The organism is Streptomyces sp. NPDC057428, assembly GCF_042803195.1.
Taxonomy (GTDB): Bacteria; Actinomycetota; Actinomycetes; order Streptomycetales; family Streptomycetaceae; genus Streptomyces.
On sequence record NZ_JBHVCT010000010.1, the window covers coordinates 1 to 111,314 of the forward strand.

Sequence of the window (111,314 nt, forward strand, 5' to 3'; positions counted from 1 at the left end):
GCGGACCCTCTCCATCTCCTCAGGTGTCACACCTGACAGGACATCACAACGTACCTGACGACGATCAACCGGGGTAGCTAACAAAGCCCTACTAGCCGGGCGTCAAGTAAGTTCTTGGGAGAGTCGCATGGGCAGCACGCCGAAGCCGCGCCGGGGCAACACCCGCCAGCGCATTCAGGACGTCGCCCTGGAGCTCTTCGCCGAACAGGGCTACGAGAAGACGTCGCTCCGCGAGATCGCCGAGCATCTGCAGGTCACGAAGGCCGCGCTCTACTACCACTTCAAGACCAAGGAAGACATCCTCAACAGCATCTTCGAGGACCTGAACCGACCGGTCGAGGAGCTGCTGGAATGGGGCCAGGAGCAGCCCCGCACGCTGGAGACGAAGAAGGAGATCCTGGTCCGCTACAGCGAGGCGCTCAGGGCCGCCGCACCGCTGTTCGTCTTCATGCAGGAGAACCAGGCGACGGTGCGCGAGCTGAGCATCGGGCACACCATCAAGCACCGCGTCATCGCACTGGTCGACCTGATCAAGGAACCGGACGCCCCGCTCACCGACCAGGTGCGCTGCTTCACCGCACTGATGGCCATGCACGCGGGCATATTCGCCCTCAGAGACGCCGAAGGCGACCCCGAGGAGAAGCGCGAAGCTGCTCTCGAGGTCGCCATCGAGCTGGTGACCAGGGCCCACGACCCGGGTTCCGCCGCTTAGCGGCAGGAATCACGCGTCAGGCGTCTCAGACGTGGACGTGTTCGGCGTGCAGGTAGGTGACCGGGTTGATCGCGGAACCGTAGTTCGGGGTGTTGCGGATCTCGAAGTGCAGGTGAGGACCGCTGGAGTTACCGGTGTTGCCGGACTTGGCTATCTCCTCGCCCGTCTTGACGTGCTCGCCGACCTTGACCTCGATCTTCGACAGGTGCGCGTACTGCGAGTACTTGCCGTTGGCGTGCTTGATGACGATGGCGTTGCCGTACGCGGGACCGTCACCGGCGCCGTTCGGGCCGGCCTTGACGACCCGGCCGGTGTGCGCCGCCTCGACCTTGGTGCCGATCGGCACCGCGAAGTCCTGGCCGGAGTGCTTGTGGGCCCAGCGGTCGCCGCCGATACCGAAGGTGGCGCTCAGCTCGTAGTGGCGGACCGGGACCTCCCACGAGGCGGCCTTCTTCTTCGCGGCGGCCTTCTTCTTGGCAGCCGCCTTCTTCTTCGCCGCGGCCTGCTCGGCCTTGTCCGCCTTCGCCTTGTCAGCGGCCTTGGTCTGAGCGGTCGCCTGCTGGGCGATGGAGCTGGCGGTGGCCGCGCCGGCGAGGGCCGCGGTGTCCGCGGTGCCCGTCGTGCCGGACGCGAACGCCGCGCCCGCGCCGAACACCATCGACGCACCAAGGCCGACAGCCACGACGGCGCCACTGACGCGGGGCATGGACGGGCGGCGGGAGTGCAGGAACGTTACGCGCTTCGACATGCGGTGAGTACCTCCGGGGTGACTGGACCCGGTGCTCGACCGGGCTTGCTCCACCTTGGTAACCCGCACCCCCAACAACACTCAAACCCCCCATCTACGATCAAAAGCCGTAGTTGAAGGGTGGGGAATTAACCGCAGTTGTTGATCGGAATCGTCGTGGACGACCTTCCGAACAAGTATCGCGAATCAGGTTTAACTCCAGCCCCAAAGGCTTCCTTCCTGGACATGGCCCATCAAAAGTCGTAAATCACCACATACGCCGAAAGCCTCAGCCGGTGCGGGCCGAAGGTCCCTGCACCGACCCCCGCGGGTTCTCCTAACGGTCGTAGTAGGGCAAAAACGGCTGTGCGCCTTGTCACCGCCGGTGGGCCCGAAGCCTGTCCGTTTCGGGACCTTGGGCCCCAGGCCCTTTCCGCGGGCTCACCGGCCATCGGCGTCCCGTCCGTGGGGGCGGACCGGATCCCGGATGCGGTCCGTGACCGACTGCTCTTGACCTGATTCCGGGACGGGGCCGACAGCGCACGGGGCCGACAGCGCACGGGTCCGACAGCGAGCGGGCCCGACACCGGTCGGTGTCGGGCCCGTCGGGCGTTCAGCGCGTGGGGCGGAGTGCCCGGTGGGCACCCCGCCTCAGACGTCAGGCGTGCGCGCCGGCCTTGCGACGACGTGCGGCGTACACCGCGCCTGCACCGATCACCAGGGCCGCACCGCTCGCGAGGGCGAGCTGGGACGTAGCCGAGGACGAGCCCGTGGCGGCGAGGCTGCCGTCCACGGGACCGGACGACCCGCCGCTCTGGGGCTTGATGCCCGAGTCGGCAGGCTCGCTGGTGCTGGGCTTGGCGTCGCCGGTGCCCGGCTTGCTGCCCTTGGCGGCGATCAGGAACTCGTAGCCCTCGAGGTCCGGACTCCCGCCGCACGTGCCGTTGTCGTTCCAGTAGTCACCTGCGACGAAGGTGACGCCGTTACCCGCAGGGGCCTTGGCATCGATCGTGAGGCGCATCTTGATGTCCGCGTGGGCGCCGGCCTTCAGCGGGCTGATGGCGTCCATGTAGTGCTCGTTGTCGACGTTCTTCCACGTGGCGGAAGAGCCCGGCGACCACTGCAGGTGCACCAGGTCGCCGAGGTCCTTGACGCCGCTCTTGTCGGTCGCGTGGACGTAGGCGAACGGGTACACCTCGTCCATCGTCCTGTCGGTCCCATTGGTCACCCGGAGGCGGAAGTCGACCTTCGTGCCGGCGACGACCGTGGACGGCAGACCCGTGACGACCGTCTTTAGCTTGGCCTCGGGAACGCAGTCCTCGTCGCCCTCGCCCTCCTCGATCGCCTTGGCGAGCGCCTCCTCGGCGGCGGTCTTCTGGGCGAGCGCCTCCTCGGTGGCCTTCTGCGTCCGGCCCACCTCCCGGGCCGCGGCCACCCGCTCGTCGTCGAGTGTCTGCTGGGCCTCCAGCGCCTTGGCGTCGGCGTCTTCCTTGGCCGTGGCGGCGGTCCCGGCAGCGGTCTCGGCCTCGGTGACAGCTGCCGTCGCGGCGGCCTTCTGCTCCTCTGTGGCGTCGTCCGGGAGAGCAGCCAGCGCCGCCCGCGCCTCGACGAGCGCCTGGTCGGCGGCGACCTTCTCGGTGCCGGCGGCGACTGCCGCGGCCTGGGCGGTCTTGACCGCCACAACGAGCGGAGCGGTGTCGGACGCGAGCGCGTCCAGAGCCGCCTGGGCGGCGTTCTCGGCCTCCACGGCGCTGTCGTACACCGCCTTCGCCGCAGCGGCCGCCTTCTCCAGCTCCGCGATGGACGGCTTCTCCTGCGTCTGCGCTGTCGGCTTGTCGTCGGCGAACGCGGGGGTGACCGACAGCAGGAGCACAGGTGTGGTCACCGCGGCGGCGACGGCTGTGGCAAGAATCCGGCGAATCTTCACAAGAGCCCTTCGGGGTCCGAAAAAGAGAAGAAGGGGTCGCAGCGGAATGGGGCACGCGGATGCGACTCGAGGTGATCGTATGGCCGGGTCAGCGGTCGGTCGTCACGATTTCTTCACCTCCGGTCAGCAGCCGAGCACGGGGCAGACAGAGAAGACGAAAAGGTGCAGTTGCTTTCGCTACGTGGACTTTCGCTGTGAGGAAGGCCACATACCTCCCGGCCCGCCGCCCCGCCCGTTCCGCGCCCGCCGGACAGGACTCCGGCCCATGACCGGCGCGGAGAACCCCGTACGGGCAGGCGGCGGCACGGCAAGGGATCAGGCACGGCGCGGGATCACGCACGGCGCGGGATCACCGAGAAAAGGGGCTGCCCCGGACCGGTTCTCGGTCCGGGGCAGCCCCTTTCACGCTCAGGCGCCGAGCGCCGTCACGCGTCCTTCGTCAGATTCGGGCCGGCGCCACCTGCCGCCTGCTCGATCGGCGGGACGTCGGGCAGTGCCGACTTCTCCTCGCCGCGGAAGGAGAACTTCTTCTCGTCGCCCTCACCCTCGGTGCCGACGACCACGATGTGACCGGGACGCAGCTCGCCGAAGAGGATCTTCTCGGAGAGGATGTCCTCGATCTCGCGCTGGATCGTCCGGCGCAGCGGCCGGGCGCCCATCACGGGGTCGTAGCCCTTCTTCGCCAGGAGCGACTTGGCTTCCGAGCTGAGCTCGATACCCATGTCGCGGTCCTTGAGACGCTCATCCACCTTGGCGACCATCAGGTCGACGATCTGGATGATGTCTTCCTCTGTGAGCTGGTGGAAGACGACCGTGTCATCGACACGGTTGAGGAACTCGGGCCGGAAGTGCTGCTTGAGCTCTTCGTTGACCTTGACCTTCATCCGCTCGTAGTTCGTCTTCACATCGCCCTGGGCGGCGAAGCCCAGGTTGAAGCCCTTCGAGATGTCCCGAGTCCCGAGGTTGGTCGTCATGATGATGACCGTGTTCTTGAAGTCCACGACCCGACCCTGGGAGTCGGTCAGGCGACCGTCCTCCAGAATCTGGAGCAGGGAATTGAAGATATCGGGGTGGGCCTTCTCGACCTCGTCGAAGAGGACGACGGAGAACGGCTTGCGGCGCACCTTCTCGGTGAGCTGGCCGCCCTCTTCGTAACCCACGTAACCGGGGGGCGAACCGAAGAGGCGGGAAACCGTGTGCTTCTCGCTGAACTCCGACATGTCGAGGGAGATCAGTGCGTCCTCGTCGCCGAAGAGGAATTCGGCGAGCGTCTTGGAGAGCTCCGTCTTACCGACACCGGACGGGCCGGCGAAGATGAACGAGCCACCGGGCCGCTTCGGGTCCTTCAGACCGGCTCGCGTACGGCGGATCGCCTGCGAGAGGGCCTTGATGGCGTCCTTCTGGCCGATGACGCGCTTGTGGAGCTCGTCCTCCATGCGCAGCAGACGCGAGGACTCCTCCTCGGTCAGCTTGAACACCGGGATACCGGTCGCGGTGGCGAGGACCTCGGCGATGAGCTCGCCGTCGACCTCGGCCACGACGTCCATGTCGCCGGCCTTCCACTCCTTCTCCCGCTTGGCCTTCGCCGCCAGCAGCTGCTTCTCCTTGTCGCGGAGCGAAGCTGCCTTCTCGAAGTCCTGGGAGTCGATGGCCGACTCCTTGTCGCGGCGGACGCCCGCGATCTTCTCGTCGAACTCGCGGAGGTCCGGCGGCGCGGTCATCCGGCGGATGCGCATCCGGGAGCCGGCCTCGTCGATCAGGTCGATCGCCTTGTCCGGCAGGAACCGGTCCGAGATGTAGCGGTCGGCCAGGGTGGCGGCCTGGACCAGCGCCTCGTCCGTGATGGAGACCCTGTGGTGGGCCTCGTAACGGTCGCGCAGGCCCTTGAGGATCTCGATGGTGTGCGGCAGCGACGGCTCCGCGACCTGGATGGGCTGGAAGCGGCGCTCCAGCGCGGCGTCCTTCTCCAGGTGCTTGCGGTACTCGTCGAGCGTGGTGGCACCGATGGTCTGGAGCTCGCCTCGCGCCAGCATGGGCTTGAGGATGCTCGCGGCGTCGATCGCGCCCTCGGCGGCACCCGCACCCACGAGGGTGTGGAGCTCGTCGATGAACAGGATGATGTCACCGCGGGTGCGGATCTCCTTGAGGACCTTCTTCAGGCGCTCCTCGAAGTCACCGCGGTAGCGGGAGCCCGCGACCAGCGCGCCGAGGTCGAGGGTGTAGAGGTGCTTGTCCTTGAGGGTCTCGGGCACCTCGCCCTTGACGATGGCCTGGGCCAGGCCCTCGACGACAGCCGTCTTGCCGACGCCGGGCTCACCGATGAGCACCGGGTTGTTCTTGGTACGGCGGGACAGCACCTGCATGACCCGCTCGATCTCCTTCTCGCGCCCGATGACCGGGTCGAGCTTGGACTCACGAGCGGCCTGGGTGAGATTCCGGCCGAACTGGTCGAGCACCAGGGAAGTGGAGGGCGTGCCCTCCGCGGGGCCGCCGGCGGTGGCCGCCTCCTTGCCCCCCGAGTACCCGGAGAGCAGCTGGATGACCTGCTGCCGCACCCGGTTCAGGTCGGCACCCAGCTTCACGAGGACCTGGGCTGCGACGCCTTCGCCCTCGCGAATCAGGCCGAGCAGGATGTGCTCCGTGCCGATGTAGTTGTGGCCGAGCTGAAGGGCCTCGCGGAGCGACAGCTCCAGGACCTTCTTGGCCCGGGGCGTGAAGGGGATGTGGCCGGACGGGGCCTGCTGGCCCTGACCGATGATCTCCTCCACCTGCTGGCGGACCGCCTCGAGCGAAATCCCGAGGCTCTCCAGGGCCTTAGCGGCGACACCCTCACCCTCGTGGATCAGGCCCAGGAGGATGTGCTCGGTGCCGATGTAGTTGTGGTTGAGCATCCGGGCTTCTTCCTGAGCCAGGACGACAACCCGCCGCGCGCGGTCGGTGAACCTCTCGAACATCGTTAATCGCTCCTCAGAGCGGTCAGGCAGTAAGGGGTCGGTCCCCTCCCTGTCCTTCCGCAGCTTAGTCCCGCAAGCGGGGACCGCTCATTTCAACTGCCGACACCCGACGATGGCCTCCTGCCCCGAACGCCGACAACTGCTCCAACCCGATGGTGCGAGACGATGTTCCCGCAGGCCAGGCAGATAGCCCTTTCGCCAGTACGCCGATGGCGAACGTGAGACGCTTTTGCCCGCGTGTCGACCCTTCCCACTAGGGATGTCTTACCCGCACTCACTGACAGTCCATGCGGCGCACCCCCGTTTCCTCCGCTACGGGCGAACAACTTCGCGCTGCCGGACGCTCCCGCACGCCCCCACCGCCGGCACACGGAGCACTCGATCATGAACGGTGCGTAACTTCGAGGTCCACTCGGCGGTTCATCGGACATGGTTTCCCTCGTCCCGCCGCCCCGCTCGTCGTCCGAGTCCGAGGGCTGGGCCCGGTGGTACGCCCAGGAGCTCGGCTGGGCCACGACGGGCACCTCGCCGCTGCGGCTCCTGACGGGGCTGCACTTCGACGTACTGGAACTGCCGGCCGCGGCGGGTCACGCGGCGCTGAGCCGGGTGGGACACGCGGGTCCCGTGGCGCTGGGAGGGCAGCGGATGCGACTGCTGGTCGCCGCGGGCGGCGCCGAGGAGCTGCCGGGGCTGCTCGACTGGCTGGAGTGGGGCGGCATCGCGCTCGACCTGACCGCTGTCGGGCCGGGTGGGCACATCGCGGCCCCGGCGCCACCCGGAGTGGCGTCGAAGGGCTCGCCGGGGGCCGCGGTCTGGCTGCGGCCCCCCGGAACCGGCCCGGGGGCGGAGCCGAGGCTCCCGGCCCTGGGCGGCTTCGGGAGCAGGGGTGGGGATGCTCCCGATCTCGTACGACTCGTGGACGCGGCGGCGACGGAGTGCCACCGGGCCAGACTCACGCACGCCCGGACGAACCTGCGGGCCCATCGCCCGACAGGTCAGCCGTTGGCCTTCTCGTAGGCCTCACGGATCTCGGCGGGGACGCGGCCGCGGTCATTCACGTTGTGGCCGTTCTCGCGGGCCCACTTACGGATCTCGGCGGTGTCCTTGTTGCCGCCCGCAACCGCACGGCCCTTGCCGCGGCCGGTCGCTGCGCGGCCCCCGGTGCGACGGCCACTCTTGGTGTACGGCTCGAGAAGACCACGGAGCTTGTCCGCGTTGGTCGTGGTGAGGTCGATCTCGTAGGTCTTGCCATCCAGAGCGAACGTCACTGTCTCGTCCGCCTCGACACCGTCGAGGTCATCAACAAGAAGGACCTGAACCTTCTGTGCCACCGGATTTCCTTTCATCGAAAATGCAGTACGCGGAAAGGAAACCGCTTTTCCCCGGAAAACACAAACCCCTGGGAGAGGTTCAGGAGCGCAAGAACGCGGGAAACATGCGCGATTCGGACATAGGGTTCCGCAGACTTCCACCGGTCACAGGTGCAGAAGCATCCGACTGTTGCCCAAGGTGTTCGGCTTCACTCGTTCGAGACCCAGGAACTCCGCGACACCCTCGTCATAGGAACGAAGCAGCTCGCTGTAGACATCTCCGTCGACCGGCGTCTCTCCGATCTCCGTGAAGCCGTGCTTCGCGAAGAAGTCGACTTCGAAGGTGAGGCAGAAAACCCGTCGGACCCCGAGCCAGCGCGCGGTCTGCAACAGCTTGCCCAGAACCTGGTGCCCGACTCCGGCACCCTTGATGCCGTGGTCGACGGCGAGAGTACGGACTTCCGCCAGGTCTTCCCACATCACGTGGAGTGCGCCGCAGCCGATGACGCGGGCGTCCTCGTCGCGTTCGGCGACCCAGAACTCCTGGATGTCCTCGTAAAGCGTCACCGTCGCTTTGTCGAGCAGGATGCCTTCGGTGACGTAGCCGTCAAGGAGTGCTCGGACCGACGCGACATCACTTGTCCTGGCGCGCCGGACGGTGATGGCCGGCCTATTTACCGACGGGTCGGTATGAACTTCTGCTGCGGACCCTGTTTCCGGCCGGGTACGGGCTCCGGTTCGTGTCTCGTTCCGGCGCTCGGTTCGCGGTTGCTCAGAGGACATCCCCCGACGCTATCGCCCGCTCTGCGGCGGCGCTTCATCGGCCGCCTCACCGCCTTCGGGCGAGCTCGCGGAAGGCTCGGGCTGGGGGGGCGCGACGACGCGCATGGCATCCCCGAGCGCCTCCCGCTGCTCCGCCGACATCATCCCGAAGAAGGCGACCAGAGCCGCTGCCGGGTTGTCGCTGTGCGACCAGGCTTCGTTCATCAGTGCGGCCGAGTATGCGGCGCGGGTGGAGACGGCCGTATATCGATATGCCCGGCCGTCCACTTCCCGGCGCACCCAGCCCTTCTGATGGAGATTGTCCATTACCGTCATGACGGTCGTGTAGGCGATGGAGCGTTCCTGTTGAAGGTCCTCGAGAACTTCCCGCACGGTGACCGGGCGGTTCCATTGCCAGACCCGTGTCATCACGGCGTCTTCCAGCTCTCCCATTTGGCGAGGCACAGCGCCACCTTAGTGCTAGATGTCTGGAATGGGATAATTCTGGAACAACAAAAGGGCGCACGGCTCCGAGGAGCCGTGCGCCCTTCATGTCAGGTGCGGGTCAGACGCCCTCGACCCGCGGCGCCTGCTGCACCGATTCGGCCCGGGCGATCGCCGCGTCCACGGCGGCGTCCTCCTTGGCCTTGTTCGGGCCGCCCTGGCTCTTGATGATCGTCACGACGAGACCGGTGAAGAAGACGGCCATCACCACGGGAGGCAGGAGCGCGGAGAAGTATTCCATGCCCCCAGAGTAGCGAGCCCGGCATTCCGGCCACTCCCGGGCACCCCGCGAGTCGCGGCGCGCAGGCCGGTCAGGACACCGCGCGCTCCTCAGGCGGCGGCGCGGGCGCGGGACGGCGGCGCGGCGGGAAGACCTCGGAGGGCTTGGGCATGGGCCGCTCCCCCGGGGCACCCGGACGGGCCGGCTGCTTGGGCTGCGGCGGGCCCGGCGGCCGTTCAGGCTCCTTGGCCGAGGCCAGCCCGCCGGGCAGCGCCAGCAGGCGGCGGCGCGGCGCGGGCGCCGTGACCGCTGCGGGCCGCCCGGCGAGCCGTGCCCGCACGGAGCGTTCCGCGAGCACCTGGCAGCGCTCCAGGAGGGCTGCCGCGACCGGTCCGGCGCGCAGAGCGCGCAGGGCCGCGAGGTCGTCGGGGCGGGGGTCGTAGCCGGCCGCGAGGGCGTCCTGGAGGAGCTCCAGATACCCGCTGAGCGAGCCGGGGAGCGCGTCGCGGTAGCGGGCGAGATCGGCGAGGAGGAAGACGCGCAACCGTCCCGCCTCGCTCACCGCCTCGTCCACCGCGCCCGCGAGTCGCAGGCAGTCCTGGACATCCTCTTCCGGCAGGGGCGTGGGGTGGAGGGCGTTGGCGAGAGCGCGTCGGAGCACCCGGAGCTCGTCCGCGCTGAACGCCATGCCGCCGCGTGATCCGTAGGGCGTGGGCATGACGCGACAATACGTGCTAAATGGACAAAATCCGCTTAACTGGCCGCCCGGCGGCGCGGCGTCCCGCGCCGTGCCGCCGGGCCGTTCCCGCAGGTGGCCGGGGGCGGGAGCTACATCCGGGCGATGTTCCGCTCGTAGACCAGACGCAACCCGATGAGCGTCAGCCAGGGCTCGTGCTCGTCGATGACGGACGACTCCCCCAACACCATCGGAGCAAGGCCCCCGGTCGCGATGACGGTGACCTCGTCCGGGTCCGCCGCCAGCTCCTTCTTCATGCGCTCGACCACGCCGTCGATCTGGCCCGCGAAGCCGTACACGATGCCGGACTGCATGGCCTCGACGGTGTTCTTGCCGATCACACTGCGGGGCCTGGCCAGCTCGATCTTGCGAAGCTGCGCCCCCTTGACCCCGAGGGCCTCCACGGAGATCTCGATACCGGGCGCGATCACGCCGCCCGTGTACTCACCGCGTGCCGAGACCGCGTCGAAGGTGGTGGCCGTGCCGAGGTCGACGACGATGGCCGGACCGCCGTAGAGCTCGACCGCCGCGACCGCGTTGATGATGCGGTCCGCGCCGACCTCCTTCGGATTGTCGGTCAGGACGGGTACGCCGGTCTTCACGCCCGGCTCCACGAGGACCGCGGGGACGTCGCCGTAGTAGCGCCGGGTGACCTCGCGGAGCTCGTGCAGAACGGCGGGGACCGTCGAGCAGATCGCGATGCCCTCGATGCCGTCACCGAGCTCGACGCCGAGCAGCGGGTGCATGCCCATCAGACCCTGGAGGAGCACGGCCAGCTCGTCGGCGGTACGGCGGGCGTCGGTGGAGATCCGCCAGTGCTCGACGATCTCCTCGCCGTCGAACAGCCCGAGGACGGTGTGCGAGTTTCCGACGTCGATGGTGAGCAGCATCAGACGTCGGTCCCGTCGGCCGCCGCCTCACGGAAGTCCAGGCCGATGTCGAGGATCGGCGAGGAGTGCGTGAGCGCGCCCACGGCCAGGTAGTCGACGCCCGCCTCCGCGTAGGCACGGGCGGAGCCCAGGGACAGCCTGCCGGAGGACTCCAGCACCGCACGGCCGCCCACGAGGGCGACCGCCTCGGCGGTGGCGGACGGGGTGAAGTTGTCGAGCAGGATCAGATCGGCTCCGGCGTCGAGCACCTCACGGACCTGCTCCAGGGTGTCGACCTCGACCTCGATCGCGAGTTCCGGGAACGCCTTCCTGACCCGCGTGAACGCCTCGGCGACGCCGCCCGCGGCAATCACGTGGTTGTCCTTGACCAAGGCCGCGTCCACCAGCGACATGCGGTGGTTGACGCCACCGCCGCAGCGCACGGCGTACTTCTCCAGCGCGCGAAGCCCCGGGGTCGTCTTGCGGGTGTCGCGGACCTTGGCCTTCGTGCCTTCGAGCACGTCGGCCCAGGCCCGGGTGGCGGTCGCGATGCCGGAGAGCCTGCACAGCAGGTTGAGCGCGCTGCGCTCGCCGGTGAGCAGGTCACGGGTACGGGTGGTGACCGTGAGCAGCTTCTGGCCGGGCACGACGCGGTCGCCGTCCTCGACGTGCCGCTCGACCTCGAACTCGTCGGTGCAGACGATGGACAGGACGGCCTCCGCGACACGCAGTCCGGCGACGACGCCCGCCTCACGGGCGGTGAAGTCACCGGTGGCGACGTCGTCCTCGGGAACGGTCGCCACGGTGGTGACGTCCTCGCCCCCGTCGAGGTCCTCCTCGATCGCGACGTGGGCGATGTCCTCGACCTGGACGGGATCCAGCCCGGCGTCGGCCAGGAGCTGGGCCAGCGCGGGGTCGAGGCCGCACTCCAGGCCGTCGGGGTCGTAGCCGTCACCGCAGCCGCAGCCGTCGCCGCAGCCACCGCCGGACGCGGCGGGGGCGCCGATGTGGATCAGCGGTACGTCCACGGGCGTGGGGCGCGGATTCTCTTCGGGCGTGCTCACGGTTACGGCTCCTCGGGGGCGTCGGCGGGGTGGTTCGGGAGGCCTGCGGGCAGTGCGGAGTCTGCCGGGTCTCCGGGGCGTACGGGCGGGAACGCGGAACTGTCCGTCGTGCGGACGACGGGCAGCAGGTCCTGGTCGACGCGGACGACCAGGTGACGGCGCCAGGTGTCGTCGTCGCGGTCGGGACGGTCCTCGCGCCAGTGGCAGCCCCGGGTCTCCTCGCGCTGCCGGGCGGCGGCGACGAGGACCTTCGAGACGAGGAGGAGGTTCGTGGCCTCCCATGCCTCAACCCCGGGCACGGCGTCCTTGCGGCCGCCCTCCTCCGCGGTGGCGGCGGCGGTCCTCCCGAGCGCCTCCAGTTCCCCGGCGGCGGTGGCGAGGCTCGCGGCGGAGCGGATGACCCCGGCGCCCTTCGTCATGATCCGCTGGATCGCGGTCCTGGACTCCGCGGTCAGCAGCGGCAAGGCACGCGAACCGGCGGGGTGCACCTCGGGGGCCTCCCCGCCGGCGGCGCCTGCCCGGGGACCGTCCGTGAGGCCGGTGATGTCGGCCGCGATGCGTTCGGCGAAGACCAGTCCCTCCAGGAGGGAGTTGGACGCCAGCCGGTTGGCGCCGTGGACGCCGGTGCAGGCGACTTCCCCGCAGGCGTAGAGCCCGGGCACGGTCGTACGGCCGCGCAGGTCGGTGCGCACTCCGCCCGAGGCGTAGTGGGCGGCCGGGGCGACGGGGATGGGCTGCGTCACGGGGTCGATGCCGTGGGTGCGGCACGCGGCCAGGATGGTCGGGAAGCGCTGCTCCCACATCGCCGCACCGAAGTGCCGGGCGTCGAGATACATGTGCTCGGCGCCCTGGAGGTGCATCTGGCGGGTGATGGCCTTCGCGACGATGTCGCGGGGCGCCAGCTCGGCCAGTTCGTGCTGCCCCAGCATGAACCGGGTGCCCGACGCGTCGACGAGATGGGCGCCCTCGCCCCGAACCGCTTCTGACACCAGCGGCTGCTGCCCCTCGGAATCGGCACCGAGAAACAGGACGGTCGGATGGAACTGTACGAATTCGAGGTCCGAGACCTCGGCTCCCGCGCGCAGGGCGAGCGCCACGCCGTCACCCGTGGAGACCGGCGGATTGGTCGTGGCGGAGAAGACCTGGCCCATGCCACCGGTGGCGAGCACCACCGCGGGGGCGCGGACGGCGCCGACGCCGTCGTGCTGGCCCTCGCCCATGACGTGCAGGGTGACGCCCCGGGCGCGGCCGTCGGCATCCGTGAGCAGGTCCAGGACCAGGGCGTTCTCGATGGTGCGCAGCGCGGCGGAGCGGACCGCCTCGACCAGGGCGCGGGAGATCTCCGCCCCCGTCGCGTCGCCGCCGGCGTGCGCGATGCGACGGCGGTGATGGCCGCCCTCGCGGGTCAGGGCGATCGCGCCGGTGTCGGTGGTGTCGAAGTGGGCGCCGGTGCCGATGAGCCGCCGGACGGCGTCGGGGCCCTCCGTGACCAAGGCACGCACCGCGGTCTCGTCGCACAGCCCGGCGCCGGCGACCAGGGTGTCGTCCAGGTGCTGTTCGGGGGTGTCGCCCTCGCCGAGGGCGGCCGCGATACCGCCCTGGGCCCAGCGGGTGGAGCCGTCGTCGAGGCGGGCCTTGGTCACGACGACCGTGGCGAGGCCAGCGGCGGCGCAGCGCAGGGCGGTGGTGAGACCGGCCACGCCGGAGCCGACCACGACCACGTCCGCGTCGATGGCCCAGCCGGGGGCGGGGGCGGTCAGCCGTATTCCGGTCATGTGAGGCCTCCGAGGGTCAGCGGGATGTTGTCGATCAGGCGGGTGGCTCCCACCCGCGCCGCGACGGCGAGGACCGCGTCGCCGCTGTCCCGGTCGTCCGGGATCTCGGTGAAGTCGGCCGGGTCCACGAGGGCCACGTAGTCCAGGTCGAGCGGCACCGCTTCCCCGGCCGCCTCTTCCAGGACGGCCTGCGCGGCGGCCCGTACGTCGGCGGGCGCGACGGTCGGCCGTGCCAGCGCGACGGCCTGGGAGTCGGCGGCGGCGCGGGCCTCGCCGAGCCGGGTGAGGGCTACGGCCCTGCCGCCGTGCTCCGGGAGCGCGACGGCGCGGGCGTGGAGCGCCTTCTGGGCGGCCAGCCGGTCACGGGCGGCGAACAGCGCCCGGGGAAGCGCCAGCGCGGTGACACGCTCCTCGGCGGAGAGGAAGCGGTTGCGGCTGGAGAGTGCGAGGCCGTCGGAGTCCCGGACGGTCGGCACGGCGACGATGTCGATGCCGAAGTTCAGGTCGCGCACCATGCGGCGCACCAGCGCGAGCTGCTGGGCGTCCTTCTGCCCGAAGTACGCCGCGTCCGGCCGGGTGAGGTGGAGGAACTTCGCGACGACGGTGAGCATCCCGTCGAAGTGCCCGGGGCGAAAGGCGCCTTCGAGCCGCTCTCCCATGGGGCCGGCGGTGATCCTGACCTGGGGATCGCCGCCGGAGTACACCTCGTCGACGGACGGTGCGAGGACGGTGTCGGCGCCGGCCTCCACGGCGAGGGCGACGTCGGCGTCGAGGGTGCGGGGGTAGCGGTCGAGGTCGGCGGCCTCGCCGAACTGCAGCGGGTTGACGAAGACGGTGACGACGACCTGGCCCCCCGGCCCGGCGGCGGCACGGGCCGCGCGGACCAGGGTGGCGTGGCCTTCGTGGAGCGCCCCCATCGTCATGACAACGGCGCGGTGGCCGTCGGCGGGCCGGCCGAGGGCGTCCAGCTCGGCCGCGGTGCGCAGCAGGGTGACCGGTGTGGTGCTCATCGCTTCTCCCCCGGCCCGGGCCCGGAACCGTCCGGACCGTGTGTGCCGTTCTTCCCGTTCGCGCTGTCCGACAGGACGACGAGGAGGTCCTCCGCGAACTCGGGCTTGAGCAGACCGTGGTCCAGCGCCCGGTCCGCCGTCGCGCGGGCCATGGCGAGGTAACCGGCCACGGTCTGCGGGGCGTGCGTCCGCAACTCGCCGATGTGCGCGGACACCGTCCCGGCGTCGCCCCGGGCCACAGGCCCGGTCAGTGCCGCGTCGCCGGAGCGCAGGGCGTTGTCGAGGGCGGCCCCGAGCAGCGGGCCGAGCATCCTGTCGGGTGCGCCCACCCCCGCCTTGTGGAGGAGCTCCATGGACTGCGCGACCAAGGTGACCAGGTGGTTCGCACCGAGGGCGAGGGCCGCGTGGTAGAGCGCCCGGGACTCCTCCGCGATCCATTCGGGCTCTCCGCCCATCTCGATGACGAGCGCCTCGGCGGCGAGCCTGAGCTCCTCGGGAGCGGTGACACCGAAGGAGCAGCCGGCCAGCCGCTGGACGTCGACGGGGCTGCCGGTGAAGGTCATCGCGGGGTGCAGTGCGAGCGGGAGCGCACCGGCCCGCAGGGCGGGGTCGAGCACCCGGGTCCCGTAACGCCCGGAGGTGTGCACGATGATCTGGCCGGGCCGCACGGCGCCGGTCTCGGCGAGTCCGTCGACGAGGCCGGGCAGGGCGTCGTCGGGGACGGTCAGCAGCACAAGCTCGGCACGCGCGAGGACCTCGGCGGGCGTCACCAGGGGGACGTCGGGGAGCAGCGCGCCGGCCCGTCGCACCGAGGCGTCGGAGACGCCGGACACGGCGACCGGACGGTGCCCGGCCAGCTGCAGGGACGCGGCGAGGGCGGGCCCGACCCGGCCCGCACCGACGACGCCGACGGTGAGCCGGGCGGGGCGGTCCCTCGCGTCGAGGGGTTCCTTGAAATCTGATGCGTTCACGCGGCGAAGGCCTTCCGTTCCAGTCCGCGGGGGGTACCGGACGATCCCTCTGAATGCTACGCCAGCGTTCCGGTTCACCCCACGGCCGTCCACATCCTGTGGATAACTTCTGGCGAGTACGGCCCGGAGTGGGTGGGGCCCGAGGTCCGGGTGATGATCGTGCCATGGGAGTCACCGATGAACAGAAGCAGCGGCACCGCAGGCTGACCGCCTGGCGGGCGTCCGGAAAGGTCTTGGCGCGGGCGTCCGCGGACCACACCCTCGGCGAGCGGCTGACCGCACTGGCCGCCGGCGCCGGCGCGGTCCACGACCTGGACGAGTGGACGGACGTGTACGGCGACGGGGTCGTCGCCGAGGTCGAGCGGCGCACCGCGGATCTGCTCGGCATGGAGGCCGCCGCGTTCTTCCCGACCGGGACGATGGCCCAGCAGGTCGCCCTGCGCTGCTGGGCGGCGCGGACCGGCAGTCCGGTCGTGGCGCTGCACCCGTTGTCCCACCCCGAGGTGCACGAGCGGGGTGCGCTCACCTCGGTGAGCGGGCTGCGCACCGTGCACCCGACGACCGCACCGCGGCAGATCACCGCGGACGACGTCCGCGGCTTCCCCGAGCCGTTCGGCACGCTGATGCTGGAGCTCCCGCTGCGCGACGCCGGGTTCGTCCTGCCCACCTGGGAAGAGCTGGAGGCCGTCGTGGCCGCAGCGCGGGAACGGGACGCGGTGGTCCACCTGGACGGGGCGCGGCTGTGGGAGTGCACCGAGCACTTCGGGCGCGGCCTGCCGGAGGTGGCGGCGCTCGCCGACAGTGTCTATCTGTCCTTCTACAAGTCCCTGGACGGGCTGTCCGGCGCGCTGCTCGCAGGCTCCGAGTCGCTGGTCGACGAGGCGCGGACCTGGCGCCACCGGTACGGCGGGCAGGTCTTCCAGCAGTATCCGGCCGCTCTCTCCGCCCTGCTCGGCCTGGAGCGGGAGCTGCCGAGGCTGCCGTCGTACGTGGCACACGCGAAGGTGGTCGCAGAAGCCCTCGCGGAGGGCCTCAAAGAGGCCGCGCTGCCGTGGTCCCGCGTGCATCCCCGGCCGCCGCACACGCACCAGTTCCAGGTCTGGCTGCCGTACGCCGCCGAGGTGCTGGACGAGGCCTCGGTGCGTCAGGCCGAGGAGACGGGCACGACGTTGTTCCGCCGCTGGTTCCCCGCTCCTTCGGGGCCGCCCGGACTCTCGTTCACCGAAGTCACGGTGGCCGCGCCGGGACTGGAGTGGACAGCGGCCGACGTACGCGAGGCGGTGGCGGGCTTCGTCGCACGCCTGCGGGAGGAGTCCCCCGCCCAGGCGTAGCGAACGGCTCCCGGGCGCCCGGTCCTGTGCGCGGACGGGCGCCCGCGGCCTCCCTGGCCCGGTTCTCAGGCGCACGGCGGGCGGTGGGCGGCGGGCCCAGGTGCGGATGCGTCCGCAGATCAGGCGCAGGACCTCCCGGTCGTGCGTCCCGGGCAACGGCGGCGGGGCCTCTTTGTGCCGTACCGCGCGATAGCTGTCGAGCATGTGCTGCTGAACGCTGTCCATGAATCCAGCGTGACCCCGTGTGGGCGGGTCCGCCCGTGGACCCACCCCCGCCGTCGAGTGGCACGGTCCGCTCCCGGCACCGGGCACTATGGAGCGGTGAGCGTGCACATCGACATCGCGGGCCTGCCACCCGAGCGCATATTCTTCGAGATCTCCCCCCTCGCAGAGCTGGGGCTGGCCCTGCACGCGCTGTCCGAGCCGGGTCACCACCCAGGCCTCCACGGCTGGAGGACGGCGACGGCGGCCGCCCTGGAGCCTGACCTCGCCGACCGTCTCCACGAGGCGGAGTTCCTGTGGCGCAACATCTTCTCCGATGTCTTCATGCCGTTCGCGGGTGTCCGGGGCGGGGACGGCAGGACCGGTTCGACCCTCGCCGAGGACCTGGACATCCTGGACAGGCTCGACGACGAGCGCTTCGTCTCGGCGGCCCTGGAGTTCACCTGTTCGAGCCTGTACGACACGAGGGCGCCTTCCCCGCTCGCCGACTCCGGCATGCGGACGCGCGCGCTGGAGATGGCGACGGCCAGAGGCCCGAAGCAACTGGACTTCACCCGCCAGCTGCTGGCCGACCCCGGATCCGTACGCGGCTGGGTGCGGCGCCTGTTGGAGGACTGCGACCAGGCGTTCTTCGCCGACACCTGGCAGCGGGTCCGGATCCAGCTGGCCGCCGACGCCCGGCACAAGACGGAGGTCCTGCGGCACAAGGGGATCAGCGCCGCCATGGCCGCGGTCTCGGCGGCCCTCACACTCGACGAGGACGCCGGCCGCATCAGCGTCGACAAGCTGACCACCCGCCGCACGGACGCGTCCGGTTCGGCGGCCGGCACCGGTCTCACCCTCATCCCCACCAGCTTCGGCTGGCCGCATCTGACGGTGCTGCACGCCCCCGACTGGCGCCCGGTGATCCTTTACCCGGTGCACCGGCCAGAACTGCCCTCCCCCGCCCCGGTCGAGCTGCTCCAGCTCCGGATGGAGGCACTTGCCCACCCGCTGCGGATGCGGATCTGCCGGAACCTGGCCCGCTCCCCGTACACCACGGGCGAACTCGCCGACTCGCACGGCATCACCCCTCCCGAGGTCTCGCGCCACCTCGCGGTGCTGAAGAAGGCGGGCCTGGTCACCACCCGGCGGCGCGGGCGGTACGTCCTGCACGCGCTGGACCTGACCGTGGTGGCCCGGTTGGGCAGCGACTTCCTGGAAGGGCTGCTGCGGTGACGGCGGCCCTCCGCCGTACGGGGCTCAACCCGCTCCGCCTGCCCTGACCAGACCGGTCTCGTACGCGAGGACGACCACCTGGACGCGGTCGCGCAGGGCCAGCTTGGTGAGGATCCGCCCCACGTGTGTCTTGACCGTCGCCTCGGACAGCACCAGACGGCCGGCGATCTCACCGTTCGAAAGGCCCTGGGCGACCAGCAGCATCACTTCGCGCTCGCGCCCCGTCAGCTTCTCGACGGCCGTGTGCTGCGGCTCCTTCGTGCTGCTCGGCAGCATCGGCGAGAAGCGGTCCAGCAGCCTGCGGGTCGTGGACGGCGCGACCACGGCGTCGCCACTGTGCACCGAGCGGATCGCGGAGAGCAGTTCGGCGGGCGGCACGTCCTTCAGCATGAAACCGCCGGCGCCGGCCTTCAGACCGGAGAAGGCGTACTCGTCCAGGTCGAACGTCGTCAGGATCAGCACCTTGGGCGGGTCGTCCGCCGCGCAGATGCGCCGGGTCGCCTCGACGCCGTCGAGCCTCGGCATGCGTACGTCCATCAGAACCACGTCGACGACGGTGGACCGCAGGACCTCGATCGCCTCGGCCCCGTCCCCGGCCTCCGCGACGACCTCCATGTCCGGCTGCGCGGCGAGCACCATGCGGAACCCGGTGCGCAGCAGCGCCTGGTCGTCGACGAGCATCACGCGGATCGTCATGGGGTCCCGTCCCTCTGTCACTGGTTCGCCGGCTTGAGCGGAAGCAGGGCGCTGATCCGGAAGCCGCCACCCTGGCGCGGACCCGCGTCCAGCGTGCCGCCGACCATGCCGACCCGCTCGCGCATGCCGATCATTCCCTGGCCGGCGCCGTCGGCCCCGCCGTCCTCGTACAACTCGTGCGGTGCGCCCCGGCCGTCGTCCTCGACGAGCAGCCCGAGGCCGTCGTCGAAGTAGACAAGGCGCACGCTCGCCCCGACGTCCGGGCCGCCGTGCTTGCGGGTGTTGGTGAGCGCTTCCTGGACGATGCGGTAGGCGGTCAGTTCGACCCCTCTCGGCAGCGGACGCGGGGTGCCCTCGATCTTGAAGTCCACGGCCAGGCCGGTCTCCCTGACCTTCGTGACGAGTTCCTCGATCTGCTCGACGTCGGGCTGCGGGACGTACTCACCGCTCTCCTCGGCGTCACCGGTCCGCAGCACGCCGAGCAGCCTGCGCATCTCGGCGAGTGCCTGGCGGCCGGTGCCGGAGATGGTCTCCAGGGCCTGGCGGGCCTGGTCGGGGGACGTGTCCATGACGTAAGCCGCACCGTCGGCCTGGACCACCATCACCGACACGTTGTGCGCGACGACGTCGTGCAGCTCGCGGGCGATACGGGCCCGTTCGGCGGCGACGGCCACCTTCGACTGGGCCTCACGCTCCCGCTCCAGCCGCGCGGCCCGCTCCTCCAGCTGGCTGAAGTAGGCCCGCCGGGTCCGTATGGAGTCGCCCAGCACCCAGGCCAGCACGAAGGGCACGGTCATCACGACGACGTAGAAGAAGCTCTGCGCCCAGCCGCCGGAGGGGGCTTCTTCGGGCCAGCGCAGCCGTGAGAGTGCCGCCGCCCCGAGGCTGCACCCCAGGGCGAGCCGGGAGGCCCAGCGCTCCCCCACCGTGGCCACCGTGTAGGTGATCACCAGCAGGGCGAAGTCCGCCGCGTCGGGACGCACCCCCAACAGCAGCTGCGCGAGCCCCATCAGGATCGCGAGGAGCAGCATCTTCTCCGGTGCGCGGCGGCGCAGCGCGACCACGACGCTCAGGCCGACGGCGATCGGCACTGCGGCGACGCGCTCCCGGCCCCCGCCGACCTGGCCGGCCACGATGGACACGCCGGAGAGCCCGAGGAGGAAGACAGCCCAGAGGGTGTCGACGCCCGTCGGGTGTCTGCGGACGAAATCGTAGAAGCGCTGCACGTTACCCAGCGTAGGGACAGCTGATCGGTGCCCGGGTCAGCCGAAGGGCCGATCCGGGTCCTCGGACCGTACTCCCCAAGGTGGAGACTTGCCCATGTGACGGATGACTGGCGCCTGTGGCGGGAAGCGGCTGATGCCGCTTTGTACGGGGAAGAGGGTTTCTACCGGCGACCGGAGGGCCCCGCCGGACACTTCCGCACCTCGGTGCACGCCTCCCCGCTGTTCGCCACCGCCGTCGCCCGGCTCCTCGCCGCGACCGCCCGCGAACTGGGCACGGACGCGGTCGACCTCGTGGATGTCGGAGCCGGCCGCGGTGAGCTGCTGACCGGGGTGCTGGCGGCGCTGCGGGGCGGCGCCGTCGCCCCCGGCCTCACCGTGCGGGCGTACGCCGTGGAGATCGCCCCGCGCCCGCCCGGCCTGGACTCCGGGATCGAGTGGCGCACCGAACTCCCGGCCGGCACACGGGGGCTGCTGTTCGCCAACGAGTGGCTGGACAACGTCCCGACGCAGATCGCGCAGACCGACGAGGACGGGCGGGCGCGTTACGTCCTCGTACGGAAGGACGGCACGGAGCGGCTGGGGGACCCGGTGGCCGGGGCGGACGCCCGGTGGCTGGACCGCTGGTGGCCGCTGTCCAGGCCGGGCGACCGGGCGGAGATCGGCCTGCCGCGCGACGAGGCCTGGGCGCGGGCCGTCTCCTCGATGGCCGCCGGGACTGCGGTGGCGGTGGACTACGCGCACGTACGGGGATCGAGACCGCCGTTCGGGACGCTGACCGGATTCCGCGAGGGGCGTGAGGTACGGGCCGTACCGGACGGGCGGTGTGATCTGACCTCGCACGTGGCACTCGACGCGTGCGCGGCCGCGGCAGGCGGTACGGCGGAACTCCTGGACCAGCGGACGGCCCTGCGGGAACTGGGGATCAGCGGCGAACGACCCCCGCTGGCGCAGGCGTCGGCCGACCCGGCGGGCTATGTGCGTGCCCTCGCGTCGGCGGGCGGGGCGGCGGAGCTCACGGCCCGTGGCGGGCTCGGCGACTTCGGCTGGCTGCGGCAGCGGGTGCCCGGTGGCGAAGGGGGATACTGTCCCGCATGACGGAGACGATGATCGGTATCGGCGGCGCGGCGGAGAGCACCGACATGGTGCTGAACATCGGTCCGCAGCACCCCTCCACCCACGGTGTGCTCCGGCTGCGGCTCGTCCTGGACGGAGAGCGGATCCAGCAGGCCGAGCCGGTGATCGGTTACATGCACCGCGGTGCCGAGAAGCTCTTCGAGGCCCGCGACTACCGGCAGATCATCATGCTCGCCAACCGCCACGACTGGCTGTCGGCCTTCTCCAACGAGCTCGGGGTCGTCATGGCCGTCGAGCGCATGCTCGGAATGGAGGTCCCGGAGCGCGCGATCTGGACTAGGACGCTGCTCGCTGAGCTGAACCGGGTGCTGAACCATCTGATGTTCCTCGGCTCCTACCCCCTCGAACTCGGCGGCATCACACCGGTGTTCCACGCGTTCAGGGAGCGCGAGGAACTCCAGGCCGTCATGGAGGAGGTCTCCGGCGGCCGGATGCACTACATGTTCAACAGGGTCGGCGGCCTCAAGGAGGACCTGCCGGCCGGCTGGCTCGGCCGCGCCAGGGACGCCGTGGCGTCCGTGCGTTCGCGGATGGACGTGTACGACCGGCTGGTGCTCGGCAACGAGATCTTCCGCGGCCGCACCCGCGGCGTGGGGATCCTGTCCCCGGAGGCCGTGCACGCCTACGGGGTGTCCGGGCCGATCGCCCGCGCCTCCGGTGTCGACTTCGACCTCCGGCGCGACGAGCCGTACCTCGCCTACGGAGAACTCCAGGACACCCTCGCGGTCGTCACCCGGACCGAGGGCGACTGCCTGGCCCGCTTCGAGTGCCTGCTGGAACAGACCCACAACGCGCTGGCCCTCGCGGACGCCTGCCTCGACCGGATGGCGGACCTGGCGCCCGGCCCGATCAACCAGCGCCTGCCCAAGGTGCTGAAGGCACCGGAGGGGCACACCTACGCGTGGACCGAGAACCCGCTCGGCATCAACGGGTACTACCTGGTCTCCACAGGCGAGAAGACGCCGTACCGGCTGAAGCTGCGCTCCGCGTCGTACAACAACATCCAGGCGCTGACCGAGCTGCTGCCGGGCACACTCGTCGCCGACATGGTGGCGATCCTGGGTTCGCTCTTCTTCGTCGTCGGGGACATCGACAAGTAAGGTCCCGCGCGGTGCCGCCCCGGGCTACGAGGAGACGGCGCTGCGCAGTTCGACGACGTCCATCTGCTCGGTCTCGTCGTGCGCGGTCAGATCGATGACCTTGCCGGCCGCCCGGTTCTCGGCCGTGCCGGTGCGGTGAGCCGCCAGAGCCTCCTCGCCCACCACGTCGGCGAGGTCCTCGTTCTGCACGGACTCGATCGCGGCATCGGCCTTCTGCGTGCCGAAGAAGTCGAAGCTCCCCTGCGGGACGAGGTGGCGGCGCGACGCGGCGTAAGGGACGACGGCCGACGCCGCGGGGACGGCGCGGGGCGGGCGCGCCGGCGACAGCTGCTCCTGCTGCGCGGGAGCGGGGGTGGAGGGACGGCGGTGCTGGAGTTCGCCCGCTCCGGCGACCCCCGCGTGCTTCCCCTTGGGCCCGTTGCCCTCCGTTTCGCGATCGGCCGACCGCTCCGCGAGGTCGCGCTCCCGGGCCTGCTCGGCCGTGCGGCGGGCTTCCTGGAGGGCTGCGTTGCGGGTCAGGTCCTGCAGGGCCCGGGCTGCGCGCGCGTAGGCGTCCGGTGTCGGCGTCGAGCGTGCGGGGAGGAGTTCGCGCGGTGCGGACGCCTCGATGGCGAGCTGCCTGCGGCCCTCCAGTGCGCTGGCACGTTCCGTCTCGGCGTTGGCGTACCGGCGCAGGAGCGCGGCGTGTTCGCCCCGCAGGCCGGCGAGCTCCACCCGCTTGCGGCGGAGCCTGGTCTCCATCCGGGTGCGCAGCTCCCTTGATTCCTCGAGGTCCGCCTCGAGTTCGGCTATGCGCTCCTCGGTCTTCCACTCGTCGCTGACCCGGGCCCGGGTCAGCTCCGCGACGCGCAGCCCGGCGGCCCGGTCCCAGCTACGCATCAGGTAGGCGCCGGTGAGAGCGGCAGCCGCGGTGGCGGTCACCAGGGCACGCAGAGCCAGGGGTTCCGCGAGGAGCCAGGCTCCGGCGGCACACACGACCGGCACTCCGGCCACCACGGCGGGCGGCAGGATTCTGTGGAGGGGTGGCGAATGGCGGTGGCGTCCTCGTGGCATGGCTCGAAATTTACCGTGCGTACGAGTCACTTGGGAGGCCACCCGGCAATCTGTTCCCCGCCGGTTACCTTGTGGCCCCCCAAGTGCATCTTCCAGCTCCTACTTCTTGATCAAGCCCTTCGACCGCAGATACTCCTGGGCGGCATCGGCGGGCTTGGCGCGCTCTGCGTCGACCTTGCGGTTCAGTTCCGCCAGGTCCTCGGTGGTGAGTACGCCGGTGAGCTTCGCGAGAGCCTCGGCGATCTCCGGCGCACCGGCGTCCTTGGCATTGACCACGGGAAGGATGTTGTCCGCGTTCTGCAGCTTCTTGTCGTCCTCCAGGAACACCAGACCGTACGAATCGAGCACGGCGTCCGTGGTGGTGGTGAGGACCAGTTGGTCCTTGCCGTCCTTGACCGCCTGCTTGGACTGCGGAGTGCCGACGCCCTTCGGGTCGATCCCGGCCACGTCGATGCCGTAGGTCTTCTTCAGTCCCGGGGCGCAGAACGGACGCACCTCGCACTCGTCGCCCGCCGCGATCTTCACCTTGATCTTCGACTTGCCGAGATCGGAAAGCGTCTCAAGGCTGTTCTTCTGCGCGAATTCCTTCGACACGGCGAAGGCGTTCTGGTCGACGGCCTTCCCGGCCGGAAGGACCTTCAGCCCGAGCGGGGCGGCGAGCTTCTCCAGCGCGGTCACGGTGGCGGTCACGTCACCCGAGGCGACCGGGGTCTTCCCGGCCTCCTCCGCGCCGTTGGTCTTGGCGTTGAGGAATTCCGCGATGGTCGCCGCGTATTCGGGGACGACATCGATCTCGCCCTTCTCGAGGGAGGGCTCGTACAGCTCGCGGTTCTTCACCGTGGTGACCGAGGTGTCGTATCCGGCGCCGCCCAGCACCTGGGCGTAGAGCTCGGCGAGCACCTTGGACTCGGTGAACGCGGCGGCACCGACGACGAGCGAGCCCTTCTTGGAGCCGCCTGCGGCACCCGTGTCCGAGCCGCTCTTCCCCTCCTCCAGGCTGTCGCCGCCGCAAGCGGCGAGCGACCCTGCCAGCACGACCGCTCCGACGACCGCACCCGCTATGCGCGAGGTCCTGCTCATGTTCTTCTCCGTCCGCGAAAAAATGGTGTGCACAGTCCGATAAGCCCGTGCGCTCACACGGCCCGGCGGCGGCGCAGAGGCGACAGCAGCCGGTCCAGCGCCACGAGCACGCCCTCCACGACGAGGGCCAGGAGGGCGACGAGCACAGCACCGGCGAAGACCTGTGCCGTGTCGTAGGTATTGAATCCGGCGGTGATGATCCGGCCCAGGCCGCCGAGGCCGACCATGGCCGCGATCGACGCGGTGGCGACCACCTGGACGGCGGCGGACCGCAGGCCGGTCATGATCATCGGGTAGGCCAGTGGAAGCTCGACCCGCAGGAAGAGCTGCGCACCCGACATCCCCATGCCGCGCGCGGCCTCCAGCACCGACCTGTCCACCTCGGTCATCCCGACATAGGCGTTGGTCAGCAGCGGGGGCACGGCGAACAGCACCAGGGCGATGACGGTGGGCAGATAACCGGAGTTGCGCAGGGGCGTCATCATGAAAAGGGCCAGCACCGCGAACACGGGAACCGCGCGCCCCACGTTGGACACGTTGACCGCGAGCGCCCCTCCCTTGCCCGAGTGCCCCAGATACAGCGCGACCGGCAGGGCGATGGCGCAGGCGACCGCGAGAGCGAGCCCGCTGACGTAAAGGTGCTCGCCGAGCCGCTGCGCGGCGCCGCCCTCCCCCGACCAGTTGGCACCGGTGGTGAGCCAGGCCCAGGCCTCTCCTACGACTCCCATGGATCAGCCCGCCTCCGTCTTGACGATGCCCGGCGCTCCGGGCGCCCCTGCGGGCCTCCGTATCCGGGTCCAGGGCGTGAGCAGGCGCTGGAGGCCCAGCAACAGCAGGTCGGCGGCCACCGCGAGCAGCACGCAGAGCACGGACGCGGTGAGCACCTGGGCCTTGAAGAAGCTCGGCAGGGCGTCCTCGATGAGATTCCCGAGTCCGCCCTTGCCGACCAGCGAGCCGACCGTGGTCAGCGCGACCGTCGACACGGTCGCGATCCGCAGACCGGCCATCAGCGCGGGCAGCGCCAGCGGGAGCTCCACCTCCCAGAGGAGCCGCGCCGGCCCGTAGCCCATACCCTTCGCGGCTTCCCTGGCCTCCTCCGGCACGGCTTCGAGGCCGGCGAGGATGTTGCGCACGAGGATCGTCAGCGAATACAGCACCAGGCCCGTGACGACGAGCGCGGCCGAGAGTCCGAAGACCGGCAGCAGCAGCGAGAACATCGCCAGCGACGGCACGGTGTAGAGCACCGTCGTCAGTCCCAGCACGGGTCCGGCGAAATGCCGGCCCCGGCGCGCGAGCAGGGCGAGCGGAAAGGCCACCACGAGGCCTATCAGCACGGAGGCCGACGTGATCCAGATGTGCTGGAGCGTGGCATCGGTCAACTCATGGCTGCGGGAACGCAGATACTCACCGCAGATCCAGTCGTTCGCCACCAGGCAGTTCTGGTCGGCCATCCGTCCCCACCTCCTGTTGCCGTCACGACTCCGGTCCCCGGTGACCCTATCCTCAACCACCGACAATCGCCGAGGCTGTCGTATTCCGGCAACATGGCCTTCACAGAACCCGCGTCACAATAGGGAATCATGATCCGTTTCGAGCACGTCACCAAGCGGTACGCGGACGGCACCACCGCCGTCGACGGCCTTTCCTTCGAGGTCGCCGAGGGTGAACTGGTCACGCTCGTCGGACCTTCCGGCTGCGGCAAGACGACCACCATGAAGATGGTGAACCGCCTGATCGAACCGACCGAGGGACGAATATTCCTCGACGGGGACGACATATCGGCCATCGACCCCGTCCAACTCCGCCGCCGAATCGGTTATGTCATCCAGCAGGTGGGACTCTTCCCGCACAAGACGGTCCTTGAGAACACCGCGACCGTCCCCCATCTCCTCGGCTGGAAGCGGGGGAAAGCACAGGAACGCGCCGCTGAACTGCTGGATCTCGTCGGACTGGATCCCTCCGTCTACGGCGGCCGCTATCCCGAGCAGCTTTCCGGCGGCCAGCGCCAACGCGTGGGCGTGGCACGCGCCCTCGCCGCGGACCCACCGGTTCTGCTCATGGACGAACCTTTCGGCGCGGTCGACCCGGTCGTCCGGGAAAGGCTGCAGAACGAATTCCTGAAACTGCAGGCGCGGGTGCGCAAGACCGTGCTCTTCGTCACTCACGACATCGAGGAAGCCGTCCGGCTCGGCGACCGCATCGCCGTGTACGGGCAGGGCCGCATCGAGCAGTTCGACACCCCCGCCACGGTGCTCGGGGCCCCTGCCACTCCGTACGTCGCCGACTTCGTCGGGGCCGACCGGGGCCTGAAGCGGCTCTCGGTCACGCCCATCGAGGAGAGCGACCTGGAACAGCCCCCGGTCGTCCACCTCGACGACTCCCTGGCGGGGGCGACCGAGCGGCTGCGGGCGGACGGCGCTCGCTGGGCCGTCGTACTCGACAGCCAGGACAAGCTGCACGGCTGGATCCCCGCGGGCGACGCGCTGACGGCCAAGGGCACGGTCCGCGAACACGCGCGGCGCATGGAGGCCTGGCTGCCGCTCGGCGCACCGCTCAAGCAGGCCTTCTCCACGATGCTGCAGCACGACGCGGGCTGGATAGCCGTCATCGACAAGGAGAGCGCGGGCCGTTTCCTCGGTGTACTCACGCCCGCACGCCTCCACGAGGCACTGCGCCGCTCGATCGACGCGGACGCCCAGGACGTACCGCGCGCCCAGGTCGCCGTGGAGACCGTGGCCGGCGTCGGCTCCCCCTGATGAGGGCCCCACCCCGTCCCGCCGACCACCGCACCCCGCGTCCATCCGGCTGAATCAGGCACGGGGGATCCGGTCCGCGGCGGCACGACGGGAGTGCCTCGCCGGGAGGCCACCGCCCCCGGACCGGCGGGAGAGCCCCGTGTCCGGTACGGCCCGGCCGGGCACTTCCCGGGCCTAGGCTGGTCGTATGAGTACGTTGCGAGGACGGGGCACAGTGCGGGGCCTGCCGGAGTGGGACCGCTGCGCGGTCATGGGAGTCGTCAATGTGACACCCGACTCCTTCTCCGACGGCGGCCACTGGTTCGACACCACGGCGGCGATCAAGCACGGCCTCGAACTGGTGGCCGAAGGCGCGGATCTGGTCGACGTCGGTGGCGAGTCGACCCGCCCGGGGGCCAGCAGGGTCGACGAGGCGGAGGAACTGCGGCGAGTGATCCCCGTCGTGCGGGGACTGACCTCCGAGGGCGTCACCGTCTCCGTCGACACCATGCGTGCCCACGTCGCGGAGCGGTCCGTCGCCGCCGGTGCCGCGATGGTCAACGACGTGAGCGGGGGCCTGGCGGACCCGGGCATGATCCCGGTCGTCGCAGACGCCGGCGTGCCGTTCGTCGTCATGCACTGGCGTGGTTTCAGCGAGTCGATGAACAGCCGTGCCGTCTACGGGGACGTCGTGGGCGAGGTGGTCGCCGAGCTGCGCGCCCGCATGGAGGCCGTGATCGACGGCGGGGTCGACCCCGCGAGGCTCGTCATCGACCCCGGGCTGGGCTTCGCCAAGAACGCCGCCCAGGACCTGGCGCTGGTGGCACACCTCGACCGGCTCCACGACCTGGGCAGGCCGTTGCTCGTCGCCGCTTCCCGCAAGCGGTTCCTCGGTCATGTCCTGGCGGGCGAAGGGGAGACTCCGCCGCCCGCCAGGGAACGCGACGCCGCGACGGCCGCCGTCTCGGCGCTGTCGGCCGGGGCGGGCGCCTGGGCCGTCCGGGTGCATGCCGTACGGCCCACCGCGGACGCGGTACGGGTGGCCCGCGCCGTGGAAGGAGCCGCATGAGCGCCCCGCGGGACGAGCACGAGGCCGCCGCCGCCGACATCGCCGCGGTCGAGCAGGCCAACACCGCCTTCTACGAGGCGATGGAACGCGGCGACCTCGACGAGCTGTCGGCTCTCTGGCTGCCCGGCGAGGATCTCACCGTCTCCTGCGTCCACCCCGGCTGGCCGGTGCTCGCGGGCCGCGGCGAGGTACTGCGGAGCTACGCACTCATCATGGCGGACACCGAGTACATCCAGTTCTTCCTGACCGACGTCGGGGTCTCGATGACCGGTGACACCGCCCTGGTGACCTGCACCGAGAACATCCTGAGCGGTGGTCCCGCGGAGGAGGGCAACGACCTGGGCCCGCTCGTCGGGCAGCTCGTCGTCGCCACCAACGTGTTCCGCCGCACACCCGAGGGCTGGAAGCTCTGGTCGCACCACGGCTCACCCGTACTGGCCGAGACCGGCGAGGAGGGGGACGAGGACCCGTCTTCCTGACCCGCCGGGCCGGCACTCGGATGATTGCGCTTCCCGATCACGGGGTATAGGCGGCTACCAACCCACTGCCGGGTTACGCGCACGCCCCGCGGGCAGGAGCTGTCGGTGCCCGCGGGTAGATTCAAAAGACGGCACCTCTCCGCCCGCACGCGGCCGGTGCCTCCAGAGACGACAACAGCAGGAGTGATTCGCGTGGATCGTGTCGCGCTGCGCGGCCTCAAAGCCCGTGGGCACCACGGTGTCTTCCCGAAGGAACGCGAAGAGGGCCAGACCTTCATCGTGGACCTGGTGCTCGGCCTCGACACCCGCCCCGCGGCAGCCGCGGACGACCTCACCAAGACCGTCCACTACGGCGTGGTGGCGGAAGAGGTCGTCGACGTCGTCAAGGGTGAGCCCGTCGATCTGATCGAGACCCTCGCGGAACGCATCGCGCAACAGTGCCTCAAGCACGAGGGCGTCCAGGAGGTCGAGGTCGTCGTCCACAAGCCGGACGCACCGATCACCGTCCCCTTCGACGACGTGACCATCACCATCACCCGGAGCCGAGCATGACCGCATTTTCCACCGAGGGGCAGAGCGACCCGACCGTTCAGCCGGTTCCCACGTCCGTGGTCGAGCAGGTCGACGCGGCGGACGTCACCCTCTCCAATCCGAAACGGGCCGTGATCTCCCTCGGCTCCAACCTCGGCAACCGCCTCGAAACCCTCCAGGGCGCCATCGACGCCCTGGAGGACACCCCCGGCCTGCGGGTCAAGGCGGTCTCCCCGGTCTACGAGACCGAGCCCTGGGGCGTCGATCCCGGCTCCCAGCCGTCGTACCTCAACGCGGTGATCGTGGTGAAGACGACCCTGCCCCCGTCCTCCCTGCTGGAGCGCGGTCAGGCCATCGAGGAGGCCTTCGACCGGGTCCGCGAGGAGCGCTGGGGACCGCGCACCATCGACGTCGACATCGTGTCGTACGCCGATGTGGTCTCCGACGACCCGCTGCTCACCCTGCCCCACCCGCGCGCCCACGAGCGCGCCTTCGTCCTCGCCCCCTGGCACGACGTGGACCCGGAGGCCCAACTGCCGGGCGCCGGGGCGGTCGCCGACCTGCTGAGCGGTGTCGGACGCGACGGGGTGCTTGCCCGACCCGACCTGGAACTCCGTCTCCCCGAGTAGTCGTTAGGCTCAGGGACGGACGACACCGGCAGACGGACTGCACGGTGGCCACGGCGGCGCGGCGAAGGGCGGCACTCTCGGTGAAGCAACTACGGCTCAGGCTGCTGGCCGGACTCTTCGTCGGAGCCGGCGTGCTGTCCTGGGGGGCGGCCCGCCTCTGGGACTCCCTGGGCACCCTGCCGAGCGTGCCTATCGCCGCACCCATCGTGCTGGCCGCGATCGCCGCGGTCCTGCTCGCCGCGGCCCTGTCCATCCGGGCCCGGCTGCGGGCACAGCGGGAGCGGCGGCCGGGCGCGAAGGGCGTGGAACCGCTCATGGCGGCGCGCGCCCTGGTCTTCGGGCAGGCGAGCGCGCTCGTCGCCTCACTGGTGTGCGGGCTGTACGGCGGCACGGGCGTCTTCCTGCTCGGCTCCCTCGACGTGCCGCCGCGTCGGGACCAGGCCATCTACGCGGGCTTCGCCGTCCTGGCCGGTGTCGCGATCGTCGCCGCCGCCCTCTTCCTGGAGCGCGTCTGCAGGCTTCCGGACGACAAGGACAACGACAGGCACGGCGCTCAGGCGGCCTGAGTCCGCGCCCGGGACGCCCCGGCCGGTTACAGGCTGCGTCCGGCTGCAAGGAGGGCTCCTCAGCCGGCCACCGGGTTCTCGATCAGGGTGACCCGGTTCCCGTCGGGATCGTGGACAGCGGCGAAGCGCACGGCGCCCGCGCCCGGCTGAGTCCCGCCCGCGGTGATCCCCCGGCCGGCCAGATCCGCGAGCGCCCGGTCCAGATCGTCGACCACCAGGTTGACCAGGGCGCCGCCCGCATGCTCGGGCGACCGGAACACCTGGAGCCAGGCGTCCGGTGAGATGTGCCAGTCGGCCAGCCCGTCCATGGGCCTGGTGTCCGCCGGGCGCCCGAAAAGCCTCTCGTACCACTCCAGCGCGGGTTCGAAGGCCGTCACGGGCGCCACCGCGAGCACATGGGTGAATGGCATGGGAACTCCTCTTCCTGGTGGAGACGGCCCGTGGGCCGCCGTCACCAGGGTGGACTCCCACCGCCGCCCGAACTCATCGGCACGCCGCGTGGGCCGTGCGGGGCTCCAGGTCAGCGCGCCATGATGAGGCTCATCGCCTCGGCGCGCGTGGCGGAGTCCCTCAGCTGGCCGCGCACCGCGGAGGTGATGGTCTTGGCCCCCGGCTTACGGATGCCGCGCATCGACATGCACATGTGCTCGCACTCGACGACCACGATGACCCCGCGTGGCTCCAGGATCGCCATGAGCGACTCGGCGATCTGAGTGGTGAGCCGTTCCTGCACCTGCGGCCGCCGGGCATAGACGTCGACCAGCCTGGCCAGTTTGGACAGCCCCGTGATCTTGCCGCTGGTCGCCGGGATGTATCCGACGTGCGCGACGCCGCGGAAGGGCACCAGGTGGTGCTCGCAGGTGCTGAACACCTCGATGTCCTTGACCAGCACCATCTCGTCGTGGCCGAGGTCGAACGTCGTCGTCAGCACGTCCTCGGGCTCCTGGTGGAGACCCGCGAATATCTCCTTGTACGCACGTGCCACCCGGCCCGGAGTCTCGCGCAGGCCCTCGCGGTCCGGGTCCTCTCCGACGGCGATGAGGAGCTCCCGTACAGCGGACTCGGCCCTCTTCTCGTCGAATACGCCGATCGAACCCTGCCCGTCCAGCGTCACCGGGTCGGTCATCTGTGCCTCGTTCCTCTGTGCAGTCACATGCGCGGGCCCGCCCGGACTCACGGAACACGGCAGGCACTGCGCGGGCCGTACGAAAAAAAGCCGCGCCCCCACAGGCTAGAACCTGGGGGGCGCGGCATCCATTCCGGGCCCGGTGGAGCCCCCATGACGTGACAGGGGCCACACCGGATCGGGTCAGGAGGGCTAGCTCTCGGGGCGGTCCTCGGGGAGCGCCTCGGTGGACGTGCCGTTGCTCTTCGACATGTCCGTCGGAGTGATCTCCGTGGTGGCCGAACCGTTGGCGCTGCCGTTGGTGAGTGCCAGCTCCTTGGGAGAGAGCACCGGCGGGCGCGTCGACGGGGTACGCCGTGCCGAGCCGGTCCACGCCGGGCGGGCCGGCCGCTTCACGATCGGGGCGAAGATCTCGGCGATCTGCTCCTTGCCGAGCGTCTCCTTCTCCAGAAGCTCCAGGACCAGCGCGTCGAGGATGTCGCGATTCTCTACGAGGATCTCCCACGCGTCGTTGTGCGCGGTCTCGATGAGCTTCTTGACCTCTTCGTCGACGAGCGCCGCGACCTCTTCCGAGTAGTCGCGCTGGTGGCCCATCTCGCGGCCCACGAACGGCTCGGTGTTGTCGCCACCGAACTTGATCGCGCCCAGACGCTCGGTCATGCCGTACTGCGTGACCATCGCGCGGGCCGTGGCAGTGGCCTTCTCGATGTCGTTCGCAGCGCCGGTCGTCGGGTCGTGGAAGACCAGCTCCTCGGCCGCACGCCCGCCCAGCATGTACGCCAGCTGGTCGAGCATCTCGTTGCGGGTCGTGGAGTACTTGTCCTCCTCCGGAAGCACCATCGTGTAACCGAGGGCGCGGCCGCGGGAGAGGATCGTGATCTTGTGGACCGGGTCCGACTGGGGTGAGGCCGCCGCGACCAGGGCGTGTCCGCCCTCGTGGTACGCGGTGATCTTCTTTTCCTTCTCGGACATGATCCGGGTCCGCTTCTGCGGGCCCGCCACGACACGGTCGATGGCCTCGTCGAGCATGGAGTTGTCGATCAGCTTCTTGTTGCTGCGCGCCGTGAGGAGCGCCGCTTCGTTCAGCACGTTCGACAGGTCCGCACCGGTGAAGCCGGGCGTGCGACGCGCGACCGCGTTGAGGTCCACGTCCTCCGCGACCGGCTTGCCCTTCTGGTGCACCTTGAGGATCTCGAGGCGTCCCTGCATGTCCGGCCGGTCGACCGCGATCTGCCGGTCGAAGCGTCCGGGACGCAGCAGCGCCGGGTCCAGGATGTCCGGCCGGTTCGTGGCGGCGATCAGGATCACGCCACCCTTCACGTCGAAGCCGTCCATCTCCACGAGCAGCTGATTCAGCGTCTGCTCGCGCTCGTCGTGACCGCCGCCCATACCGGCACCACGGTGCCGGCCGACTGCGTCGATCTCGTCGACGAAGACGATCGCCGGGGCGTTCGCCTTGGCCTGCTCGAAGAGGTCACGGACACGGGAGGCACCGACACCGACGAACATCTCGACGAAGTCGGAACCGGAGATCGAGTAGAACGGCACACCCGCCTCGCCGGCGACGGCGCGGGCGAGCAGCGTCTTACCCGTACCGGGCGGCCCGTACAGCAGGACGCCCTTGGGGATCTTGGCGCCGACGGCCTGGAACTTCGCCGGCTCCTGGAGGAATTCCTTGATCTCGTACAGTTCCTCGACGGCCTCGTCCGACCCCGCCACATCGGCGAACGTCGTCTTCGGCGTGTCCTTGGTGATCAGCTTCGCCTTGGACTTGCCGAACTGCATGACCTTGGAACCGCCGCCCTGCATCTGATTCATCAGAAACAGGAAGACGACCACGATCAGGACGAAGGGCAGCAGGGAGAGAAGGATCGAGACGAACGGGGACTGCTTCGACGGCGAGACGGTGTAACCCTTGTCGATGTCACCGCTCTCGAACTTCTTCTGCAGCGTGTCGGCGAGCTGGACACCCTGGTCGCCGATGTAGCTCGCCTGGAACTTGCTGCCGGACTCGCCCTCGAGCTTTTGCTTGTCCTTCAGCTCGATCTTCAGGATTTGTTCGTCACCGGTGGTCAGCTTGGCCTGCTCCACCTGGTTCTTGCTGATCGCCTGGATCACCTTGCCGGTGTCCACCGTCTTGTAGCCGCCGGACGAGCCGACGACCTGCATCAGCACGACCACGGCGAGGACGGCCAGCACGATCCACATGACCGGCCCACGGAAGTATCGCTTCACGTCCATCCATACGGAGCGAAGTCGCCCCGTCCCTCCTGCCCGTAGGTAAATGCTGCTGTGAGAAAAGAGTGTTCTTCGGACGGTACCCCAGCATTGTCACCCGTGACCGCAGGGGACGTCCGGCAAACCCGTCTTCGAAGACTCCAACGGCCCGAACGCCACAAGGGTTCCCTGTATTCCGGGCCGGTTCGGCCGGGCCCCGCGGGGCCCGGCGTCTCAGCCTCCGTAGACGTGCGGGGCCAGAGTGCCGACGAAGGGGAGGTTGCGGTACTTCTCCGCGTAGTCCAGGCCGTAGCCGACGACGAACTCGTTGGGAATGTCGAAGCCGACCCACTGCACGTCGATCGCGACCTTCGCGGCGTCCGGCTTGCGGAGCAGCGTGCAGACCTCCAGGCTCGCCGGCTCACGTGAGCCGAGGTTGGTCAGGAGCCAGGACAGCGTCAGACCGGAGTCGATGATGTCCTCGACGATCAGGACGTGCTTGCCCTTGATGTCGGTGTCGAGGTCCTTGAGGATCCGGACGACTCCCGAGGACTGGGTGCCCGCGCCGTACGACGAGACGGCCATCCAGTCCATGGTGACGGGGGTGGACAGCGCACGGGCCAGATCCGCCATGACCATCACCGCGCCCTTGAGCACGCCGACGATGAGCAGGTCCTTGCCCGCGTACTCCGCGTCGATCTTCGCTGCCAGCTCCACGAGCTTCGCGTCGATCTCTTCCTTGGTGAGGAGCACCGACTGGAGGTCGGTGCCCATGTCCTTCTCGTTCACCCGCGTCTCTTTCTCTGCCTGCCGCTCCGGACTGTTCCCCGGGCCGGACCGGCGTTTCGCCTGCACTTCAGCCGCTTGCGCATCAGCTCTGCCGGATCACCAGTCTGCCACCCTGGCGCCGGACCTCGACGCGGCCGGGCAGGTTGATGCCGCCCTGGCCCCGCCAGCCGGTGATCAGCCGGTCGACTTCCTCGACGTGACGGGCGAAGAGGGAACCCGCGGGCGACCCCGCGTCGATGACGGCCCGGCGCAGCACCCGGCGGCGTACCGCGGGTGGCAGGACCGAGAGCTTGGCGCACTCCAGCCGTCCGGCGTCGTCCCGGACCGAGCGGGCGGCCTCGGCCGCCCAGGTGTCGAGGGCGTCGGCGTCGTCGCGGGAGAGCTGGGCCGTACGGGCGAGGGCCTCGACCACCCCCTTGCCCAGCGCCTTCTCCAGGGCGGGCAGGCCTTCGTGGCGGAGCCGGGAGCGGGTGTAGGCGGGGTCGACGTTGTGGGGGTCGTCCCAGACGGGGATCGACTGGACCAGGCAGGCCTTGCGGGCTGTCTGCCGGTCGAGCTGGAGGAAGGGCCGGCGATAGCGGCCGGCGGGGCCGGAGGCGGCGGCCATCCCGGAGAGCGAGCGGATACCCGAGCCGCGGGCCAGGCCCAGCAACACGGTCTCGGCCTGGTCGTCACGGGTGTGCCCGAGGAGGACGGCAGTGGCGCCGTGGCGCTCCGCGGCGGCGTCCAGGGCGGCGTAGCGGGCGTCACGGGCGGCGGCCTCGGGCCCGCCGTCACGGCCGACCTGGACGGCGATGGCCTCGACGGGGTCCAGAGACATCTCGGTGAGCCGGGCGACGACTTCGCCGGCCCGGAGGTCCGAGCCCGGCTGGAGGTTGTGGTCGACGGTGATGCCGCCCGCGCGGACGGGGAGCTTGCGCGACTCGAAGGCGAGGGCCGAGGCGAGGGCCATGGAGTCGGCGCCCCCGGAGCAGGCGACGAGCACCAGCGGGGTCTCGGGCCGCTCGGGAAGCGGGGAACGCCTCCCGCCCGTACCGGCCTCGGCGAACTCGGCGTGGCCGGCCTGCTCGGTGTGACGGTTGTGTTCGGTGACGACGTCGTGGAGTACGCGGCGGACCGCCAGGCGTATCGCCGCGACCGCAGGATGGGGACCCATGTCCGGTGCCCTTCGGGTGAGGTTTCGGGGGGCGCCTCAGAGCGTGGCCGGGACGGGGTCCCGTCACTCAGAGTGCGTCGATGGTGACAGAGCCAAGCTGTTCATCGAGCATTGCACGCCTTCCCATGCCCCTATGGTCCCTCGGATGGGTGATAAGAGGGTCAATCTCATGCCACCCGAGGGGTCATGATCACGAATCTGCCTTACGGTGCACCCGCGCCACCCAGTCCGCCGGAGCGGCGATCTCGGCTTTCGTGGGAAGGGTGTTGGGCGAGGTCCACACCCGGTTGAACCCGTCCATGCCGACCTCCCCGACGACGGCCCTGACGAACTTCTCGCCGTCGCGGTACTGCCGTAGCTTCGCGTCCAGGCCGAGGAGCTTGCGGAGCGCCATGTCGAGCCGGCTCGCACCGCGCGCCCGGCGCTGCTGGAACTTCTCCCTGATCTCCGCGACGGAGGACACGACGTCGGGGCCCACGCCGTCCATGACGAAGTCCGCGTGCCCTTCGAGCAGGGACATCACCGCGGTGAGCCGGCCCAGGATCTCGCGCTGGGAGGGCGTCTGGACGAGCTCGACGAGACTGCGGCCGCCGTCGTCGCCCTCCTCCCCGCGCTCGCCCTCCGGACGGCTGCCGCCGGAGAAGGTCTGCACGGCCTCCCGGACGCGTTCGAGCACGGTCATCGGGTCGACGTCGGTCTCTTCGAGGAAGGACTGGATCTCGCCCCGCAGGTGGTCCCTGAGCCAGGGAACCCCGGTGAACTGGGTGCGGTGGGTCTCCTCGTGGAGGGCCACCCAGAGCCTGAAGTCGTGCGGGTCGACCTGGAGTTCGCGCTCGACGTGGACGATGTTCGGGGCGACGAGCAGCAGCCGGCCACCGCCCTTGGAGGAGGCGGGGAACTCCCGGGTGGCGGGGGCGAACGTCTCGTACTGTCCGAGGACCCGGGAGGCGAGGAACGACAGCAGCATGCCCAGTTCGACGCCGGTCACCTTGCCGCCGACCGCGCCGAGCACGGCCCCGCCGGGGCCCCCGCCGCGGCGGTCCTGCATCTTCGCCAGCAGCGGACGCAGCAGTTCGCGGAACCCCGCGACGTTGGCCCTGATCCATCCGGCCCGGTCGACGACCAGGACCGGCGTGTCCTCGGGCTCGTGGCCCTCGGGAATCATCCGCGTGAACGAACGGACGTGTTCCTCCGAGGCCTTGGCGTGCCGACGGAGTTCGGCGACGACGGCACGGGCCTCCTCACGGCTGATCTCGGGACCCGGCCGCACGAACCTCGTCGCGGTCGCGACCGCGAGATTCCAGTCGACCATCTCGGCACCACCGATGCTCGTCATGCGTCAACCGTACGTGAGGTGGTCGCCCCGTGGTGGGGTGTCAGCCGCTCACCGGGTGCCTTTGACGAGCGCGGTGGCCAGCGCGTCCAGAGAGGCCTGTGCGCGGTCCGGGGACGTGGTGCCCGAGGCCAGGAAGGCGAAGGCGAGCAGTCGGCCCTTCGCGTCGACGACGGTCCCGGCAAGGCTGTTGACCCCGGTCAGGGTGCCCGTCTTGGCCCTGATCAGGCCGGTGCCCCCGGACGTCGCGGTGTAGCGGGCCCCGAGGGTGCCGCTGAATCCGGCGACGGGCAGGCCGGTGAGGACCGTGCGCAGCTCCGGGTGGTCCGGATCGGCGGCACGTGCCAGGAGCCCGGCCAGCAGGCCCGCCGTCACCTTGTCGGCCCGGTCGAGACCGCTGCCGTCGGCGAGGGCGGCGCCCCCCATCGGCAGCCGCAGCGTCTTCAGCCGGGCGGAGACGGCGCGGCGGCTCCCGGCGAAGGAAGCCGGCTCCCCGGCCTTCAGGGCGGTCTGGCGGGCCAGGGCCTCGGCGATGTCGTTGTCGCTGTTCGTCAGGGCGCGCTCGACGAGCGCGGAGAGCGGCTTCGACAGGTGGGTCGCCACGGTCCGCGAGCCCGCTACCACCCGTCCGGACGAGGGCGCCGAGCGGGTGGCGACACCCGCCTTCTCCAACGCGGCGGCGAAGGTGCGGGCGGTGTCGCGGGCGGGATCGTCCGTGCGGGGCGCGGGTCCCCGGTCGCTGCCGTCGAGGCGGCCCTCGTCGGTCATGAGCGCGCTGACGGGGGCGATGTTCTCGTTGGGGCCGATGGGGTGCAGAGCGGGGCCGGAGTATCGCGAGGTGTCGTACGTCAGCCGGACCGGCCCGGCTCCGGCGTCCCGCAGCGAGCGCGCCGCGTCGGCGGCCAGGGTGCGCAGGGCCGCCTTGTCGAGCGTGGGGTCGCCGCCGCCCACGAGCGTGAGGGTGCGGGAGTCCGGTGACACCCGGACCGTCGTGGCGATGCGGTGGTCGGGCCCGAGGGCCGACAGGGCGGCGGTGGTCGTGGCGATCTTCACCGTGGACGCGGGGGTCATGGGGGTCCCGGCGCCCCGGGCGTACAGCTGTTTCCCGGTCGCCGCGTCGATGACCACCGCGGTGCGTACGGTGCCGAGGGCGGGTACGTCCAACAGGGGGGTGAGCACGGCCTCCAGGCCCTTCATCCCCGCCGGGGAGGTGACGCCGGCCGTGTCACCCAGGGCACTGAGCACGGCCGGGGCACTGGCGGCGGGAGCCGGCCCGTCGAGCGGATCCCCCTGGTGATGTACGCCACCTGAGTGCAGCTCGACGGCTGCGAGGTCCCGCTCGGCCTTACGCTGACCGGAGTCCCAGGGGCCGGCGGCCAGGACGGCGCCGGCGGCGACCACCAGGCCGAGCACCGCGGAGCCTGCGACCACCAGGCGGTCCCCGGACGCGCCCCCGCGCTTCGAGAAGTGCGGGGTTTTCCACCCGCCCCACCTGCTCAGCGGTTCCTCCGTCGGTTTCCGCACCGGCTCGGCCACCGTTGACCAGCCCCTTTCGCGAGCACTCGTCTGCGTGAGGGACACTTAACCACCAGTCGTATGTGTTGATCATGGAGGAGCCACCCGTGGAGTTCGACGTCACCATCGAGATCCCGAAGGGTTCGCGGAACAAGTACGAGGTGGACCACGAGACCGGTCGGATCCGCCTGGACCGTCGACTCTTCACCTCGACCAGCTACCCGGCCGACTACGGCTTCGTCGAGAACACCCTCGGCGAGGACGGCGACCCGCTGGACGCGCTGGTCATCCTGGACGAGCCGACCTTCCCCGGTTGTCTCATCAAGTGCCGCGCCATCGGCATGTTCCGGATGACCGACGAGGCGGGCGGCGACGACAAGCTGCTGTGCGTCCCCGCGTCCGACCCCCGGGTGGAGCACCTTCGCGACATCCACCACGTGTCGGAGTTCGACCGCCTGGAGATCCAGCACTTCTTCGAGGTCTACAAGGACCTGGAGCCGGGCAAGTCCGTCGAGGGCGCCGACTGGGTCGGCCGCACCGAGGCCGAGGCCGAGATCGAGGCCTCCTACAAGCGTCTCGAGGCGCAGGGCGGCGCACACTGACGTGATCCTTCCGGTTCCGCTTACGGGCGGGGCGGCGTGGATCGCGGCGCTCGGGGCCGATCGGGCCCACTGACCGCGGTAACCGACGGGCGGCACACCTTGACCGGTGCGCCGCCCGTTGCGCGTGGCGGCCCATGTCCGTGCACATACTGGGCAGAAGCGCTCCCAGGACGGGCGGTCGAGTAAGGAACGAGGTCGAGTGGTGGCGGAACAGGGCGGTCCCGAGGACCAGAAGCCCCAGTCCGACGAGGCACGCAGCGCCTTCGTCCCGCCGGCCGGTACGGAGCAGCCGGCGGCTCCGCAGGAGGACGACCACCCCACGTCGGAATTCGCCCTTCCGGCGGGTCTGCACACCGATCCGTCGGCGTCCTCGGGATCAGGTCAGGGTTCCGCTTCGGGGGCGGGGGGAGGTTCGGCGTCCGACGCGCTGTCGTCCGCCTTCGTTCCGCCGAGCGGGTACAAAGCGCAGCAGCAGCCGCCCGCCTTCACTCCCGCGCACGGCATTCCGATGGTCCGGCTGACCAAGGAGGCCCCCTGGCAGGACCGGATGCGCACGATACTGCGCATGCCGGTCTTCGACCGTCCGGCTCCCGAGATGGTGCAGAAGACCGACGACTCGGGTCCCGCCGTACCGCGCGTGCTCGACCTGACGCTCCGTATCGGAGAGCTGCTGCTCGCCGGTGGTGAGGGGGCCGAGGACGTCGAGGCCGCCATGTTCGCGGTGTCGCGCTCCTACGGACTCGACCGCTGCGAGCCGACGGTCACCTTCACCCTGCTGTCGATCTCGCACCAGCCGTCGCTGGTCGACGACCCGGTGACCGCGAGCCGGACGGTACGCCGCCGGGGCACCGACTACACCCGGCTGGCCGCGGTGTTCCAGCTGATCGACGACATCACGACGGCGGAGCACGTCGAGGTCTCGCTGGAGGAGGCCTACCGGCGCCTCGCCGAGATCCGGCGCAACCGCCACCCCTACCCGGGCTGGGTGCTGACCGCCGCCGCCGGTGTCCTCGCCGGCTCGGCATCGGTACTGGTCGGCGGCGGGGTCCTGGTCTTCGTCGTGGCGGCGGCCGGCGCGATGCTCGGCGACCGGCTGGCCTGGCTCTGCGCGGGGCGCGGACTGCCGGAGTTCTACCAGTTCACGGTGGCGGCCATGCCCCCGGCGGCGATGGGCATCCTGCTGACCCTCACCCATTCGACGGACATCCGGCCGTCCGCGGTGATCACCGGTGGTCTCTTCGCGCTGCTGCCCGGGCGCGCCCTCGTCGCGGGCGTGCAGGACGGCCTGACCGGCTACTACCTCACCGCAGGGGCCCGGCTCCTGGAGGTCATGTACTTCTTCATCGGCATCGTGGCGGGCGTACTGCTGATGCTCTACCTGGGTGTACAGCTCGGCGCCCAGCTCAACCCGGAAGCACGGTTCGTGCCCAACGACCGGCCCGTGCTCCAGATCCTCGCCTCGATGACCCTCACCCTGGCCTTCGCGATCCTGCTCCAGCAGGAACGCTCCACGGTCCTCGCCGTGACCCTGAACGGCGGCGTCGCCTGGATCATCTTCGGGGCGATGGCCCGCACCGGCGGGATCTCACCGGTGGCGGCGACAGCGGTCGCGGCCGGTCTGGTGGGACTGTTCGGCCAGCTGTTCTCCCGCTACCGCTACACCTCGTCGCTGCCGTACATCACCGCGGCGATCGGCCCGCTGCTGCCCGGTTCGGCGACGTACTTCGGTCTGCTGGGCGTGGCGCAGAACGAGGTGGACGACGGGCTCACCTCGCTGTTCACCGCTGTCGCCACGGCGCTGGCCATCGCCATCGGTGTCAACCTGGGGAGCGAGATCTCGCGGCTGTTCATGCGGGTGCCGGGCGCGGTCGAAGGCGCCTCCCGCCGTGCGGCCAAGCGGACCAGGGGCTTCTGACGAGCGAACGGCGCCCCGCCCCCTGCGAGGAGGGAGCGGGGCGCCGTTCGCGCGTGTTCGGGATCAGCGCTCGTCCCGCCAGCCGTACTGGGCGGCGTCGCCCTCCTGGCCGTCACCGGGGCGCTCAACGCGACGACCGGTGTCCTGGCCGCCGCTCCAGGAGCCGGCCTGGCCGTCGTCGTACCGGCCGGCCTGGTCCGCCCCGCCGTACTGCTGCTGCCCCGGGGCGCCGTACCGTCCGTCGGCGCCGCCGTACTGGGCGCCCTGCTGCCCGCCGCCGTACGGCCATGCCTGTCCGCTGCCGTACTGACCCTGCTGCGGGGCGCCGTACTGGCCCTGCCCGGGCGCGCCGTACTGCCCCTGCCCGGGTGCGCCGTACTGACCGGCCTGCGCAGTGCCGTACTGCTCCTGCTGCGGAGCGCCGTACTGGCCCTGCTGCGCCGTGCCGTACTGACCCTGCTGTCCACCGCCGTACTGGTTGCCGCCGTCGCCGTACGGGCCTGCCTGGCCCGCGTCGTACCGGCCGTTGCCGTACTGAGCGCCCTGGCCTCCGCCGTACGGGCCACTCTGCCCGGCGTCGTACCGGCCGGGCACGCTGCCGTCGTACGCGCCGGCCTGCGGACCGCCGTTGTACGGGCCGTTGCGGCCGTCGTCGAACGGATCGGCGTGCGGACCGTCGCCACCGCCGTACGGGCTGTCGTCCGATGAGCCGCGGTCCTCCTGCTGCCGCTCCGCAGCCTCCTTCCTGGACCGGCTGCGTGCCCGGAGGAACTCGATGAGGATCGGCACCACAGAGATCAGAACGATCAGGATGAGGATCAGTTCGATGTGCTTGTGGACGAATTCGATCTTGCCGAGGGCGGCACCGAGCAGCGTCACGCCGACGCCCCAGAGAACGCCGCCGATGATGTTGAACGTGATGAACGAGCGGTAGTTCATCCGGCTCACACCGGCGATGATCGGCGTGAACGTCCGGACGATGGGCACGAAGCGGGCCAGCACCAGCGACTTCGGTCCGTACTTCTCGAAGAAGTCGTGCGCCTTCTCGACGTTCTCCTGCTTGAAGAGGCGGGAGTCCGGCCGCTTGAAGAGCGACGGTCCCACCTTCCTTCCGAAGAGGTAACCGACCTGGTCACCGATGATCGCCGCCAGCGCGACCAGGACGCAGACCAGCCACAACGGGTACTTCAGATCGCCCGTGGTCACCAGGAGGCCCGTGGTGAAAAGCAGCGAGTCACCGGGCAGGAAGAACCCGATCAGCAGTCCGGACTCGGCGAACACGATGAGCAGGAGGCCGGGCAGCCCGAAGGTGTTGAGCAGATGGTCCGGGTCCAGCCAGCTCGGGCCGAGCGCAATCGTATTCAAGGGTCCGGGCTCCAGGGTTGGTCGGTGTGCGCGGCGTGCGTGGCCGCCCCAAGTTATCAACGCCGCGGCGGACGCCTGGGTTCCACTGGCGTAAGCGAGGATGCGCACGGCTCGAACGGGGGCGAGGCTTTCCGCAGGAGGTGCCACATCATGGGCATTGCGGACTACGGCGGCGGGCAGACGCCGCGGGCGGACGTCCTCGTCGTCACGACGAACGACGTACCCGGCCATCAGGTCACCGAGGTCATCGGTGAGGTCTTCGGGCTCACGGTCCGCTCGCGCCATCTCGGCAGCCAGATCGGCGCGGGGCTGAAGTCGATGGTCGGTGGCGAGCTCAAGGGGCTGACGAAGACCCTGGTAGAGACGCGCAACCAGGCGATGGAGCGCCTCGTCGAGCAGGCCAGGGCACGCGGAGCGAACGCGGTGCTGATGATGCGGTTCGACGTGAGCGAGGCGGCGGACGTGGGCACCGAGGTCTGCGCCTACGGAACGGCGGCCGTGATCAGCAGGACCTGACTCCCCCCTCTTCCCCGCGGTTCGGCCGCGTCCCCTCACCGGAGGTTGCCCGCATGCCCACGTCCGTCAACGTCGCCGTCGTCTACTACTCCTCCACCGGCACCATCTCGGCCATCGCCGACGCCATCGCGAAGTACGCCGAGAACGCCGGCGCCCAGGTCCGGGTGCGCAAGACCGCCGAGCTCGCCCCGCAGGCCGCCATCGACTCGAACCCGGCCTGGGCCGCACACGCGACGGCGACTGCCGGTGTCCGCGAGGCGTCGCCGGACGACATGGTCTGGGCGGACGCGGTGATCTTCGGTACGCCGACGAGGTACGGCAACGTCGCCGCCCAGCTCAAGCAGTTCCTGGACACGCTGGGCGGCCTCTGGCAGGCGGGAAAGCTGGCGGACAAGGTCTACAGCGGCTTTACCGCGAGCGCCACCACCCATGGCGGGCAGGAGTCGACCCTGCTGGCCTTGTACAACACGATCCACCACTTCGGCGGCATCCTCGTCCCGCCCGGCTACACCGACGCGTCGAAGTTCGTCGACGGCAACCCCTACGGCACGTCCCACGTGGCCGGTCAGGGCGACATGCCGGTCGGCGAGCAGACCCTGACCGCCGCGCGCGTCCAGGCCGAACGCGTCGTGAAGTTCACCCGGGCCATCAAGGCCGGACTCGCGGCAGAGAACTGAAGGGGTCGACTCACCGATGCCACTGCACCAGGGTTCACACGGCAAGGCGGCGCCCTCCGAGGAGCACCGCAGGCTGGCCCTCAACCCGTTCTTCGGGGAGGCCGATCCGACCGCGCAGATGATCGCGGCGCCGCCGACCCACCAGCTCCCGGACGGGCCGCTGCCCCCACTGACCGCTTACCGGCTCGTCCACGACGAGCTGATGCTCGACGGGAACTCACGGCTCAACCTCGCCACGTTCGTCACCACCTGGATGGAACCCCAGGCCGGCGTGCTGATGGACGAGTGCCGCGACAAGAACATGATCGACAAGGACGAGTACCCGCGTACCGCCGAGCTGGAACGGCGCTGCGTGGCGATGCTCGCCGACCTCTGGAACGCACCCGATCCGATGACCACGGTGGGGTGCTCGACCACAGGCTCCAGCGAGGCCTGCATGCTGGCCGGGCTGGCGCTCAAGCGGCGCTGGTCCAACAGGAACTCCGACCGCTATCCGGCGTCGGCCCGGCCCAACCTGGTCATGGGCGTCAATGTCCAGGTGTGCTGGGAGAAGTTCTGCGCGTTCTGGGAGGTCGAGGCCCGCCAGGTCCCGATGGGCGGTGAGCGGTTCAACCTGGACCCGCAGGCCGCGGCCGAGCTGTGCGACGAGAACACCATCGGCGTGGTCGGGATCCTCGGCTCGACGTTCGACGGCTCCTACGAACCGATCGCCGATCTCTGCGCCGCGCTGGACGACCTCCAGGAGCGCACGGGGCTCGACATCCCCGTCCATGTGGACGGCGCGTCCGGGGCGATGGTGGCCCCGTTCCTGGACAAGGACCTGTTGTGGGACTTCCGGCTCCCCCGGGTGTCCTCGATCAACACCTCCGGGCACAAGTACGGCCTGGTCTACCCCGGCGTCGGCTGGGCGCTCTGGCGTTCGCCGGCCGAGCTGCCGGAGGAGCTGGTCTTCCGGGTCAACTACCTGGGCGGCGACATGCCGACCTTCGCACTGAACTTCTCCCGGCCCGGCGCGCAGGTGGTGGCGCAGTACTACACGTTCCTCAGGCTGGGCCGGGAAGGCTACCGGGCCGTCCAGCAGACGTCCCGGGACATCGCGATGAGACTCGCAGCGGGGTTCGAGACACTCGGGGACTTCCGGCTCCTCACCCGGGGCGACGAGTTGCCGGTGTTCGCCGTGACGACCAAGCCCGAGATCACGGCGTACGACGTCTTCGACGTGTCGCGGCGGCTGCGTGAGCGCGGCTGGCTGGTGCCCGCGTACACCTTCCCGGCCAACCGTCAGGACCTGTCCGTGCTCCGCGTCGTCTGCCGCAACGGCTTCTCGTCGGACCTCGCGGAGCTGCTGCTGGACGACCTGCGGACCCTCCTGCCGGAGCTGCGCGCCCAGGAGCACCCCTCGCAGCGGGACAAGGCGGCCCAGACGGCCTTCCACCACTGACCCGTCCGCCGGCCGCCCGGGGCCCCGGCAACGGTCAGCCGACGTCCCCCGGGTCCGGTGTCCCGGTCGCGTACGGATTCTCCTGCCCCTCGGCGAGCACCCCGACGAACGGCTCCCCCTCCCCCGCGAAGGTGTACGCACCGGCCTCGACCCGCGCGATGAGGCCGCGGGTCCACTCGGCTCCCGCGTCCGCCGAGTGGACCCACATGTTCATGATCTCGCCGATGTGCCCGAGCGATTCGGGACCCTCGGACGGTGTGTAGTGTTCCGTGACCGACGCGCGCCAGCCCTCGATCGCGGTGATGCGCCGGCGCAGGAGCGCCAGCGCCTCCTGCCGCTGCAGCTCGACGACGAAGCCGATGCCCGCCGAGAGCACGTCCACACCCGGGTCGTACGAGGTCAGGGCGGACCTCAGCAGCGCGAAGAACTCCTGGGTGCCCTGCTCGGTGACCTCGTACTCGGTGCGGGGCGGGCCGCCGGCCGTGGACGGGGCGATCTCGTGGGCGAGGAGCAGTCCCTGTTTCGCCATCTGCTTGAGTGCGTGGTAGATCGATCCCGGCTTGGCGTTGGACCATTCGTGGGCGCCCCAGTACTCCAGGTCGTTGCGCACCTGGTAGCCGTGCGCACGGCCGTGCTGACGCACGGCGCCCAGGACCAGGAGACGGATCGCCGACATGCGTCCACCCTATGTATTCAGCTCCGGCTGGGGGAACCCGCCTCCTGGGCGACCAGGTCGAGGGCCTTCCTGCCGTCCAGCGACTCACGGAGGATGTCGGCGTGGCCGGCGTGGCGGCCGATCTCCTCGACCAGGTGGACCAGGAGCCAGCGCATCGAGCAGTGCTCGTTCTCGGGGTACCAGGGCGCGGGCGGAAGCGGGAAGGTGTCGCTCATGTGGCCGACCTCGTGGTGGATGAAGGTCTCGGTCTCCGAAGCGACCTTCTTCCAGAACTCGAGCATCCGGGGGACGGTCTCGTCGCCGACGAGCCGGAAGCTGTCGGCCCAGGTGGTCTCGTCCCGCTGCCGGTCGTTCGGGAGCTGCTGGGCCATCCGAAGCCAGTTCAGCTCCGTCTCGGCGGCGTGCTTGAGCAGCCCGGACAGGGAGAACTCGCTGACCGTGGGACGGCTCGCCGCCTGTTCCTCGGTGAGTCCGAGCACGGAGCGCCGGATCGCGCCCCGCTGCGCCTCGACGAAAGCGAGGAGCATGCTCCTCTCGTCGTCGGGAGCGCCTGCGGGAACGTGCGTGACCATGGTGTCTGCTTTCGGTCGGACGTCGACTGTGTGCGCTGTCAACGTAAGGAACCACCAGGCCGGAATCCGTCCTTGACCGCGGGTGTCAGAAGGGAAAGACCGTTCGCCCGTGCTGCACCGAGATCCACTTCTGGGTGGTGAAGGCCTCGACCGCGGCCTCGCCGTTGAGCCGTCCCATGCCCGACGCCTTCTCGCCCCCGAACGCGACGAGCGGGTCGTCCTGCACCGTGGGGCCGTTGACGTGGAACATCCCGCCGGTGACACGGCGGGCGAACCGCACGCCGCGTTCGGCGTCCGCCGTGTGCACGGCGCCGCTGAGTCCGTACGGACTGTCGTTGACGAGGCGTACGGCGTCGTCCTCACCGTCGAACGGCACCAGCAGGGCCACCGGGCCGAAGATCTCCTGCTCCAGCAGCGGTGAGCCCTCGGGCAGCCCGGTGAGTATGGTCGGCCCGACGAGCGTGCCGCGCGTACGGCCCCGCACGAGAGCCGTGGCCCCGTCGGCGAGCGCGCCGTCGACCAGCGCTGTGAGCGCGTCCGCCTGGAACTCGCTGATGACGGGTCCGATCCGGGTGCCGGGATCGCGCGGATCGCCGACTCCCAGGGCGGACACCTCGTCCGTGAGCCGCGCCGAGAACTCCGCCTCCACGGACCTGTCGACCAGGATGCGGTTCGCCGCCATGCTGACCTGCCCCTGGAACAGGAAGCGGCTGAAGACGGCCGCCCGGACCGCGTGGTCGAGGTCGGCGTCCTCCAGGACGACCAGCGCGCTGTTGCCGCTGAGTTCGAGCACGGTCCTCTTGAAGAGCCCGGCCGCGGTGGCGGCCACGTGCCGGCCGACCCTGTCCGAGCCGGTGAAGGAGATCACCTTGGGCACGGGATGCTCGATGAACGCGTCGCCGATCTCGGCGCTGTCGGTGATGAGGACGTTGAGGAGCCCGGCGGGCAGTCCCGCGTCCTCGAAGATCCGGGCGACCAGTCCTCCCCCGGCTATCGGGGCGTTCTGGTGCGGCTTCACGACGACCGCGTTTCCCAGGGCCAGCGCGGGGGCGACCGTCTTCATCGTCACCAGGAAGGGGAAGTTGAAGGCGCTGATGACGCCCACGACCCCGACGGGCAGCCGGTAGACCCTGTTCTCCTTGCCGTCGGCCAGGGAAGGCAGCAGCCGGCCCGATGGACGGAGCGCCTGGGCGGCCGCATCGCGCAGGAACTCCTGCGCGATGCGCACCTCGTACTCGGCCCGGTGACGCGTGCCGCCGAGCTCGTCGATGATCAGCTCGGCGATTTCGTCGCCACGTTCTCCGACGAGCCGGGCGGCCTTCTCCAGAACGTCGCGCCGCACATAAGGATTGGCGGACGCCCATTCGGTCTGGGCCCGTCCGGCCGCACGGTAGGCACGATCGACTTCCGCCGCCGTCGCCACGGTGACGGAGCAGAGCTTTTCGCCGTTGAAGGGATTGAAATCAATGATGTCCCACGCACCGCCACCGGACAGCCACTCGCCGTCGATGTACTGGTGGGCCAGTTCACTGAAGAAGGACATTCAATCCCTTACTGCAGGCGCCGACTCCTGTCAGTTCGTCATAGTACTGTCGATTCAGGTCAGTTGAAGGAGTCCCCGGAGAAGATCCCGGCTCTCCTCCGGACCAGGACTGTCCTCGTGGAGCCGCGCCATGGCCTTTTCGTACTGGGCGACTTCCTCGCCCTTGTCCAGATAGAGGGCACTTGTCAGCTGCTCCAGATATACGATGTCCGACAGATCGGATTCCGGGAAGCGCAGCATCGTGAATGCCCCGCTCTCGCCCGCGTGGCCACCGAAACTGAACGGCATCACCTGAAGAGTGATGTTCGGCTGCTCCGACATGTCGATCAGATGCCGCAACTGCGCCCGCATCACTTCGCGACCGCCATAGGGACGGCGCAGGGCCGCCTCGTCCAGCACGGCGTGGAAGCGGGGGGCCCGCTCCGAGACGAGTGCCTTCTGGCGCGCCAGCCGCAGCGCGACCCGCCGGTCGATCTCGGCCGGCGGGGCGCCGGGCATGCCGCGCGCGACGACGGCATGGGCGTAGGCCTCGGTCTGCAGCAGCCCGTGGACGAACTGCACTTCGTAGATCCGGATGAGCGAGGCCGCCCCCTCCAGACCGATGTATGTCTGGAACCAGCCGGGCAGCACGTCGCCGTAACTGTGCCACCAGCCCGCCACGTTGGCCTCACGGGCCAGACCGAGCAGGGAGTCCCGCTCCGCCTCGTCAGTGACTCCGTACAGCGTGAGCAGGTCCTCGACGTCCCTGGCCTTGAAGCTCACCCGTCCCAACTCCATGCGGCTGATCTTCGATTCGGAGGCGCGGATCGAGTAGCCGGCCGCCTCACGGGTGATGCCGCGCGACTCGCGCAAGCGCCTGAGCTGTGAGCCCAGCAGGATGCGCCGCACCACAGAACCACTCGACTCGCCTGCCGACACTGGCTTCCGACCCTCCCCATCGCTTCCCGTACACCGGAGCTCCCCCGAACCCCGGAGCCGGATTCTGCCACCAAAACGCTTCAGCCCGTACTCATTCGATTACAGAGATGGCAAGGCTTTCCGAAAAACCAAAAACTGTGAAGCGGAAGAAATGAGTCAGAACCGGCACGCTACCGGGCAGGTCCGGCGCGTGCACGTGCATCTGCCCTTGCATCTGCCGTGCGCATTGGGAACCATGGTCCTCGCGCACCTGCGTGCTCGTTCGTTTTGTGCCGCTGTATCCGCAGTGCCCGCTACAAGCAGTGTCGCCACAGCCGCGAATCCTGGGAGTGCCTCGCATGGGGACGGATGGATCGACGATGCTCGAGCCGTTACGGCAGGGGCTTCCACCCATCGACCCCTCGGCGGTCGCGGGATCAGCTTCCTGCTCGCTGCCGGCCCGGTACGAAGCTGTGGGCGGTGCACGGAAGTTCACCCGTACGACACTGACCTCGTGGGACCTCGGCGACCGCTTCGACGACGTCGCCCTGGTCGTGTCCGAGCTGGTCACCAACGCTCTCCGGCACGGACTCCCGGACGAATCCGCACCGAGACACCAGGACTCCTCCGTGCGGCTGCACCTCATGCGCTGGACCTCACGGCTGGTGTGCGCGGTGCGCGACCCGAGCGAGGAGAGCCCTGTCGCGGGCGAGGCGCCGGATTCGGCCGAGTCCGGCCGGGGACTTTTCCTCGTCGAGTCGTTCAGCGACTGCTGGGGCTGGCACCCCTCACCGCTCCTCGGCCAGGACGCCACGCCCGCTGCGGCATCACGGGGCAAAGTGGTGTGGGCGCTGTTCCGGCTGACGGACCACGCCGTTCCCGTGCGCCCCGTCCCGGTGGACGCGTTCCCCGACAGCTTGTAGTCGCGGGGGCGGCCGGCCGTCGAACGGCCGCGCCGGGCGGCCCGCGCCGCAGCACGCTTCACCGGCCCCGCCGTCCGCGCACACCACTCCCGTCGGGCAGCGGCACCACCGCGCCCCGTGCGCCGTCAGGCACCCGTCGCGAGGTGGTCGAACTCCCCCTCCTTGACGCCCAGCAGCAGCGCCTCTATCTCCGCCGGCGTATAGACGAGCGCGGGCCCGTCGGGGTGGCGCGAGTTCCGCATCGCCACATTTCCTCCGGGCAGTTTCGCGAACTCCACGCAGGACCCCTGCGAGTTGCTGTGTCTGCTCTTCTGCCAGACGACTCCGCGAAGCTCTGTGGCCGCCATGCCGTTGTACACGTGGTGCACAGGACGCTCCCCGAGTTGCAAGGTGCAAGTGTCAACTAGCTCGGATCATAGCTGTGTTCATATGCCAATGCATGAGCAGATGCACGTGCACGGGGGGTGTGCACCCGATTACAGACTTTCCCCCTGATCCACTCCCCCGCTTCCCCGTTCATCCGCCCCTATGGAAGAGGACGAACGGCACGCCAATTTAGCTCCCGGTAAACGGAGTTGTTCTGTTCCCGTCCCGCAGACCGCCGCCGTCTTTCGGGACGTGAATCAGCAGGGGGCAACTCCGCGCGCACGGGATTCCGCAGTTCGGCGCCCTGATCACCGCTTCCCGCGTCGCCACGCCCGCACTCGCCGGTTGCGCCAGCGACGACACGGCGGCGAGGACACGAACCGCAGGAGCGGGTGGGTCCCCGGCCGCCCAGGCGTCGTCGCGCCTACGGCATGCCGGTACCCTCCAGCGCCTGCGAGAAGTCCTCCAGGGCATGGAGCAGCAAGGTCGCCCCGTCGCGCACGAAGGCGTCCGGCACGGGCCCCTCGGCGTCCCGGCGCCTCAGCTCGGCACGGACCGGCTCCCAGTCCGGGACGCGGCGCTCCCGCACCGCCTTGGCCGCCTGCTCCGTGGCCCGCCGCAGCGCCACGGCCAGCCCGGCGGCCTCGGGGACCGGACTCGCGGAGACAGTCGGCAGATGGGCCTCCATGAGCATCGCGACGCGGCCGAACTGGGCGAGCGCGTCCTCGGCGTCCGACGCGGCGGTACGGGAGATGCCCCGATGGCGTACGGGCTCGTGGCGGGCCGTCTCCAGGGCCTCCTGCCACGCCACGCGGGCCTCCCGGGTGGTGAGCAGCGCCGCGCGCACGTCATCCAGGCTCCGGGAGGCGGGGTCGGCGTACCGCTCGAGGACGGTGGCGGCGTAGCGCCCGTCGGTGACCAGCCAGCCGGCCAGCCGGTCCCGCAGCCTCGGTGTCTCCCAGGCCGGGTAGAGGGCGTACGCCACCATCGCGAGCAGCCCGCCGATGAACGTCAGCAGGACGCGCTCCGGGACGGTCTGGGCCCAGTCGTCGCCCGCCATGCCGAGCAGGAAGACGACGTAGGCGGACACACAGACCTGGCTGACGGCGTACCCCGTGCGCATGAGCAGGTACATGAGGCCGGCGCTGATCACGGCGAGCGCCGCGGAGGGCCACGCGGTCGGGTGTGCCAGTTGCACGATTCCGGTCGCGCACCCGACCCCGACCACGGTGCCCCCGAAACGGGCCACGGAGCGGGAGTACGTCTGGGTGAACTCCGGGCGCATCACCATGACGGCGGTCATCGGTGCCCAGTATCCGTGGCCGAACGGCAGCACCAGGCCGATGAGATAGCCGGCCGCCGCCACCACCGAGACCCGGACCGCGTGCCGCAGGATCGTCGACCCGAGGCGCATCTCGCGGCGCATGGCCCGGTACACGACCGGGACCATCCGCAGCAGGGTGGGGCGGCGGCGGTGCGGGACGAGGGGCTCCCCGGGCGTCTTGTCGTCCGTGCCGGTGCCCTCGGCGATCTCGACGACGTCGGCGAGCAGCGAGACGAGCCGTTCGGCTGCCCGGCGCGGCGGCCCCACGAGGATCACCTCGGTGTCGGGGGATTTCAGTACGGAGAGGGCCTCCTCGTCAAGACGCACCGGATCGCCCCGGCGCACCGCGCGGGCCGCCGAGTCGAGCAGGGATCCGGCGGCGCCCAGGATCTCCCGCGCCCAGTAGCGCTCCGGGCCGTCGGCGGGGACACCCAGCGCAGGATCCGCGAGCGAGGCGAGGACGGGCCGCAGGCGTTCGGCGACCCCGCGCGCCCCGTGCAGGTCGGCCGGGCGGCGGCGCGCCTGGCGCGGGGTGACGGCGGCCGCGCTGCGGGCCGTCATCAGCGGTACGGGGTCGAAGGGCGCGACCGGGTCGTCCCGCAGCCTGCGGGCGTAGTCGGCCTCGGCCGCCAGTGCGTCGGCGAGCGCGTCGCGCTGGGCACCCCATCTCCGTACGGGGAACAGCACGATGAGGGCCGCCTGGACCAGCCCGCCGAGCGCCATCATCCCGGCGTGTTCCGCGGCGTCGGCGACGGACGTGGGCAGGGTGATGGTGACCAGCATGATCGCCACGCTGGAGCCCGCGATGATGCCCGCGGTCGAGCCCGCCGCCCATGTCAGACCGGCGACGAACGTCCAGAGCACCAGCAGGACCAGGAACAGCACGGTGTGGTCGACGGTGAGATAGCCGACGAACGTGGAAACCGCGAGGCTGAGGCCGGAGACGAGGGCGAGTACGGGCCGCGGGCGCCAGCTGCGCTGGAAGGTCGCGATGGCCGCCTGGAACGCCCCGAACGCGGATCCGGCGGCGATCACCGGGCCGAAGAACGCCAGGCTCAGTCCGACGACGATGGCCAGGCCCGCGGCTCCGCGCAGAGCGATGAGCGGTTCGAGACTCCGCCGCTCGATCGTCAGCCCCGAGCGGGCGGTCTCCTTCAGCGCCCGGAGCCAGCTCATGGAGGGAGACTAGCCGGATTACACCACAAGGCCGACTTAAGCCGCATGGCGGTTTCCAAGGGGAGCCCTCAGCGTCGGATTTCGGGCCCCTGTCCGCCCATCCTGGCCCGGTCCGCGGCGGCGGTTCCGTGGTCCCATCCCTCGGCGTCCGTCGCCCCGCGCAGCCGGGTCGTGGTGGTCCGCGGGAACATCCGCTCGGCCGTGTCGGTGACGGCGACGTCCCTGGCCGCCAGGACCGGCAGCAGGGCGTCACGTCCGTCGTCGCCCTCGGAGCCGGGCTCTGAGCCGGCCTCGGCGGTGACACGGGCCGTGTCGGCCGCGAGGCGGCTGCCGAGGCGCTGGGCGTACGCCAGCAGGAAGGACTGCCGGAACGTCTTGGTCCGCTTGCGTCCCGCCGCCCGCTGCCCGGCCTCCGCCCTCGTCATCGCGGCGGTGCCCTGGACGAGCAGGGAGGTGAAGAGCAGCTCCACCGCGTCGAGGTCGGGTCCGAAGCCCACGACGGTGGTGAACCCGAGGTCGCTGTTCCACACGGCACGGCAGCGGTTCGCCGACGCGACGGCGTCGAGCAGGACCGCCTTCGCGCTCTCGTACGGGGCGTCGACCCCGATCCGGCAGGCACCCGGCGCCCCGGCGTCGTGCGTACGGGCGGCGAGGAGCGCCTCGTCGATGCTGTGCCGGGCCATCAGCTCCTGCGCCTTGGTGGTGAGCGCCTCGGCCTCTTCGGGGAAGCCGGTCGCCTCCGCCTTGGCGAGCAGCGCCCGGATCCTGGTCAGCATGCGGGGCTCGCCATGGACGGGCGGCAGGTGCGGGGCGCCGGCCGCCGCGCCGGGCGGCGGGCCGACCGGCTCGATGACGGGGAGCCGCAGCAGCAGCCGGCAGAGCTCCAGGACTTCCGAGGCGTAGGTGAACCGGTCGGGACGGTTGCGGGGCGCGGGGGCGGGCAGCGCGGCGATCTGGTCCGCCCAGCGCGGAGGCAGCTGCCCGTAGCCGGCCGTCTCCGCCGTGATCAGCGCGGCGGCCAGTGCCGCCCCGTCCTCGCCCAGTTCGCGCCGGACGGTCCGCACGACGTCGGCGGGCTGCCAGCCGCGCGCCCACGCGCGGCGCACGAACTCCTCGCCCCGGCGATGCAGCTCGTCGTCGGCGGACGGGTCGGCGGCGAGGAGGGAGGCACCGGTGTCCAGCCCCGCGTCGCCGTCCGAGTACAGGGCCGCGGCGCACGCCCGGTCGATCACCGATTCCATGCGGCAAGCGTAGGCGGCGGCGCGCCGCTCAGTGTTCCCCGGGGAGCAGGATCAGCTTGCCCCGCACGTGCCCGGCCTCACTCAGCTCCTGTGCTCTCGCCGCCTCGCGGAGCGCGAAGGTCCGCTCGACCGGGATCCGCAGGCCGCCGACCGCCGCCGCCTGCGCGTACTCGCCGAGCCGCCTGCTCTCGCCGGGGCTCTCACCGCCGCCCGCCGAGAAGGCGACGCCGTGGTGCGCCGCGTCCGGGTCCGCGATGGTGACGATCCGGTCGGTGGTGCCGCCGCGCAGTTCCGCCGACTCGGCGAGCACGCCCTTGCCCGCGACGTCGAACACCGCGTCCACACCCTGGGGTGCGACCTCCCGCACCCGCTCCACCAGCCCGTCCCCGTACGCCACCGGAACCGCCCCCAGCACCCGCAGATAGTCGTGATTGGCCGGTGAGGCGGTCCCGATGACCGTGGCACCCCGGGCGACGGCCAGCTGGACGGCGGCGGAACCGACCGCTCCGGACGCCCCGTGGAGCAGCAGGGTCTCGCCCTCGGACACCGCGAGCTCGTCCAGCACCCGGGCGGCGGTCGCCGTCGCGACCGGCAGCGCGGCGGCCTCCGCCCAGCCCAGGACCTCCGGCTTGCGGGCGACGGCGCCCACGTCGGCCAGTACGTACTCGGCGTACGCCCCGGTCGCGCTCCGGCCGAGGACCGCGTCGCCGACGGCGAACTCCGTCACGCCCTCACCGGTCTCGTCGACGACCCCGGAGAACTCGCTGCCCGGCACGGCCGGCAGCGGGGTCGGGAACGCCGCTTCCATCCAGCCGTTGCGGATCTTGTAGTCGACCGGGTTCACCCCGGCCGCCCTGACCGCCACCCGGATCTGCCCGGGACCGGCGTGGACGTCGTCGATCCGGGTCGGGCGCAGTACCTCGGGGCCGCCGAACTCCTCGTACACGATCGCTTCCATACCGGCTCCTCCGCGTCCTCGCCGCTCGCGGTACGCGCGGCGCGCACCTCACTCACGATCCTCGCCGCAGTCCGGCGGGCCCGCCCGGCGAGCCCGGGGCCGCTGTCAGTGACGGGTGCAAGACTCGGCCCATGACCGAACGTTGGGCTCTGGCCATCGCGGAGGGGGGCGGCGCACTCGTCGTGCCGCTGACGCGCGACGGCCTGCCCGCGGGTCCCGTCCTGGCCGAGCCCGACCTCGTGGAGTCGGTCCGCTCCCGCCCCGACGTGGTCCGCTGGGTCTGGCGCTCGACCGCGGCCGTCTACCCGCGGCTGCTCACCGCGGGGGTCCGGGTCGAGCGGTGCTACGACATCGAGTGCGCCGAGCTGCTGCTGCTCGGCCATGAGGGCAGGCTCGGCGAGCCCCGCTCCGCCGCGGCGGCCTGGGCCCGGCTGCGCAACGCCCCGGTGCCGCCGGATCCGCCGCCCCGCTCGGCCGAGCCCGGTTCGCAGTCCTCCCTCTTCGAGCCGCGCTCCGGCACCGACCTGCCGTTCGAGGCGCTGCTCCAGGTGTACGCCGAGCAGTTGCGCCGCCACGACGCGGCCGAACACCCCGGCAGGATGCGGCTGCTCACGGCTGCCGAGTCGGCGGGCATGCTGGTCGCCGCCGAGATGAACAGATCCGGCCTCCCCTGGCGGGCCGACGTGCACCGCGAGGTGCTGAACGACCTCCTCGGCGAGCGCTACGCGGGCGGGGGCGAGCCGCGCAGACTGGCCGAGGCGGCGGACGAGGTCTCCGCCGCATTCGGCAGACGCGTGCGCCCCGACCTGCCGGCGGACGTGGTGAAGGCCTTCGCGCAGGCCGGGATCAAGGTGAAATCGACCCGGCGCTGGGAGCTGGAGGGGCTCGGCCATCCGGCGGTGGAGCCCCTCATCCGGTACAAGAAGCTGTACCGCGTCTGGACGGCACACGGCTGGAGCTGGCTCCAGGACTGGGTGCGCGAAGGGCGCTTCCGGCCCGAGTACCAGCCGGGGGGCACGGTCAGCGGCCGCTGGACCACCAACGGCGGCGGTGCGCTGCAGATCCCGAAGGTGATCCGCCAGGCCGTCGTCGCCGACGAGGGATGGCGACTGGTCGTGGCGGACGCCGACCAGATGGAGCCGCGCGTGCTCGCCGCGATCTCCCGCGACCGGGGGCTCATGGAGGTGGCGGGTCACGACGCCGACCTCTACAAGACCCTGTCCGACCGGGCGTTCCACGGCGACCGCGACCACGCCAAGATCGCACTGCTCGGCGCCGTCTACGGGCAGACCTCGGGCGACGGCCTGAAGAACCTGGCGGCGCTGCGGCGGCGGTTCCCTCATGCCGTGGCGTACGTCGACGACGCGGCGAAGGCGGGCGAGGAGGGCCGGCTCGTCCGCACCTGGCTCGGCCGCACGAGCCCGCCCGCGGCCGGGGCGGACGAGGCCGAGGAGGCCGGCATCCCGCAGGAGAGCGAGGAACCACCCGCCGGGGAGAGCGGCGGCTACGGCGCAACCCCGGGCTACGCCTCGTCGAACGCCCGGGCCCGGGGCCGCTTCACCCGCAATTTCGTGGTCCAGGGCAGCGCGGCGGACTGGGCGCTCCTGCTGCTGGCGGCTCTGCGGCGGACGCTGGCCGCAGAAGGCATGCGGGCGGAGCTGGTGTTCTTCCAGCACGACGAGGTGATCGTGCACTGTCCTCGGGAGGAGGCGCCCGCGGTGGTGGAGGCGATCCGCGAGGCGGGGGAGCTGGCCGGGCGGGTGGCCTTCGGAGAGACACCGGTCAGGTTCCCGTTCACCACGGCGGTCGTGGATCGCTATTCGGACGCCAAGTGACCCGGTGCGCGGGTGCTCCTGGGCTGGGCAGTGGATGTCCGCATGCGCTGAGACTCCCCCGCGCGAGGCCGCGCGGGTAGGTTTCCCCATGCACACAGGCCCGCTCCTGGGCTCGGGGTGCTGCGACTGGTGGGCGTGGTGCTGGGAACGGCGGTGGTCGGACTCGATCTGCTGGGCGTGCGCGGGGCTCTGGCACTTCTCTCCGTGGACTCCCCGGTGATCGTCCCCTGGACTCCGGTCGGCGCCCGGGGCTCGGGAGCCGAACCGGTGTACCTCTCACGGGACCTCGCGTCGAGCACCGCCGAGCGGGGATCGCCCAGGGCCTCGGCGACCACCTCACCGCCGACGAGCATGCCGGGGCGCGGGCCGGCGGTGAAATCACCGGCCCGTTCCGCAGTCCCGGGGTCCCGGCTCTCCACCGGGAACCCGGCGGCCTCCCAGGCGGGCAGGCCGCCGTCGAGCACCGCGACCCGGTCGAAGCCCATGGCGCGGAGCATCCACCAGGCGCGTGCGCTGGAGTAGATCCCCGCGGTGTCGTAGACGACCACGCTGTCGGCGTCGTCGACGCTCAGCGCCCGCATCCCTGCGGTGAACTCCGCCGCCCCGGGCATCGTGTGCGGCAACGGCACCAAGTGGTCGGACATGGCGCCGTCGATGTCGAAGCACCGGGCCCTCGGGATACGCCGCCCGGCGCAACGGTGCGCGCCCACGGACGCATCGAGGACCACGACCCCGGGCAGGGCCAGTCGTTCGGACAGCCACTCCGCACCGACGAGCGGACCGGGCAGGACGCCCGCCCCCGCATCCGGCGTCGTACTCGCGTGCCCGGTCATGTTCTCCCTCTCGTCGACGCCCGCACCGGGGGCCGGATCCGCACACGCCCGGCCGACTCCAGGTGCGCTGCTCCCGGGAAAAGCAGAAGCCCCAGGTCACGGCGAGTGAGTCCTGGGGCTTCGGCAGGGCCGCCTTCGGGATTCGAACCCGAGACCTACGCATTACGAAACCGTAAGGGATCGTGTTGCCGGATACTGCGTGATGCCGCCGAGTGATGTCGTGCCTGATCAGAGCACTTGCGGCAGGTTGCCCCCTGCTACCTCACGCTGCCCCGTCCAAAGGCGTCCGGCCACCGAGGGGCCACCGGATCGGGCACTCCCGAAAGCGTACGGTTCGAATCACCGAGTTGTCGGACTCGGACAGAGCCCCCCACTCACTGGACATCCGGGCCAGCGCCACTTGGCTCAATCTGCAGATCGTGATCTTCATGTCTGGTACGCGGCTTGCCGCCGGTAGCGACTCGTGAGTGATCATGCCTGGCGGCGGTGCCAGTCGGGCCAGGTAAGTGCCACCTGTCAGGCTACAAGCATTCACGGGCCCCGTTCACGCCCGCCGGCCTCACAGCGCCCGCTCGTGCGGACGGACGGTTACCCCCTGTGGTGCGCGCACGTCACGGAAGTCCTCCCGTGGGACGGCTCTGTCCGCCGTATCATGACGGCACACGGGAAGGAGCACCGTTACATGAGTGTCGACACGATCATCCACACCCAGTTCCCCGCAGGATACGTGGTGTTCTTCGGCGCCGACGGAAAAATCATCATGACGCCGCAGAGCGAAGAGCACTCCAGCACGATCAAGTCGATGCAGTACGACACGATCCTGTCGCTCGGGCGGCACGCGAAGACACCTTCGGACGTCTACATCGACTTCCCGGCCGACGAGAACTCCGCTCCCGACCTGGCCATCCTGCGCGAGGACGCGCGCAAGGAGGGCAAGCGCTACAGCTTCGAGGACGTCCTGCTGATCTCCGAGGTCGTCTCGACCTCCTCCGCGCGCAAGGACTACGACGACTGCACCGCCAAGTACGGGCGCTACGGCATCCCAATCTACCTGATCGTGGACCCGTACGCCCAGGAAGTCGTCGTGCACACCCAGCCCACCGGGTCCGGCTACATCGCGGCACACACCCACGCATACGGCACCGGTAAACTCCCCATCCCCCTGGCCGACGGCCGCACCTTCACCCTCGACCTCGACGAGCTCCCCCGACCCGAGCCGGAGACCGACGCCCACTGAGGCAGCCGGTCGGCGATGACGCCATCATCGAGGCCGCCGATGGCCGCTGAAGAGTTCCGTGTCCCGGTGACCGGAACGGGATCCCCCAGGGACGGCGCAGGGAGTCGGCGTTCGGGAGCGTTCTCCTCGGGCGCTGTCGCCGGATCAGGCACGGGTGAGGTCGGACAGGAGGGCGGGCAGGAGGCGTTCCTCCATGACCGTGCTGCCCGACGCCTCCATCGCGAGGGCCAGTGCGGGATCCCAGGGGCTGGTCGCGGGCGGTCCCGCGAGCGGTGTGGTCTCGCCCTCGTCGAGTGCCGCCGTGTAGTCGGCCGCCGTCATCCGCCAGAGGCGGGCGCCGTGGCGGGCCACGGCGTCCGCGGTGATACGCAGGCCGGCCCAGTCGAAGTCGGCGCGCCAGTGCAGCCGGGCTCCCGCGCGTACGGCGTCGCCGAGCAGTTTGTGGCAGGCGGCGGACGGGACGCCCTCGGTGCACACGAGGGCCGCGGCGCGGCTGGCGGACCGGAGTTCGCCGGCGGCGGCGCGCAGCACTGCCGGGTTCTCGCAGACGAAGATGGTGCGGGCGGCGGGGACGACGGGGTCGGTGGCGAGTTGGTGGAGGGTCAGCCGGAAGGGGATGCCGAAGTCCGCGGCGTCGCGCAGCCAGTCGCAGACCACGGTGTCCCCCTCGGCACCGATGTTGAGGACGAGTACCTGGCTGGCGAGGTCGTCGGCGATGGCTCCGGCGCTCTCCCACAGGGCGCGCCGCCCTGCCCGCTCGCGCGGGACGGTGCACCCGTCACCGGCGCGCTGGGCGAGGGCGCGCAGGACGAGCTGTTCCAGCGGAGCGCCGGGCACAAGGGCCTTGGTGTCGCCGGTGGCCCACTCGGCGAGCACCGGAAGGGGCAGGACACCGGGAACCCGGTTCGGGGAGTCCCCGGAGTGCTCCCCGTCAACGGTCAGCCTTTCCAGGACGCGCAACGCCGCGTCGAGAAGCGGCGCGTCCCCCCGGCGTACGAGACGGGTGAGAGTGCCGTCGGCGGCGATCCGCTCCAGCCAGGCGGCGAACCACCCCTGCCCGGCGAGCCGACTGGAGTGGGCGGACTCAAGGGCCTGTTCGCGGCGTGCCTCCTCGTCGGCCCGTTCGGCCGGCCGGTCACGCAGCGGGCCGTGGAGACGGCCGAGGGTCTGGAGGAGACCGGCGCCGTAACGGCCGTACAGATACCCGTCCAGATCACTCAGGGGTACGGCGAGGCGCTTGGCGGTCTCGGGCCGGTAACGGCCGGTGATCCCGATGACGGTGCGACGCTCCGCCTCGCTGGGCCCGGTGAGCCCGATGTCGGCGTCGAGCGCACCGCCGGTGCGCTCCAGCCTGCGGCGGGCGGCGGCGAGCAGCCGGGTCCATCCCTCGCCCCGCAACTCCTCGTACTCGTCGTACGCGCGCCGCTCAGCCGGCAACCGGGGCCTCCTCGGGCGTCGGGACGCGCCGGGTGCCGGGCGAGCCGAGGGCGGCGGTGAGGTCGCCGATATCGTCGGCGAGGAGCCGGGCGCCGTCCCAGACGAGCAGCAGCGCGGAGACGGTGTGGTCGACGGCGGTGTGCGCGAGGTCGTAGTGGGCGGCTGCGGACACGGAGGCGTGGGCGGCCCACAGGTCGTAGCCGGTCATGAACAGGTCGAGGTCGAACTGCGCGGCCAGTGACATGAGTTCGCCGCGCCCGGTGTCGTCCACCCCGGCGAAGGCCTCGTCAAGGGCGAGCAGACGCGGGGCGTGCGGATCTGCGGAGTTGAGCATGGCGTGCGCAGCGGCGAACAGCGGCAGGTGCAGCGACACGGACTGCTCACCGCCGGACAGGCGGCTGTGCCGGGCGCGGGTGAGTCGCTCCTCGCTCTTGTCCGGGCGTACGAGCTGGAACGCGAACTGCCGCCAGCGCCGGTAGTCGAGGGTCTCGGCGAGCAGCTCGCGGTAGGGCTGGTCTCGGTGACGGGCGCGGGCGGTCTTGATCTGCGCGGCGAAGTGGACGCGCACCCGGGCCAGCCCCTCCGGACCGAGGCGGGCGGCGTCCGCGTCGAGAAGGGCGCAGACGGCGCGCTGTTCGTCGTCGAGGTGGTCGGCGAGCAGCCAGCTCACCCCGACCGTCGTCCCCGAGGACATCGTGCGTCGGCGCATGTCGGTGTTCATCCGCCGGATCAGGTCGCGGGCGTCGACCGTGCGCTCGTGGATCTGCTGGGCGAGCCGGGTGAGCAGGGCGTCCTCCAGGATGCGCTGCTCGGACTCGGAGAGCAGTTCGGCCTGGTCACGCCGGTGGGAGGAAATCTTCTGAGCGAAGGCCGCCACGGGCAGCGGCCCCTCCTCGTCGGCCACGCGGACGAGGATGACACCGTCGGAGCCGTCCCATTCGGGCCGGTAGTCCTGTCCGGCGGCGGCGAGCTGCGCCTGCAGGTCGTCCAGCGCCCTGGTGAGACGGGTGACGGACTGCTTGAGGCTGGTCTCGGTGGGGGTGAGGTCGCGGGTCGCGGAGAGGATCGCCTCGTGTACGGCGGCCACGGCCGACGGTAGTGCCCCACCGGCCCAGTCGGCCTCCTGGGCGGGCCAGGCAAGGTGCGACGGGCAGCGCAGGAGGTCGAGGAGTTCACGGGCGGCGTACGGGCGCAGACCGCGGGCGGTGTCCTTCTCCTCCGCCTCGGCGACCGCCCCGGCCTCGGCGGCGGCCGTACGGCGGGCCTCGGCCGCCGCGGTGCCCGCGATCGCGGTGTGCTGGACGGTTCGGGCCGCCTCGGCCTCCCGGACCAGGGCGTCGATCCCGTCCTCGGCGTCCTGCACCTGACGCATCACCTCCCGCGCCTCGGCCCCGACGGCTTCCTGGAGGGCCTCAAGTCCCGCAGCCTCCTCCGCGTGCCGGCGGCGTGCAGCACGCTCGGTGTCCGCCGCCGCCTCCTCGTCCTCCGCGGCGGCGCCGAGCCGGTCGGCTGCGGCCTCGGCCGCCTCGCTCTGGCGGGCGTGTTCGCGGCGGCGGGCTGCCAGTTCACGGACCGCCGTCTCGAAGGCGCGGGTGGCAGTCTCGACGGCGTCGACACGCTCGGTCTCGATCGCGTGCTCGGCCGCGGTGCGGCGCAGGGCGCGCTCGGCGACCGAGCAGGCGGCCACCGACTCGTCGTACGAGCCCTGGGCGGCGTCGGCGGCGTCACGGGTGGCGCGCAGCCTCGCCGCGGCCCGGTCGAGTTCGCGCAGCGTCTGGGTGATGCCGGTGGTGCGGGGCAGGGCGGCGCGGGCGGCGGCGTGCGCCTCCAGCGCGGCGTCCGTGCGGGCCTGGACGTGCGCCAACTCATCGAGCTGGGCGCAGAGTTCGGCCAACAGCGCCTCGCAGGCGGCGATCCGGGCCGCGCGCCGACGAGCGCGGGCGGTCGCGCCGACGTACTCGGCGTGCTCCTTGGTGTGGGCGCCGACCAGGACCCCGGCCGCGTACCGGCCGTCGGGGCCGATGTGCGGGATGCCGGCGTCGAGGTCGCCCCTGACGGCGACGGAACGCAGCACGGCGGCGATCCGCGCGGCGGTCGGGATGGCCGCCGCGCCCTGGGGGTTCTCCGGGATCTCGGGGCGCAGGAGGTCGGCGAGACTCGGGCCGTTCACCGGGGCGCCGGCACGGAGGTAGCCCTCACTGTGTCCGGCCTCCACGGGGGTGTCTTCGGCGGTGACGAGGGCGTCGAGGAGACCCGACGCCTCCAGGGCCGCTTCCAGACCGGCTTGCTGGCGTACCGTCAGCTCTCCGTCGAAGTCGACGAGCCGCCACAGCGGGATGCCGTCATGAAGCGCCCTGTCCATGCTACGGCCCCGGGCCGGGGGCGGGGCGTCGTCGTGTTCCGCGGCGATCCGGTCGCGTTCGGCCTCGGTCTCGGCGCGGCTGTGCTCGACGTCCGTGCGCCGGGCGCGCAGGGAGGCGAGGGTGTCGCGCAGCTCCTGCACAGCGGGTGCGGTGGCCTCGGCGAAGGCGTCGGCGAGCGTGACCGCCTCGGCCTCGCCGGTGAGTTCGAGGGCCTCGGCGAGCCGGGCGGCACCGGCCTTCGGGAGAAGCGTGCCATGGGCGCTCGTCCACTGGCCGAGCGCCGTGCGGGCCTGTTCGCGGGCGGATTCCAGAGCCGACTCGGTGGCGGTCTCCGCGGTCTCGGCCGCGGTGACGGCCTCCTGCGCACGGTCGAGTGAGACCCGGGCGAGGTCACGGGTCTGCTCGGCGCCTCGTGCCGCCTGCTGGGCGGCACGCACGGCCCGGACGCCGTCGTGGCGGGCGGCGGCGAGTGCGGCGGAGCGGTCGACGATGCGGGCGGGCTCGGCGTCGGCCGGGGTCCACGGGAGGCCGGCGGTGTGGGCGTGGTCTGCGACGGCGGCGGCGTCCCGGGAGACGGCGGCGTCGAGTTCCGCGGCCAGCCGCGCGGCATGTTCGGCCTCGGCGCGGGCACGGCCGGTGGCGGCCGTACGGCGTTCACGCTCGGCGGTCGCCTGCCGAGCGGTCTGTTCGCAGGTGCGCACCAGGCGTTCCAGGTCGGCCAGCTGCTCGACGGCCTGGTACGCGGCGGAGGAGCGCAGTTGGTCGAGCCGGGAGCGCTGGGCGGCGAGCGCCGCGTCGGCGGACTCGGCGCGCATCTCGGCGGTGGCCTGCTGCTCGCGGGCCGCCGCCAGGTCCGCCGTGGCGGTGCGCAGCGTGGCGGCGCGCTCGGCGGACTCGGCGCGGCGGGCGGTGAGCCGGTCTGCGGCGGCACGGGCGTGGACCCGCAGATAGGTGGAATAGCTCGCGAGGAACGCGCGTGTGGCGTCGTCGGCGGCGACCAGCCCCTCCAGGGTGCGCTGCACGGACTCCATGTCGTCGAACGAGCGGGCCGCCTCGGCGATCAGGTCGTCGTCCAGCGGTCGCAGACCGGCCGTAAGGGTGTCGGAGAGCTTGGCCGGGTCGAGGTTCTTGGCCAGCTGCGGACGGCGCAATGTGAGGATCAGGGTGAGCAGTTGCTCGTACCGTTCCGGGCCGAGACCGAACAGGCGCTGGTCGACGGCGGCACGGTAGTCGGCCGTGGAGGCGATCAGTTCGCGTCCGAGTTCGGCGGCGAGTTGCTTCTTCGTCATCGGCCGGTCGTCGTCGGTGAGGAGGGAGAAGTCCTCGCCGACCCGGCCCTCGGCGACGAAGTGCCAGCGAGCAGGCGTGTCGCGGTGCCGCTGGGCGTGCAGCCCGATGCCGCAGGTCACGGCCTGGCCGGTCTCCCCGTGGGTGAACTCGATCCAGACGTAGCCGAGCGCGCTGTCCTGCCCGCGGAAGAGCAGGTTGGACTTCATCGTGCGGTCCTCGGCGGCGAACGGGTTGAGCCGCTTGGGGTCGATACGGCCGTCGAGGACGAACGGGAAGAGGACTTCGAGGGCCTTGGTCTTGCCCGATCCGTTGGGCCCGCGCAGCACCAGCCAGCCACCGGCGAAGGAGAACTCCTCGTCCCGGTAGTCCCACAGGTTGATGATCCCGGCACGGGTGGGGACGAACCGGGCGGACAGGAGGGGAACGGGGGTGCTCACGGAGTCGGGTCCTTGGCGGTGTCATCAGCGAACAGGACGGTCTGGGGCGGTGGTTGGAGGGCGCTACGCGTCTTCACCCGGGCGGTGACCCCGCGGTAGCGGGCGAGGAGGGGAAGGGCGAGGGCCCCACCGTCGACCCGGACGATCAGCGACATGGCGGCCAGCAGGCCGAGCGCCTGGCCGAGCAGCCGGTCCGGGTCACCGCGCAGGTCGGCGGCGAAGCCCGCGCCGTACTCGGCGGTGATCTCCTTGAGCCTCCCCCGGAGCCAGGAGTCCGTGACGAAGGGATACCGGGCCTCCGCCGGCTCCTGAGCCGCGTCGCCGGACACCTCGTACACCAACTCCTCATCCAGCTCGGCGAGTTCGGCGACCATCCCCCGCGACGGCAGAGCGCCGTCGATACGCCGGGCGCGGGCCACGAGGCGTTCGGCGGCGGTGGGCGCGGGCAGCAGTTGGAGAGCGTGCCGTCCGGACCGCTGCACGGCGGCGCTGATCCGGGCGGCGAGCAGCAGCGCGGCCTGCGCGACCGTACCGCCGCCGGGGAAGCGGAGGTCGGACAGCCTGCCGGAGGTGTCGATGAGCGCCACCCCCTCGGCCCGCCGCTCCGCCCTCAGCCCGGTCAGCCGCTCCAGGTCCTCGGTGAGGGCGGGGGCCCGCAACTGGCCCAGAAGTTCGGCGTCGGCGTCGGCGTAGTACGCGACCGGGTTCTCCAGTACCAGGCGGCGGGCGCGGCGCGCCTGGTCGCGACGCTGGGCGGCGCGGCCGGCGGACAGACCCATCGCGCCGGAGGAGTCGAGGAGCGAGGTGACCGAGGTCAGGTGCTGGAGCACGCGGGTCGGGTGGTGGACGGCGAGGAGAATCTCACGGTCGATGTCGTACAGGGCCTCGGCGCGTTCGGGGTCGCCGGCCCAGGCGGTGGCGGAGCCGTCGGCGAGGGTGAGCGCGCCGCGCTCGGTGAGCCAGGTGACGGCGTCGACGAAGGCGTCCCGGTCGGGTTTGCGCGCGGTGTCCAGGCCTAGTCCGTCGATGCGTACGGCGTCGGCGGCGACCGCGTCGGCGAGTTCCCCCAGCGCCACCTGCGCGCCGTGGCGGCCCAGCGCCGCGAGGGTGAGGACGAGGTAGGCGTAGCGGCGCCGGTCGAAGGGCCGTCCCGCGCGGGTGAGGGCCGGGCGGGTGGCGTCCAGTCCGTCCTGGGCGCGCTGCAGCCGGGCGGTGTCGGCTGTGGTCACGAGCCGGTACCCGAGCACCTCCATCAGATCGGTGCGCAGCTGGTCCGCCCAGCGGCGCACGGTAGCCAGCGCCGCCCTGTCCGGGTACCCGGGCGTGACCAGCGAATGCCGCAGGACGAGCCGTACCGCCTTCTGGTAGTCGGCGAGTTCGAGCGGGGAGACGCCCTCGGCGACACGGCTCATGCGGTGACCTCGCTCATGCGGTGACTTCCAGGCGCAGCCCGTCGAGATGGAGGCGGCCACGCACGGTGTCGACGGTGGTGGAGCCCTCGGCGGGGGTGAGGGTGAGCCGTACCCCGTGGGCGGCACCGGAGGCCGCGGTGACCCGGCGGCTGGCGGGGACCTGGGCGGCGAGGGCCGCATCCAGCAAGGCGAGCAGCGCCCGCGTCTCGGGCTCGTCGAGCGTCCGGCCGTACACCCCGTCCGACGCGAGGGAGTTCGCGGCACCGCGCCGCTCGGCCTGTTCCTTGAGCTGCTCGGCGCGGAGCAGGGCCCGCCGGTCGTCGTCGCGGTCGATGCGGCCGGGGCCGTACAGGGCGGGGGTGCGGCCGGACTGGACCAGGGTGCGGGCGAGTTCGACCGGTTCGGCCTCCCACCAGGACGTACGCCCCGGGATCCGCTCGGGGTCTGCGTACGGGACGGCGATGTGGCGGGGCGCGCCGAGCCCGAAGACCGCCTGGAACAGGGCGTGCGCGTCCTCGTCGCTCTCGCAGGAGGTGAACCACTGGGCGAGATGCCGCAGTTGGCTCTCACGGCTCACCCCGCCCCGGCGCGCCTCGGTGACCCGGCGCAGCAGGGCGAGGACGGAGCGGATCGCGGTGACGGTGGCGTCCTGCAGCCGCTCGGTCTCGCTGTGCTCGCGCTCGGCGAACCAGTGGACGATGCCGTCCCACCGGTGCCGCCAGTCGGCCAGCCGCTCGGCGGGGCTGCGGAAGAGCCGTTCGTCGGCTTCGGCCGCGTACTCGATCATGCGGTCCACACCGGTGGCCGCGGCCTTCTCGACCGCTTCGGCGAGCAGCGGGGCGTAGCGGCCGAGCTCGGCGGTGAACTCCCGCATGTGCGCGAGAAGCGTGTCCTTATGGGCGAGGAACACCTCGGGCCGGGTGTCGTTGGTGCGCGCCAGGTCGCCCAGCATGAGGTAGAAGCGGGCGGCGCGCTGGGCCATCTCGTTCAGCACGGAGTCGAGGCGGCCGAGCTTGCGGTACACCTCTTCGCCGTCGCCCGCGGCGTTGGCCTCGGCCAGCGCGCGCAGGTCGCCGAGGATGTCGGAAAAGACGAGGCGGGAGAGCTGGGCGTCCTCCAGACTCGCGCCGAGCACGTCCTCCACGGCCCGATACGCCCGGTATCCGGCCTGGGTGAACTGGTACACGTAGTGGCGGTTGCGGTACTCGGCGAGGTTCGCGGCGCGCGTCCCGTCGTACGACCGGTCCAGCACCTGCCACTCCGCGAGCGCGTCGAGCAACGACTGAACGCCGGCCGAGCCACCCACGGCGCCCGCGGCGGGGTGGTCGACGGCGAACCGCTCCAGCAGCCCCACCGCGTCCGAGGCGTGCAGCAGCACCTGGTAGTTGGCGCGTCCGCGGTCGAAGGCCCGCAGCAGCCACAGGTACTCGTGGCGCTTCTCGGCGGCGGCGAAGTGGAACAGCCGCAGCCGGTCGTCGAGGGAGAACGCGTCGATACCGAACGCGCCCTCGTCGACGGGGTCCGGAGCGTGCGGCTCCGGAGCGTCGGATTTGTCACTCACGGATGTTTCGGCCTCCCGTGCTTCAGCTGATATTCGTCCGGCTGGAGACCATCGGACCCGCACCAGTGTGCCGTATCCCGACCGGTGCGTGTAAGCCGCTCCCCGGCCCGCGCCACCTGTGCTACCTTGCGCCCGCTTCACGCGGCTACCGGGCAGTGGCCGTGGTGGAGACCCGCCCTGCGGCCGGCTCAGAGGCGGATCTCCGCGTACGCCCCGAGTTATCCCGTCCCCAGCCGGCCCCCGGGTGTGAAGACCACCGCTCCTGTGCACCCCGCCGACAGATCGGACGGGTCGCCGGCCGACAGAAGCAGAGTGTTCACCGTCGCCGCTGTGAGGGGTGGTGGTCGCACCGTTCCACAGCTGGATCACCGAGATGTGGCGCGCGGCCCGCGCCCGCGGCGTACACGCCCGTCCGCTCGCACATCCACAGCAGCCGTCCCGCCCCTCGGCCGGGCCCCAGGCGTCCGCCACCGGATGCGCTGGGCCAGGTCACCGGCAACGACGGCCGCCCAGGGGTGCACAGTGCCGAAGGTGCCCTGCGCACCGAGCCAGGCCAGGTAGCACTGGGCCGCGTCCAGGATGCCGTTCATGGAGTCGACGGGGATGCCGAAGACATAGCCGGGACGACCGCGGAAGTGGCCCGGGCGGCTGGCGACGAGGTGGACCGACGATGCGATACAGCTCGTCTCGCCGGGACGGCCGATGGTGAGGCAGCGCGTCGTCGCCCGCGCCTCAGGAAAACCCGGCCGACCGCGCGATTGTCCGGATGGCACAACTCCCATGCGAAATCCGCAAGGCTGACCGAGGAGCCATCTGCACACCCTCTGCACGCCTGGCCACCAAATGGCCACCAGCTCGAACCGGACGGGGCCAGGGAGATCGACAGCCATGAACAAATGCCGAGGTTACAGCCCCGCAGTCCGCAACCGCCACTGGCCGCCAACTCCACACCCACGCATCGTGATGCACAGACCGCACGTGCCCGATCGGCCCGAATTCCAAGGTCAACCAAAACAAGAAACCCCAGGTCAGAGGCCCGACCTGGGGTTCACCAGAGAGCCGCCTTCGGGATTCGAACCCGAGACCTACGCATTACGAGACCATGAGTGATCATGTTGTGTGGTGCCTCGTCGTGCTATCCAGTGACATTCTGCCTGGTCAGAGCACATACGACAGGTTGGGCCGTGCCACCCCGTGATGCACCGTCCAAAGGCGTCCGGCCACCAGGCGGCCACCGAACCGGCTTCCGCAGGGACTGGAGGGCGATGTACAGGGCTTGTCGCTTCCCCACAAGCACCCCGCAGGCGCGCCATCAGCTTGATCACCTGACCTCAAAGCCGGCCCGTCCTACGAAGTCCGCACCGCCCACGTCAGCGCACCCAGTCCTTCAACGGCTCGGTGTCCAGAGTGATCCCCACTGGAGCAGGCAGTGCGATCGTCTTGCCGAAGGAACGCCGGGCGATGTTGCCGTAAGAGCCGTCATCGGGCTCGCTGTACACCAGCGTTTCACAGGAGTCCCGGTCGATCAGCAAGTACACCGGGATGCCGGTCTCCGCATACGCGCGCGGCTTGTCCTCCCGGTCCCGCTTGTCGGTGTCGGTGTCGTACGACGTCACCTCAACCACCATCACTACCTGGTCAGCCACCGCCCACTCCCCCTGGCCGGCGAAACTGCCCTTGGGCGCCAAGGCTCCGTCCGGCTTCGCATGGCCTCTGCGGTAGGTCTCCACCTTCAAGCCGCGTTCCGGGTAGAGCCACAGGTCCGAGCGCTGCTGCATGCAGTGCTCCATAACCCAGCGGATGATCTCGTCGTGATCCCCGTCCGGCACGGCTTTGACCCCTAGCTTCCCGTGGACGAACTCCAGCCGAACGCCCTCGCGCTCAGCAGCAGCAGCAATGCGTTCGAACTCCTCGGCCAGCATCTGCGGCCGATCCTCAGTGACGGTCATCGCGCACCTCCGTCCTCCGCGCCCACTCCTGGAAACACCGACACGCACACAGTCTAGGGATTCAGCCGCCGGCGAGGCGGACCGATGGCGGGTGGACAGTCGGGGCGGCCCTGGCGGCGCCCGCGCACGCGTAGGGGTCGACCCTGATGCCCCCCAGGATCGGCGCCGATCCGGCATCGACACGACCAGCCCGGGGGCACGCTGGACCCATGGACCTGACCCGGCACTTCGCCCTGCCCCGCAGACTCGGCGGCACGCTCGTCGGCGCCCTCATGGCCCGCGTGAACGCAGCCCAGATCACCACCTGTGTCATCGACCAGGAGATTCCCGACGACGTGGCGGCGGCTTTCGAGCAGTTGCGTAGCGGCGGTTTCACGAGTCGACTCGTACCGGAAGAGGCGGAACGTGAACCGCCAGCGGGGCCGCTCCTTGGGCGAGACCCGGTGGACCCCCGCGAGGTACGAGCTGGCCCGCGCCAACGCGACGAACTCGCGCACCCCCTCGCGCACCCGCACCGGATCGGGGACCTCCTCCCGAGGCCGCACACGAGGGCGGGCGGAGCCGGGGCGATCTCCGCCTCGATCCGCTCCCGCACCGGCGCGGCACCCCGCCGGTACAGGTTCCACAACGCCTTCCTCAGGCGCTCCTCATCCAGCCCAGCCAGCTTGGCGAAGAACTCCTCGCGGTTCATCCGGCTCATCGACACGGCGACCGAGCGTAGTCCACACCCGCGGACGCCCCGGGCCGGGAACGGTGCCGGCCATCGTTTGCGAAACCGCTGCTCCGGCACCACGCGATGTGGCGGGGTCAGGCGGATCGCCGTCCTCTCCCGGCCCCGCCGATCAGTTCTTCGCCGGGCTGCCGCAGCATTTCTTGTACTTTCGGCCCGAGTCGCACCAGCACGGTCCGTTGCGGGCCGGCGGCCAGAGAAGTGTCTGCTCCGGGTGGGCCACGGAACGCCACTCGCCGTACTCCTGGCGCGTCTCCTGACCGGCCGGGTCGCGCCCCTCACGGAGGGCGTACGCCTCGAAATCGACCAGGGTGCCGACGACCAGATGCACACGGGCGGCGCCGGCCTCGTCGTAGCCGCGGGCCTCCCGCTGGATCCGGGCGGCATACGCGTCGTAGTCGTCACCGTAGTGCGCGGTCGGCTCCGGCCAGCGCTCCCGCACCTGCTCGAAGTCCTGCCTTGCCCAGCGCAGCACCACGGAGTCGAACGCCTCCCCGGCATCCGGCAGACCCGGCCCCGACCTGGCGGAGAGCGCGTCGAGCCGCTCCCGGACAAGTTCGCTCACCTCTCTGACCGAGGCGTCGGCCTCGGCCTCGGCCGCCAGGTCCTCCTCGTCCAGGTCGATGCCGAGTTCACGGCGCAGGATGCCGCGGTCGATGAGCGCCCGGCGGCGGAACGCGGTCAGCTCCGGCCCCTCGGGACGTCCACCGACGCGGTCGAGGGCCATCCGGCACCACTCCAACGCGAGCTCGCTCCGTTCCGCTTCGCACAGCACCTCGACCATGTCGTCGTAGATCCGGAGTACGGCGGTCTCGAGTGGGAGGGAAGCCAGTTCCAGCCGCAACGCCCGCTCCGCGGTATCGGCCTCCGCCTCGTGTCCCGCCGTATAAAGGCAGTCGATCACGCCGACCCGCCCGTCGCGCCCGAACTCGCCGCCGAACTCCGCCGCTCGACGGAACAGCGCGAGGGCGCGTTCCCCGTCGCCGCCGCTTCGCACCGTGGCCCAGCCGGCGTCCACCAGGGCGCACGGCTCCTCCGGATCTCCGGGATGCTGTATAGCCCACCGCTCGCACTCGGCCGCGGAAGGATCACCACCCAGCGCGGTGCGGAACTTCGTGTACGGCGTGGCTGGTTGACCGGATGGGAGAACCTCGTTCATCGGGCAAGCCTATCGGCGCACTTCGGCGCCCGGCTCCTACGGGGCCCAGTAACGGTATGCCTCGATCCATTCGGATCCCTCCGGGCGGGGCTCCGGAAGGGGCAGGTCGAGGATCGCGATCGCCTGCTCATGTCCGCCGTGCCGGCACAGGACGACCACACCACCACCCGCGCGCAAAGTGATCTCCTCCACGCGCACGTCGAGGCCGAGCACCTGCGTCGTGAAGGGAAGAACCAACTCCTCCTCGAGCATGGTGTACAGACCCATGAGTTGTTCCTCCTCGTCATGGGCGTCGACGGTCGCCTCCGCCACCAGGTCCCTGAGCCGCTCCGCTGAGCTGTCATCCATGACCATGTCCTTCTCCTTCTCCGTCCGTGTTCTTCCGGGAATCCCCCGCCGGCAGCACCCGCAGAATCTGAGACAGCGGGTGGATCTCGCCGTAGTCCTCGGTGCCGTCCGGAGCGAGGGTGCTGACGTAGCTGTCCATCACCAGGACGGGCCGTGCCAGAGCGATGACAGAACCCTGGCCACGCACCTGTAGTCGTACCGGTCTGCCGTCCTCGATGGCGTCGGCGAGCCGCACGCAGTCCCGTGCCGCGAGGTCCGGTGCGGCCCGGGCGATGTGCGGCGCACGGCCGCGCAGGACGGGTGGCTCCGTATCGCCCGCCGCCAGCAGGGCGTGCGCCCATCGCAAGGGGTCGGGTACGGCCATGTCCTCGACCGGATCGTCCTTGTCCGCGGCGGGTTCCCCGGCCGGTGGACGTCGGGTGACCGACGCGGCTCCGCTCTCCGCCTCCCCCAGCAGGGTGGCCTCCGCGCACAGCGCCGCAATCAGATCCGCGGGCCGGGGAGAGGCGGCGAACAGGGCTGCGGCCTTGTAGCAGCCCGCGCAGTCGCAGTCGTCGCCGTTGAGCTCGAAGTAGTCCTCGTCCCCGTAATCGTCGCCGCCCCAGCCCGACTCGAGCCCCCGGTCCGCCTCGTAGCGCGCGTACGACGCGCAGTGCCGACGGCGCAGCCCGGCCAGCTCTTCGTCTCCGGGAGCGTCAAAAGGCTTCGGGCATCCCCAGACCACGGCGGCCACGAGCTCGTCCTCGTCCTCATGGACGCCATGGCCCTCGGGCAGGGCCCGCAGCACCTCGGTCAGCGCCTGCCGAGCGCCCGCGGCTCCTGCCCTTTCGGCCTCGTCCGACAGAAGGGCCGGGGCTTCAGGACCCACGAGCAGGGGCAACGCGGGCAGGGTGGGCCAGGATCGGAGCAGGGCCGCCAGGCGGGCCGCGGGCGTACCACGCCGCCATCGTTCGTAGCCGGAAGCGGGGCACAGTCCCCGGCCCACGGGGGAGAGCAGTCCGGCGTGGACGGCGAGGTGGAGCCAGAAGGCCGTCTCGGTCCGCGGACAGCCCAGGGTCTTGGCCAGGCGGCTCAGTTCCCTGGCTCCCACACCGGAGGAGTCCTTCGACAAGGGGACCGGGGCTTCGACAGCCGTACGCAGCACGTCGTCGACACGGCGGACAGCGGTGGCGGCCGCGGCCGCGCCCTCCCGGGTCACCCGCGCCATCTGCTGCGGCGCCGAGGCGAGTGCCGGTGCGGTCGGGGTGAACGGGGCCCGGTAGTCCTCACCACGCAGTGCCAGCGCCACCTCACGGGGCATCCGCAGATGACGGTGACCGCCACCGAAGGCGAGGCCGTGGACCCGCAGCCACCACTGGGCCAACCCCTCGGGGGACAGCCGCGGCGACGGGTTCCGGCGCAGTGTCTCGTACTGTACGTAGCCGTCCCACCGGCCGGTATCGATGAGAGCGTCCAGCATCAGCTCGGCCGGCTCCCGGCATTCCTCGGGTACGGCAGCACGCAGAGTCCCCAGCCGGGCGCCGTCACTCAAGAGCGCCGCGGTGACCTCGACGAGCGGTCCCTTGCTCAGACCGGTCACCTTGGCACCGAGATTCCGGGCGATCACCCGCACCTCGTCCGCGTTGAGAGCCTCCAGCATGGGCAGCACACGACCGTCGAGACCCAACGCAGCGGCGTATCGTCCGCGCGACGCCGGATGCAACCGCAGCCCTTCGGGCGCGGCCGCGACCAGACCACGCAGCGCGAGCCTGTCCACGAAGAACGCCACATCGGCAGCTGCTTTCCGCCCGGTGGCTCCGAGCAGTGCGGACACGTCCTCGAAGAGCGCGAGCAGCACCGCCTCGCTCTCCACCCTCGGCCACGGACCACGCCTCCCGCCGGTGGGAACATGAGGGTCCACGATCTCGGCGGCACAGGCCCAGGCGGCTTCGAACACCTGCGCCTCGGGGCGGCTCAGACACTCTTCGGCGGCCTGGACACGGTCGGGATCGGCAAGCCGGACCGCGAGTTGCTCGGGGAGCGCCGGCAGTGGTGGGGCCGCGACGTCGGGACGGGCCCGGAGCATGTCGGCGAGGGCCTGGGCCGGCATATCGCGCAGATGATCGGTGAGCGCGGAGCTGAAACGGGTCACCCCAGGATCCTGTCAGACCTCCCACCCAGGCCGCTGTCCTGCCCGGCCGTACGCCCCGCACCGTCATACCCCTGCGGCACCGGGAACGGTAGCGTCGTACGGTGGCGGTGTTGTTGGATGACGGACATGGCAGCCGTAGTGAACGAGACAGCCGTGAAGACGTCCACGACCGACGAGTCCTTCCGCGCCGGGCAGCGGCTGAGGGACGCGGACACGGTCTCGGACACCGTGGCCACCGACGGCGGCGCGAGCGGCTCGGTGACCACGGACAGTGGGACGTACGACGTCTGGGTGGGCGTGGTCAACCGCCGTCTGACCGGCGAATGCCACTGCGCGGACGCCAGGGTCACCACACTCTGCCCGCACGCGGTGGCACTCGCTCTCGACGCCATCGCCTCCGGTCTCCGCTGGGCGCCGGCTCCCGCGCGGGACACGGACACGGTCGATCCGCAGAACGCGTACGCTCAGTTGACCGCGGCCGAGAAGGGGCAGGTACTCGAGTCCCTGCTCGCCGAGCGGCCTGAACTGCGGGCTGACGTGGGACGGCTGGCGGTCGCCCTCCTCGACAGCCCGGGCCCGGCACGGTACGGCCGTGCGCGGCGGGCGGACACCGAAGGGCTGCGGCAGGAAACCGCGGTCATGGTCGAAGACGCCCTGCGGGAACTGGAGATCAACGACCTGCGTACCGGGCACCAGCCGGGATTCGGATACGTCGAGGTGTACGAGGCGGCGGGCAGCCTGGTGGGAGAAGCCCTCGAGCCGTACAAGCAGGACATCACCCGCCGCCTGGGCCTCGGGTTCACCGGTGCCGCCCGCGAGATCGCTCTGGGCGTGCTCGACGGACTCGCCGCCTGCGAGGGCTACCACGAAGGCGACCAGGTCCTGAACTACGCGGGCGAGGACCTGGCTCACGCCTACGGCTGGGACGTCCGTGAGCAGTTGCGAGCGGCAGGAGCGCCCCTGCCCGACGACGAGTAGCCCGCTGCCCCTTGTCCGGCGGGTTGGATTAGAGCGGCCGGACCAGCAATACGTACCCGTGTGCCTCCGGTGCCTCCTGCCGACGCTTGAAAGCCACCGACCAGGGCGTGGACGATGCGGAACTTGGTCATCCACCTCTCGCGAAGGGCCCTTCATCCGCGACGGGACGTTCTCCATGTTGGGACCACCGATAAGTAAAGCAGCGCGTCGTCCAACGCCCCAGGAAAACTCGGCCGATCGCGCGATTGTCCGGATGGCACAACTCTCATGCGAGAAACCGCGAGGCTGACCGGGGAGCCGTCTGCACGGCCTCTGCACGCCTGGCCACCAAATGGCCACCAGCTCGCACCGGACGGGGCCGGGGAGACCGCCAGCCATGAGCAAATGCCGAGGTCACAGCCCCGCAATCCGCAATCGCCACTGGTCGTCAACTCCAGACCTACGCATTGCGACGCACAGACCGCACGTGCCCGATCGGCCCGGATTCCAAGGTCAACGAAAACAAGAAACCCCAGGTCACGGCGAGTGAGTCCTGGGGTTCCTCAGGGCCGCCTTCGGGATTCGAACCCGAGACCTACGCATTACGAGACCATGAGCGTTCGTGTTGCCTGGCGCCTCGCCGTGCCGCTCAGTGATGTTTTTCCTGATCAGAGCATGTGCAGCAGGTTGATCCGTGTCACCCCGTGATGCACCGTCCAAAGGCGTCTGTCCACCGGCTGTCCACCGGAGGGGTTGTCACCGTCACACCAGCGAGACCGGAGCTGGGCTCCCGACGATGCTGTCAACCGGGCCGAGAGACGAACGGAGGTCACTGTAGGACCTCGACAAGCGCCCCTTCGCTGGGTTCGGTCACCGTGTCCCCCTGCTCGGGTGCCGGAGACGCCGTAGCCGGCGAAGTCGCCCGCGCCTGTGGGTGCTCAGGGTCAACACCAGCTGGCTGGGTCATCTCTCGTCGAGCCGTTCATCGAGGATCTCAGCCGCCCAGGCGCGCAACCGTCGGCGCATGTCCTCCACATGGTCGCCATCGACACCGTAGGCCTCGTACTCCCGGTCCGGCCAACGGTCGACCGCCCGCAGCGCTTGGGCGAAGTAGCGCGGATCGAACCCGGCGTCGTGCTCCGACGCCAACTGCAGCAGCCGCCCACCCGAGTACCGCCCGGAGGCGAGCGCGGCATTCACGTCGAGGTAATCCCGTGGCGCGGCCCGTCCGAACAGCGTGGTCACCTTGTTGGCCACCGCGTCATCGGGGTGGAGGACCGGGCCGATCTCCAACACGGCAGGCGGGCGAGCCCGCCAGTCGCACCCAAGTTCCACCTTCGCCATGCGCCCCTGTTCATCACCAACCGCGAACCGGGCGAACACCCCACCGGACTTCTCCACCTCAACGGTGAGGCCCGCCGCCCGGTAGGTCGCAGCCACCGCGTCGACGGCCTCGGAGAAGGCGACCGGGTCAGCGATGTCCGTGAAGAGGTCGACATCATCCGACAACCGTTCCAGGAACCCGTGCGCCTGAACCGCGTACCCGCCGGCCAGGACGAAGCCGTATCTCGCGGCGGTTCCAAGACCGATACGGGCGAGTCGGGCGTGAAAGGGATCCATGCGGGTGGATACTACGCAGCCCTGCGGGCCAGTCGCGGGAATCGCCCTTCCCACATCAATCGCGCGCGCGGCGGAAGCCACAGCCTCTGCCACACGGCCGAGAGCAGCACTGGTTCCAGGAACTTCCGCAGTTCCTCCACATGCATGGCCTCCCGGATGACCGTCTCATAGAGCATCCGCAGGTCAACGTCGTCCGACAGGTCGTAGACGCGCTTCGGCGTCCAGTCCAGCACGGTCGGCAGAACAACCACCCCGTCTGCCGGACCGGCCAACTCCTCCAGCGTCTCCGGAACCGTGTAGGGCCGGATCTCCGCGTACCGCACCCGAGACTCCATGCGCCCAGTATGCCTCTGCGTGAGCGCTGTCCGCCGGTTGCCGTAGTGTCCGTCAGCGACGTCGGCGACGCCTCGATCCGCGACCAGGCGCGGGAGCTGTGAGGCGCCACCCGCCCGCGGGGGCGGCGGAGGCCCCCTCCTGAGCCGACCACGTGACGTCGGTCGTCCCGATCATCGTGACCGCCCTGGACCCGCTGCAGCAGGACAGGCCTGTGGGCTCGGAGTCCGTTCAGCGGGAGAATCGCCCTGCCTCCCCCTGTGCCCGGGCTGGCAGCGGTGCCCCGATCTCGGCGGCGAACGCGTGCAGTTCCTCGTGCCCGGGCAGCTCGGTCAGAGACTCGCCGACCAGGGCACGGGCCCCCGGTCCGCGTCCAGCCGAAACGGGACTCCCAGCGGGCCAGCTGCGGCATCGCGCGCTCGGCCAGCACGGACCGGCCCGGCCGATCGGGCCGGGCGCGGTGCGCGGCTACCAGGGCTGGTCTTGGGTCAGTTTCAGCAGGCGCTGCAGGTGCGTGCCGGCCTTGCGCAGGTCGGCCTCGGGGACCTGCCACAGCCGTGCCGCGTCGCCGTAACCGCCCCCGCCGACACCGCTCCAGTAGCAGGCGGACCGCTCGGTGGCGGCAGCGAGGACCGCAGCAGGGTAACGCTCCAGCAGCAGCTGCGGGTCGGCCAGCCGCCACCAGGAGGCCAGGGCGCGCGCGGTCAGGTGCGCCCCGTGCCGGGCCGGGGTGCGCTGCCACAGCAGGTGGGCGACCGGCTCCAGCTCGGCCCGGGGGCGCGGGAGGCGGGTGGCCTGCTCGGTACCGCCCACGCGGTAGCGCGCCATCATGGTGCTGGCGTTCATCGCGTAGGGAGTCCGGTGGGGCAGGACCTCAACGATCAGCCGGTCGGGCCCGAGGGACCAGCGCAGCAGGTAGTCATGGCGTCCCCGGTCGGTGCGGACCTCGCCTCCCGCACTGTCCCAGCCGCGTCGCCCCTCGGCGGGGAGGACCGCGGCGCTGCAGGACTCCACCCGCTCCCGGGAGTCGACGCCGATCCCGTACAGCGGCCCGGCCGCGCCGTACAGCCGCAGCAGGGCGGCGGCGGGCGAATCCGGGGCGCACAGCCGCTCCAGCTTGCGGCGGTCGCCGCCTGCGGCGTGCTCCCAGAAGGTGAAGGCGCGCTTGTCCAGGGTCTGCGGATCGACAGATCGGCGCTGCGGCGGGGACGGGGCGTGGCCGAGTGTGGCGGGCCGGGAGCCGGGGCGGGAGGAGGCAGCGCGCGCTGCGGACACCTCGGCGGTTCGCCCGGCCTTCGCTCCACCCCCGCTCCGCGGTGCGGCGCCGCCTGCGGCCTCGGGCTTTCGTGCGGCCGGCGGCCCCGCGGCAACGGTGGCGCCCGCACGCACCGGCGCCACCGCGCCTTCGGCGGATGCGGATGCGGATGCGGCGGCGCCGTCGCGGGGCGGCGGTACGGACTGCGGGGCTGGAACCGGGGTGGGGTGCTTGGGGGCCAGACACCCGGCGCAGCCCAGGTGGGTCTTGGCCGCGACCAGCGGCGCACCGCTCTGGGCACAGGCCGGGCAGCGCAGTGGAGCGAACTCTCCGGCGGGCAGCAGCCAGTCCAGGTCCAGCGGATAGCGCCGCTCGCCCCTGCGGACATCCAGCGCGAAGCGCAGCACCGGGACTCTCAGCAGGTGCAGCCGGTAGGGAGTGAGCGTGTGGCGGGCACGGTATTTTTCGGCGATCTCGGCCAGGCGGCGGGCGCGCTCCTCACGGGTGCTCTCGATGCGGGCGCGCAGTAGCGCCGCGCGGTCCTCGGGCGCGGTGGCGGCACGGCGCTCCAAGGAGTCCACGGCGGCGGCGTAGTACGCCTCGGCGCGGACGCGCTCCTTGGCGTACGCGTCGCCGATCTGCCCGGCCAGCCCGTCACGGCGCAGCACGGCGGCGGCCTCCAGCATCCGGTGGGCCTCGGCGAGGGCCGCGGCCAGGTCCGGCCGGCTGGTGGAGGCGTGGTCCACGGCGGCGGCGAGCCCGACCGGCAGCGCGGTCTCGGCACGGGGGTCATGGCCGGTGCGGGCGAGGCGCTCGCTGACCCTCGTCGGCACCCGCAGGCGGCTGGGTACGTCGACGAACACCTCGACCTGCTCCTGGAAGTGGTTCTCCGCGGAGAGCTCGTAGCCCACCAGGGCGCCCACGCGCAGTACCGGCCGCAGGGCCCGCTCGGGCGTGGCGCCGGCGCGCGGATCCAGGCGACCGTGGTCGACCGGCAGATGCTCGCGGGCCTTGGACAGCAACGTGGCGGCATCGGGCGGCACGGAGCGCGGCGCGGCCAGGGTGAGGGTGCCGGTGTCGCCCGCGGCCAGAACGCTCTCGGCGGCCTTGGCGACCACCGGGTGTCCGGTCACCAGCAACAGGGCGCCGTCTTCGCGGGCGACATCGGGGTCGACGGTGACTGCGGTCTCCTCGGGCAGCTCCAACTCGCTTGCCAGGGCAGCGGGCAGGAGGGCCAGGGCGGTGTCCCCGGCGTCCTCCCACAGCCCACCGCGGTGCTCGACCCAGTCCAGCCAGAAGGCCAGCCCCGCCTCCTTGCGGATCACCGGCCCGCCTCCTGCTCGTCATCGCCGCCGACCAGGGCGTCGACCGCGCCGCGGCTGTCCAGGTAGTCCGTGCGGGCACTGACCAGCCGCTTGCCCAGGCGCTCCAGGCGTTCGGCGAACTCCGCGTCGTCCCCTGCGGTGGCGAAGGCGTCGAAGACGGAGGCCTCGAAGTCGAAGTCCTCGTCCACCCGGCCCAGGATCATGTCGAGCTCGCCGACGACCAGCTCAAACAGATTGATCTTGGATTCGAGGACGTGCAGGATCCGCTGCTCGATGGTGCCCCGGGCGACCAGATTGGTCAGCACCACATCGTGCTCCTGCCCCACCCGGTGCAGTCGGCCCAGGCGCTGCTCGATCTGCATGGGGTTCCACGGCAGGTCCACATTGGCCATCACATGGCAGAACTGCAGATTGCGGCCCTCGCCGGCGGACTCGGTGGACAGCAACACCGGCGCGGAATCGCGGAAGGCCGCCACCGCCGCTTCCTTGTCCCGGCGCGAGAGGCTGCCGTGGTAGACCGCCGCCAGGACGCCCTCGCGCTCCAGTCGCGCGGCCAGCGCGTCCAGGGTCTGCCGGAAGGCGGTGAACACCAACACCTTCTCCCCCTGTCCGTTGTGCCGGCGCAGCCGCTCCAGCAGGAGATCCGCCTTGGTGGATCCCTCGATTTCCCGGGCCAGCGCCGCCAGGTCCGGCCAGCCCGCCTTGGCCAGGGTGGGCGCGGCAGCCTGCGGGCTCGACCCGGCCAGCCGGGTCAGCCCGCGCAGGGTCAGCAGCCGCGCCGAGGACGCGCCCTTGGCCTCCGCCCTGATCCGGGCCGCGATCCCCGCATACAGCTCCGCCTCCTCCTGCGAGGGCGTCACCAGCACCGTCTCGGCCAGCCGCTGCGGCAGCAGCACCTCGACCTCGCTGCGCCGGTGCCGGACCATCACCTCACGGGTACGGGCCCGCAGCTCGTCCAGGTTGCGCGGCGCCGAAGGATCCGTCCCGGCTCCGGCGTGCCGCTGGCGGAACTGCGCAGGGGTACCCAGCAACCCGGGCGCGACCAGGCTCACGAGCTCGTACAGGTCCTGCAACCGGTTCTCCACCGGAGTCGCGGTGAGCAGCAGCAGATAGCGGGCACGCAGGGCCCGGGCGAGCTTCCCCGAGGCGCTGCGCGGATTGCGCAACCGGTGCGCCTCGTCCGCCACCACCACATCCCACTGCCCCTCGGTCAGCCGGGACTTGAGCGGATCCCGGCGCGCGGCGGCGATCGAGGCGAGCACCACCGGCCGCTCCGCGCCCGCCTCCTCCCAGCCCCCGCCCCGGGCGATCACCGTCGGCAGGCCGAACTTGCGCTCCAGCTCCTCGCGCCACTGCTCCACCAGCCCGGCCGGGGTGAGCACCAGTGTCCGATCCGCCAACCTGCGCATCCGCAGCTCGGACAGGACCAGACCCGCCTCGATGGTCTTGCCCAGCCCCACCTCGTCCGCGAGGATCGCCCGGCCGCGCATCCGCCGCAGCACCGTCTGAGCGGTCTGCAACTGGTACCCGAACGGCGCGAAGGACAGCTGCGGCAGCGACAGGAATGAGTCGAAACCGGGCCTGCGCCACACCTCCACCGCCGCGTCCACCAGCACCGAGGTGACCGGATCCACCGCAGCCGCGCCCAGCCGGGCCAACAGCACCGCGAACGCGTCGGGCAGTCCTTCGGGCCGCGGAGCCGAGCCGTCAGCGATGGGAAGGCGAGTGGTGACGGTACTCAAGCGACCTCGCTCGGGGAGCAACGGAACGGATAGCAACGGGCACGTTCCGTCACCCGCACAGACCAGCCTACCGAAACGCGCGGGACGCGAGCCCTCGTACGAGAACTCCGGCTGCCGCACACCAGGGCCGCCCCTGACCGCAACCACGCCGGGTCGGCCTCCTCGGACAGGCCATCCACGCCGCGCAGCCTCCGCGGCTTCCGGTCGGCAGCAGTGCGAGCGCGCGGTCCGTGCACTCGATCAAGTGCACGGTGCCGTGGTCGACGAGCTTGCTGGCGCGGGGTGTCGACCTCGGCCAGCTCAGGGAACCGCGCCTGCCAGGCGTCCCGGGCCAGCCGCGGCAGGAACAAGTCGCCTCGCACGCGACAAAGCCAGGTCTCCGCTCCATGAGCCGCAACGCACGGCGGTAAGCTGCACAGCCGTGAGCGAGTACCAGTACTACGAGTTCCAGGCCATCGACCGACCGCTGACAAAGGACGAGCTCGAGCAGGTGCGGGCCCTGTCGAGCCGGGCCCGGATCAGCGCGACGCACTTCGTCAACGAGTACCAGTACGGCAACTTCCGCGGCGATGAGCGCAAACTGATGGAGCAGGTGTATGACGCCCATCTGTACTTCGCCAACTGGGGCTCGCGGCGTCTGCTGCTGCGCCTGCCCGCCACACTGCTGCCCGCCCGCAGCGCCGAACCGTACTGCATGGAAGACGCCTTGACCTGCTGGACCAGGAAAGGGCACCTGCTGCTCGACTTCGCCTACTCGTCCGAGGACGACGGCGAGTGGGATTTCGAGACCTCCTTCACCCTCGCCTCGTTCACCACCCTGCGTACCGAACTCGCCGCGGGCGACCTGCGCCCCCTCTATCTGGCCTGGCTCTCCGCGCTCACCCGCTGGGAGCTGGAGGAGGACGTCGACGAGGACGAGTACACCTCCACCGTCGAGCCGCCCGTACCCGCCGGCCTTGCCCGACTCACCGGCCCGCAGCGGGCTTTGGCCGACTTCCTTCACGTCGACCCGCATCTGCTCACCGCGGCTGCCCGCGCCAGCGGTGCCGCTCCTTCCCAGGCAATCGACAAGGACGCGCTCACCGCCTGGATCCGCGCCCTCCCACCACACGAGAAGGACACCCTGCTGCTGGACGCCGCCCTGGGCACCACCCCGCAACCGGGCCCCACTCTGCTGGCCCGCCACCGCGCCGCGTCCCGTGGTACGGCCGAACCGTCCACCGCTGCCCGGCGCCGCTCAGCCGCGGAGCTCCTCGACGCCGCCCACGAGGTGCGCACCGAGCACACCTGGCAGCAAGAGCAGGCCCGCACCCGGGCCCGCCGAGCCGAACAGCGGGCTCGCGAGAGCCACCTGGACCGCCTGGCCGAGAACACCCAGCAAGCCTGGCAGGACATCGCCCACCTGATCGGGCAGAAGCAGCCCGGCCCCTACGACGCCGCCGTCACCCTTCTGAAGGATCTCCGCGAGGTCCACGGCCGTGCGGGCACCTCCGAGGAGTTCACCCGACGCCTGCACGACCTGCGCGAGCAGCACCGCGGCAAGTCCTCGCTGATGCGGCGCCTCACCGACGCAGGCCTGACAGCCCGCTGAGGCGTGCTCAGATGCGGTCGCGCGGCCCCTCGGCCAGGAGGCGCAGGGCGGCGAGGGCGGCCGGGCGGCCAGTGGCGGACAGGGAGATCGGGGCGTCGATGGACCGTTCCCGCTCGTCGAGGTAGCCGAGTTCGCGGCCGGTGTGCCAGAACCTCCACAGCAGCCGCTCGGTGTCCTCCACCTCCATCGTGGTGCCGTCGCCGTGGGTGAAGCCCGCAGCAAGCACCGGATGGATGGCATCGCGCAGGTCCTCGCGGAGCCGGGGCTCCGCCCACAGCGCGCCGAGGGCGCACTCGGCCACCTGCCGCTCCGCTGCGGTGGTGCCGAGCCAGGCCAGCGCTGCCGTGCGCTGGCGCAGCTGGTGATCCGTCAGCTGAGCACGGCCGGCAGCCGAGAGCTTGAGCGTACGAAGGCGCTTGGTCACCAGTCGGTGGGTGCGGGCGAGTTCATGCAAATCGGCCAGCTGGAAGAGGTCCGCCTCGGAGCGCGGCCCTTTGCCGATCGGGTACCAGTGCGGGTAGCGGGCGAACGCGGCCGCCACCAGTTCCCGCGGCAGGTAGCCGGCCTGGGTCAGGGTGACGCCGTCACCGATCTGCTCCAGCAGCCACCGCAGCGGCTCAGCCGTGTCCACGGGTGCCGCGGCCGACTCCTCCAGGGCAGGCAGTACGGCGGCGAGCAGGGCGCGGCGCTCAGTCAGGGGCGCCGCGGCCCACAACTCGCGCCGTTCGCGGCGGACGACCTCCAGCGGGACGCGGCCCTCGAACACGGGCTGCGCAGTAGTGAGCCAGTGCTGGACGAGCCGCCGGCGCGCGGCCGGGAACGCACGCGCGTCTGGGTCAAGCTCGCTCTCGTCCAGAGCCTGCTCCAGTCGACCTTCGAGGTTGGCACGGGCCAGCGCTTCTTGGATGCCCATGACCTGCCCCCAGCTCAGCTCGGGTACGTCCGGCGGGGTCGTGGGCGAGGCAGCCACGGCCTTGCGGTAGGCCGCGAAACCCGCCTCGTCGGAGCGCTGCCAGGCCGCCAGCACCTGGGCGGTGGTCGCGCTCGTGCACACGGCGGCGGACCGAACGCGGCCGACTCCGGTCAGCAGGTCGGCCAGGACGGCGACAGCCCGCCGCTGCTCAGGGGTGTCCGCGTGCCACTTGCGGGGCAGCTCGTACCAGCAGAAGCGTTCGACCTCGGCCGCCGAGAGCGCGACGAGCGGGTCACCGTCGGGCACCAGCCAACCCAGCAGGCGCTGTGCCATCGCCTCGTCCGCCACCAACGACGTCACCTCCGCCGCACTCCGACCTACCTGCCGATCCTCCCACGGACAGGGGTCCCGTCCGTGGGAGGATCGGCAGGAACCTCACCCGTGACGTCGCCCCTCGGCAACCAGGGTTACCCCAGCCTGTCGGAACAGCACAAGCCCTACGCCGCCAACCACCATTCCCAAGGCACTCGAAACCCTCGCCTCTTCCAGGGGCGGCGAGGCGATTCTGACGCGCTGTCACGCACGCTTGTCCACCGACTGTCCACCGGAGCATTTGCCTGCCCGACCAACCGAAGGGCTCAATGCGCCAAAGTCGCAGGTCAAAGCCTTGTCGCGGCTCGCTGGCAACAGGGAGCGAACCCGCGACCGACGCATTGCGATGCACAGACCACAAGTGACCGATCTGCCCGCATTCCAAGGTCAACCAAAAGAGAAAACCCCAGGTCAAAGGCTTGACCTGGGGTTCACCACATGGAGCCGCCTTCGGGATTCGAACCCGAGACCTACGCATTACGAGTGCGTTGCTCTGGCCAGCTGAGCTAAGGCGGCACGCCCTGTCGCACCGTGGTGCGATCAGCAGCGACGCCAAGTCTACACAGTTTCCAGGGGTGCTCCGCACCGCCCGGCTCTGCGGGCGTAACCGCAGGTCAGGCGCACTTCTTTCCGTTCTTGGGCGGTGTCCCGTCCAGCAGGTACCTGTTGATCGCCGTGTCGATGCAGTCGCTGCCCCGTCCGTACGCGGTGTGCCCGTCGCCCTCGTAGGTGAGGAGGACACCGGAGGACAGCTGGGCCGCGAGGGCCTTGGCCCACTTGTACGGGGTGGCGGGGTCCCGGGTGGTCCCGACCACCACGATCGGGGCGGCGCCCTCGGCCACGGTGCGGTGCGGGGCGCCGGTGGGCTCGACCGGCCAGGCGTCACAGTTCAGCGCGGCCCAGGCGAAGCCCCTGCCGAAGACCGGGGAGGCCTTCTCGAAGGCCGGGAGCGCCTTCTCGACCTCTTCGGGGCCGGAGAAGGCGGGGGCCAGGTCGAGGCAGTTGACGGCGGCGTTGGCGAACATCAGGTTGGCGTACTTGCCGCTCGGCTCCCGCTCGTAGTAGCTGTCAGCCAGAGCGAGCAGGCCCGATCCGTCGCCGCGCTTCGCACCGGCGATCGCCTCCCGCAACTGGGGCCAGGCGGCCTCGTCGTACATCGCGGCGATCACCCCCGTGGTCGCCAGGGGCTCGCCCAGTCTGCGGGTCTCTCCGGTCGCCACGGGCTCGGCGTCCAGATCGGCGAAGAGCTTCTTCAGCGCGGTCGCCGCGTCGGCGGTGGACGTGGCGCCCAGGGGACAGTCCGACTGCTTCACACAGTCCGCGGCGAACGACTGGAACGCCGTCTCGAAGCCGGCGGTCTGGTCCCGGTTGATCTCGACCGCGGGCAGCGACGGGTCCATCGCGCCGTCCAGCACCAGACGGCCCACCCGGGCGGGGAACAGGTCGGCGTACGTCGCGCCGAGGAATGTGCCGTACGAGGCGCCGACGTAGTGCAGCTTCTCGTCACCGAGCAGCGAGCGCAGGATGTCCATGTCGCGCGCCGTCTCGACCGTGGAGACGTGCGGAAGGATCGCGCCGGAGCGCTTCTCGCAGCCCTCGGCGAACTTCTTGAAGGCCTGGTTCAGCCTCTCGGCCTCACCCTTGTCGTCCGGCGTCTGGTCCACCTGCGTGTAGGCGTCCATCTCCTTGCCGGTGAGGCACTCGACGGGCTCGCTGCGGGCCACCCCTCGCGGGTCGACGGCCACCATGTCGTACCGAGCGCGGACGGGCGCGGGGTAGCCGATGGCCGCGTACCCCTGGAGGTAGCCGACGGCCGAGCCGCCCGGGCCGCCCGGGTTCACCAGGAGTGAGCCGATCCGCTTGCCCGGCCCGGTGGCCTTCTTGCGGGACACCGCGAGCTTGACGTCCCCGCCGCCCGGCTTCCCGTAGTCCAGCGGGGCCTTCATCGTGGTGCACTGGAAGCCCTCCGCACCGCAGTCACGCCAGCGCAGCTTCTGCGCGTAGTACGGTTCGAGCTCCTCGGCGGCGGCCGAGCCCGTCGCCGACGCACTGGGCGCCGAACCGCCGCTGCTGCAGCCGGAGACGAGCACGCCGGCAGTGCCGAGTGCGGTGGCGAACGTACGGAGCAGGCGCCTGGTGTCCATCCCCGGAGCGTAGCGCCAGGGTCACGAGTCGATCGATTCCCAGCTCATACGGGTGAATTCGCGCATCCCGATGACTCATGAGGGGCGTCGGACACCCCGTCAGGAGAGTGCGCGGGACGCCCGCTGGAGAGACCAGCGGGCCACCGGACCGCCGGCGGGATCAACCCGCCCGCAGCGCCACGGCCATCGCTTCGACGGCGAGCAGGGGGGCGACGTTGCGGTCGAGGGCCCGACGGCAGGCGATCACGGACTCGATCCGCCGCAGGGTTCGCTCGGGTGTGGACGACTCGGCGATCCGGTCGAGTGCCTCCCGCACGTCCGTGTTCGCCAGGGCGATCCGGGAACCCAGCTGAAGCGCCAGCACATCGCGGTAGAAGCCGGTGATGTCGCTGAGCGCGAGGTCCAGGCTGTCGCGCTGCGTACGCGTCCTGCGGCGCTTCTGCCTGTCCTCCAGTTCCTTCATCGCACCCGCCGTACCGCGGGGCATGCGCCCTCCCGCCACACCGCCGAGCGCCGCCTTGAGCTCCTCGGTCTCCTTGACGTCGACCTCCTCCGCGGCCTGCTTGGCGTCCTCGGTGGCCGTGTCGATCAGCTCCTGGGCGGCCTTGAGGCAGCCACCGACGTCGTGGACGCGCAGCGGGAGCTTCAGCACGGCCGCACGGCGGGCACGCGCACGCTCGTCCGTGGCCAGGCGGCGGGCCCGGCCGATGTGCCCCTGAGTGGCGCGGGCAGCGGAGGCGGCCCGCTCGGGGTCGATGCCGTCCCGCCTGATCAGCACATCCGCGACGGCGTCCACCGGCGGCGTACGCAGTGTCAGATGACGGCAGCGGGAGCGGATCGTGGGCAGCACGTCCTCGAGGGACGGTGCGCAGAGCAGCCACACCGTGCGGGGCGCGGGCTCCTCCACCGCTTTCAGCAGGACGTTCCCCGCGCCCTCCGTCAGGCGGTCGGCGTCCTCCATGACGATGACCTGCCAGCGGCCCACGGCCGGGGACAGCTGGGCACGGCGGACCAGCTCGCGGGTCTCCTTCACACCGATCGAGAGCAGATCCGTGCGGATCACCTCCACGTCCGCGTGGGTCCCGATCAGCGCGGTGTGGCAGCCGTCGCAGAATCCGCAGCCGGGGGCACCCCCCAGTGCCCGGTCGGGGCTGGTGCACTGGAGCGCGGCGGCGAAGGCACGGGCGGCCGTCGCCCGGCCGGATCCGGGGGGACCGGTGAACAGCCAGGCATGGGTCATCTTCGAGCCGGGCGGCACCGTCCCGCCCGCGGACTGGGCCGTGACCAGCGCATCGGCATCCCTGGCGGCGGCACCGAGCTGCTCCTGCACCCGGTCCTGTCCGACCAGGTCGTCCCATACGGTCATGGTCATCGCCCTTCCGGTGGTGTGGTGGGAGGGAAAGCCGGCTTTCCCGTCGGCCTCCCATTGTGCGGGAAGGGTCTGACAATCCCGGCGTTCCGTCCCCCGGGCCCCTCACCCACCGGTCGCCGGAAGGCCGACGGGCCCGCCGGGCCGCCGGTGAGCGGCGGTACGGCGGGCCCGGTGCCGGGCCGTCAGCGACGGGGCGCGCGCCCTCCACTGCCGGAGCCGCGCTCGTCGTCGTCGTGGCCGCCGAGCAGTTCGTCGGCCAGCGAGGGCAGATCGTCGAGCGGCGTCTCCTCGGCCCAGTCCGGCCTCGGCCGCTTCCGCTGTGCTGAGCCGCCCTTCGCCGCCCGGCCCGCCTGCGGGTCGTCACCGACCTGGGGCAGTTCGCGGGTGCGCTCGTTCTCGCTCTCGGCCCGCTGGGCACGAGGCTCGTCCCGGAAGACGCCGGGCGGCACACGGTCCGTCGGCTTCTCGTCCCGCACGGGCGGCAGGACCGTGGTCTCGTCCGCGTCCCGCGCCGGACCGTCGGGCCGTGCGACCGGCACCGGCTGCGTGATCTCGTTGGGATTCACGACCGGCGTCGGCACCGTGAGCTCGTTGTCCGGTACCGACGAACCGGGTCCGGGCCGCCCCGACTCGCGGGACCGCTCGGCGGCAGCCGCGGCCTCCCCTGCCCGCCGGGCGGCTTCCTCCTCGGCCCTGCGACGCGCCTCCTCGGAGCGGATCAGCGCCTCCTCGGCCTTGCGCTGCTTCTCCAGGCGCAGTTCCTCAGCCTCCTTGCGGAGTCGAGCTTCCTCCTGGGCCTGCAGGCGCAGTCGCTCCTGCTCGGCGTCGCGCACCCGCTCCTCGGCCTCGAGCCGGGCCCGCTCCTCCTCGGCGCGGCGGCGGGCCTCCTCGGCGCGCTGCCGGGCCTCCTCCGCCTGGCGTTCGGCCTCGCGCTGCCGGGCCTCTTCCTCCTCGCGGCGCCTGCGCTCCTCCTCCTCGGCGCGGAGCTTGGCAAGCTGGGCCTGCCGCTCACGCTCCAGCCGCTCCTCCTCGGCCTTACGGGCCGCCTCTTCCTCGGCCCTGCGCCGGGCTTCCTCCTCGGCCGCGCGGCGCGCCTCCTCCTGAGCCTTGATCTCGGCCTCGGAGAGCGGAAGGAGCCGGTCGAGCCGGTGGCGTACGACGGTGGTGATCGTCTCCGGCTCCTGCCCGGCGTCCACCACCAGGTAGCGGGCCGGGTCAGCGGCGGCGAGGGTCAGGAAACCGGACCGCACACGGTCGTGGAACTCGGCCGGCTCGGACTCCAGCCGATCGGGAGCCTCGGTGAACCGCTCCCTGGCGGTCTGCGGGTCGACGTCCAGGAGCACCGTCAGGTGCGGTACGAGACCACTCGTCGCCCATCGCGAGATGCGGGCGATCTCGGTCGGGGCGAGGTCCCGGCCGGCGCCCTGGTAGGCGACGGACGAGTCGATGTAGCGGTCGGAGATGACGATCGCGCCGCGCTCCAGCGCCGGGCGGACGACGGAGTCGACGTGCTCGGCGCGGTCGGCGGCGTACAGCAGTGCCTCGGCACGGTTCGACAGCCCCGCCGACGACACGTCGAGCAGGATCGAACGCAGTCGCTTGCCGATCGGGGTGGCCCCCGGCTCGCGCGTCACGACGACATCGTGGCCCTTGGCGCGGATCCAGGAGGCGAGTGCCTCGACCTGGGTGGACTTGCCGGCACCGTCACCGCCCTCCAGGACGAGGAAGAAGCCGTTCGCGGCGGGCGAGACGGCCGGCTCGCCGCCCCGCAGCGCCTCGCGCAGGTCACGGCGGAGCGGTACGCCGGCGCGGTCGTCGGTCTTGGCGAGGACCACCACCGCGACGGGCAGCAGCAGCGCGCCGATGAGCATCAGCGCGAAAGCCGCTCCACCGTGCGCGAAGACGAAGTCGCCGGAGCCCAGCCGGTGACGCCCGATGGCGGCGGCCAGCAGCGGACCTCCCACCGCACCGAGCGCGACCAGCACCCGGACGACGGCCTGGAGGTGCTCGGTGTTCCTGGCCTGACGGAAGGCTTCCGTCTCCTGGTCGATGACCGCGTGCCCGATGTGAGCGGCGACACCGGCGGCGTAACCCGCGACCAGCGCGATCAGCACCCCGGTGGCCGTGTCAGGCACGAGGCCGAGGGCGAGGAGAGCCACACCCGTGACCGCGGTGGCCAGCGCCAGCAGCCTGCGTCGCGACAGGGCGGGCAGCACCTTCCGCGCGGTACGGATGCCGAGCGCGGTACCGCCGGTCAGGACCAGGATCAGCAGCGCGAAGGTGACGGGCCCGCCGTCGAGGTCCGCAGCCTGCAGTACGGACACGGAGGCGGCGGCCGAGATGGCCCCGGCGACCGCGGCGGACGCGGCGACGACCAGCGGGATGCTGCCTGTGCGGCCCCTGTCCGAGCCTGATTCGGTGGCCGGACGGCGCAGGCCCTCCAGCGGGGACCGCGGCCGGGGCGTCTGCGTGGCCGGGAAGTGGAGGAAGTAGAGGGTCGAGATCGAGGCGGAGAACAGTCCCGCAGCGACGTACGAACCGAGGGCCGCCTGGTGGAAGGAGAACCAGTCCAGGCCGGTACCCAGCAGTTCACCGATCAGCGAGGCCACGACGAGGACCGCCGCTGCCGCCGGGACGGCGAGGAAGTTCGTGCGCAGGGAGAGCCTGCGCAGGGCGTCGAGGTGGTCGGGCAGTGGGCGCACGGCGGCGCCCTCCAGGGGCGGAGCCGGAAGCAGCGCGGGAGCCGCGCTCTCCTTGGCAACCGCCCACAGCCGCTCGCCCGCACCGGTCACGAACACGGTGATGAGGATCATCATGAGTGCCTTGTCCGGCATCCAGTCGATCCAGAGGGGCGCGACGACCAGCAGGGCGAGCCTCAGCCCGTCCGCCCCGATCATCAGCCAGCGGCGGTCGACGGGACCGCCGGGCGCCGTGAGTGCCGTCAGCGGCCCCAGGAGTACGGCTCCGAAGAGCACTGTGGAAAGAATCCGGGCGCCGAACACGGCGGCGACGGCGAAGGCCGCCCCGCGGTATCCGGCCCCGAAGGAGCCCTCGACGACCGCCGCCTGCAGCGACAACAGCACAAGCACGAGAAGGGCGAGTGAATCGCCGATACTACCGGCGACCTGGGCGCTCCACAACCGCCTGAGCGGGGGAACACGCAACAGGGCTCGTACGGCGCGCTCGCGTGAGTCTGCGGCAAGTGTGTCGGAGGTGGGGCTCACGACCGGTGGCTGCTCGGCTCGCGTCATCCGCCCAGCCTATCGGGAGCGGTGCGGTCACCGGGGGTCTGGTCCGAACATATGCCCGCGGGGATCCTGATCACCGTACGCACGAACGCCGGAGGGGCTGGTCGTCCCAGCCCATCCGGCGCTCATGCACGGCTTCGGCCGCAGGTCAGCTCTCGTCCGGGGAGGCCGGAACCGCCTTCTTCGCCGTGGCTGTCGCGCGCTTCGCGGGCGCCTTCTTGGCCGTGGTCGTCTTCTTCGTGGCGGTCGTCTTCTTGGCGGCGGTCTTCTTGGCCGTGGTGGCCTTCTTGGCGGTCGCCTTCTTGGCCGGGGCCTTCTTCGCCGTCTTCTTCTTGGCCGGCCCCTTGGCCCGCTTCTCGGCCAGCAGCTCGTAGCCGCGCTCCGGAGTGATGTCCTCGACGCTGTCGTCGGTCCGCAGCGTCGCGTTCGTCTCGCCGTCCGTGACGTACGCGCCGAAGCGGCCGTCCTTCACGACGACCGGGGCACCGCTCACCGGGTCCGTGCCCAGCTCCTTCAGCGGCGGCTTGGCGGCGGCCCGCCCGCGCTGCTTGGGCTGGGCGTAGATCGCGAGCGCCTCGTCGAGGGTGATGTCGAAGAGCTGGTCCTCGGACGTCAGCGAGCGCGAGTCCGTGCCCTTCTTCAGGTACGGGCCGTAGCGGCCGTTCTGCGCGGTGATCTCGACGCCTTCGGCGTCCTCGCCGACGACGCGGGGCAGCGACATCAGCTTGAGCGCGTCTGCCAGCGTCACCGTGTCGAGGGACATCGACTTGAAGAGCGAGGCGGTCCGCGGCTTCACCGCGTTCTTCCCGGTCTTCGGGGTGCCCTCGGGCAGCACCTCGGTGACGTAGGGGCCGTAGCGGCCGTCCTTCGCGATGATCTGGTGGCCACTGACCGGGTCCGCGCCGAGTTCGAAGTCGCCGCTCGGCTTGGCCAGCAGCTCCTCGGCGAGCTCGACGGACAGCTCGTCGGGCGCCATGTCCTCCGGCACGTCCGCGCGCTGGTGACCCTCGGAGTCCTTCTCGCCGCGCTCGATGTAGGGCCCGTAGCGGCCGACACGGAGCTTGATGTCGTTGCCGACGGGGAACGAGGAGATCTCCCGGGCGTCGATCGCGCCGAGGTCCGTCACCAGTTCCTTGAGGCCTCCGAGGTGGTCCCCGTCGCCGTTGCCCGCGTCGGACGCCGCGCCGGCGCCGGCCGTGTCGTCACCGGCGCCGAAGTAGAAGCGCCGCAGCCACGGCACGGACTGGGCCTCGCCCCGCGCGATGCGGTCGAGGTCGTCTTCCATGCGGGCGGTGAAGTCGTAGTCGACGAGCCGGCCGAAGTGCTTCTCCAACAGGTTGACCACGGCGAACGAGAGGAACGACGGCACCAGGGCCGTGCCCTTCTTGAACACGTAGCCGCGGTCCAGGATGGTCCCGATGATCGAGGCGTACGTCGACGGACGGCCGATCTCGCGCTCTTCGAGTTCCTTGACCAGCGAGGCCTCGGTGTAGCGGGCCGGCGGCTTGGTGGCGTGCCCGTCGACCGAGACCTCGTCCGCCGTCAGCGCGTCGCCCTCGGCGACCTGCGGCAGCCGGCGCTCACGGTCGTCCAGCTCGGCGTTCGGGTCGTCCGCGCCTTCGACGTACGCCTTCATGAAGCCGTGGAAGGTGATCGTCTTGCCGGACGCGGAGAACTCGGCCTCGCGGCCGTCGCTCGCCCGGCCCGCGATCTTGACGGTGACGGAGTTACCGACCGCGTCCTTCATCTGGGAGGCGACGGTGCGCTTCCAGATCAGCTCGTACAGCCGGAACTGGTCGCCCGTGAGACCCGTCTCCGCCGGCGTGCGGAAGCGGTCGCCCGAGGGACGGATCGCCTCGTGCGCCTCCTGCGCGTTCTTGACCTTCCCGGCGTACGTGCGCGGCTTGTCGGGCAGGTAGTTCGCCCCGTACAGCTGCGTGACCTGTGCCCGGGCCGCGGAGATCGCTGTGTCCGAGAGGGTCGTGGAGTCCGTACGCATGTAGGTGATGAAGCCGTTCTCGTACAGCTTCTGCGCCACCTGCATCGTGGCCTTGGCCCCGAAGCCCAGCTTCCGGCTCGCCTCCTGCTGGAGGGTCGTGGTGCGGAAGGGCGCGTACGGCGAGCGGCGGTACGGCTTCGACTCGACCGAGCGGACCGCGAACGAGGAGTCGGCGAGCGCCGCGGCCAGGGCGCGGGCGTTCGTCTCGTCCAGCTGCAGCGTCTGGGCGGAGCCCTGCTTGAGCTGTCCGTCGGGGCCGAAGTCGCGACCCTGGGCGATACGGCGTCCGTCGACCGCACTGAGCCGGGCGACGAGCGTCGAGGGATCGGAGGCTCCCCCAGACTCCGTCAGGGGGGACCCCCATCCGGTTCGTCCGGTGGCGAAGGTGCCCGTCAGGTCCCAGTACTCGGCGGAACGGAAGGCGATGCGCTCGCGCTCCCGCTCGACGACGAGGCGGGTGGCGACGGACTGCACACGGCCCGCCGAGAGCCGCGGCATGACCTTCTTCCACAGGACCGGCGAGACCTCGTAGCCGTAGAGGCGGTCGAGGATGCGGCGGGTTTCCTGGGCGTCGACCATGCGCTGGTTGAGTTCGCGCGGATTGGCGACGGCGGCCCGGATCGCGTCCTTGGTGATCTCGTGGAAGACCATCCGGTGGACGGGGACCTTGGGCCTCAGAACTTCCTGCAGGTGCCACGCGATGGCTTCGCCCTCGCGGTCCTCATCGGTGGCGAGGAAGAGTTCGTCGGATTCGGCGAGGAGCTGCTTGAGCTTCCTCACCTGGGCCTTCTTGTCGGCGTTGACGACATAGATCGGCTGGAAGTCGTTCTCGACGTCCACGCCGAGGCGGCGGACCTCACCGGTGTATTCGTCCGGCACCTCGGCGGCGCCGTTCGGCAGGTCGCGGATGTGCCCGACGCTCGCCTCGACGACGTATCCGGGGCCGAGGTAGCCCTTGATCGTCTTCGCCTTGGCAGGCGACTCGACAATGACGAGTCGGCGGCCTGCGGTCTCGCTGGTCGGGGACAACTTCGCTCTTCTCTCCGGTCGGCACTCGTGGGCATCCGGGCAGCGCTCTGCGCTGCCAGCGGTGCTGTCGCTGCGGAGTGTGACGGTACAACCCGCCCCCGTGTCAAACGGCAAAAGCCCGCAACGGCCACTCGAACGGTAACCCGACTTCCGCCATTCCTGCCGCCCGGACCGCTCGGACCGCTCATCGCGGTGCCGTCGCCTGCGGGTTTCGGGCCACTCCCGGCGATGGCGCCCGGTGGATCCCCGGCAGGTGGCCGGCCCGGTCGGCCAAGTGGATCAGATGCGGGTGAGGCACCACACGCCGAGGACCAGGAAGAGTACGCCGAAGAGCGTGGCGAGCACGGTGGACGCGGCGGGGCTCACACCGAGCGCCACCGGCGCGCGCTGGATGGTCCGCGCCCCGGTCCAGACGAGGAGGGCGGCACCGAACAGGGCGAATGCGGTACCGGCGAAGACCGCGGCGACGCTCTCCATGTCCGTACTCCTCAGTTCGTCCCATCGGCCGCCACCGTGCGCGACGAGTCGCGCGGGGGCCTGGCAGAGGGGAGGCTGCCACCCCGGGGCGTCAGCGCCACGAACCCCGGATGAACGCCGCGAAGCGCGCCGGGGAACGGCGTGAGCGGGACTCCGGGTCGGCGCGGGCCGGCCCGGGATTCCGGAGTCGGCGCGGGCCGGCACCCGGCGGCCGGCCGTCGAGTACTTCGGCGAGGCTCCGGACATACGGAGGCGGACCCGGGTGCCCTCGGTCACCCCCGGCGAGCGAGCCGGACGGCAGGCTGATCAGCGCAGCGAAGCGCCGTCCCGCACCGGTTCGAGGAAACCCTCCTCGACCAGGAGCCGGATCGCCTGCGGAGTGCGGTCACGCAGCAGGACCGGGTCCTCGGCCATCAACTGGGCGATGGCGTCCAGGATCCGACCGGCGGGGAGCGAGCCGTCGCAGACTCCGGCGAACCCCGCGCCCACCGAGTCGACCTTGGTCGCCCGCCGCATCCCCCGGTTCTGACGCAGCACCACATGCTCCGGGTCCTCGGCGCCAGGCATCCCCACCTGCTCCTGGACGACCTCCTCGGACAGCGTGAAGTGGGCGGCGAGTAGCGCCGCGTCGTCGTGCTCGCGCAGATAATCCTGCCGCGCGAAGTGCGCCTCGATGGCCGGCCCGAGGGGCTGTTCCACCGCGTGCGGCCACTCCTCGGCCACGACGGAAGGATGGCCGGCGGCCGCCGATGCGGATTTGCGGAGCGTGATCCAGCCGAAGCCCACGGCCCTGGTGCCCCGTGCCTCGAACTCGTCCAGCCAGGACTCGTAACGCTGGGCGTACACAGCGGGATCGGTGCGGTGATCACCACTGTCGCGCAGCCACAGTTCGGCGTACTGCGTCACGTCCTGCACGTCGCGCTGCACGATCCAGGCATCACAGCCTGCGGGCACCCAGGAGCGGACCCGGTCCTGCCACTCCTCGCCGTCCACGTGCTGCCAGTTGGCGAGGAACTGCGCGAATCCGCCCTCGTTGAGCCGGCCCCCGGCCTGCCGCACCAGGGTGCCGCACAGATCGTCGCCGCCCATACCGCCGTCGCGGTAGGTCAGCCGGGCGCCGGGCGAGATGACGAACGGCGGGTTCGACACGATCAGGTCGTACGTCTCCGTGCCCACCGGCTCGAAGAGGGAGCCTTCCAGCAACTCGGCCGGGGCCGCACCCGACAGGGCGAGAGTGAGACGGGTGAAGTCCAGCGCGCGCGGGTTGACGTCCGTGGCCGTGACCCGGGTGGCGTGCTGGGCGGCGTGCAGCGCCTGGATACCCGAACCCGTACCGAGGTCGAGGGCAGAGGCCACGGGTCTGCGGACAGTGATGCCGGCGAGCGTGGTGGAGGCACCGCCGACGCCCAGGACGACGCCTTCCTCGCGCGAGCCGATGCCCCCGGCCCCGCCGACTGCGCAGCCCAGGTCGGAGACGATGAACCAGTCCTGGGCCTCGGGTCCGCCATAAGGGCGTACGTCGACGGTCGCGGTGACCAGGTCGCCCTCGCGGACCACCCAGCCGTCCTCGACGCACTCGTCGAGGGGGAGAGCGGCTGCGGCCGCGGCGGCCGTGACGGGACGCTGGAGAAGGAACAACCGCACCAGCGTGTCGAGCGGCGAATCCGCGCGGGTGGCCCGGAGCGCGGGGACGGTCTCGCTGCGTGCCAGCGCGGCGTACGCGGGCGCACCGAGCTGTTCGAGGAGGCCGTCGGCGGTGAACGCCGCGGCGATCAGGGCTTCGCGGAGCCGGGGAGCGCGGGCGGATGCGGGAAGGCTGGTCGTACTCACCCGCCCATTGTGTCCGCTCCCGCCGACAACGGCAGCGGCCCGGTACCCACGAATGGTCACGGGGTCGCTGTGACGCCCTGTTCCGGCCGCGGTTCCCCACTCGCGGGCGGGAGCCGTGCGGGACAGGACGTTGCGCGTGGACAGGACCTGCGTGGGACTGGGCGGACGTCACTGCCGCCGGTTGCGGCCGCAGCGACGTCCCAGCGGCCCGTCGCCCGGCGCCTACGCCTGCCCGCAGGCTGCCTCTGCTCGCGGTCCCGCCATCGCTGCCACGCCCTCGCGGTTACGCCTTCGCTGCTACGCCTTCGCAGTCGCCGAGGCCGAGGGCGACGCAGGCTTCGACGCGGGAGCGGAGGGCGCCGAGGCGGGCGGAGCGGAGGCCGTCGGCTTCTGGCAGCCCTTCTGCTTCGCCATCGCGGAACCGACCTCGCCGGACTGCAGCTTCTTCAGCGCCTGGTCGCCATTGGTGCTGATCTTGTTCAGCTCGTCGGCGATGCCCTTGAGGCCGTCGGCGAACTTCGCCTGGTCCTTCGTGTCGAGCGCGTCGACCTTCGTCTTCAGGCTCGCGTATGCCACGGAAGAGGCGTTGAGCTCCTTCACGGCCTCCTTCTGCGTGGTCTCGCCGCCGTCCACGGGCGGTGCGCCCGCCGAGTCGACGGCTGAACCCAGTGCCTTGTACGCCTGCGAGATCTGCTGGAAGGCCGCCGAGTCCGTCTTCTGGACATCGACGGGCTTGCTGTTGTCGGCCGTCTGCTGCTGGATCGCCGCATTGGCGTTGGCGATCTTCTGCAGCTGAGGCTGTACCTGGTCGCAGACCTTCTTCGCCCAGTCGTTCACCTTGTTGTCGCTGTCGTCGCTGCAACCCGACAGTGCCAGTACGAGTACCGCACTGCCGGACAGTGCGACTGCAAGCTTCTTGTTCACCGGATTGGGTCCCTTCCAAGGCTCTCGGCCCCGGAACTTACACGCCATGTGGGCGATCTTTAGGCGCCCTGCATCCGCTATGCATTCTTTTGCAGCCATTTGCACCAAGAGAAATGAGGGAAATACAACTCACCCGCCGAGTCGGACATACGCCTGTATCCGTTCCAGGCCGAAGCCACCCGCCGAGACAGGGAAAACGGCGGACGACGCGTCAGTTCACTTCGTCCGCCGCACCGCTGAGCAGGCATTACTCACAGGCCCCGTCCGTCGCGGCGCCCATGACTCATGAAACGGCTGCGGGGTCGGTCGACTTGACCGGGCCTTCCCCGCCGTCTCCACCGGGGCCTTCGTCATCCCCCACCGTGATGCCCCGCCGCTTGGAGACGTAGACCGCGCCGACGATCACGACGATCGCGATGACTGCCACGAGAGCCCGGATCCACGCGCTGGCGTCATCGCCGTAACTGAACTGCACCACGGCCGGAGCGATGAGCAGTGCGACGAGATTCATCACCTTGAGGAGCGGGTTGATGGCCGGGCCCGCCGTGTCCTTGAACGGGTCGCCGACCGTGTCACCGATCACCGTCGCCGCGTGGGCCTCACTGCCCTTGCCACCGTGGTGACCGTCCTCCACGAGCTTCTTGGCGTTGTCCCACGCCCCCCCGGAGTTGGCGAGGAAGACGGCCATGAGGGTGCCCGTGGCGATCGCCCCAGCGAGATACGAACCGAGGGCCCCCACTCCCAGGGTGAACCCGACCGCGATGGGTGCCAGGACTGCGAGGAGGCCCGGCGTGGCCAGTTCGCGCAGAGCGTCCTTGGTGCAGATGTCGACCACCCGGCCGTACTCCGGCTTCTCCGTGAAATTCATGATCCCCGGGTGCTCACGGAACTGCCGCCGCACCTCGTGGACCACGGCCCCCGCGGAGCGGGAGACCGCGTTGATGGCCAGCCCGGAGAACAGGAAGACGACCGCGGCTCCCAGGATCAGGCCGACCAGGTTGTTCGGCTGCGAGATGTCCAGGCTCAGCCCGAGTTCGCCGGCCTGAGCGCCCACGTCGTCGACCGCCGTCGCGATGGCGTCCCGGTAGGAACCGAAGAGCGCCGCCGCGGCCAGGACGGCGGTGGCGATGGCGATTCCCTTGGTGATCGCCTTGGTCGTGTTGCCCACGGCGTCCAGGTCGGTCAGTACCTGAGCGCCCGCGCCCGTGACGTCTCCGGACATCTCGGCGATGCCCTGGGCGTTGTCGGAGACCGGACCGAAGGTGTCCATCGCGACGATGACGCCCACGGTGGTGAGCAGACCGGTACCGGCCAGGGCCACCGCGAAGAGCGCCAGCATGATCGACGTTCCTCCGAGCAGGAACGCCCCGTAGACCCCGAGACCGATCAGGAGCGCCGTGTAGACGGCGGACTCCAGTCCGATGGCGATGCCGGCCAGAACGACGGTCGCCGGGCCGGTCAGCGAGGATTTCCCGATGTCCTGGACAGGGCGCCTGCTGGTCTCGGTGAAGTAGCCGGTCAACTGCTGGATCAAGGCTGCGAGGACGATCCCGATGGCCACGGCGACAAGGGCGAAGACACGCGGATCACCGCCGTGCGAGGTGATGGCGGTGTCGGTGACCCCGTCGAGGCCGGCGTATGAGGACGGCAGGTAGACGAAGACCGCGACGGCCACCAGGACCAGGGAGATCGCCGCGGAGACGAAGAACCCGCGGTTGATGGCACTCATCCCGCTGCGGTCGGCACGCCTGGGAGCCACAGCGAAGATCCCGACCATCGCGGTGACCACACCGATCGCCGGAACGATCAGCGGAAAGGCGAGCCCCGCATCACCGAAGGCGGCCTTGCCCAGGATGAGCGCGGCCACGAGCGTCACGGCGTACGACTCGAACAGGTCGGCCGCCATGCCCGCGCAGTCCCCGACGTTGTCACCCACGTTGTCGGCGATGGTGGCGGCATTGCGCGGATCGTCCTCGGGGATGCCCTGCTCCACCTTGCCCACCAGGTCGGCGCCCACGTCGGCGGCCTTGGTGAAGATGCCGCCCCCGACCCTCATGAACATCGCGATCAGCGCGGCACCAAGGCCGAATCCCTCAAGCACCTTGGGCGCGTCGGCGGCGTACACGAGAACCACGCAGGATGCGCCCAGCAGCCCGAGGCCCACCGTGATCATTCCGACCACACCACCCGTACGGAAGGCGATCTTCATTGCTTTGTGCGAAACGGCGGTGAGATCTTTTTCCGGTTCACCTTCGGCGGGAGTGGCCTCACGCGCGGCAGCGGCCACTCGCACATTGCTGCGGACGGCGAGCCGCATACCGATGTATCCGGTGGCTGCGGAAAAGAGCGCACCCACCAGGAAGAACACGGAGCGCCCTGCACGCTGCGACCAGTTGTCGGCCGGGAGCAGCATGAGCAGGAAGAACACGACGACGGCGAAGACACCGACGGTTCGCAGCTGCCGGGCCAGATAGGCGTTGGCGCCCTCCTGGACGGCCGCGGCAATCTCCTTCATGCGTTCGGTGCCCTCGCCCGCGGCCAGGACCTGGCGCCCGAGCAGCTGGGCGACGACCAGCGCGGCCAGGGCGACCACCGCGATGACCACGACGATCAGCCGGTTGTCCTGGGTCAGCGCCGCTGCTGCGAGTGAGGTGGGCCGACCGGAAGGTACGGAAACGTGCGTCAGTTCTGCCATTGGGGTGTTGAAGAACTCCGCCATACGTCCTCCTTGACGCTCAGCGCACAAGACGTGGACGGATTGTAGGGAGCGGAGCCTGATCAAAACAGTGGGTGGTCACTGAAACCGACTTTCGTCCACTCAATGACAAATGATCTCCCGCCGGATGAGACCCGAATGCAGTAATGGAACAGGGGTGTGGCATCCACGGATTTCCCAGAGATCTCCGATCAAGGAAAGTAGGGAATTCCCTGTTCAGTGGGGTCGATAGGGAGTCACCGAAGGCGGCCTGCCGGCCCGGGGACGAAGACGCGTTCATCGCATGGCGGGGCACTGTCCGCCCGAGGCGGTGTGCACCGGCCGACGGGCTACTCGTGCGCGCGCTCCGGAACATCGACTCCGCCGGTGTGGTGCGGAAGCACCGGCGAGGCAGTCCGGGGAGAGGCGGTCCGAGCTCACCCGGATCTCGATCACCGCACGTCAGCGGCACGGCCTCGGAGGAGCCGGTGGTCGCACGACCGGGGGCTGTATCGAGGTGGGCCGCATCGGGGTGGGCCGCGATACGCCCGACGTGGTCTCGCACGATGCAGGCAGACCAGGGACGACTCCAGACTCACGCGAGCACTTCCGTCGGCAGAACGCGGCATCGCTCAGGCCAGGGGATGAAGGCGCTGGAGACAAAGGCCCGGGGGAGCAGGACGTCAGGCCCACACTTCGGTCAGAGGCTGCTCAGCCGAGGGAACAGCGGGTTCCGAAGCCGAGAAAACAGCGGGTTCAGGGAAGAACCGCGGCCGGAGAGGTCGGCCAGGTCATGCGGATCACGCCGCCGTCCTCGCCCGAAAGGACTTCCATGTCATCGACCAGCCCGCTGATGACGGCAAGGCCCATCTCGTCCTCGCTGTCCGCATCGGCCTCCGGATCGTCGGGGCCTCCACCACCAGGAGCGCCCGAGACCGAGGCGTCGACGCCCGAGTTGGACAGCCCGTCGCCGACCTCGATGGAGAACGCTTTCTCCTCCTCGGTCAGGATGACCGTCACGGGGGCAGTGATGCCGTGACTCCGGTGAAGGCCGACAGCACGGCTGCACGCCTCACCGACGGCGAGTCTGACCTCGTCGAGCACCGCCTCGTCGACGCCTGCCCTGCGTGCCACGGCGGCCGCCACAAGGCGAGCCGTCCTGACGTGTTCGGGCTGAGCGCTGAAGCGGAGTTCAACGGTTGGCATGCCATCCCCCTCGAACGTACGGGCGTGCTTCTCAGGGGCCCGGGCCTGACGCCCGGTACCCCTGCTCTCATTCTCCTCCGGAAACCGACGAAGCCGGCAGCCGACCACATGGTCGACCGCCTGCTCATGGCGGCCCGAGTACTGCCGCCTGCCGGCCTGTCACCGCATACCGACCGACCTGGTGAGGTCGGTCGGCGCCGACGTTCTAGTCGGTCGCCGCGACAGCCTCGTCGACCGTGGTGTGAATGGGAAACACCTTGGTCAGACCTGTGATCCGGAAGATCTTGAGAATGCGCTCCTGGTTGCACACCAGACGCAGCGAGCCCTCATGGGCCCGGACACGCTTCAAGCCGCCCACGAGCACGCCGAGGCCGGTGGAGTCGAGAAAGTCGACCCCTTCCATGTCGACAACCAGGTGATAGCTGCCGTCATTCACCAACTCGACCAACTGCTCGCGCAGCTTGGGCGCGGTATACACATCAATCTCGCCACCGACCTCGACGACCGTACGGTCGCCACCAGGGCCGGACACATTGCGAGTCGACAGGGACAGGTCCACGGATCCTCCAGCACCTTGCTATCGAGCGGTCGCCCCTCGGTCTCCCCGACGGAGGTCAGGGGACGGATCGCCAGCCGCGATGGCATTCAATCACTTACCAGCAGCCATGCACGACGCCTTGGGACCATTGTCCGTCATGCCAGTGACACACTCGATGTCGATGGCCAAGAATCACCGCCCCAGTCGACCACCCGAGAACGCGGGCTCGCGCCCCTCTCCGTCGGTGGTTCTCGACCGGCTCGCCGCAGGGGCGAGCCGGGCAACGCGCATCACTCATACGGAGCACTTGCCCCCACGTGCGGGAACCCATGCCATCTGGCCGGATCGCATCCGGCCAGAAGTGATCTCTGCGATCGGCAGTGCCGGGATCGACCATCCGTGGGCGCACCAGGCCACGGCGGCCGAGCACGCCCTGGACGGCGAGTCCGTCGTGATCGCCACCGGAACGGCGTCGGGCAAGTCGCTCGCGTATCTCGCGCCGGTGCTGAGTGCCCTCGTCGACGGCTCGGAAGCCCCTAACGGTCGCGGTACGACCGCCCTGTACCTCGCCCCCACGAAGGCCCTCGCAGCCGACCAGCGCCGCGCGGTCAAGGCACTCGCAGCTCCTCTCGGCACGGCGGTCCGTCCAGCGGTCTACGACGGGGACACTCCGGTCGAGGAACGCGAATGGGTTCGTCAGTACGCCAATTACGTCCTGACGAACCCCGACATGCTGCACAGGGGCATACTCCCTTCGCATCCTCGCTGGGCCTCCTTCCTGCGTGCCCTACGCTTCGTCGTCATCGACGAGTGCCACACCTACCGGGGCGTTTTCGGGTCCCACGTCGCCCAGGTGCTGCGCCGCCTCCGCCGACTGTGCGCTCGCTACGGCTCCGACCCGGTCTTCCTCCTCGCCTCCGCCACCGCTGCACAGCCCGCAGTCGCCGCGGGTCGTCTGACGGGCCTGACTGTCAAGGAGGTCGCGGACGACGCTTCTCCCCGGGGAGAGATGGTCTTCGCCCTCTGGGAGCCCCCGCTGACCGACCTGCAGGGCGAAAAGGGCGCCCCCGTGCGCCGTACCGCCACGGCAGAAACAGCCGACCTCCTGACCGACCTGACCATCCAGGGCGTCCGATCGGTCGCCTTCGTACGCTCACGGCGTGGCGCCGAACTCGTCTCCGTCATCGCCAAGGAGCGGCTGGCCGAGGTGGACCGTGCCCTGCCCGGGCGCGTCGCCGCCTACCGGGGCGGCTACCTGCCCGAGGAACGTCGCGCGCTGGAGCGCGCACTGCACTCCGGCGAGCTGCTCGGGCTCGCCGCCACGACCGCCCTGGAGCTCGGCATCGACGTCTCGGGACTGGACGCCGTCGTCATCGCGGGTTATCCCGGCACTCGCGCCTCGCTCTGGCAGCAGGCCGGTCGCGCCGGACGGTCGGGGCACGGAGCCCTGGCTGTCCTCGTCGCCCGGGACGACCCGCTGGACACGTTCCTCGTCCACCACCCCGAGGCGCTGTTCCAGCAGCCCGTGGAGTCGACCGTGCTCGACCCGGACAACCCGTACGTACTCGCTCCGCACCTGTGTGCCGCCGCCGCCGAGCTACCGCTCACGGAAACCGACATCGCGCTCTTCGGCCCCGCGGTGCCCGATCTGCTCCCACAGTTGGAGGCCGCGAAACTGCTGCGAAGACGGACGACGGGCTGGCACTGGACCCGCCGGGAGCGAGCCGCAGACCTCACCGACATCCGCGGCGGGGGCGGCCGGCCGGTCCAGATCGTCGAGGAAGGCACTGGGCGGCTGTTGGGGACGGTGGACGAGTCAGCCGCGCACACATCCGTCCACGAGGGCGCTGTCCACCTGCATCAAGGGCGGACGTACCTGGTCCGGAAACTCGATCTGGAGGATGCTGTCGCGCTGGTGGAGGAAGCCGCCCCGCCGTACTCGACCAACGCGCGGGACACCACCGCTATCGCCGTACTGGAGACCGACACCGAGATCCCGTGGGGTGACGGCCGGCTGTGCTTCGGGTCCGTGGAGGTCACCAACCAGGTTGTCTCCTTCCTCCGTCGGCGCGTGATCACTGGAGAGGTCATGGGCGAGACCAAACTCGACCTGCCGCCCCGGACCCTGCGCACACGCGCCGTGTGGTGGACGGTCACCGAGGACCAGCTCGACTCGGCCCGGATCAATCCAGAAATCCTCGGAGGTGCCCTGCACGCGGCCGAGCACGCCTCCATCGGGATGCTGCCGCTCTTCGCCACCTGCGACCGCTGGGACATCGGCGGCGTCTCCGTTCCGCTGCACCCGGACACCCTCCTTCCCACTGTTTTCGTCTACGACGGCCATCCGGGTGGGGCGGGCTTCGCCGAGCGGGCTTTCCACACGGCCCGGACGTGGCTGACGGCGACGCTGCAGGCCATCGCGTCCTGCGAGTGCGAGGCGGGTTGCCCGTCCTGCATCCAGTCGCCCAAGTGCGGCAACGGTAATGAGCCACTGCACAAACGCGGCGCCGTACGCCTTCTGACAGAACTTCTCAGGACCGCACCGCCGGACCCCAGCGTTGGCCCCCGGCCGAACAGCGCGGAAGAGCCAAAACCGCAGAGTGCGGAGGGATGAGTCGACGGACCCCGACCTGGTTGTCGACGGCCCCCGGTGCAGGCGAACGTTCAGCGGGCATCTCGACCTCAGGCGGTCCTGCTCGCGACCTGACCTCCGGCTTGTACGGACCGAAATGCGCACGAGCGATCACATCGGCGATCTCACCCTGCACCGAGCAACGCACGAGCTCTGCCCCCTGGGCCACTGCGACCTCGCGCGCCGCACCGCACGCCGCCGCCGAACCGCGCAGCGCACGATCGGCTGCGGCCAACGCGGCCAGATCCGCCGCCCCGCCTGCCCTGTGCCGGGCGGACACGGCTTGGCCCAGGGCCAGCACCACGGCGAACACCACACAGAGAGTCGACGTCGTGATGGCCGCCCAGACAGTTGCCAGCCCCTGGTCCTCGGCGCGAAACCTGCCGCACGTCCTCGTGGCCTGCAGCCCATTGGCCGCAGACCTCACGGTCCCACCCTGATCGTGCCTCACCGTTTCTCCCATCCCGTGCGCCTTGGCCCGGCCCCTCCCGGACCTCGTGTCTCCACCCCCACCGTGTCCTCGGCCAGCGCGACCGCCTCCGCGCTCAGCGTCAGGCCCAGCGGTCCAGGACCCGGCGTCGGTGCCTCCACCCGGACGCGCCACAGCCCCCCGGTCCGCCGCACAGCCACCTGGGCCCTGTCCGGTGCAGCCTCCTTCGCCACCGACAGGACGGCCGCCTCCGGTTCGGATCTGGCTGCGGCCCGCGCACCCGCCCGTGCGGCATCCACACACCGGATCTGATCCGACGCCGCGACCAGGGCCCAGACAAGTGCCATGACGAACGCCACCAGCACGGGCAAGGCCATTGCTGCTTCCGCTGTCACCGCTCCCCGGTCACCGGGCCGGTGGTTCCCACTCGGCATCGCCGGCCCCAACGCCCACCTGACCTTCCAGGCCTCAGAACTTCGCATCGAGCGCGTCCTTGATCAGTGACTGCAGCGCCGACAGCACGGCTCCGCTGGTCACCACCTTGTAGAGCACAGCTGCGAACGCACAGGCAGCGATAGTCCCCACCGCGTACTCGGACGTCGTCATCCCCCGGTCCGCTCCGCAGTACCGGGCACGCCTACCTACCGCGACCTCCCAGGCGTGACAGACCGCACTCCGCGCCCACGTGATGGCGTTCTTGCTCATCTCGACCTCCATGATGTTGTTCCGTTTCGGACTTCGACTTCGACGAATACCGACCTCGCTCCCCGGGCCGCTACCTGGATACGGGGGACGGGCTCGACTGCGGAGCAGAATCGGTTGGGGTGTGAATTCGGTTGCAGAGCGGGCCCGGCCGCAGAGCGGACTCAGGTTCGGATTCCGGCTGGGACGTGGACTCGGCCCCAGCTCGGTTTCGATACGGGACCGGTCCTACACGCACACAACCGCGTCGAGCCGAAAAGGCCACGCCTTGGCCCGGCTCAGGAACTCACACCGCCCTGGCCCACGTCTCCGGCCCGCCTGACCCCCGGACGGCGCGAAGGCCCAGCCGCCGGCAGACGAAGTCGCCCTCCTCCTACGGTGAGGACGGCTTTCGTCGCGTTTCAACTCGCATACGAAACCGGCGGTACCGAGTCCGCCGTCCCGCGGCACATCAGATGCGGTGGCATACTCGGCCCGGGATCCGCGCAGACCGGGCAGGGCCCTATGGCCTGTTTCAGTTGCGGTGCAGCAGGCCAGTGGCGAGCCCGATGACCACGGGCGCCACGCCGACCGCCAGGAAGGCGGGCAGGAAGCAGAGGCCGACCGGTGCGGTGATCAGGACACCGGCCCGCTGGGCACGTGCCACGGCCGCGCTTGCCCGCTCCGCGCGCATTTCATCGGCGAGGCGGGCGACCGGTTCCGCAGCGGGAGCCCCCGTCGTGCCGGCCCGCTCCAGGCAACGCGCCAGGGGCGCGGCACCCGGTATCTCACCGAACCGCCCCCACACGTCGACCGGGTCGCCACCGAGCCTGATCTCGACTGCAGTGCGCGCCAATCGGTCGCCGAGCGGCCCGCCCATGGATTCCCCCACAGCTTCGGCAGCATCCTGCGGCCCGGCTCCGGCGGAGAGGCAGGACGCCAGAAGGTCGGCGGCAAGGGGCAGTTGCCGGGAAATCCGAGCTGTTTCCGTTTGCTCACCCCTCGCTTCGCGGCGTCGCGGAGAACACTGCCGACGCCAGACGCCGTACGCAGCCGCTGCGCCGATTCCACATCCGGCCGCGCCGCCGACCAGAATCCACCCTGCCGCCCAGGAGGCGAGAGGCATACCCCAGCGCCGAGCATGGTGCCATCCGGCCACCCGTAGATTCAGGAGCCGACGCTCAACTCCGTTGGCGGGGTGAGTCATCAGCGCTCCTCGCCTGCGTATTGCCCGCGCGTGCCGGTCTTCGGTCAACGCAAGAGCCAGATACGCAGCCGTGCCGAGCGCCGCACCCACCACCCCTGCCGCTCCAAGCAGCCCGCCCTCAGACGACCCGTTCACGTCGCCTCTCCCGCTCTCACGATCCGCGACGCCCAGAACAGTCCAGCGGCTTCGAGCAGGCCACCCGACAGCAGACAGACCAGGCCTCCCGGAGTGTGCAAGAGAACTCGCAGTGGATCAGCCCCGAGCGCCGCACCCAATCCAAGTCCGACCACCGGAAGCAGAGCCAGCACCATCACCGTGGACCAGGCACCCGCCAACTGGGCCCGCAACTCGTCTCTTCGGCGCCGATCGGCCTGCATCGCACTCTCCAGACGCGCAAGCCCCGCAGCAAGGCCGGCACCTCCGTCCACCGCTACTCGCCAACAGGCCGCCACTCCCAGGAGCCCGTCCAAGCCGGGGTCCGCCGATGCCCGTCGCAGCTCCCCCGGCACATCGCCGCCGAATCGCGCAGCCGCCAGTACCGCGGACTCGGCGACGCCCAGCGCACCGGCGTTCCGCCCGGCAGCCAGCAGAGCCTGCCCGGGCTCCCGCCCTGCCCGTAGCTCACCGACCACCGTTCCGCAGAGCGCCGTAACCGCGTCAGCCGCACTCTCGCGCCTACGTCGCCGGGCTCTGCGACGCATCCAGCGTCGCACCAGAGGGACCGCCACGGCCCCTGCGAGCAGAGGAATCACCGACTCCCCCGCAACAGCGAGGAGAGCAGCCACGGGGAGGCACAGCCATTCGCGCCGCCGATCGATGAACATGCGAACCGCGGCCCACGCCGCCCTCGTGTCCGACCGGGCAGCCCTCTTCCTCGGAAGCAAGGCCAGAGCCCGCCGTACCCCCCGGTCCCGGGTCACGGCGAGGCCACCCGCCAGCCCCGCACACACGGCCATCACCCACGCAAGCCCGCTCATGAGCGGGTCCTCGCCTGCGGCGATCACAGCCGCTCTCCGGTCAGCACACCGAGCCGCTGCCATCCCTGCTCCCGGACGAACCCCTCCGGGCTCCAACTCAGCGCGGGCACAGTGATCACCAGGCCTGCACGGTCTCTCCCGAGCACGTGCACTTCGGCCAATCGGCGCCGCCCGCCGATGTCCCGGACGAGATGGAGCACGACGGAAAGTGCCGCCGCCAGTTGACTGTGCAGAGCGGCCCGGTCGAGGCCCGCGGCCGTCCCCAGGGCCTCCAGGCGCGCAGGAACGTGCTCAGCCGCGTTCGCGTGCACCGTGCCGCACCCGCCTTCGTGTCCGGTGTTCAGTGCCGCCAGCAACTCCGTCACCTCGGCGCCTCGCACCTCTCCCACCACGAGGCGGTCAGGGCGCATGCGTAACGCCTGTCGCACCAGATCCCTCAGTGTCACCTGTCCCGCCCCTTCCTGGTTGGCGGGACGTGACTCCAGGCGCACCACGTGCGGGTGATCGGGGCGCAGTTCCGCCGAGTCCTCGGCAAGCACGATGCGCTCACGCTCGCCCACCGCCCCCAACAGGCTCGACAGCAACGTCGTCTTCCCGGCGCCGGTCCCACCGCTGATCAGATAGGACACCCGGGCCTCCACCAGTGCCTTCAGAAGCCGGTCACCACCGGGCGGGACGGTCCCAGCCCTAACCAGCTCCGCCAAGGTGAAGGCCTTGGGCCGCACCACCCGCAGAGACAGGCACGTCGATCCGACCGAAACCGGCGGCAGGACCGCGTGCATCCGCGTCCCATCCGGCAACCGCGCGTCCACCCACGGCCTGGCGTCGTCCAGGCGGCGGCCCGCCACCGCGGCAAGCCGCTGCGCCAGCCTCCGGACCGCAGCCGCATCACGAAACGTCACTCGAGTCAGTTCGAGCCCCCCGCCGCGGTCCACCCACACCCTGTCCGGAGCGGACACCAGCACGTCGGTCACCGCCGGATCCGCCAGGAGCCGCTCCAGGACCCCCGTGCCGACCAGCTCGCCACGCAACTCCTCTGCCGCTCCGAGGACCTCCGTGTCCCCGAGCAGCCGGCCTTGTTCCCGAAGGGCGGCAGCCACCTTGGCCGGTGTGGGTTCCGCCCCGCTGCGCGCCAGTCGCTGCCTGACCGCGTCCAAGAGCGCCTCGGTCACGGCGTGCCTCCCCGGTGGTGTCCGGCCGGAACGCCGTCCGCCCCGTCCGGGGCACCCGCGGCTTCCCAGAACGCCGCGCAGAAGCGGGCCAAGGCCCCACGGGAGTCGCCGCCGGGGGGAACGCCACCGTCCTGGGCCGCGAACAGCCCTGCCTCCACCGGCATATCACCTACGAGCGGCAGTTCCAGCGCCTGCGCCACCCACTGTTCGTCCAGACCGGCCCCGTACGGGCCCCGGGCGACGACTCGAAGGTCCTTCAGGACCTTTCCCACCGCGGATGACACGCGCTGGGCCGCCGCCACCGCCCTCAGCTCTCCGGGGACCACCAGGAGCCCGACATCTAGTTGGGCCATCGCTTCCACCACGCTCTCATCGACCCGGCGCGGCAGGTCCACCACCACCACTCCACCGAGCCGGCGTGCCGCGGCGAGAACCGATCGCATGGCTTGCGGAGGAATGATCACCTCGCCGACCCGCCCCCAGCTGAGCACGCGCAAGCCGTGCAGCGCGGGCAGGGAATCCTCCAGTGCCCCACCGCCGACTCGCCCTTTCGACCGGGCGAAATCCGGCCACCGTAAGCCTTTGGATTCCTCTCCACCCAGCATCACGTCGATACCGCCGCCAAACGGATCTCCGTCGATCAGCATGGTCCGGCGACCGGACCTGGCCGCCGTAACAGCCAGTGCGCAGGCCAGGGTGGACGCGCCGGAACCGCCCCGGCCTCCCATCACTCCCACGGTCAGGGCCGCCCGGCCCACGCCTTCCGCCGCATTGGCGATCTGATCGACGAGCCAGCCTTCGGAATCCGGGAGCCTCAGCACATATTCGGCCCCGATCTCCACCGCGCGCCGCCACACCTCCGGATCGTCATGATCCCGCCCGACGAGCATGACGTCAGGCCTGCGGGACATGCCCCGGCATCGCGCGGCCACGTCGTCCCCCACCAGAACCATCGGGGCACGCTCCCATTCGCCCCTCTCGCCCGGCGGGCCGTGATGCACCTCGGGCACCGCTCCGGCAGCCGCGCACAGCCGGAGCAGATCATCCAGGAGGTCCATGTCCCCCGTCACGATCATGGGCCCATCGGCCGGCCCTTCAGCACTCGACACCCGCACGTCCGCGATCGATCCAGTCACGGTCTCTGCCCCCTTCTCAAGTCCGTTCAGTACGGATTCACGGTGAGCTCGGAGGCTTCCGAGATGCGCGATTCCGGAACCCGCGGTCTTCACGGGTGGGAACAACATGCAACGCCTCGGAAAAACATGTGGATCTTGCCCAAAAACTGTGGACAACCACAGCATTGTGAATAACTCGGTAGCTCACACAGGGGACTTTCAGAGCGCAGCACTTCCACTACGCTGAGTTACGAACCAAGATCGAGGCAGCACGTACCGCAGGTGACCATCGACGCACACAGCGAGAGGAAGGAGTCCGGATCGTGAAGCCGGAAACGCATCCGGACATGCGACGACCCCCGCCGGGGGGGGAGAGCGGGGGTCGTCCCCACGGCCGACTCGGGGGGGGAGGAGCCGGACCGGGTTAACACGGTCGCGAACGATCCGTGACTTCCATGGTGTACCCGAGCGCCTTCTCAGGCAAACCCACCCGCCGCGGTTTACGCCGAATGGCGGGCCCCTATGCTCACCTTTGTGGAAAACTGCTTCTCGCCGCGCACCGCAGCCTTCTTCGACCTGGACAAGACGGTCATTGCGAAGTCATCGACGCTGACCTTCAGCAAGTCCTTCTACCAGGGCGGGCTGATCAACCGCCGTGCCGTACTGCGCACCGCCTACATCCAGTTCGTGTTCCTCGCCGGAGGCGCCGATCACGACCAGATGGAGCGGATGCGCGAGTACCTCTCTGCGCTCTGCAAGGGATGGAACGTCCAGCAGGTCAAGGATCTGGTGGCCGAGACGCTGCACGACCTGATCGACCCGATCATCTACGACGAGGCGGCGACCCTCATCGAACAGCACCACACCGCCGGGCGCGACGTGGTGATCGTTTCGAGCTCCGGAGCCGAAGTGGTCGAACCCATCGGGGAACTGCTAGGCGCCGACCGGGTCGTCGCGACCCGGATGGTTGTCGGTGACGACGGCTGCTTCACCGGCGAGATCGAGTACTACGCCTACGGACCGACCAAAGCGGAGGCGATCAGGGCTCTCGCCGAGTCGGAGGGCTACGACCTCTCGCGTTGCTTCGCGTACAGCGACTCAGCCACGGACGTGCCCATGCTTGAGTCAGTGGGCCACCCGCATGCCGTCAACCCGGACCGGGCCCTGCGGCGCGAGGCAGCCCTCCGCGAATGGCCGGTTCTCGTCTTCGACCGCCCCGTCCGTCTGAAGCAACGGCTGCCCGCCTTCTCGATGCCGCCGCGTCCAGCGCTCGTGGCCGCCGCAGCGGTGGGCGCAGCAGCCTTGACCGCCGGCCTGGTCTGGTACACCAACCGTCGACGCGCCACCGCCCTCACCACCTGACAGACGGGCAGGGGGCGAAATCGAGGCCGGAGCGCAACGCAGGGATCGGCTTCGCGGATCACTCACCACCAGGTGCGATTCGCCCTTACTTGAAAGCAAAAGTAAAGAAGTGCATCCAGGGCTTCCGCTGCACCAGGTCTCGGAGTAGAAAGGTTTTATCGGCCCGCGAGACCAGGGACATCCGAGAGGATCACCTTTTCACGCACGAACGGCCCCACGGACCGCGCACGAAAGCCGAGCACCCACGCGACGTCGACCCGTCGAATACGGGCCAGCCGCACCAGGTGACGGGCAATGCACCCGACCTGATGGGCATTTTTCGTAAGCATTCAGAAGGTCGTGGTCTGGGTCACTGTCTGACGATGTGACAAGTGGTGGGCGGGTGCGGCAGGATCCGTGCTCGTGTCGTCCGCCTTCGAGTCCGCGTCGCGTGAGGATCTCCTCGCGGTGATCGGGCTGCTCCAGCGGCAGGTCGAGGCTGCGGAGGCGCAGGCCGCCGAGCTCGCCG

The 111,314-nt window shown here is 70.7% G+C and carries 90 protein-coding genes and 1 tRNA gene; 24 read left to right on the forward strand and 67 right to left on the reverse strand.

The window, feature by feature from the left end:
• Nucleotides 1–127 precede the first annotated feature (127 nt).
• Entirely contained in the window at nt 128–712 is a 585-nt protein-coding gene (locus ACFU5K_RS06185) for a TetR/AcrR family transcriptional regulator (RefSeq protein ID WP_384057515.1), read from the forward strand.
• A gap of 25 nt (nt 713–737) precedes the next feature.
• Here the strand turns inward: ACFU5K_RS06185 and ACFU5K_RS06190 are convergent, their stop codons facing one another.
• The 3 genes from ACFU5K_RS06190 to ACFU5K_RS06200 form a co-directional block, all read right to left on the reverse strand.
• A complete protein-coding gene (locus ACFU5K_RS06190) occupies nt 738–1,460 on the reverse strand; it encodes a M23 family metallopeptidase (RefSeq protein ID WP_384057517.1) in 723 nt (240 codons plus the stop codon).
• 637 nt (nt 1,461–2,097) lie between these two features.
• Nucleotides 2,098–3,366, reverse strand: coding sequence for a peptidase (locus tag ACFU5K_RS06195; RefSeq protein WP_384057519.1), 1,269 nt, complete (start codon nt 3,364–3,366; stop codon nt 2,098–2,100).
• A gap of 425 nt (nt 3,367–3,791) precedes the next feature.
• On the reverse strand, nt 3,792–6,320 hold the full coding sequence (locus ACFU5K_RS06200; RefSeq protein ID WP_384057520.1) for an ATP-dependent Clp protease ATP-binding subunit: 2,529 nt from the start codon (nt 6,318–6,320) through the stop codon (nt 3,792–3,794).
• Nucleotides 6,321–6,749: 429 nt separating this feature from the next.
• Between ACFU5K_RS06200 and ACFU5K_RS06205 the strand changes: the two genes are divergently transcribed.
• Nucleotides 6,750–7,337, forward strand: coding sequence for an SCO3374 family protein (locus tag ACFU5K_RS06205; RefSeq protein ID WP_384057522.1), 588 nt, complete (start codon nt 6,750–6,752; stop codon nt 7,335–7,337).
• Here ACFU5K_RS06205 and ACFU5K_RS06210 read toward each other — a convergent pair.
• The 10 genes from ACFU5K_RS06210 to ACFU5K_RS06255 form a co-directional block, all read right to left on the reverse strand.
• On the reverse strand, nt 7,316–7,651 hold the full coding sequence (locus ACFU5K_RS06210) for an Lsr2 family protein (protein WP_327117355.1): 336 nt from the start codon (nt 7,649–7,651) through the stop codon (nt 7,316–7,318). The two genes, ACFU5K_RS06205 and ACFU5K_RS06210, sit on opposite strands and share 22 nt — an antisense overlap.
• A gap of 144 nt (nt 7,652–7,795) precedes the next feature.
• Nucleotides 7,796–8,413, reverse strand: a complete 618-nt coding sequence (locus tag ACFU5K_RS06215) for an amino-acid N-acetyltransferase (protein ID WP_384057523.1) — start codon at nt 8,411–8,413, stop codon at nt 7,796–7,798.
• Between the two features lie 9 nt (nt 8,414–8,422).
• Complete coding sequence (locus ACFU5K_RS06220; RefSeq protein ID WP_384057525.1) at nt 8,423–8,857, reverse strand: BlaI/MecI/CopY family transcriptional regulator; 435 nt, start codon at nt 8,855–8,857, stop codon at nt 8,423–8,425.
• Between the two features lie 100 nt (nt 8,858–8,957).
• Nucleotides 8,958–9,137, reverse strand: a complete 180-nt coding sequence (locus ACFU5K_RS06225) for a hypothetical protein (RefSeq protein ID WP_384057526.1) — start codon at nt 9,135–9,137, stop codon at nt 8,958–8,960.
• Between the two features lie 70 nt (nt 9,138–9,207).
• The gene (locus ACFU5K_RS06230) at nt 9,208–9,804 is read right to left on the reverse strand and encodes a hypothetical protein (RefSeq protein ID WP_384057654.1); all 597 of its coding nucleotides are present in this window, start codon (nt 9,802–9,804) and stop codon (nt 9,208–9,210) included.
• A gap of 140 nt (nt 9,805–9,944) precedes the next feature.
• On the reverse strand, nt 9,945–10,742 hold the full coding sequence (locus ACFU5K_RS06235) for a type III pantothenate kinase (protein WP_031091045.1): 798 nt from the start codon (nt 10,740–10,742) through the stop codon (nt 9,945–9,947).
• Entirely contained in the window at nt 10,742–11,785 is a 1,044-nt protein-coding gene (gene nadC, locus ACFU5K_RS06240) for a carboxylating nicotinate-nucleotide diphosphorylase (protein WP_384057528.1), read from the reverse strand. The genes ACFU5K_RS06235 and nadC overlap by 1 nt, the downstream gene beginning before the upstream one ends.
• Before the next feature lie 2 nt (nt 11,786–11,787).
• Entirely contained in the window at nt 11,788–13,560 is a 1,773-nt protein-coding gene (locus ACFU5K_RS06245; RefSeq protein ID WP_384057530.1) for an L-aspartate oxidase, read from the reverse strand.
• A complete protein-coding gene (gene panC / locus ACFU5K_RS06250) occupies nt 13,557–14,570 on the reverse strand; it encodes a pantoate--beta-alanine ligase (RefSeq protein WP_384057531.1) in 1,014 nt (337 codons plus the stop codon). Before panC ends, ACFU5K_RS06245 begins: the two co-directional genes overlap by 4 nt.
• Nucleotides 14,567–15,541 carry a Rossmann-like and DUF2520 domain-containing protein gene (locus ACFU5K_RS06255; RefSeq protein WP_384057533.1) on the reverse strand — a complete coding sequence of 325 codons (975 nt, stop codon included), beginning with the start codon at nt 15,539–15,541 and terminating at the stop codon, nt 14,567–14,569. Before ACFU5K_RS06255 ends, panC begins: the two co-directional genes overlap by 4 nt.
• A 164-nt stretch (nt 15,542–15,705) precedes the next feature.
• Here ACFU5K_RS06255 and ACFU5K_RS06260 point away from each other — a divergent pair, with 164 nt between their 5' ends.
• Complete coding sequence (locus ACFU5K_RS06260; protein ID WP_384057535.1) at nt 15,706–16,872, forward strand: threonine aldolase family protein; 1,167 nt, start codon at nt 15,706–15,708, stop codon at nt 16,870–16,872.
• Nucleotides 16,873–17,199: 327 nt separating this feature from the next.
• Nucleotides 17,200–18,312: a DUF5937 family protein gene (locus ACFU5K_RS06265; protein ID WP_384057656.1), complete on the forward strand. Its 1,113-nt coding sequence runs from the start codon at nt 17,200–17,202 to the stop codon at nt 18,310–18,312.
• 24 nt (nt 18,313–18,336) lie between these two features.
• Here ACFU5K_RS06265 and ACFU5K_RS06270 read toward each other — a convergent pair whose 3' ends face one another.
• Nucleotides 18,337–19,008 carry a response regulator gene (locus ACFU5K_RS06270; protein WP_384057537.1) on the reverse strand — a complete coding sequence of 224 codons (672 nt, stop codon included), beginning with the start codon at nt 19,006–19,008 and terminating at the stop codon, nt 18,337–18,339.
• 17 nt (nt 19,009–19,025) lie between these two features.
• On the reverse strand, nt 19,026–20,234 hold the full coding sequence (locus ACFU5K_RS06275) for a sensor histidine kinase (protein WP_384057538.1): 1,209 nt from the start codon (nt 20,232–20,234) through the stop codon (nt 19,026–19,028).
• Nucleotides 20,235–20,330: 96 nt separating this feature from the next.
• Here ACFU5K_RS06275 and ACFU5K_RS06280 point away from each other — a divergent pair, with 96 nt between their 5' ends.
• Both ACFU5K_RS06280 and ACFU5K_RS06285 read left to right on the forward strand, forming a co-directional pair.
• Nucleotides 20,331–21,329: an SAM-dependent methyltransferase gene (locus ACFU5K_RS06280; RefSeq protein ID WP_384057539.1), complete on the forward strand. Its 999-nt coding sequence runs from the start codon at nt 20,331–20,333 to the stop codon at nt 21,327–21,329.
• Complete coding sequence (locus ACFU5K_RS06285; RefSeq protein ID WP_384057541.1) at nt 21,326–22,468, forward strand: NADH-quinone oxidoreductase subunit D; 1,143 nt, start codon at nt 21,326–21,328, stop codon at nt 22,466–22,468. The genes ACFU5K_RS06280 and ACFU5K_RS06285 overlap by 4 nt, the downstream gene beginning before the upstream one ends.
• Before the next feature lie 24 nt (nt 22,469–22,492).
• On the opposite strand, the gene ACFU5K_RS06290 is transcribed toward ACFU5K_RS06285, so the two are convergent.
• The 4 genes from ACFU5K_RS06290 to ACFU5K_RS06305 form a co-directional block, all read right to left on the reverse strand.
• Nucleotides 22,493–23,521, reverse strand: coding sequence for a hypothetical protein (locus ACFU5K_RS06290; RefSeq protein WP_384057543.1), 1,029 nt, complete (start codon nt 23,519–23,521; stop codon nt 22,493–22,495).
• Between the two features lie 99 nt (nt 23,522–23,620).
• On the reverse strand, nt 23,621–24,601 hold the full coding sequence (locus ACFU5K_RS06295) for a glycine betaine ABC transporter substrate-binding protein (RefSeq protein WP_384057544.1): 981 nt from the start codon (nt 24,599–24,601) through the stop codon (nt 23,621–23,623).
• 53 nt (nt 24,602–24,654) lie between these two features.
• Complete coding sequence (locus ACFU5K_RS06300) at nt 24,655–25,329, reverse strand: ABC transporter permease (RefSeq protein ID WP_384057545.1); 675 nt, start codon at nt 25,327–25,329, stop codon at nt 24,655–24,657.
• A 3-nt stretch (nt 25,330–25,332) separates the two neighbouring features.
• Nucleotides 25,333–26,052 (reverse strand): ABC transporter permease, encoded by a 720-nt coding sequence (locus ACFU5K_RS06305; protein WP_384057548.1) that lies wholly within the window; start codon nt 26,050–26,052, stop codon nt 25,333–25,335.
• A gap of 129 nt (nt 26,053–26,181) precedes the next feature.
• Here ACFU5K_RS06305 and ACFU5K_RS06310 point away from each other — a divergent pair, with 129 nt between their 5' ends.
• The 6 genes from ACFU5K_RS06310 to ACFU5K_RS06335 all read left to right on the forward strand — a co-directional run bounded on the left by ACFU5K_RS06310 (nt 26,182) and on the right by ACFU5K_RS06335 (nt 30,610).
• A complete protein-coding gene (locus ACFU5K_RS06310; protein WP_384057550.1) occupies nt 26,182–27,357 on the forward strand; it encodes a betaine/proline/choline family ABC transporter ATP-binding protein in 1,176 nt (391 codons plus the stop codon).
• Nucleotides 27,358–27,544: 187 nt separating this feature from the next.
• Nucleotides 27,545–28,405: a dihydropteroate synthase gene (folP, locus tag ACFU5K_RS06315; protein ID WP_384057552.1), complete on the forward strand. Its 861-nt coding sequence runs from the start codon at nt 27,545–27,547 to the stop codon at nt 28,403–28,405.
• Nucleotides 28,402–28,884: a nuclear transport factor 2 family protein gene (locus ACFU5K_RS06320; protein WP_384057554.1), complete on the forward strand. Its 483-nt coding sequence runs from the start codon at nt 28,402–28,404 to the stop codon at nt 28,882–28,884. The genes folP and ACFU5K_RS06320 overlap by 4 nt, the downstream gene beginning before the upstream one ends.
• Nucleotides 28,885–29,076: 192 nt before the next feature.
• Nucleotides 29,077–29,436: a dihydroneopterin aldolase gene (folB, locus tag ACFU5K_RS06325; RefSeq protein ID WP_327117314.1), complete on the forward strand. Its 360-nt coding sequence runs from the start codon at nt 29,077–29,079 to the stop codon at nt 29,434–29,436.
• The gene (gene folK / locus ACFU5K_RS06330; RefSeq protein WP_384057556.1) at nt 29,433–30,044 is read left to right on the forward strand and encodes a 2-amino-4-hydroxy-6-hydroxymethyldihydropteridine diphosphokinase; all 612 of its coding nucleotides are present in this window, start codon (nt 29,433–29,435) and stop codon (nt 30,042–30,044) included. Before folB ends, folK begins: the two co-directional genes overlap by 4 nt.
• Nucleotides 30,045–30,124: 80 nt before the next feature.
• Nucleotides 30,125–30,610, forward strand: coding sequence for a DUF3180 domain-containing protein (locus tag ACFU5K_RS06335; protein ID WP_384057658.1), 486 nt, complete (start codon nt 30,125–30,127; stop codon nt 30,608–30,610).
• A 59-nt stretch (nt 30,611–30,669) separates the two neighbouring features.
• Here the strand turns inward: ACFU5K_RS06335 and ACFU5K_RS06340 are convergent, their stop codons facing one another.
• The 7 genes from ACFU5K_RS06340 to dacB all read right to left on the reverse strand — a co-directional run bounded on the left by ACFU5K_RS06340 (nt 30,670) and on the right by dacB (nt 38,767).
• Entirely contained in the window at nt 30,670–31,020 is a 351-nt protein-coding gene (locus ACFU5K_RS06340) for a VOC family protein (protein WP_384057558.1), read from the reverse strand.
• Nucleotides 31,021–31,130: 110 nt separating this feature from the next.
• Nucleotides 31,131–31,736, reverse strand: coding sequence for a GTP cyclohydrolase I FolE (folE, locus tag ACFU5K_RS06345; protein WP_327117307.1), 606 nt, complete (start codon nt 31,734–31,736; stop codon nt 31,131–31,133).
• 192 nt (nt 31,737–31,928) lie between these two features.
• Complete coding sequence (gene ftsH, locus ACFU5K_RS06350) at nt 31,929–33,977, reverse strand: ATP-dependent zinc metalloprotease FtsH (RefSeq protein ID WP_384057560.1); 2,049 nt, start codon at nt 33,975–33,977, stop codon at nt 31,929–31,931.
• 210 nt (nt 33,978–34,187) lie between these two features.
• The gene (hpt, locus tag ACFU5K_RS06355) at nt 34,188–34,727 is read right to left on the reverse strand and encodes a hypoxanthine phosphoribosyltransferase (RefSeq protein WP_384057659.1); all 540 of its coding nucleotides are present in this window, start codon (nt 34,725–34,727) and stop codon (nt 34,188–34,190) included.
• Between the two features lie 97 nt (nt 34,728–34,824).
• A complete protein-coding gene (gene tilS, locus ACFU5K_RS06360; protein WP_384057562.1) occupies nt 34,825–35,898 on the reverse strand; it encodes a tRNA lysidine(34) synthetase TilS in 1,074 nt (357 codons plus the stop codon).
• Nucleotides 35,899–36,088: 190 nt separating this feature from the next.
• Nucleotides 36,089–37,234 carry a zinc-dependent metalloprotease gene (locus ACFU5K_RS06365; RefSeq protein WP_384057564.1) on the reverse strand — a complete coding sequence of 382 codons (1,146 nt, stop codon included), beginning with the start codon at nt 37,232–37,234 and terminating at the stop codon, nt 36,089–36,091.
• A gap of 48 nt (nt 37,235–37,282) precedes the next feature.
• Nucleotides 37,283–38,767, reverse strand: coding sequence for a D-alanyl-D-alanine carboxypeptidase/D-alanyl-D-alanine-endopeptidase (gene dacB / locus ACFU5K_RS06370; RefSeq protein WP_384057566.1), 1,485 nt, complete (start codon nt 38,765–38,767; stop codon nt 37,283–37,285).
• An 86-nt stretch (nt 38,768–38,853) separates the two neighbouring features.
• Between dacB and ACFU5K_RS06375 the strand changes: the two genes are divergently transcribed.
• Entirely contained in the window at nt 38,854–39,348 is a 495-nt protein-coding gene (locus tag ACFU5K_RS06375) for an inorganic diphosphatase (RefSeq protein ID WP_018959738.1), read from the forward strand.
• A gap of 199 nt (nt 39,349–39,547) precedes the next feature.
• Complete coding sequence (locus tag ACFU5K_RS06380; protein ID WP_384057568.1) at nt 39,548–41,263, forward strand: threonine/serine exporter ThrE family protein; 1,716 nt, start codon at nt 39,548–39,550, stop codon at nt 41,261–41,263.
• 63 nt (nt 41,264–41,326) lie between these two features.
• Here the strand turns inward: ACFU5K_RS06380 and ACFU5K_RS06385 are convergent, their stop codons facing one another.
• Nucleotides 41,327–42,628: a VTT domain-containing protein gene (locus tag ACFU5K_RS06385; RefSeq protein WP_384057570.1), complete on the reverse strand. Its 1,302-nt coding sequence runs from the start codon at nt 42,626–42,628 to the stop codon at nt 41,327–41,329.
• Nucleotides 42,629–42,778: 150 nt separating this feature from the next.
• Here ACFU5K_RS06385 and ACFU5K_RS06390 point away from each other — a divergent pair, with 150 nt between their 5' ends.
• The 3 genes from ACFU5K_RS06390 to ACFU5K_RS06400 are packed head-to-tail and all read left to right on the forward strand — an operon-like array spanning nt 42,779 to nt 45,262.
• Nucleotides 42,779–43,144: a YbjQ family protein gene (locus ACFU5K_RS06390; protein WP_384057572.1), complete on the forward strand. Its 366-nt coding sequence runs from the start codon at nt 42,779–42,781 to the stop codon at nt 43,142–43,144.
• A gap of 53 nt (nt 43,145–43,197) precedes the next feature.
• Nucleotides 43,198–43,821, forward strand: coding sequence for an NAD(P)H:quinone oxidoreductase (wrbA, locus tag ACFU5K_RS06395; protein ID WP_384057574.1), 624 nt, complete (start codon nt 43,198–43,200; stop codon nt 43,819–43,821).
• 16 nt (nt 43,822–43,837) lie between these two features.
• Nucleotides 43,838–45,262 (forward strand): glutamate decarboxylase, encoded by a 1,425-nt coding sequence (locus ACFU5K_RS06400; protein WP_384057576.1) that lies wholly within the window; start codon nt 43,838–43,840, stop codon nt 45,260–45,262.
• Nucleotides 45,263–45,296: 34 nt separating this feature from the next.
• On the opposite strand, the gene ACFU5K_RS06405 is transcribed toward ACFU5K_RS06400, so the two are convergent.
• From ACFU5K_RS06405 to ACFU5K_RS06420, 4 genes are all read right to left on the reverse strand, one after another.
• Nucleotides 45,297–45,938 (reverse strand): PadR family transcriptional regulator, encoded by a 642-nt coding sequence (locus ACFU5K_RS06405; RefSeq protein ID WP_384057578.1) that lies wholly within the window; start codon nt 45,936–45,938, stop codon nt 45,297–45,299.
• A 17-nt stretch (nt 45,939–45,955) separates the two neighbouring features.
• A complete protein-coding gene (locus ACFU5K_RS06410) occupies nt 45,956–46,510 on the reverse strand; it encodes a DinB family protein (RefSeq protein WP_384057580.1) in 555 nt (184 codons plus the stop codon).
• Between the two features lie 85 nt (nt 46,511–46,595).
• Nucleotides 46,596–48,053, reverse strand: a complete 1,458-nt coding sequence (locus ACFU5K_RS06415) for an aldehyde dehydrogenase family protein (protein ID WP_384057582.1) — start codon at nt 48,051–48,053, stop codon at nt 46,596–46,598.
• Between the two features lie 54 nt (nt 48,054–48,107).
• Complete coding sequence (locus ACFU5K_RS06420) at nt 48,108–48,971, reverse strand: helix-turn-helix domain-containing protein (RefSeq protein ID WP_384057584.1); 864 nt, start codon at nt 48,969–48,971, stop codon at nt 48,108–48,110.
• 359 nt (nt 48,972–49,330) lie between these two features.
• Between ACFU5K_RS06420 and ACFU5K_RS06425 the strand changes: the two genes are divergently transcribed.
• On the forward strand, nt 49,331–49,873 hold the full coding sequence (locus ACFU5K_RS06425) for an ATP-binding protein (protein WP_384057586.1): 543 nt from the start codon (nt 49,331–49,333) through the stop codon (nt 49,871–49,873).
• A 125-nt stretch (nt 49,874–49,998) separates the two neighbouring features.
• Here the strand turns inward: ACFU5K_RS06425 and ACFU5K_RS06430 are convergent, their stop codons facing one another.
• The 4 genes from ACFU5K_RS06430 to ACFU5K_RS06445 all read right to left on the reverse strand — a co-directional run bounded on the left by ACFU5K_RS06430 (nt 49,999) and on the right by ACFU5K_RS06445 (nt 54,938).
• On the reverse strand, nt 49,999–50,241 hold the full coding sequence (locus ACFU5K_RS06430) for a DUF397 domain-containing protein (protein ID WP_384057588.1): 243 nt from the start codon (nt 50,239–50,241) through the stop codon (nt 49,999–50,001).
• Between the two features lie 422 nt (nt 50,242–50,663).
• Nucleotides 50,664–52,739: an FUSC family protein gene (locus ACFU5K_RS06435; protein WP_384057590.1), complete on the reverse strand. Its 2,076-nt coding sequence runs from the start codon at nt 52,737–52,739 to the stop codon at nt 50,664–50,666.
• A gap of 68 nt (nt 52,740–52,807) precedes the next feature.
• Nucleotides 52,808–53,980, reverse strand: coding sequence for a DUF2786 domain-containing protein (locus ACFU5K_RS06440; protein ID WP_384057592.1), 1,173 nt, complete (start codon nt 53,978–53,980; stop codon nt 52,808–52,810).
• A gap of 28 nt (nt 53,981–54,008) precedes the next feature.
• The gene (locus tag ACFU5K_RS06445) at nt 54,009–54,938 is read right to left on the reverse strand and encodes an NADP-dependent oxidoreductase (protein ID WP_384057594.1); all 930 of its coding nucleotides are present in this window, start codon (nt 54,936–54,938) and stop codon (nt 54,009–54,011) included.
• Nucleotides 54,939–55,069: 131 nt separating this feature from the next.
• Between ACFU5K_RS06445 and ACFU5K_RS06450 the strand changes: the two genes are divergently transcribed.
• On the forward strand, nt 55,070–56,773 hold the full coding sequence (locus ACFU5K_RS06450) for a bifunctional 3'-5' exonuclease/DNA polymerase (RefSeq protein ID WP_384057596.1): 1,704 nt from the start codon (nt 55,070–55,072) through the stop codon (nt 56,771–56,773).
• Here the strand turns inward: ACFU5K_RS06450 and ACFU5K_RS06455 are convergent.
• Complete coding sequence (locus ACFU5K_RS06455) at nt 56,755–57,606, reverse strand: sulfurtransferase (protein ID WP_384057598.1); 852 nt, start codon at nt 57,604–57,606, stop codon at nt 56,755–56,757. The two genes, ACFU5K_RS06450 and ACFU5K_RS06455, sit on opposite strands and share 19 nt — an antisense overlap.
• 682 nt (nt 57,607–58,288) lie before the next feature.
• On the opposite strand from ACFU5K_RS06455, the gene ACFU5K_RS06460 reads away from it, so the two are divergent.
• Nucleotides 58,289–58,843 carry a Uma2 family endonuclease gene (locus ACFU5K_RS06460; RefSeq protein ID WP_384057600.1) on the forward strand — a complete coding sequence of 185 codons (555 nt, stop codon included), beginning with the start codon at nt 58,289–58,291 and terminating at the stop codon, nt 58,841–58,843.
• A 144-nt stretch (nt 58,844–58,987) separates the two neighbouring features.
• On the opposite strand, the gene ACFU5K_RS06465 is transcribed toward ACFU5K_RS06460, so the two are convergent.
• From ACFU5K_RS06465 to ACFU5K_RS06500, 8 genes are all read right to left on the reverse strand, one after another.
• A complete protein-coding gene (locus ACFU5K_RS06465; protein WP_384057602.1) occupies nt 58,988–60,280 on the reverse strand; it encodes a TIGR02679 family protein in 1,293 nt (430 codons plus the stop codon).
• On the reverse strand, nt 60,270–64,370 hold the full coding sequence (locus tag ACFU5K_RS06470; RefSeq protein WP_384057604.1) for a TIGR02680 family protein: 4,101 nt from the start codon (nt 64,368–64,370) through the stop codon (nt 60,270–60,272). Before ACFU5K_RS06470 ends, ACFU5K_RS06465 begins: the two co-directional genes overlap by 11 nt.
• Nucleotides 64,367–65,782 (reverse strand): TIGR02678 family protein, encoded by a 1,416-nt coding sequence (locus tag ACFU5K_RS06475; protein ID WP_384057606.1) that lies wholly within the window; start codon nt 65,780–65,782, stop codon nt 64,367–64,369. The genes ACFU5K_RS06470 and ACFU5K_RS06475 overlap by 4 nt, the downstream gene beginning before the upstream one ends.
• Nucleotides 65,783–65,795: 13 nt before the next feature.
• The gene (locus tag ACFU5K_RS06480; RefSeq protein ID WP_384057608.1) at nt 65,796–67,343 is read right to left on the reverse strand and encodes a TIGR02677 family protein; all 1,548 of its coding nucleotides are present in this window, start codon (nt 67,341–67,343) and stop codon (nt 65,796–65,798) included.
• Between the two features lie 1,370 nt (nt 67,344–68,713).
• Nucleotides 68,714–69,292: a Uma2 family endonuclease gene (locus ACFU5K_RS06485; protein ID WP_384057610.1), complete on the reverse strand. Its 579-nt coding sequence runs from the start codon at nt 69,290–69,292 to the stop codon at nt 68,714–68,716.
• A gap of 842 nt (nt 69,293–70,134) precedes the next feature.
• Entirely contained in the window at nt 70,135–71,181 is a 1,047-nt protein-coding gene (locus ACFU5K_RS06490; RefSeq protein WP_384057611.1) for an SEC-C domain-containing protein, read from the reverse strand.
• A 36-nt stretch (nt 71,182–71,217) separates the two neighbouring features.
• Nucleotides 71,218–71,529, reverse strand: a complete 312-nt coding sequence (locus ACFU5K_RS06495; RefSeq protein WP_384057613.1) for a calcium-binding protein — start codon at nt 71,527–71,529, stop codon at nt 71,218–71,220.
• Nucleotides 71,522–73,660, reverse strand: coding sequence for a hypothetical protein (locus tag ACFU5K_RS06500; protein ID WP_384057615.1), 2,139 nt, complete (start codon nt 73,658–73,660; stop codon nt 71,522–71,524). Before ACFU5K_RS06500 ends, ACFU5K_RS06495 begins: the two co-directional genes overlap by 8 nt.
• 126 nt (nt 73,661–73,786) lie before the next feature.
• On the opposite strand from ACFU5K_RS06500, the gene ACFU5K_RS06505 reads away from it, so the two are divergent.
• Nucleotides 73,787–74,638: a hypothetical protein gene (locus tag ACFU5K_RS06505; RefSeq protein ID WP_384057617.1), complete on the forward strand. Its 852-nt coding sequence runs from the start codon at nt 73,787–73,789 to the stop codon at nt 74,636–74,638.
• A 942-nt stretch (nt 74,639–75,580) separates the two neighbouring features.
• Here the strand turns inward: ACFU5K_RS06505 and ACFU5K_RS06510 are convergent.
• The 4 genes from ACFU5K_RS06510 to ACFU5K_RS06525 all read right to left on the reverse strand — a co-directional run bounded on the left by ACFU5K_RS06510 (nt 75,581) and on the right by ACFU5K_RS06525 (nt 80,892).
• Complete coding sequence (locus ACFU5K_RS06510) at nt 75,581–76,237, reverse strand: nucleotidyl transferase AbiEii/AbiGii toxin family protein (protein ID WP_384057619.1); 657 nt, start codon at nt 76,235–76,237, stop codon at nt 75,581–75,583.
• An 11-nt stretch (nt 76,238–76,248) separates the two neighbouring features.
• Nucleotides 76,249–76,572, reverse strand: a complete 324-nt coding sequence (locus ACFU5K_RS06515) for a hypothetical protein (RefSeq protein WP_384057621.1) — start codon at nt 76,570–76,572, stop codon at nt 76,249–76,251.
• 466 nt (nt 76,573–77,038) lie between these two features.
• The gene (locus tag ACFU5K_RS06520; protein WP_384057623.1) at nt 77,039–79,150 is read right to left on the reverse strand and encodes a hypothetical protein; all 2,112 of its coding nucleotides are present in this window, start codon (nt 79,148–79,150) and stop codon (nt 77,039–77,041) included.
• A complete protein-coding gene (locus ACFU5K_RS06525) occupies nt 79,147–80,892 on the reverse strand; it encodes a DEAD/DEAH box helicase (RefSeq protein ID WP_384057624.1) in 1,746 nt (581 codons plus the stop codon). The genes ACFU5K_RS06520 and ACFU5K_RS06525 overlap by 4 nt, the downstream gene beginning before the upstream one ends.
• Nucleotides 80,893–81,313: 421 nt before the next feature.
• On the opposite strand from ACFU5K_RS06525, the gene ACFU5K_RS06530 reads away from it, so the two are divergent.
• Nucleotides 81,314–82,483: a hypothetical protein gene (locus tag ACFU5K_RS06530; protein ID WP_384057626.1), complete on the forward strand. Its 1,170-nt coding sequence runs from the start codon at nt 81,314–81,316 to the stop codon at nt 82,481–82,483.
• A 7-nt stretch (nt 82,484–82,490) separates the two neighbouring features.
• Here ACFU5K_RS06530 and ACFU5K_RS06535 read toward each other — a convergent pair whose 3' ends face one another.
• The 12 genes from ACFU5K_RS06535 to ACFU5K_RS06590 all read right to left on the reverse strand — a co-directional run bounded on the left by ACFU5K_RS06535 (nt 82,491) and on the right by ACFU5K_RS06590 (nt 101,251).
• Entirely contained in the window at nt 82,491–83,756 is a 1,266-nt protein-coding gene (locus ACFU5K_RS06535) for a hypothetical protein (protein WP_384057628.1), read from the reverse strand.
• Nucleotides 83,757–84,207: 451 nt separating this feature from the next.
• Nucleotides 84,208–84,284, reverse strand: a tRNA-Thr gene (locus ACFU5K_RS06540).
• Nucleotides 84,285–84,382: 98 nt separating this feature from the next.
• On the reverse strand, nt 84,383–85,912 hold the full coding sequence (locus ACFU5K_RS06545) for an alpha/beta hydrolase (RefSeq protein WP_384057630.1): 1,530 nt from the start codon (nt 85,910–85,912) through the stop codon (nt 84,383–84,385).
• A 160-nt stretch (nt 85,913–86,072) separates the two neighbouring features.
• Complete coding sequence (locus ACFU5K_RS06550) at nt 86,073–87,278, reverse strand: DNA polymerase III subunit delta' (protein ID WP_384057661.1); 1,206 nt, start codon at nt 87,276–87,278, stop codon at nt 86,073–86,075.
• Between the two features lie 188 nt (nt 87,279–87,466).
• Nucleotides 87,467–90,535, reverse strand: a complete 3,069-nt coding sequence (tmk, locus tag ACFU5K_RS06555; protein ID WP_384057631.1) for a dTMP kinase — start codon at nt 90,533–90,535, stop codon at nt 87,467–87,469.
• Between the two features lie 145 nt (nt 90,536–90,680).
• Nucleotides 90,681–93,560, reverse strand: a complete 2,880-nt coding sequence (gene topA, locus ACFU5K_RS06560) for a type I DNA topoisomerase (RefSeq protein ID WP_384057632.1) — start codon at nt 93,558–93,560, stop codon at nt 90,681–90,683.
• A gap of 279 nt (nt 93,561–93,839) precedes the next feature.
• A complete protein-coding gene (locus tag ACFU5K_RS06565; protein ID WP_384057634.1) occupies nt 93,840–94,037 on the reverse strand; it encodes a hypothetical protein in 198 nt (65 codons plus the stop codon).
• A gap of 306 nt (nt 94,038–94,343) precedes the next feature.
• The gene (locus ACFU5K_RS06570) at nt 94,344–95,867 is read right to left on the reverse strand and encodes a methyltransferase (protein ID WP_384057636.1); all 1,524 of its coding nucleotides are present in this window, start codon (nt 95,865–95,867) and stop codon (nt 94,344–94,346) included.
• 297 nt (nt 95,868–96,164) lie between these two features.
• Nucleotides 96,165–96,791, reverse strand: coding sequence for a small secreted protein (locus ACFU5K_RS06575; protein WP_384057637.1), 627 nt, complete (start codon nt 96,789–96,791; stop codon nt 96,165–96,167).
• A 283-nt stretch (nt 96,792–97,074) separates the two neighbouring features.
• Nucleotides 97,075–99,510, reverse strand: a complete 2,436-nt coding sequence (locus ACFU5K_RS06580; protein WP_384057639.1) for a sodium-translocating pyrophosphatase — start codon at nt 99,508–99,510, stop codon at nt 97,075–97,077.
• Nucleotides 99,511–100,242: 732 nt separating this feature from the next.
• On the reverse strand, nt 100,243–100,692 hold the full coding sequence (locus tag ACFU5K_RS06585; RefSeq protein ID WP_384057641.1) for an ATP-binding protein: 450 nt from the start codon (nt 100,690–100,692) through the stop codon (nt 100,243–100,245).
• Between the two features lie 205 nt (nt 100,693–100,897).
• The gene (locus tag ACFU5K_RS06590; RefSeq protein ID WP_003967428.1) at nt 100,898–101,251 is read right to left on the reverse strand and encodes an STAS domain-containing protein; all 354 of its coding nucleotides are present in this window, start codon (nt 101,249–101,251) and stop codon (nt 100,898–100,900) included.
• Nucleotides 101,252–101,330: 79 nt separating this feature from the next.
• Between ACFU5K_RS06590 and ACFU5K_RS06595 the strand changes: the two genes are divergently transcribed.
• Complete coding sequence (locus tag ACFU5K_RS06595) at nt 101,331–103,844, forward strand: DEAD/DEAH box helicase (protein WP_384057643.1); 2,514 nt, start codon at nt 101,331–101,333, stop codon at nt 103,842–103,844.
• Here ACFU5K_RS06595 and ACFU5K_RS06600 read toward each other — a convergent pair.
• From ACFU5K_RS06600 to ssd, 7 genes are all read right to left on the reverse strand, one after another.
• On the reverse strand, nt 103,762–104,325 hold the full coding sequence (locus ACFU5K_RS06600; RefSeq protein ID WP_384057645.1) for an Rv3654c family TadE-like protein: 564 nt from the start codon (nt 104,323–104,325) through the stop codon (nt 103,762–103,764). The two genes, ACFU5K_RS06595 and ACFU5K_RS06600, sit on opposite strands and share 83 nt — an antisense overlap.
• A complete protein-coding gene (locus tag ACFU5K_RS06605; protein ID WP_384057663.1) occupies nt 104,310–104,726 on the reverse strand; it encodes a TadE family type IV pilus minor pilin in 417 nt (138 codons plus the stop codon). Before ACFU5K_RS06605 ends, ACFU5K_RS06600 begins: the two co-directional genes overlap by 16 nt.
• 34 nt (nt 104,727–104,760) lie before the next feature.
• Nucleotides 104,761–104,997, reverse strand: a complete 237-nt coding sequence (locus ACFU5K_RS06610) for a DUF4244 domain-containing protein (protein WP_384057646.1) — start codon at nt 104,995–104,997, stop codon at nt 104,761–104,763.
• A gap of 511 nt (nt 104,998–105,508) precedes the next feature.
• Nucleotides 105,509–106,315 (reverse strand): type II secretion system F family protein, encoded by an 807-nt coding sequence (locus tag ACFU5K_RS06615; protein WP_384057648.1) that lies wholly within the window; start codon nt 106,313–106,315, stop codon nt 105,509–105,511.
• Nucleotides 106,312–107,157: a type II secretion system F family protein gene (locus ACFU5K_RS06620; RefSeq protein ID WP_384057650.1), complete on the reverse strand. Its 846-nt coding sequence runs from the start codon at nt 107,155–107,157 to the stop codon at nt 106,312–106,314. The genes ACFU5K_RS06615 and ACFU5K_RS06620 overlap by 4 nt, the downstream gene beginning before the upstream one ends.
• Before the next feature lie 23 nt (nt 107,158–107,180).
• The gene (locus ACFU5K_RS06625; protein ID WP_384057652.1) at nt 107,181–108,329 is read right to left on the reverse strand and encodes a TadA family conjugal transfer-associated ATPase; all 1,149 of its coding nucleotides are present in this window, start codon (nt 108,327–108,329) and stop codon (nt 107,181–107,183) included.
• Nucleotides 108,326–109,405 (reverse strand): septum site-determining protein Ssd, encoded by a 1,080-nt coding sequence (gene ssd, locus ACFU5K_RS06630; RefSeq protein WP_384057664.1) that lies wholly within the window; start codon nt 109,403–109,405, stop codon nt 108,326–108,328. The genes ACFU5K_RS06625 and ssd overlap by 4 nt, the downstream gene beginning before the upstream one ends.
• Before the next feature lie 561 nt (nt 109,406–109,966).
• On the opposite strand from ssd, the gene ACFU5K_RS06635 reads away from it, so the two are divergent.
• Nucleotides 109,967–110,806, forward strand: coding sequence for an HAD family hydrolase (locus ACFU5K_RS06635; RefSeq protein WP_384057653.1), 840 nt, complete (start codon nt 109,967–109,969; stop codon nt 110,804–110,806).
• Nucleotides 110,807–111,314 lie beyond the last annotated feature (508 nt).

What these genes read in the sequence shown, in the direction of transcription:
- ACFU5K_RS06185 (WP_384057515.1), top strand. Translation starts at nt 128, where the DNA reads ATGGGCAGCACGCCGAAGCCGCGCCGGGGCAACACCCGCCAGCGCATT.
- ACFU5K_RS06190 (WP_384057517.1), bottom strand. Translation starts at nt 1,460, where the DNA reads ATGTCGAAGCGCGTAACGTTCCTGCACTCCCGCCGCCCGTCCATGCCC.
- ACFU5K_RS06200 (WP_384057520.1), bottom strand. Translation starts at nt 6,320, where the DNA reads ATGTTCGAGAGGTTCACCGACCGCGCGCGGCGGGTTGTCGTCCTGGCT.
- ACFU5K_RS06205 (WP_384057522.1), top strand. Translation starts at nt 6,750, where the DNA reads ATGGTTTCCCTCGTCCCGCCGCCCCGCTCGTCGTCCGAGTCCGAGGGC.
- ACFU5K_RS06215 (WP_384057523.1), bottom strand. Translation starts at nt 8,413, where the DNA reads ATGTCCTCTGAGCAACCGCGAACCGAGCGCCGGAACGAGACACGAACC.
- ACFU5K_RS06225 (WP_384057526.1), bottom strand. Translation starts at nt 9,137, where the DNA reads ATGGAATACTTCTCCGCGCTCCTGCCTCCCGTGGTGATGGCCGTCTTC.
- ACFU5K_RS06230 (WP_384057654.1), bottom strand. Translation starts at nt 9,804, where the DNA reads ATGGCGTTCAGCGCGGACGAGCTCCGGGTGCTCCGACGCGCTCTCGCC.
- ACFU5K_RS06235 (WP_031091045.1), bottom strand. Translation starts at nt 10,742, where the DNA reads ATGCTGCTCACCATCGACGTCGGAAACTCGCACACCGTCCTCGGGCTG.
- ACFU5K_RS06245 (WP_384057530.1), bottom strand. Translation starts at nt 13,560, where the DNA reads ATGACCGGAATACGGCTGACCGCCCCCGCCCCCGGCTGGGCCATCGAC.
- panC (WP_384057531.1), bottom strand. Translation starts at nt 14,570, where the DNA reads ATGAGCACCACACCGGTCACCCTGCTGCGCACCGCGGCCGAGCTGGAC.
- ACFU5K_RS06260 (WP_384057535.1), top strand. Translation starts at nt 15,706, where the DNA reads ATGGGAGTCACCGATGAACAGAAGCAGCGGCACCGCAGGCTGACCGCC.
- ACFU5K_RS06270 (WP_384057537.1), bottom strand. Translation starts at nt 19,008, where the DNA reads ATGACGATCCGCGTGATGCTCGTCGACGACCAGGCGCTGCTGCGCACC.
- ACFU5K_RS06285 (WP_384057541.1), top strand. Translation starts at nt 21,326, where the DNA reads ATGACGGAGACGATGATCGGTATCGGCGGCGCGGCGGAGAGCACCGAC.
- ACFU5K_RS06290 (WP_384057543.1), bottom strand. Translation starts at nt 23,521, where the DNA reads ATGCCACGAGGACGCCACCGCCATTCGCCACCCCTCCACAGAATCCTG.
- ACFU5K_RS06295 (WP_384057544.1), bottom strand. Translation starts at nt 24,601, where the DNA reads ATGAGCAGGACCTCGCGCATAGCGGGTGCGGTCGTCGGAGCGGTCGTG.
- ACFU5K_RS06300 (WP_384057545.1), bottom strand. Translation starts at nt 25,329, where the DNA reads ATGGGAGTCGTAGGAGAGGCCTGGGCCTGGCTCACCACCGGTGCCAAC.
- ACFU5K_RS06305 (WP_384057548.1), bottom strand. Translation starts at nt 26,052, where the DNA reads ATGGCCGACCAGAACTGCCTGGTGGCGAACGACTGGATCTGCGGTGAG.
- ACFU5K_RS06310 (WP_384057550.1), top strand. Translation starts at nt 26,182, where the DNA reads ATGATCCGTTTCGAGCACGTCACCAAGCGGTACGCGGACGGCACCACC.
- folP (WP_384057552.1), top strand. Translation starts at nt 27,545, where the DNA reads ATGAGTACGTTGCGAGGACGGGGCACAGTGCGGGGCCTGCCGGAGTGG.
- ACFU5K_RS06320 (WP_384057554.1), top strand. Translation starts at nt 28,402, where the DNA reads ATGAGCGCCCCGCGGGACGAGCACGAGGCCGCCGCCGCCGACATCGCC.
- folK (WP_384057556.1), top strand. Translation starts at nt 29,433, where the DNA reads ATGACCGCATTTTCCACCGAGGGGCAGAGCGACCCGACCGTTCAGCCG.
- ACFU5K_RS06340 (WP_384057558.1), bottom strand. Translation starts at nt 31,020, where the DNA reads ATGCCATTCACCCATGTGCTCGCGGTGGCGCCCGTGACGGCCTTCGAA.
- folE (WP_327117307.1), bottom strand. Translation starts at nt 31,736, where the DNA reads ATGACCGACCCGGTGACGCTGGACGGGCAGGGTTCGATCGGCGTATTC.
- ftsH (WP_384057560.1), bottom strand. Translation starts at nt 33,977, where the DNA reads ATGGACGTGAAGCGATACTTCCGTGGGCCGGTCATGTGGATCGTGCTG.
- hpt (WP_384057659.1), bottom strand. Translation starts at nt 34,727, where the DNA reads ATGGGCACCGACCTCCAGTCGGTGCTCCTCACCAAGGAAGAGATCGAC.
- tilS (WP_384057562.1), bottom strand. Translation starts at nt 35,898, where the DNA reads ATGGGTCCCCATCCTGCGGTCGCGGCGATACGCCTGGCGGTCCGCCGC.
- ACFU5K_RS06365 (WP_384057564.1), bottom strand. Translation starts at nt 37,234, where the DNA reads ATGACGAGCATCGGTGGTGCCGAGATGGTCGACTGGAATCTCGCGGTC.
- ACFU5K_RS06390 (WP_384057572.1), top strand. Translation starts at nt 42,779, where the DNA reads ATGGGCATTGCGGACTACGGCGGCGGGCAGACGCCGCGGGCGGACGTC.
- wrbA (WP_384057574.1), top strand. Translation starts at nt 43,198, where the DNA reads ATGCCCACGTCCGTCAACGTCGCCGTCGTCTACTACTCCTCCACCGGC.
- ACFU5K_RS06400 (WP_384057576.1), top strand. Translation starts at nt 43,838, where the DNA reads ATGCCACTGCACCAGGGTTCACACGGCAAGGCGGCGCCCTCCGAGGAG.
- ACFU5K_RS06405 (WP_384057578.1), bottom strand. Translation starts at nt 45,938, where the DNA reads ATGTCGGCGATCCGTCTCCTGGTCCTGGGCGCCGTGCGTCAGCACGGC.
- ACFU5K_RS06410 (WP_384057580.1), bottom strand. Translation starts at nt 46,510, where the DNA reads ATGGTCACGCACGTTCCCGCAGGCGCTCCCGACGACGAGAGGAGCATG.
- ACFU5K_RS06415 (WP_384057582.1), bottom strand. Translation starts at nt 48,053, where the DNA reads ATGTCCTTCTTCAGTGAACTGGCCCACCAGTACATCGACGGCGAGTGG.
- ACFU5K_RS06425 (WP_384057586.1), top strand. Translation starts at nt 49,331, where the DNA reads ATGCTCGAGCCGTTACGGCAGGGGCTTCCACCCATCGACCCCTCGGCG.
- ACFU5K_RS06435 (WP_384057590.1), bottom strand. Translation starts at nt 52,739, where the DNA reads ATGAGCTGGCTCCGGGCGCTGAAGGAGACCGCCCGCTCGGGGCTGACG.
- ACFU5K_RS06440 (WP_384057592.1), bottom strand. Translation starts at nt 53,980, where the DNA reads ATGGAATCGGTGATCGACCGGGCGTGCGCCGCGGCCCTGTACTCGGAC.
- ACFU5K_RS06445 (WP_384057594.1), bottom strand. Translation starts at nt 54,938, where the DNA reads ATGGAAGCGATCGTGTACGAGGAGTTCGGCGGCCCCGAGGTACTGCGC.
- ACFU5K_RS06450 (WP_384057596.1), top strand. Translation starts at nt 55,070, where the DNA reads ATGACCGAACGTTGGGCTCTGGCCATCGCGGAGGGGGGCGGCGCACTC.
- ACFU5K_RS06455 (WP_384057598.1), bottom strand. Translation starts at nt 57,606, where the DNA reads ATGACCGGGCACGCGAGTACGACGCCGGATGCGGGGGCGGGCGTCCTG.
- ACFU5K_RS06460 (WP_384057600.1), top strand. Translation starts at nt 58,289, where the DNA reads ATGAGTGTCGACACGATCATCCACACCCAGTTCCCCGCAGGATACGTG.
- ACFU5K_RS06475 (WP_384057606.1), bottom strand. Translation starts at nt 65,782, where the DNA reads ATGAGCCGTGTCGCCGAGGGCGTCTCCCCGCTCGAACTCGCCGACTAC.
- ACFU5K_RS06485 (WP_384057610.1), bottom strand. Translation starts at nt 69,292, where the DNA reads ATGACCGTCACTGAGGATCGGCCGCAGATGCTGGCCGAGGAGTTCGAA.
- ACFU5K_RS06490 (WP_384057611.1), bottom strand. Translation starts at nt 71,181, where the DNA reads ATGAACGAGGTTCTCCCATCCGGTCAACCAGCCACGCCGTACACGAAG.
- ACFU5K_RS06495 (WP_384057613.1), bottom strand. Translation starts at nt 71,529, where the DNA reads ATGGATGACAGCTCAGCGGAGCGGCTCAGGGACCTGGTGGCGGAGGCG.
- ACFU5K_RS06505 (WP_384057617.1), top strand. Translation starts at nt 73,787, where the DNA reads ATGGCAGCCGTAGTGAACGAGACAGCCGTGAAGACGTCCACGACCGAC.
- ACFU5K_RS06510 (WP_384057619.1), bottom strand. Translation starts at nt 76,237, where the DNA reads ATGGATCCCTTTCACGCCCGACTCGCCCGTATCGGTCTTGGAACCGCC.
- ACFU5K_RS06515 (WP_384057621.1), bottom strand. Translation starts at nt 76,572, where the DNA reads ATGGAGTCTCGGGTGCGGTACGCGGAGATCCGGCCCTACACGGTTCCG.
- ACFU5K_RS06545 (WP_384057630.1), bottom strand. Translation starts at nt 85,912, where the DNA reads ATGGACACCAGGCGCCTGCTCCGTACGTTCGCCACCGCACTCGGCACT.
- ACFU5K_RS06550 (WP_384057661.1), bottom strand. Translation starts at nt 87,278, where the DNA reads ATGACCGTATGGGACGACCTGGTCGGACAGGACCGGGTGCAGGAGCAG.
- tmk (WP_384057631.1), bottom strand. Translation starts at nt 90,535, where the DNA reads ATGACGCGAGCCGAGCAGCCACCGGTCGTGAGCCCCACCTCCGACACA.
- ACFU5K_RS06565 (WP_384057634.1), bottom strand. Translation starts at nt 94,037, where the DNA reads ATGGAGAGCGTCGCCGCGGTCTTCGCCGGTACCGCATTCGCCCTGTTC.
- ACFU5K_RS06580 (WP_384057639.1), bottom strand. Translation starts at nt 99,510, where the DNA reads ATGGCGGAGTTCTTCAACACCCCAATGGCAGAACTGACGCACGTTTCC.
- ACFU5K_RS06585 (WP_384057641.1), bottom strand. Translation starts at nt 100,692, where the DNA reads ATGCCAACCGTTGAACTCCGCTTCAGCGCTCAGCCCGAACACGTCAGG.
- ACFU5K_RS06595 (WP_384057643.1), top strand. Translation starts at nt 101,331, where the DNA reads ATGGCATTCAATCACTTACCAGCAGCCATGCACGACGCCTTGGGACCA.
- ACFU5K_RS06600 (WP_384057645.1), bottom strand. Translation starts at nt 104,325, where the DNA reads ATGGGAGAAACGGTGAGGCACGATCAGGGTGGGACCGTGAGGTCTGCG.
- ACFU5K_RS06605 (WP_384057663.1), bottom strand. Translation starts at nt 104,726, where the DNA reads ATGCCGAGTGGGAACCACCGGCCCGGTGACCGGGGAGCGGTGACAGCG.
- ACFU5K_RS06610 (WP_384057646.1), bottom strand. Translation starts at nt 104,997, where the DNA reads ATGAGCAAGAACGCCATCACGTGGGCGCGGAGTGCGGTCTGTCACGCC.
- ACFU5K_RS06620 (WP_384057650.1), bottom strand. Translation starts at nt 107,157, where the DNA reads ATGAGCGGGCTTGCGTGGGTGATGGCCGTGTGTGCGGGGCTGGCGGGT.
- ssd (WP_384057664.1), bottom strand. Translation starts at nt 109,405, where the DNA reads ATGATCGTGACGGGGGACATGGACCTCCTGGATGATCTGCTCCGGCTG.
- ACFU5K_RS06635 (WP_384057653.1), top strand. Translation starts at nt 109,967, where the DNA reads ATGCTCACCTTTGTGGAAAACTGCTTCTCGCCGCGCACCGCAGCCTTC.